Origin of the sequence: Pseudomonas sp. B16(2017), assembly GCF_002113205.1 — a bacterium.
GTDB lineage: Bacteria > Pseudomonadota > Gammaproteobacteria > Pseudomonadales > Pseudomonadaceae > Aquipseudomonas > Aquipseudomonas pharyngis.
In genome coordinates this window covers 280224-395566 of the sequence record NZ_NEKA01000001.1, presented here as the reverse complement: position 1 = coordinate 395566, position 115343 = coordinate 280224, and the positions used below count along the sequence as shown (strand labels likewise).

Genomic DNA, 115343 nt, shown 5'->3' with positions numbered 1-115343 from the left:
CGGTACGGTAATTGGGGATAGGTTCGACGACGTTCATGGCCTTGAGCTGCTGGATATGCTCACCGTACGCCCTGATCTGCACCTCCAGGGTGTCGAGAAACTGCTCCCGGGCGCTCGGACGGTTATCGGGGGTGGCCTGCAGCATGGCCTCGCGCACCTCTTTGAGCTGGGTCTGTTTGGCCTGCAAGGTGGCGTCGAAGTCGGTGAGCGCTGCCTTCATCTGAATCAACCGCGCCCGGTTATCGTCCTGCAGTTTCCTGAGCCGGCTGCGCAGGCCGCCACCGTTGAGGCGCAGGCGAAGATCGACGAACCACTGACCGTCGGCATTGTGAGTCAGCAGCGGCCCGGTACGCGCAGGCTGCTGGCGCGAATCGCTGATCTGGACACGTTCGTCGTCATTCACGATCACCTCGAACCAGCGCTGACCGACTGCTGCATACCAGCCGTGCCCATGGGCATGAAGGTGTCGGTACAGGCCCTCGCCCTGGGCATCACCCAGGCCTTCGGGCCTGGGGACCTGGAGGCTGTCGAGCAGCGAGCCAAGCCCCGGTTGCGAGCGGTCCAGAGCGCCGATAGCGTTGACCGAGATGTCATGGCTGGCGGACAGTTCGCGGTCGCCGATGTCCGGCAGGCGCAGCACCTTGATGGCCGGGGATAGCGTTCGGGCAGGTGTTTCAACGACGGTTTGCGGCGACGCCGGTGATTCATGGACCGGCCTTCTGCCAACAGCGGCCCTGTGGGCCAGTACCATGCCCAGTGCCAGGAGGATGTCGGCCAGCGCGCTCCAGTCGAGTCGGGCCGGAGCCTCATTGGCGGCGTCATTCATTGCCTGCAAGTCATCGATGATCTGCCAGATCCACGCCGCCGTCCCCACGCTGCGCCCCAGGAACGGCAGCGCCGCATTGAAAATCCGCCAGCCACCATTCTTCAGCGAAGCCCAGCGTGCTTCAGCGTTGGATACCGACTGCCGGTCCGACTGGGTGAGCATGGCTTGCACATTGGCGTTGAACAGGGCTGGCAAAATCGGGTCTTCGATCACGTCGCTGGCCAACGAAACAGGACCGCTCATATCGAGGGCGGCGCTCGGATCGACCAGCGATTGGGGAATCGTCCAGATCGAAGGCAGCCTGGCGGGAAATACGTACTGCTCGTAATTGAAGCGCACGTCGTCAGGCAACCAGGCCAGTACCGCCTGGCGAATCGAGCGTGAATGCTTGATTGCGTATAGCAGGTTGGCGGGGCTGGCGTATTGGATCAGTGGCGGATCGAGCAGAGGCCGGTAAAGCAGGCAGGGGCCCTGATCGGTCTGACGCGGACCGATGATGAACATATTGGCAACGATGTCACGCGGACGCTGGCCGACAATGAAAGCCAGCGGGCGGACAACGATCTGCTGCCCATCCACTTGCCGTTCGCTGGCGGTGTCGGCCAGTGCAGCGACAATGTACCGATAGCCTCTTTCGTCGATATCCATTTCGCCACGGATCTTGTGTTGCAACGCCAGCAGTGGCAGCTCGGCGGATAACTGTCGAGTGTAAAGCTGCTGCAGGGTGGAGGCCCGCGTGCTGTCCTCGACCAGGCAGCGTTTCAGCATGGCCGGGTAACGGGCCCCGATGTCGACGGTGGTCACGAGCCTTTCCAGATAATCGGCACTCATCCAGTCAGGCACCGGAGTGCCGTCCTTGCAGCGCACGACTTTGTTGCCCGGCGGCAGCCCGGCCAGATTCTGCAAGGCGAGATCGGTGAGGGACAGCGTGAGGGTCTCGGTATTGCCCGGCCACATGAACGTGCCCCAGACCACCAGGCTGGTAATGCTGATTTCGAGGTTGTCGACCCTTACATCGTTTGTCTGGGGTTGTTCTCTGCGGATCTGTGCGCTCAGGGCTTCGAGGGTGAAAGTGCGCAGGTCGGGGACTTCGTTCTGGAACGTCTTGCCGGCGTTCTGGCGCTGTATCAGCACCAGATCCAGAAGGTGGCGACTGTAGCAGGTCTGGTCATCGGCCCTGGCCTGGTCCAGCCAGGACGGCAGCAGTGGTCGCAAGTGCTCGGCCTGGGGTTGGAGTTGCGGTGGCAGCTCTGCGGTGTGTCTGCCGCGCATGCCCGGATGCGGGAAAACGTCCGGCCCGATGGAGGGCTGCGACCCGAGCGTGCCGATGGCGTCTGCTTCCAGAGCGATGAGTATGCAGGCCTGGCGATCAAAAAAATTGCCCTCCGGCTCGATCAGCCGCCAGTTCAGCGAGACCGGAACAGCCTTCGCCGGATACGCGTTCCTGATAGCCTCGCCCAGTTCCTCGAAAGAGTCGAAGCGCTGGAAACCCAGCGGCAGTGAGTGGCTCAGGATCAGGGTGCGCCCGGCTACCGAGCCGACCAGCACGGCGGTGTCGAGGACGTGGAGATGGCGGCGTTGCACCTCGTCACCCGCGTCGACATCGATCAGGTACGCGCGGGTCTTGTACTTGTCCCGGGGCAGGCGCTGCGTTTTGTCAGGATCGGCGAAAACGGCCCGGGCCATGGCCAGCCGATGTTCGTCCCAGTCGGTTGTATCCTTGACGTCCCACAGTGCACGCAAGGCGTCCGACAACGAATACCAGCGCGGATGCGACAGGCCTGTGGGTTCGTTCCAGTAATCGATCTGTTGTTCCTGATAAGCCACGAACAGCAGTGGCGCGAGTTCATTGATCAAGCGGGCGAGCGCATCGATCTTGACCGCCAGCGTGACCGGTTGCTCATTCGTCGAGCGCCGGACAAGGTAATGCTCCCCATCGATCCAGGTGACGGTGGTCGCGCCAAGTGCGAGACGCACCAGCACATTGGTCAGGGATTCGGAGCGGCTTCGGCCAGGAATCACGCGATCTCCGTCGATTTGCCAGACCGGAGTCACCACGAGGGTCTGGCGCGGGTCGAGCTCCAGTTCCGGATACAGGGTCTTGAGTGCCGGGCGCAAGGTATTCGTGGCGACCTCCCACAGTGACGGACCGGTCACCAGTTGGGTCAGTACGTCGACAGCGCTGGGCGTCGGGATTTCAGGCATGGCCATCTCCTTGATTGAACCTCAGGCGGCCGGAAGCGGCGCCGGGTCGAGCAAGGTAGCGGGCGAGACGGGAGCGGTTGCGGTACATAAATATCGCAGGCAAAAAAAGACCCGCGTGTGCGGGTCGGGGTATCAGGTGGCGGACTTGAAGCGGCTCATTGCTCGAAACCTTCGAGCACATTCACCGCGTTGATACCGATTTCTTCTACCGCGTAGCCACCTTCCATGACGAACAGGGTCGGTTTGCCGAGGGCCGCGATGCGCTTGCCCATCGCCAGGTAATCCGGGCTGTCGAGCTTGAACTGCGAGATCGGATCGTCCTTGAAGGTGTCGACGCCCAGCGACACGACGATGATGTCGGCGCCGTAGTTATCGATCTCCTGGCAGGCCTGATCCAGCGCTGCGCTCCAGACATCCCAGCCGGAACCGGCCGGCAGCGGGTAGTTGAAGTTGAAGCCTTCGCCGGCCCCTTCACCGCGTTCGTCTTCGTAGCCGAGGAAGAACGGGAATTCCGCTTCCGGGTGGCCGTGGATCGAGGTGAACAGCACGTCGCTGCGCTCGTAGAAAATCGATTGGGTGCCATTGCCGTGGTGGTAGTCGACGTCGAGGATCGCGACTTTCTTGTGGCCCTGATCGAGGAATGCCTGCGCGGCGATGGCGGCGTTGTTGAGGTAGCAATAACCGCCCATCAAGTCGCCGGCAGCGTGGTGTCCCGGCGGACGGCACAGGGCGAAGGCACCCCGGGCGCCACGCTGGATTTCCGCTTGTGCGGTCAGCGCCACTTGCGCCGCGCTGTACGCTGCTTGCCAGGTGCCGGCGGTGATCGGCGCGCCGCCGTCGAAGCTGTAATAGCCGAGCTGGCCGTGCAGGCTGGTCGGCTTGATCTGACGCAGGGTGCGCGCCGGCCAGGTGTAAGGCAGCAAATCGCCGTCGGTGTTGAATTCGGTCCAGCGCGCCCACGCGCCTTTGAAAAAGTCGAGGTAGTCGCGGCTGTGAATGCGCTCGATCGGCCCGAGGCCGAAATCCTTCGGCGCCTCGACCGGGCCGAGGTTTTGATTTTTTACCCGTTGCAGCACGTGGTCGGCACGCGACGGCATCTCGAAGCAAGGCTTGAGTTGCCCGTCGATCAACTCGCAGCGGCCATGGTGCAGGTGGTGATCGTCAGAGTAGATCGTCAGCATTTGTTGTTCTCCGCAGGGGCTGATTCGGTTGGCTCCAGTGTTGCGGCGTGGGGCGAATCGGAGAACGGCCAGAGAGGCCAAAAGGGGATTGATGTGGCCAAAAATACTGACCTGATATCGCCCCTCGAAGGTTTAACCGTGTGGTCGGAACTGACTCGGCGCCACGCCACTCCAGCGCACGAAGGCGTGACGGAAGCTCGCCGTCTCGCTGAAACCCAGGGTTTCGGCGATGCGGTAGATCGGTAACTGATCCTCGCAAAGCATCTGCTTGGCCCGCTCGAAACGCAGTTCGTCGAGCAGCTCCTGGTAGCTGCAACCCATGTCCTTCAGATGCCGACGCAATGTACGCGGCGAGCAGTTCATCTGCTGCGCCAGACCTTCCAGCCCCGGCGCGGCGTTGAGTTGTGCGCTGAGCAACTGACGGATCCGCCCGAGCCACGCCTGACGGCCAGTGAACTCGATGTTCTGCTTGCGGCACCGCTCGGCCATGGCTTGATGGGTGATGATGTCGGCGAGTGGCAGCGGCTGGTCTAGCCAGCGTCGGTCGAAGGCGAAGGCGTTGTCTTTGGCGCCGAAATGCACGGGCGCCTTGAAGTGCTCGGCGTAGCTGTCGCGATAGTCCGGCGCAGCGTGTTCGAAGCGAGCGGCCAGCAATGGCAGCGGATGGCCGAGCAGGTCGTCGCAGATGACTTTCAACGACACCAGGCAGAACTCGGCATTGAACACCGCCATTGCCGGGCTTTCGCGGTAATCGGCGGCAACGAACCAGACGCGCTCGCCGTCGTCCTCCAGGCTCAGCTCGAAAAGTGTTCCCAGCAGCGCCGGATAACGGATCGCCAGCCGCAAAGCGTCACCGAAGGTGGCACAGGTCAGCAGCGCGTAACCGAGGATGCCGTAGCAGGAAACATGCATGCGCCGGCCCAGTTCCAGTCCGATGTCGTGCTTGAGCGCGACCGCATTGGCGCAGACCTGCATCTCCTGATTGGTGGTGATGCGGGTGTCGGCCCGGCTCAGATCCGCCGCACTGATACCGCTGCCGGCGAGCAGTGCTTCGCTGGACAGGCCTTGATCCCTGAAGGTGTTGAGCACGAGGGAGACGGCGTTGAGAGTGGTGAGGTGGGAGTGGAGCATGGGATCTTCCAGCCTTGGGATGCCGGAAACGGCAGCAAGTTGCATGCCGGGCTGTGGGAGCAGAGGGGCTCCCACAGCCTGTTGCCATCAGATGAGCTCGCCGCACAGGTCGAGTTCGACCAGTCGCCGAACTTCAGCTGTCTCAAGACCTGCACCGAGCAAGCCGTTCAACTTGCCGAACGCTGCTTCGCGGGTCATGCCGCCACCGGACAACACGCCAACACCACGCAAGCGGCTGCCGGCTTCATACACATCCAGTTCCACACCGCCTTCATGGCACTGCGTGACTGCAACCACCACCACGCCGTTGTCCCGCGCCCGGCCAAGGCTGGCGAGGAACTCTGGATTGTCGCTCGGCCCGGTGCCGCTGCCGTAGCACTCCAACACCAGACCCTGAATGCCGCTGTCGAGCAGGCCGTCGATGATCTCGGCGCCAATGCCCGGGAACAGCGGCAACACCGCAACCTTGGCCAGTTGCTTCGGTTGGTTGTAGTTCAGCGCTGCCGGCAGGGACGTGGCTTTCACGCCGCCGCCCTGACGCTCCAGACGTTTGAACGGATGACGGCCGAAGCTGCGCACTTTCGCGCAACGGGTCGGGGCCAGCAGTTCGCCGTGGAAATACAGATGCACGCCCGGCGCCAGGCCTTGGCCGAGGGCGACCAGTGCGCCGCTGAGGTTTTCCCAGGCGTCGCTGTCGGTGACGCCGGCCGGCAGCATCGAGCCGGTGAAGCACACGCGGGCATGCAAGCCGAGCAGCTGGAAGCTCATGGCGGCGGCGCTGTAGGCCAGGGTGTCGGTGCCGTGCAGGATCAGCACGCTGTCGCAACCTTGCACATCGACGGCGTCGACCACCGCTTCACGCAGTTGCTGCCAGTACGCCGGGGTCATGTTGGCGCTGTCGATTAGCGGCGACATTTCACGAAAGCGCCACTGCGGCACCACCAGCTCCGGCTGGCTGTGCAGGTAATCGCGCATCCGCGCTTCGAAACCGGACGCCGGGGCCAGGCCATTGGCGCTGGCCTGCATGCCGATGGTGCCACCGGTGTACAGCACCATGACGTGCTGGGCGGCAGGGTAGGAATTGGCAATCATCTGAAGGTCTCCACAAGAGATGACAGGTGGGAGCGGGCTTGCTCGCGAATGCGGTGTGTCAGCTAAAGATGTTTCGACTGATTCACCGTCTTCGCGAGCAAGCCCGCTCCCACAGGTAATGCATTGCACTTTAACTGACGGGCGCAGGGGATGCGCCCGTCATTCTCCCGTCAGCGTTGCGCTGCCGGGATGCCTTGCGGCTGAGCGTCGGCCTGGGTGTCGGCCGACGGGTTGGCAGGCCAGGCTTTCAGGTCCAGATCCAGGTCGCTGAACTTGCTGGAGTCGAACACAGGCTGGTCGACGCCGGCGCGGCGCTGCGCGTCGTAGTCGCGCATCACCCGCATGCCGACCTTGAACAGCAGGGCCAGGGCCATCAGGTTGACGAAGGCCAGGCAGGTCATGGTGATGTCGGCGAAGGCGAACACGGTCGACAGATCCTGCATCGAACCCCAGACCACCAGCGCCAGCACCAGACCGCGGAACGTCATCAGCGCAGCGCGGTTGCGGGTGAGGAACTGCAGGCTGTTTTCGCCCAGGTAGTAGTTGTAGAGGATGCACGTGAAGACGAACAGCGACAGCGCGACGCTGACGAACATGCGGCCCCAGTCACCCACCACGGCGGCCAGCGAGTTCTGGGTCAGGACGATGCCGTCACCTTCGAAGCCCGGGGTGTAGAAGCCCGACAACAGAATCAGCAGCGCGGTGCAGGTGCAGATCACGAAGGTGTCGAGGAACACGCTGAACGCCTGAACCACGCCCTGAGCACCCGGGTGTTTCACGGCGGCCACGGCGGCGACGTTCGGCGCACTGCCCAGGCCCGCTTCGTTGGCGAACACGCCACGCTTCACGCCCATCACGATCGCGCTGCCGAGCAGGCCGCCGAAAGCCGGGTCAAGACCGAAGGCGCTTTTGAAGATGGTGACCAGCATGGCTGGCACGTGTTCGATCTGAGTGCCGATCACGTACAGGGTCACACCGATGTAGGCCAGGGTCTTGATCGGCACCAGCAGGTCGGACACCGAAGCGATGCGCTTGATGCCGCCGATGAAGGTGATGGCCAGCAGCACTGCCAGGACGATGCCGGTGTGTTGCGGATCAAAGGCAAAGGCGTTTTGCAGCGAGTGGGTCACGGTGTAGGACTGCAGGCCGATGAAGGCGAAGCCGTAGGTGACCAGCAGCAGGATCGAGAACACCACCGCCATGCCTTTGAGTTTCAGGCCGTGCTGGATGTAGTAGGCCGGGCCGCCACGGTACAAACCGTCGCCATCGGCGCGCTTGTAGACCTGGGCCAGGGTGCATTCGAAGAAGCTGCTGGACATGCCGACCAGTGCGGTTACCCACATCCAGAACACCGCACCCGGACCACCGAGGGTCACGGCAATGCCGACACCGGCGATGTTGCCTGCACCGACGCGGCCGGCGAGGCTGAGCATCAGGGCCTGGAACGAGCTGAGTTGCCCGGCGCTGCCCTTGAGGCTGTCGCGGAACACCGCGAACATGTGGAAGAAGTGGCGCAATTGAACGAAACGCGAGCGAATCGTGAAGTAGCTACCGAGCCCGACAATGAGCACGATCAGTACTTTCCCTGAGAGGAAGTCGTTGATGACTTCGAGCATGGATTTTTCCTCGCTGTTTATTGTTTAAGCAAATGCTGGATGGTCGGAAACATCGCGTTACACTGGTGTGCGTGCGGCACAACGGGCGAGGCGAGGGTTCGTCCCGGATCCATATCGCGGGTTTGTTATTAGTTCGGGTTTCGCATGGGTTATGGCCTCGTTACCGACGACCGCTCACGCGAAGAGGGGCGGCACTATACCGATCAGTGCGGCGCCCGTCTGCACGGTTGTGGTGCAAGCGACGAAACGAAGCTTTGAAACACCCGACGTTACCGGCGTCGGGCTTGTATGGGGACTGCTCTTTTGTGGGAGCGGGCTTGCTCGCGAAAGCGCTGTGTCAGGTTCATTGATGCCGACTGATATGACGCCTTCGCGAGCAAGCCCGCTCCCACATAAAGCCGTTCCCAGACATACGTTTTTCTCTGGCAAACAGTTAAAAAAAAGGGCTCGGGGAATCATCCCCAAGCCCTCAAAAGGTGAGAGGTGTCTAGTCCCTCGACCTGGTGAGCGGTGCTACAAGTCACGCGGCGGCTCAGGCTTTGAGCGGAACCAGACGCGGAGCAATCATGTTTTCCGGGCGCAGGATGTCGGCGAGCATGGCTTCGTCGAGCAGACCTTCTTCGCGCACCAGTTCCAGCACGCCGCGGCCGCTTTCAAGGGCGATACGGGCGATGCGGGTGGCGTTTTTGTAGCCGATGTACGGGTTCAGTGCAGTGACCAGACCGATCGAGTGTTCGACCAGTTCGCGGCAGCGCGCTTCGTTGGCGGTGATGCCGACGATGCAGTGCTCGCGCAGCATGTCCATGGCGCGTTGCAGCAGGCGGATCGAGTCGAGGATCTTGAAGGCGATCAGCGGCTCCATCACGTTCAGTTGCAGTTGGCCGCCTTCGGCTGCCATGGTCAGCGCCAGATCGTTACCGATGACCTGGAACGCCACCTGGTTCACGGCTTCCGGGATCACCGGGTTGACCTTGCCTGGCATGATCGAGCTGCCTGGCTGACGCGCCGGCAGGTTGATTTCGTTGATGCCGGTGCGCGGGCCGCTGGACAGCAGGCGCAGGTCGTTGCAGATCTTCGACAGTTTGACTGCGGTGCGCTTGAGCATGCCGGAGAACAGTACGAAGGCGCCCATGTCGGAGGTGGCTTCGATCAGGTCGGCGGCTGGAACCAGCGGTTGACCGCTGATCAGGGCCAGACGCTGTACGGCCAGGGCCTGGTAGCGCGGGTCGGCGTTGATGCCGGTGCCGATCGCGGTGCCGCCCAGGTTCACTTCGGTCAGCAGTTCCGGGGCCAGCGTCTTCAGACGGGCCAGGTCTTCGCCCATGGTGGTGGCGAAAGCACGGAATTCCTGACCCAGGGTCATCGGCACGGCGTCTTGCAGCTGGGTACGACCCATCTTCAGGACGTGGTTGAATTCTTCACCCTTGGCCGCGAATGCCTGAATCAGGCTGTCGAGGCTGGCCAGCAGCGCGTCGTGACCCAGCAGCAGACCCAGGCGGATCGCGGTCGGGTAGGCGTCGTTGGTCGACTGCGCCATGTTCACGTCGTCGTTCGGGTGCAGGTACTGATATTCGCCTTTCTGGTGACCCATCGCTTCCAGCGCGATGTTGGCGATCACTTCGTTGGCGTTCATGTTGGTGGAGGTACCGGCGCCACCTTGAATCATGTCGACCACGAACTCTTCGTGGAAATCGCCGCGGATCAGACGGGCACAGGCTTCGCTGATGGCAGCGTGCTTGGCTTCGCTCAGGTGACCCAGCTCGCGGTTGGCGTCAGCAGCGGCCTGTTTGACCATTGCCAGACCGACAACCAGCTTCGGGTAGTGCGAAATCGGAACGCCCGAGAGACGGAAGTTGTTCACCGCTCGCAGGGTCTGGATGCCGTAATACGCTTGAGCAGGGACTTCGAGGGTGCCAAGCAGGTCGTTTTCTGTGCGGAATGATGCAGCGGAGGACATGATAGAAATCATCTCGATAGGGACCCGGTCTGTGCCGGAACGCTGCGAATGCTAGGCTTGTGGGAATTTTTGGGCCAATGCTGTTAAACACTGCCCTATGCACATTCGGCATAATGCCCGTGTGACGCCGCGTGCGCGGCAGACGTGTGACCTGTTTTGGTGCGTGTCCGGGAGGACGTGATGAATCTGGAAAGCAAATGGCTCGAGGACTTCAGTGCTCTGGCCGCCACCCGCAGCTTCTCGCAGGCGGCCGAACGGCGCTTCGTGACCCAGCCGGCCTTCAGCCGGCGGATCCGCAGCCTGGAAGCGGCGCTCGGGCTGACGCTGGTCAACCGCTCGCGCACGCCGATCGAGCTGACGGCGGCGGGGCAATTGTTCCTGGTCACCGCGCGCACCGTGGTCGAACAGCTCGGTGAAGTGTTGCGCCACCTTCATCACTTGGAAGGCGGGCAGGGCGAAGTGATCCAGGTCGCAGCGGCGCACTCGCTGGCACTCGGTTTCTTCCCGCGCTGGATCGCGCAACTGCGCAATGAAGGCCTGAACATCGCCACCCGGCTGGTCGCGACCAACGTTGGCGACGCGGTGCACGCGCTGCGTGAAGGTGGCTGCGACTTGATGCTGGCGTTCTATGACCCGGACGCGGCCATGCAGATGGACCCGGAAATTTTCCCGTCGCTGCACCTGGGCCAGACCGAGATGCTGCCGGTGTGTGCGGCGGATGCCAATGGCAAACCGCTGTTCGATCTGGAAGGCGAGGGCAGTGTGCCGTTGCTGGCGTACAGCGCCGGGGCGTTTCTCGGGCGCTCGGTGAATGGCTTGCTGCGCCAGCGTCAGCTGCGCTTCACCACGATTTATGAAACCGCCATGGCCGACAGCCTGAAAAGCATGGCGCTGGAAGGCCTTGGTATCGCCTGGGTTCCGCAACTGAGCGTGCGGGCCGAACTGGCCCGTGGCGAACTGGTTGTCTGCGGCGGTGCGCAATGGCACGTGCCGCTGGAGATTCGCCTGTATCGCTGCGCGCTGGTACGCAAGGCCAATGTGCGGTTGTTGTGGCGCAAGCTCGAAGGCGGTGCGGCGAGTGGCAGCAACTGAATGAAAGCAGAGGCGAATCTTGTTTTTCGCCTCTGCCAAGTCGGGTGAGCTTGATTAAAATACGAGAGCTCGTGGGATGCGCCAGGTTTGCATCAATCTCAATCGTCGTCCCCGTCGTCTTCGGGGCGCGGCACAGCTCGCTGTGCAATCGGTTTGTCCAGGTAATTGCGAATGTTCTCTCTATTTTTATCACTGAAACGGTTGGCGTTGCTTCGAAGTGGTGAGAAGTCATCATCCCTCATGATTGTTTCGCTCCACCATCCGTTGTACAGGATTTCGCTGTCTTCATGAGTCGCTCCGAACATGTGGCCTGCTTCGTGAGCAGGGACCATGTCGCTTCTTATCGAGGATATACACGCGTAACCCTTGCTTTGTGCAATTCCCATTGTGCCAGGGTTTATATTGTCGCGGGTCAGTAATAAATACTTGTTGAATCTAGTGTGCGCGTCTTGCAGAAGCTTGTGGCCGAAATGGTTTCTTAGCTTTTCTGCCCAAGCGTCCAAAGAACGGGCGGCAGGTAGTCTTTTATAATCAAATCCACTCAAGGTTTCTGCTTCTGACGGGGTGAACATATTGACTAATAGCTTGCGGCCGGAGAGTTCCTGGATTTCGTCGGTAAACCAGGAAAAATGGGTCTTGTACAAGTCTCGTCTGCTGCCGTCCGATAAGTCCTCATGGATGAAGACATTCAATGTTAAAGGCTGTTTGGCCATGTTCGAATCCTTTGGATGATTTCAATTGACTTGATAGTGTGATGGGCAAGCGTGATGGTGCCGGCCGTCTTGCCATTGCGGCTTTGGAAGTGCTTATAATATGGATTTGTTTCTGTGCAATATAAGTTGTTTGTTGTTGGCTGTTTGGTGGCTTCTTTGTTTTTAAGTTCGTGTTTGGTTGTATATCATTTAATTCTTGTTATGGCTCTTTGGAATGTTTTGATTTTTATTACATGAAGTTATTCGGAAGTTTGAGTACGCTCTCCATTCGACCTGTTGATCATGTATCCCGCGTGAAAAACGAAGCAATATTCCTGAACCTTGAGTCAGCAAAATGTGTGGTTACGCTCAGATGACAGATGGTCGCAACGGGGGCTGTTTATTGCTTTCTTTGCGGTATACTGCGCGGCCTTCGGCCGGTTCGTCCGGCCATTTTTCCTACAACAAGCCACGCATCCTGCGTGGCTTGTTGTTTTTGACGCGCCTGCGGGCGCCCAGAGAGAAGAGGCGCGACGATGAGTGCACTGGTTGGCGTGATCATGGGCTCCAAGTCCGATTGGTCCACCCTTAGCCACACCGCCGATATGCTGGAAAAGCTCGGCATCCCGTACGAGGTCAAGGTGGTTTCTGCCCACCGCACCCCGGATCTGCTGTTCCAGTACGCCGAAGAGGCTGAAGGCCGCGGCATCGAGGTGATCATCGCCGGTGCCGGTGGCGCAGCCCACCTGCCAGGCATGTGTGCGGCCAAGACCCACCTGCCGGTGCTGGGCGTGCCGGTGCAGTCGGCGATGCTTTCGGGCGTCGACTCGCTGCTGTCGATCGTGCAGATGCCGGCCGGTATTCCGGTCGCCACCCTGGCCATCGGCAAGGCCGGCGCGATCAACGCCGCGCTGTTGTCGGCGAGCATCCTGGGCGCCAAGCATCCACAATTCCACGCGGTACTGAAAACCTTCCGTGCCGAGCAGACAGACAGCGTCCTGGACAATCCAGACCCACGTATTGCCTGAGGTTGTTGAGATGAAGATCGGTGTAATCGGTGGCGGCCAGTTGGGTCGCATGTTGGCCCTGGCGGGCACTCCGCTGGGCATGAACTTCGCTTTCCTCGACCCTGCGCCGGACGCTTGCGCCGCTGCGCTGGGCGAACACCTGCGGGCCGATTACGGCGATCAGGATCATCTGCGTCAATTGGCCGATGAAGTCGATCTGGTGACCTTCGAGTTCGAAAGCGTTCCGGCGGAAACCGTGGCGTTCCTTTCGCAATTCGTGCCGGTCTATCCGAGCGCCGAAGCCCTGCGCATCGCCCGCGACCGCTGGTTCGAAAAGAGCATGTTCAAGGACCTGGGGATTCCGACCCCGGCGTTCGCCGACATCCAGTCGCAAGCCGACCTGGACGCCGCCGTTGCGTCGATCGGCCTGCCGGCCGTGCTGAAAACCCGCACCCTGGGTTACGACGGCAAGGGCCAGAAAGTCCTGCGCAAGCCAGAAGACGTGGTCGGTACGTTCGCCGAACTGGGCAGCGTGCCTTGCCTGCTGGAAGGCTTCGTGCCATTCACTGGTGAAGTGTCGCTGATCGCTGTTCGCGCTCGTGATGGCGAGACGAAGTTCTATCCGCTGGTGCACAACACCCACGACAGCGGCATCCTCAAGCTGTCGGTCGCCAGCTCCGATCACCCGCTGCAGGCGCTGGCCGAAGACTATTCCAGCCGCGTGCTCAAGCAGCTGGATTATGTCGGTGTGATGGCGTTCGAGTTCTTTGAAGTCGACGGTGGCCTCAAGGCCAACGAAATCGCCCCGCGCGTGCACAACTCCGGGCACTGGACCACCGAAGGCGCCGAGTGCAGCCAGTTCGAAAACCACCTGCGGGCCGTTGCCGGTCTGCCGCTGGGTTCGACCGCCAAGGTCGGCGAGAGCGCGATGCTCAACTTCATCGGTGTGGTGCCGCCGGTCGAGAAGGTCATCGCCATCGACGATTGCCACCTGCATCATTACGGCAAGGCCTTCAAGGCCGGGCGCAAGGTCGGTCACGCCAACCTGCGCTGCAAGGACAAGGCGACCCTCGAGCAGCAGATCCTCAAGGTCGAAGCGCTGATCGCCGAGTAACGACAGTTTCATCTGGCAACGGCGGAACCATTGCGGGGCCGCCGTTCTCTGATGGCAGGATGCGAAAGTCTGGCTAGGCTTCATCGCATATCTACCATTCAGAGGGAAATGCCATGGGAATTATCGGAACCATCTTTATCGGCCTCATCGTCGGCCTGCTGGCGCGGTTCCTGAAGCCGGGCGATGACAGCATGGGCTGGATCATGACCATCCTGCTCGGTATCGGCGGTTCGCTGGCAGCCACTTATGGCGGCCAGGCTCTGGGCATTTATCAGGCCGGTCAGGGCGCAGGTTTCATCGGTGCGCTGGTTGGCGCCATCGTATTGCTGGTGATCTACGGCCTGATCAAAAAGAACTGATTCAAAGCGACAAAGTCCTCTCCGCCAATCCGGCGGGGAGGGCTAAAATGCTCGGCGATTCAGCGTCCCCTCCCTTTTCGAGCATCCTTTACCGAGCACCTTCATGCGCCGTCTTCTGTTGACTCTCCTTTTGCTGGGCAGCGGTCTGGCCCACGCCGGCGAACTGCCGGAAACCGACTGGCTGGAACTGATGCCCAAGTCGGACCAGAAAGCCCTCGAGGCCATGCCTGAAATCGACCACAACTCCCCGGAAGCCACCGGCACCTTCACCCAGAAAGGCGGGATGAAGCAGGCCAAAGGTTTGCCGGCGGTGATGTATTCGACCAAGACCGTAGCGTCGATGAATGACAAACACATCCGCATCGGCGGTTATCCGGTGCCGCTGGAATCCGACGCCAAGGGTCGCAGCACGCTGTTCTTCCTGGTGCCGTACCCGGGCGCCTGCATCCATGTGCCGCCACCGCCACCGAATCAACTGGTGCTGGTGCGCTATCCGAAGGGTTTGAAGCTGGACGATATCTACACGCCGTTATGGGTGACCGGCACGCTGAAGATCGAAAAGGTCAGCAACGACCTGGCCGATGCGGCGTATGCGCTGGAAGCGGACAAGGTGCGGGTGGTGCAAGAGTCCGATCTCTAAGACTTGGCGCAGAACCCAATGTGGGAGCGGGCTTGCTCGCGAAAGCGGAGTGCCAGTTACATCGATTTGTCTGACACAACGCCTTCGCGAGCAAGCCCGCTCCCACAGTTATTTTGCGCTAGGGTTTAAAGCGATTTTGAACCGACGCTTACACCCATGGTGTGGCTGGCATCCGGCGCGAGGGTCACGATGTCGTCCATCACGTTCGCCGTCTCGATGCACAGCATGCGTTGCCAGCCGTCGTTGTCCATGTCGGCCAGTGCTGCCGCGCGGTCGATCCACGGGTTCCAGATTACCGCCGTGCGCGAGCCGGTAGCCGTCAGCACAATGCGCCGCTCCCAGGCCGGGTCGACGATGCTCAATTGCGGCGGGGCGTCGAGGTAAATGCGGTCGGTTTCGCCGGCAAAGTGCAGGTCGCCTTGCTGGGTGCAGGTCTTCCAGTCGTCCAGGGTCTCGATGTAATTCAAGCCATCGACGCCGGCGACGTGCACGTTGCGCACATCGCTGACGGAAAAATACGTGTGCAACGCCTGACTGAGGCTGACGGTGTCGTTGCCACGGTTGTGGCTGGTCAGGCTGAACTGCAATTGCTCGGACAAATGCAGGGTCAGGGTCAGGTCGACCTGATGCGGCCAGCCCGGCAGTCCGCCTTCGGGGTGGGGCAGCCTGAATTCGACCTTGACGCCGTCAGCCTCTGATTCGATGCCGCCCAGCTCCCAATCCATTGCCCGCACCAGCCCGTGCGCGGGGGCGGGTTGCGCACCTGTGTACATGGCCTGCACGCTCTGCGGGTTGCGTTCGAACTTGCCGAACCACGGCCAGCACACCGGCACACCGGCGCGGATGCTCTGGCCGGTCTTGAACACGGCCTTGTCGTTCAGCCAGATGATCGGCGGCTGGCCGTCCACCTGATAACTGAGGATGTGCGCGCCTTGCTGGGCCACCAGCACTTCGGCCTGACCGTGGCGGATGCGCCAGCAGTTCAGTTCATCCAGTTTCACGGCTTCAACGTTGGGCGTGTTCATGGGACAACTCTCGATCAGCAACTTGGACGACTATCGACCGTGAAACGGTCGCGAGGTTTAACGTGCGCGTGGCGGAACCGAGCGGGTGCGACCGCTGCCATCGATGGCAACGAACACGAACACCGCTTCGGTCACCTTGCGCCACTCGCTGGACAGCGGGTCGTCGCTCCACACCTCGACCATCATCTGGATCGAGCTGCGGCCGATTTCCAGGGTCTGGGTATAAAAGGACAATTGCGCGCCGACAGCCACCGGCACCAGAAACGCCATGCGGTCGATGGCGACGGTCGCGACACGGCCACCGGCAACACGGCTGGCCATGGCCGTGCCGGCCAGGTCCATCTGTGCGACCAGCCAACCGCCGAAAATATCGCCGAAGCCGTTGGTTTCGCGGGGTAGCGCGGTGATTTGCAGGGCCAGGTCGCCTTGCGGGATCGGATCTTCTTGTTCGAGCTCTATCATGCCGGGGGGGCCTCTGACCCGTGACTCTTCGTTGGTGCTGCTGGTGGTAGCCGTCTTCGGGAAAAACGATTCAGCACCGAACATACTACGTTCGTCACGTTTTCCATCAGGCGCCTAAGGAGAAACTCTGCGAAACCGGCTAATCCCGAGCAAGGGTCGGGCCAACGACGTTTTCGCACAGCAACCCCTTACAAACCGGAGCAAGGTTGCGAGTATATCGGTCGGTAGACTCCGCGACGACCGTCCGGTTCTGATTTCGACCGGCAAATACGCGCCTCTATGTGCTTTTTCGAACAATTTGCTATGGTGCCGAACCTGCCCGAGCCACAGCCAGCGTTGTTGTGGCGGCAGATCCGACTATAAGAGAAGACCTTGCCATGACCACAGCGCCCTCGAGCCTCGCGCAGCCCGACCAACCCGCACGACCGTTGACCCGCAATGACTACAAGACTCTGTCGCTATCGGCCCTGGGGGGCGCGCTGGAGTTTTACGATTTCATCATCTTCGTGTTCTTTGCCACCGTGGTCGGCAAATTGTTCTTCCCGGCCGATATGCCCGAGTGGCTGCGCCTGATGCAGACCTTCGGCATCTTCGCCGCCGGTTACCTCGCGCGGCCGCTGGGCGGGATCGTGATGGCGCACTTCGGCGACCTGCTGGGGCGCAAGAAGATGTTCACCCTGAGCATTTTCATGATGGCGGTGCCGACCCTGATCATGGGCCTGCTGCCGACCTACGCGCAGATCGGCCTGTGGGCGCCGATCCTGCTGCTGTTGATGCGCGTCATCCAGGGCGCGGCGATTGGCGGTGAGGTGCCGGGGGCATGGGTCTTCGTTTCCGAACACGTACCTGGCAAGCACATCGGCTACGCCTGCGGCACCCTGACCAGCGGCCTGACGGCAGGCATCCTGCTGGGATCGCTGGTCGCCACCGCGATCAACAGCATTTATACGCCAACGGAAGTTTCGGATTACGCCTGGCGCATTCCGTTCCTGCTGGGTGGCGTGTTCGGCCTGTTCTCGGTTTATCTGCGTCGCTGGCTGCACGAAACCCCAGTGTTCGCCGAACTGCAACAACGCAAGGCGCTGGCCGAAGAAGTGCCGCTGCGCGCCGTACTGCGCGACCATCGCGGGGCCATTGCAGTGTCGATGCTGCTGACCTGGTTGCTGTCCGCCGGCATCGTCGTGGTGATCCTGATGACCCCGACCGTGCTGCAGACGGTCTATCACTTCTCGCCGACCACCGCGCTGCAATCCAACAGCCTGGCGATCGTGTTCCTGAGCTTTGGCTGCATCATTTCCGGCGCGCTGGCGGATCGCTTTGGTGCCGGTCGCGTGTTTGTGTTCGGCTGCGCGGCTCTGCTGGCCAGCTCCTGGACCTTCTACCACAGCCTCGCCGATCACCCGAACTGGCTGTTCCCGCTGTACGCGTTGACCGGTTTTCTGGTCGGCACCATCGGCGCGGTGCCTTATGTGATGGTGAAGGCTTTCCCGCCGGTGGTGCGCTTCAGCGGTCTGTCCTTCTCTTATAACGTCGCTTACGCGATCTTCGGCGGCCTGACGCCGATGGTCGTCAGCCTGCTGCTGAAAGAAAGCGCGATGGGGCCTGCCTACTATGTGGCGGTGCTGTGCGGGATGGGGATCCTGGTCGGCGCGTGGCTGTGGAGCAAAGGTCGCTAAGCCACCTTCACACTTGCGGTTACAACTGAAAGGCCAGCCTTCCGACAGGGATGCTGGCCTTTCATCCAATTGTCATATTTCAGCCATAGAGTGTTCACACGGCCTGCTGATACTTGGCCCCGACTTAACACACCCTATCTGCTAGGAGTAAGGCATGAAACTGAAGCGTTTGATGGCGGCAATGACTTTTGTCGCTGCTGGCGTTGCGACTGCCAACGCGGTTGCCGCTGTTGACCCTGCTATCCCGAGCTACACCAAGACCACTGGTGTGTCGGGCAACCTGTCCAGCGTCGGTTCCGATACCCTGGCCAACCTCATGACCCTCTGGGCCGAGAACTACAAAAAAGAATACCCGAACGTAAACATCCAGATTCAGGCCGCTGGTTCCGCCACTGCGCCTCCTGCGCTGACTGAAGGCACCTCCAACCTGGGCCCGATGAGCCGCAAGATGAAGGACACCGAACTGGCGGCCTTCGAACAGAAATACGGCTACAAGCCAACCGCTATCCCGGTTGCAGTGGACGCCCTGGCTGTCTTCGTGCACAAGGACAACCCGATCCAGCACCTGACCATGGAACAGGTTGACGCGATCTTCTCGTCCACCCGCCTGTGCGGCGCCAAAGCCGACGTGAAAACCTGGGGCGACCTGGGCGTGACCGGCGACCTGGCCAACAAGCCGGTTCAACTGTTCGGTCGCAACTCGGTATCCGGCACCTACGGCTACTTCAAGGAAGAAGCCCTGTGCAAAGGCGACTACAAGCCTAACGTCAACGAACAACCAGGCTCGGCTTCGGTCGTGCAGTCGATCAGCTCCTCGCTGAACGGCATCGGTTACTCGGGCATCGGCTACAAGACCGCCAGCGTGAAAACCGTGGCCCTGGCCAAGAAAGGCAGCTCGGACTTCATCGAAGACACCGAAGAAAACGCCCTGAACGGCAAGTACCCGCTGTCGCGTTTCCTGTACGTATACGTCAACAAAGCCCCGAACAAGCCTCTGGCCCCGCTGGAAGCCGAGTTCGTGAAACTGGTTCTGTCGAAACAGGGTCAGGAAGTGGTCGTGAAAGACGGCTACATCCCGCTGCCAGCCAAGGTTGCTGCAAAAGCACTGGCTGACCTGGGTCTGCAGGAAGGCGGCGCTGAAGTCGCAAAAAAGTAACAAACTGAGTCAGGGGTGAACCCCGCCTGACTCACGTGTGGGGCCCGGCCCGCAAGCGGCCCGGCCCCCACACTCCCCGAATTCTTCTATCCACTGCCAGTGCCCTGCTGGCGGCGGATTTGGTGCGTCACTGCATTGTCATCTTTCTGTCATACAGGATCGCTAGGGTGTGCGCATGAATGATCTGGCCAATTCCAAAATGACTACGAACCCTCCCAAGCGCATTGACTTCAATACGCCTGAGTTGCAACGCAAGCGCCGCATTCGCGCGCTCAAGGATCGCTTCACTCGCTGGTACGTCCTCGTCGGCGGTCTGGCGGTACTGGCAGCCATCACCCTGATCTTCTTCTTCCTCGCCTACGTGGTCGCGCCGCTGTTCAAGGGTGCGGACCTGACCGCGAAAGATGCACTCACCCCGGCCTGGATGCAGGACGCCGGCAAGCCGCTGATGATTTCGCTCGAAGAGCAGAATCAGGTGGCCATGCGCGTTTCCGACAAGGGCCAGGCGCTGTTCTTCGACATCGACAGTGGCGCTGAACTGAAGCGCGTCGATCTGCCCCTGCCGGCAGGCGCCAGTGTGACCTCCATCGGCGAAGACCAGCCGGGCCATCCGCTGGTGGCCGTGGGCCTGTCCAACGGCCAGGCGCTGGTGTTCCGTCACACTTATAAAGTCAGCTACCCGGATGGCAAGAAGACCATCACCCCGGCCATTGAGTACCCGTACGGCGAGACACCGATCGCGCTGAACGAAAGTGGCGGTGCGCTGGAGCACGTCAGCCTCAATGCCACCGATTCGACCCTGATGCTGGTCGGCTCCACCGGTTCGCAACTGAATGTGCTGTCGCTGACCAGCGAAGAAAACATGATGACCGGCGAAGTCACCAACGAGCAGAAGCGTATCGATCTGCCGCAGATGACCGAGCCCGTAAAAAACATCTTCGTCGACCCGCGCCAGCAATGGCTGTACGTGGTCAACGGGCGTGCTCAGGCCGACGTGTTCAGCCTGCGCGACAAGAGCCTCAACGGTCGCTACAAGCTGCTGGAAAACGCTGACGCTGAAGTCACTGCGACTACGCAACTGGTCGGTGGTATCTCGCTGATCGTCGGTGACTCCAAGGGTGGCCTGGCCCAGTGGTTCATGGCCCGCGACACCGATGGCGAGCTGCGCCTGAAGCAGATCCGCACCTTCCAGATGGGCACCACGCCGATCGTTGAAATTTCCGCCGAAGAACGTCGCAAGGGCTTCCTGGCCCTGGATGCCAGCGGCAAGCTCGGCGTGTTCCACAGCACCGCGCACCGCACCTTGCTGGTCGATCAAGTCGTCGAAGGCCAGGGCCTGTTCGGTCTGTCGCCACGGGCCAACCGCGTGATCGTCGAAGCCGGCGGCAAGCTGCAACCGCTGCTGCTCGACAACCCGCACCCGGAAGTCTCGTGGAGCGCACTGTGGAGCAAGGTCTGGTACGAGAACTACGACGAGCCTAAATACGTCTGGCAATCGACAGCTGCCAACACCGATTTCGAACCGAAACTGAGCCTGTCGCCACTGACCTTCGGCACCCTGAAAGCCGCGTTCTACGCGATGCTGCTGGCCGCACCGCTGGCCGTCGCCGCTGCGATCTACACCGCGTACTTCATGGCCCCGGGCATGCGCCGCAAGGTCAAGCCGGTGATCGAGCTGATGGAAGCGATGCCGACGGTGATCCTCGGCTTCTTCGCCGGTCTGTTCCTCGCGCCTTATGTAGAAGGGCATCTGCCGGGCATCTTCAGCCTGCTGATGCTGCTGCCGATCGGCATCCTGATCGCCGGTTTCACCTTCAGCCGCCTGCCTGAATCGATCCGCCTGAAAGTCCCGGATGGCTGGGAAAGTGCGCTGCTGATCCCGGTGATCCTGTTCGTGGGCTGGCTGTCGCTGTACATGAGCCCGTTCATGGAGAACTGGTTCTTCGGTGGTGACATGCGCATGTGGATCTCCCACGACCTGGGCATCACCTACGACCAGCGCAACGCACTGGTGGTCGGTCTGGCCATGGGTTTTGCGGTGATCCCGAACATCTACTCGATCGCCGAAGACGCCGTGTTCAGCGTGCCGCGCGGCCTGACCCTGGGCTCGCTGGCCCTCGGCGCCACGCCGTGGCAGACCATGACTCGCGTGGTGATCCTGACTGCCAGCCCGGGCATCTTCTCGGCGCTGATGATCGGCATGGGCCGTGCGGTCGGCGAAACCATGATCGTGCTGATGGCCACCGGCAACACCCCGGTCATGGAAATGAACCTGTTCGAAGGCCTGCGCACCCTGGCCGCCAACGTCGCGGTGGAAATGCCGGAGTCGGAAGTCGGCGGCAGCCACTACCGCGTGCTGTTCCTGTCGGCGCTGGTGCTGCTGTTGTTCACCTTCGTCATGAACACCCTCGCGGAACTGATTCGTCAGCGTCTGCGCAAGAAATACTCGTCGCTTTAAGCAAAGGTAGAAGTCTGTGAAACAGAACTCCCTGAAAGGATGGTTCAAGAGCGGCGCCCCCGGCGTCTGGATCAGCGGTGGCGCGGTGTCCATCGCGGTCATCATGACCATTGGCCTGCTGGCGGTGATCGCCGTGCGCGGTCTGGGTCACTTCTGGCCGGCGGATCTGATCCACGCCAGCTATGACGTACCGGGCCAGGGCCAGCATCTGGTCGTGGGCGAAGTGGTGCAGAAAGAAGAAGTGCCGCGCGCCCGTCTGAAGAGCGCCGGCCTGCCGGTGCCGGACGAAGGTCCGGAATTCATGACCCGCGAGCTGATCAAGGTCGGCAACCGTGACCTGAACGGCAACGACTTCACCTGGATCGTCGGCGAGTGGCTGACCGACCAGAAGAATCCGCCGGAGCTGATGGCGCTGGAGCGTCGTGAGTGGGGCAACTTCTACGGCTACCTGGTCAACGTCAAACAGGACGGCAAGGTGATCGCCGAAGGCGAAGCCGCCTGGCCTGAGCTGCAAGCGCGGATCAACCGCGTGAACGGCCTCGCCGCGCAGCTCAAGTCGCTGGAAAAAACCGACATCGGCGCAATCAACGCCGGCCTCGAGCGCATCCGTCTGCACGGTCGCAAGCTGGAGCTGGAAGGCAAGCTCGACGCCACCGCGCAAGCGGACATGGAATCCGAGCGCGCCGAGCTGAACGCCCGCTATCAGGACATCGAAGCCCGTCTGGCCGACCTTCACGCGCAGTTCAACCGTGACGCTTTGACCGCTCGTGATGCCAACGGCAAGGAAATCGAAATCGGCCTGGGCAAAGTGGTTCACGCCTACCAGCCGAACGCGATGGGGACGTTCACCAAAATCGGTTTCTACTTCAGCAAGGTCTGGGAATTCCTGTCCGACGACCCGCGTGAAGCGAACACCGAAGGCGGGATTTTCCCGGCGATCTTCGGCACCGTGATGATGACCCTGATCATGGCGATGATCGTGACCCCGTTCGGCGTGCTGGCGGCGGTGTACCTGCGTGAATACGCCAAGCAGAACACCCTGACCCGGGTGATCCGGATCGCGGTGAACAACCTGGCGGGTGTTCCGGCGATTGTTTACGGCGTGTTCGGTCTGGGCTTCTTCGTCTACGTGCTCGGTGGCTCGCTCGACCGTCTGTTCTTCCCTGAAGCGCTGCCGGCACCGACCTTCGGTACACCGGGTCTGCTCTGGGCTTCGTTGACCCTGGCGCTGCTGGCGGTGCCGGTGGTGATCGTGGCCACCGAGGAAGGTCTGGCGCGTATCCCGCGCACCGTGCGCGAAGGCTCGCTGGCCCTCGGCGCGACCAAGGCTGAAACCCTGTGGAAGATCGTTCTGCCGATGGCCAGTCCGGCGATGATGACCGGCATGATCCTCGCCGTGGCTCGCGCCGCCGGTGAAGTGGCGCCGCTGATGCTGGTAGGTGTGGTGAAACTGGCGCCGTCGCTGCCGGTGGACGGCAACTACCCGTACCTGCACCTGGATCAGAAGATCATGCACCTGGGCTTCCACATCTATGACGTTGGCTTCCAGAGCCCGAACGTCGAGGCCGCGCGGCCGCTGGTGTATGCCACGGCGCTGCTGCTGGTGCTGGTGATCGCCACCCTGAACCTGTCGGCGGTGTACATCCGTAACCACCTGCGCGAGAAGTACAAAGCATTGGATAGCTGATTTCCTGTGGGAGCGGGCTTGCTCGCGAAAGCGGTGGGTCAGGCAGCATTGATGTTGAATGGGCCGACCTCTTCGCGAGCAAGCCCGCTCCCACACTAGATTGCGTACAGCCGCACCAAGCGGCAAACCGAACCGAATTTGTTAGCACAGGGGATCTCCCATGCAGCACGAAACACATACCCACGGCATCAACATGTCTGCCCTGGGCCGCGACAAGCAGAGCCTGAACCTCGAGCAGGAAACCGTGGCCATCGAAGTGCCGGGCCTGAGCCTCTACTACGGCGAGAAACAGGCGCTGTTCGACGTCAGCATGAACATCCCGAAACAGCGCGTGACCGCCTTCATCGGCCCGTCCGGCTGCGGCAAGTCCACGCTGCTGCGTACCTTCAACCGCATGAACGACCTGGTGGACGGCTGCCGCGTCGAAGGCGCGATCAACCTGTACGGCAACAACATCTACCGCAAGGGCGAAGACGTGGCCGAGCTGCGTCGCCGGGTCGGCATGGTGTTCCAGAAGCCTAACCCGTTCCCGAAGACCATCTACGAAAACGTGGTCTACGGCCTGCGCATCCAGGGCATCAACAAGAAGCGCATCCTCGACGAAGCCGTCGAGTGGGCGTTGAAAGGCGCGGCCCTGTGGGACGAAGTGAAAGACCGTCTGCATGACTCGGCCCTCGGCCTGTCCGGTGGACAGCAACAGCGTCTGGTGATCGCCCGTACCATCGCCGTGGAACCGGAAGTGCTGCTGCTCGACGAACCGTGCTCGGCACTCGACCCGATCTCGACCCTGAAAGTCGAAGAGTTGATCTACGAGCTCAAATCCAAGTTCACCATCGTCATCGTGACCCACAACATGCAGCAGGCGGCGCGGGTGTCCGACTACACGGCGTTCATGTACATGGGCAAACTGGTGGAATTCGGCGACACCGATACCCTGTTCACCAATCCGGCCAAGAAGCAGACCGAAGACTACATCACCGGTCGTTACGGCTGACAGTTGCGGGTTATTCACAGAATTGACGCTGCGGCCCGCCGCACCTTACCGGACGCTCCAAGGACGCCAACATGATTAGTAAAGAAGGCCTTACCCATCACATTTCCGCGCAGTTCAACGCCGAACTGGAAGAAGTGCGCAGCCACCTGCTGGCCATGGGCGGGCTGGTCGAGAAACAGGTCAACGACGCGGTCACCGCGCTGATCGAGGCCGACTCGGGCCTGGCCCAGCAAGTGCGCGAGATCGACGACCAGATCAACCAGATGGAACGCAATATCGACGAAGAATGCCTGCGCATTCTGGCCCGTCGTCAGCCGGCGGCGTCCGACCTGCGTCTGATCATCAGCATCTCCAAATCGGTGATCGACCTTGAGCGCATCGGCGACGAAGCGACCAAGATCGCCCGGCGTGCGATCCAGCTATGCGAAGAAGGCGAAGCGCCGCGCGGTTACGTCGAGGTTCGCCACATCGGCGACCAGGTGCGCAACATGGTCCGCGATGCGCTGGACGCCTTTGCCCGCTTCGACGCCGACCTGGCGCTGTCGGTGGCGCAATACGACAAGATCATCGACCGCGAATACAAGACCGCCCTGCGTGAGCTGGCGACCTACATGATGGAAGACCCGCGCTCTATCTCGCGTGTCTTGAGCATTATCTGGGTCCTGCGTTCGCTGGAACGGATCGGCGACCACGCCCGTAACATCTCCGAGCTGGTGATTTATCTGGTGCGCGGCACCGATGTGCGGCACATGGGCCTCAAGCGCATGAAGGAAGAAGTTGAAGGGACAAGTGGCGAAACCGCTAATGTTCCGGGCGATGCTGACGATAAGTAAGATTGCCTGAGAAAAGCGCCCGGCCCTTTGGCCGGGCGTTTTTGTTTCTGCTTTTCATAGGCAGAACCGAAATAAAAAGCAGCACCCGCGAACGAAAAGTCCCGGCGTGACTGAAGAGTTTTGGCAATGTGCCATCAGCCAGCGTTATGCTTGCCGGGATTTTAATAGGGGTGTTGGATGAGCAAGATCAGTGTGTTGGTCGTGGACGATGCATCGTTCATTCGTGACCTGGTGAAAAAGTGCCTGCGTAATTACTTCCCGGGGATCCGCACCGAGGACGCCATCAACGGCAAGAAGGCCCAGGCCATGCTGGCCAAGGAAGCCTTCGACCTGGTGCTGTGCGACTGGGAAATGCCGGAAATGTCCGGTCTCGAACTGCTGACCTGGTGCCGTGAGCAGGACAACCTCAAGACCATGCCGTTCATCATGGTCACCAGCCGGGGCGACAAGGAAAACGTCGTGCAGGCGATCCAAGCCGGTGTTACCGGTTACGTCAGCAAGCCGTTCACCAACGAGCAACTGCTGACCAAGGTCAAGCAGGCTCTGAACAAGGTCGGCAAGCTCGACACTCTGATGAACAGCGCTCCAACCAAGATGAACTCGGCGTTCGGCAACGACTCCCTGAGCGCGTTGACCGGCGGCAAGGCTGCCGTGGTCGGTTCCGCTCCGGCTGCTGCTGCGGCCAACCCGTTTGCCAAGCCTGCCGCTGCAGCCCCGGCACCTGCCGCCGCGCCACAGCGTGGCCTGCTCAACAGCCCGCCGGTGAAGGCTCCTGCAGCCTCAAGCGCTCCGGCCGGCGGTCGCGGTCAGGGCCAACTGCGCCTCCCTAGCGGCACTCAGCAATGCGTGATCAAGGCCCTGAGCATCAAGGAAGCGCTGCTGGTGGTGAAACGCACCGACACCCTGCCGCAGATCCTCGACAGCGCCGTGCTCGATCTGGAGCAGGGCGACAACGCCGAAATCGCCCGTCTCAACGGCTATCTGCACGCCGTCGTCGCCCACGAGCCGAAACCCGACAGCGACTGGCTGCAACTGACCTTCCGCTTCGTCGACCAGGACGCGCAGAAGCTCGACTACATCTCCCGCCTGATCGCCCGCGGCACGGCGCAGAAGCACTTCGTTCCGGGCGCATAATCTTCGTCGCCAGACATTGATCGTTCCCACGCTCCGTGTGGGAATGCCTCAAGGGACGCTCCGCGTCCCCCCACGCAAAGCGTGGGGACGATCATTCACGCCATTTTGAAACATCTGTCGACTAGCCTGGTCTGCTTCAGCTGCTAGGCTCATTCCCAGGCCTTACTCGACAGAACTTTTGCCCATGCCCCTGCGCCTGCTGTTTTTCTGTGGTCTGTTCATGGCCTCCACCTCGACGGTGGCCATGACGATCTACAAGTCCACCGATGCCAACGGAGTGGTTTCGTACAGCGACCGTCCGAGCAAAGGCTCCCAGGTGTTCGTGTTTCAGGATCGGATGGTCGAGCGCCTCGAGCGCCAGGTCTATCTCGACATCAAGAAACAGAAGGGCGCGGACGTGGTGTTCGTGCGCAACGACCTGTATGCGCCGGTCGAGGTTGCCCTGGCGTTTACCGGGATGAGCAACGTGCGCGGCGCACCGGCGCAAACGATTCGCCGGGTGCTGCCGGCGCGCAGCAATACGCGGCTGGCGTTGCTGACGCCGGTATCCGGTGGCAAACCGCTGGTGTACACGCCGATGTTCCAGTATTCCCTCGGCGACCCGGCTGGCGCGGCTCAGGGCTATCGCTATCCGTTTCCATGGCGTGGCGGGCCGTTCCGCCTCAGCCAGGGCGCCAATGGCGATTACAGCCACTTCGGGCCGAAGAACAAATATGCGATGGACATCGCCATGCCGGTCGGCACGCCGATCATCGCGGCGCGCGCCGGGGTGGTGGTGAAGACCGAGAATTCCCAGAACGGGCGCGGCACCGATCCGTCCGGCAACTTCGTGCGGATCCTGCACGACGACGGCACGATGGGCGTGTACCTGCATCTCAAACAAGGGTCGGTGAGTGTGCGCGAGGGGCAGCGAGTGGCGGTGGGCAGTCCGCTGGCGCTGTCCGGCAACACCGGCAACAGCAGCGGCCCGCACCTGCACTTTGTGGTGCAGCGCAATACCGGGATGGGGCTGGTGTCGATTCCGTATCAGTTCAACCAGCCGCTGGGGGCGTTGCCCAACTTTGCGCTGGGCAAGCAGTAAACCCCGTCAGTCGAGCATCAGCACCTTGGCCAGAATGATCTTCGGACCTTTCATCTTCTTGATGATGATCCGCAGGCCTTCGACTTCCAGCACTTCTTCCTCTTCCGGCACCCGTTTCAGGGTTTCGTAGATCAGCCCGGCGAGGGTTTCGGCTTCGATGTGATCCAGGTCGATCCCCAGCAGGCGCTCGACCTTGAACAGCGGCGTATCGCCCCGCACCAGCAACTTGCCCGGCTGGTAGGCTAGGATGCCGCGCTCGGCCTTGCGGTGTTCGTCCTGGATGTCGCCGACCAGCACTTCCAGCACGTCTTCCATGGTCAGGTAGCCGATGATGTTGCCGTCGGCCTCTTCGACCACAGCGAAGTGCGAGCCGCCCTTGCGGAACTGTTCCAGCAGCTGCGACAGCGGCATGTGCCGCGACACGCGTTCCAGCGGGCGCGTCAGTTCGGCGAGGTTGAACGACTCGGGAATGTGATCCAGCGCCGCCAGCTCCAGCAGCAGATCCTTGATGTGCAGCAGGCCGACGAACTCCTTGCGCTCGCTGTCGTACACCGGATAACGGCTGAACTTGTGGCGGCGGAACATCGCCAGGATTTCTTTCAGCGGGGCGTTGAACTCGAGGGTAATCAGGTCTTCCCGGGAGTTGGCCCAGTCGACCACTTCCAATTCGCCCATTTCCACCGCCGAGGCCAGCACGCGCATGCCCTGGTCGCTCGGGTCCTGGCCACGGCTGGAGTGCAGGATCAGTTTCAGTTCTTCGCGGCTGTAATGGTGCTCGTGATGCGGGCCGGGCTCACCTTGCCCCGCAATGCGCAGGATGGTGTTGGCGCTGGCGTTGAGCAGGTAGATCGCCGGGTACATGGCCCAGTAGAACAGGTACAGCGGCACCGCCGTCCACAGCGACAGCAGCTCGGGTTTGCGGATCGCCCAGGATTTGGGTGCGAGCTCGCCGACCACGATGTGCAGGTACGAAATGATGAAGAACGCGGTGAAGAACGAGATGCCTTTGACGACTTCCGCCGACTGCACGCCGACCGCGCTCAGCAGCGGCTCGAGAATGTGCGCGAACGCCGGCTCGCCGACCCAGCCCAGGCCCAGGGAGGCGAGGGTGATACCGAGCTGGCACGCCGAGAGGTAAGCATCGAGCTGGCTGTGCACCGTGCGCAGGATGTGCCCCCGCCAGCCGTGCTGCTCAGCGATGGCTTCGACTCGGGTCGAGCGCAGTTTGACCATGGCGAATTCCGCCGCAACGAAGAAGCCGTTGAGCAGAACCAGGATCAGAGCGAAAAGAATCATGCCGAAATCGGCGAATATTGTTGCGAGGGACAAGCCAGGGGAAGGGTCCATGATGGAGTTTTGCGGGTTCCGTGTGATTCGAAAGAAAGAAAAATCCGCACCTGAAAGGCAGGCGCAAGTCAGCCAATGTAGCGGCTGACCTGGCGATTGCCTAGTCCGGCATTACTCAGCGGCGCTGATGACCCGTGCCTGAGCGACCTGGGCCGGGGCGAAATGGCAGGTGAAGGTGCTGCCATGACCGGGCACGCTGCTGATTTCCATCCGGGCGCGATGGCGCAGCAGCACGTGTTTGACGATGGCCAGGCCCAGGCCCGTGCCGCCGGTGTTGGAGTTGCGGCTGGAGTCGACGCGGTAGAAGCGTTCGGTCAGGCGCGGCAGGTGTTTGCTGTCGATGCCGATCCCGGAATCCTGCACGCTCAGATGCGCGCCCTGATCGTCGCCCCACCAGCGGATGCGGATATTGCCCTCGGCCGGGGTGTATTTGACGGCGTTGAACACCAGATTGGAAAACGCACTGCGCAATTCCGCCTCGCTGCCCTTGAGCAGGATGCTGGTATCGGCTTCCAGGGTGATGCGCTGATTCTTTGAGCCTGACAACTGCTGCGCATCGCTCTTGATCGACTGCAGCAGGGTGTCGATGTGCACGGGCTGGTTGTCCGACGGGTAATCGGTGGCTTCCAGTTTGGCCAGCAGCAGCAAGTCGTTGAGCAGGGTCTGCATGCGTCCGCCCTGTTGCTGCATCTGCTGCAGGGCGCGGCTCCAGCGCGGGTTCACTTCCTCGACGTTGTCGAGCAGGGTTTCCAGGTAGCCGCAGATCACCGTCAGCGGGGTGCGCAGCTCGTGGGAGACGTTGGCGATGAAGTCCTTGCGCATCTGTTCCAGCTGATGGATGCGGGTGACGTCGCGGACCAGCATCAAGTGTTCGTTGTTGCCGTACCGCGTGAGGTACAGCTGGATGCGTACGCGATCATTGGTCGGTGAGGGGATTTCCAGCGGTTCGGCGTAGCTTTCCTGCTCGAAGTATTCCTTGAAGCGCGGATGGCGAACCAGATTGGTCACCGGTTGGCCGCTGTCCTGCGGGGTTTTCAAGCCGAGCAGGGTTTCGGCGGCGCGGTTCCACCATTCCAGGTTGCCGTCGCTGTCGAGCATGATCACCGCGTCTTTCAGCGCGGCGGTGGACTCCTGAACGCGGTCGATCACCGCTTGCAGGCGTCCGCGTACCCGTTGGTCGCGGCGTTGCAGGTGGTAGATGCTGTCGAACACCTCGCCCCACAGGCCGTAGCCGTCGGGCGGTGCTTCATCGGGTTGGTGCAGGCGCAGCCATTCGTGCAGGCGCAGCAGTTGCTTGAGCGTCCAGGCCAGGTACAGGCCCAGGCCCGCCGCCAGGCTCCAGCCGTAGTAGCCGGTGATCAGGCCGATCACCAGGCAGCCGGTGACCAGCAACAGCATGTGGCGAATCAGGGTGCCATGCCAGTTTTGGTTCACGGAAAATGCGGTCCTTGTCTACGGTGAGGGCGCTCGGCTCAGGCCTTGGTGGAGAACCGGTAGCCGGTGCCGCGCACGGTTTGTACCAGATTTTCGTAGGCATCGCCGAGGGCCTTGCGCAGGCGCCGGATGTGCACGTCGACGGTGCGCTCTTCAACATAGACGTTGCCGCCCCAGACCTGATCCAGCAACTGGCCACGGGTGTAGGCGCGCTCCTGGTGGGTCATGAAGAATTGCAGCAGACGGTATTCGGTCGGGCCCATCTCGGCCGGGCGGCCGTCGATGGTCACGCGATGGCTGATCGGGTCGAGCAGCAGGCCGCCGACTTCGATCGGCGCTTCGCCATCGGTCGGGCCGGCGCGACGCAGCACAGCCTTGAGGCGTGCGACCAGTTCGCGTGGGGAAAACGGTTTGGTGATGTAGTCGTCGGCGCCGACTTCCAGACCCTGGATCTTGTTGTCCTCTTCGCCCTTGGCGGTGAGCATGATGATCGGGATGTCCCCGGTCAGCTCGTCACGCTTGAGGCGGCGGGCCAGCTCGATGCCGGAGGTGCCGGGCAGCATCCAGTCGAGCAGGATCAGGTCCGGCTTGCGGTCGACGATGATGGCGTGGGCCTGCTGCGAGTTCTCTGCCTCGAGGCAGTCATAGCCGGCCATTTCCAACGCAACGGCGATCATTTCGCGAATGGGCGCTTCGTCGTCGACGATCAGAATGCTCCTGCCAACCATGCCTTAATCCTCTTGTCATTTAACTGTCTTGCGCCGCATTAGATAACGGAATTATTGCAGTCGTGTGACAGTATTTTAGTCCGGCGGCGATTGTGCGAATCCTGAACTAAGCTCTAAGTCCGAATCCTGACAACCACAAGAGAAGGTTTCCATGACTCAAATGACTGCTTCCTTTAAGGCTTTGCTGATGGCTGCCGCCCTGACCTTGCCTGGACTGGCGATGGCGGCCGAGCCGGCCATGATGAAAGACGGCATGATGGTCGACCACAAGGGCATGACGCTTTACACGTTCGACAAGGACAGTGGCGGCAAGTCGATGTGCAACGGCGACTGCGCCAAGAACTGGCCGCCGTTGATGGCGCCGGCAGATGCCAAGGCTGAAGGTAAATGGACAGTCATCAAACGCGATGACGGCATGATGCAGTACGCCTACGACGGCAAGCCGCTGTACACCTTCGTGAAAGATGCCAAGCCGGGCGATATGACCGGCGACAAGATGAAGGACGTGTGGCACGTGGTTCACGAGCACAAATAAACGCAAATCCCCTGTGGGAGCGGGCTTGCTCGCGAAGGCGTCTTTTCAGTCAGCCTATGTGGCAACTGACCCAACGCTTTCGCGAGCAAGCTCGCTCCCACAGGTTTTGTGTTTCAGCGTAACGCGTAATCCAGCACGATCCCGATGAAAATCGCCAGCCCGGCCCAGTGGTTGTGCAGGAACGCCTTGAAGCAACGCATCCGGTCCCGGTCCCGGGTGTACCAGAATTCCCAGGCGTAGCACCCGGCGGCTACCAGCAGGCCGAGGTGGAACCAGATTCCCAGCTCGAATTTCGACCCCGCCAGCACCAGACAGCCCAGCGACAGCGCTTGCAAGGTCAGGATGATCACCCGGTCTGCATCGCCGAACAGGATCGCCGTGGATTTCACGCCGATCTTCAGGTCATCGTCGCGGTCGGTCATCGCGTAATAAGTGTCGTAGCCCACCGTCCACAGCAGATTGGCGATCCACAGCAGCCAGGCGGTGGCCGGCAGCTCACCGGTTTCGGCGGTGAACGCCATCGGCATGCCCCAGGAAAACGCCGCGCCCAGCACCACTTGCGGGTAGTAGGTGTAGCGCTTCATGAACGGATAAGTGAACGCCAGCGCCAGACCGCCCAGCGACAGCCAGATGGTCGCGGCGTTGGTGCACAGCACCAGCAGGAAACTCACGCCCATCAGCAGCGCGAAAAACACCAGCGCTTCTTTCGAGCTGATCCTGCCGGCAGCAATAGGTCGCTGCGCAGTGCGTTTGACGTGGCCGTCGACCTTGCGGTCGGCCCAGTCATTGATCACGCAACCCCCGGCGCGGGTCAGGATCACGCCGAGGACGAAAATCACGATGTTGGCCAGCGATGGCGAGCCTTTACCGGCAATCCACAGGGCCCAGAGCGTCGGCCACAGCAGCAGGTAAATGCCGATCGGCTTGTCCATCCGCGTCAGCTGGATGAAGTCCCAGGCGCGCGGGTTCAAGCGATTCAGGGATTTGAGCAGGCTTTGGTACATCAGCAGTTCTCCGGACGGGCGCGGACAGCTTCCCACAGCGCAGGCAGGAAAATCTCCGCCACCAGTACGCTCAAGGCGCCACGGTCGAACCGCGAGCGCCGTCCCCACAGGCCGGCAGCCTGGGAGCCTTCCGGCAACCAGTGTTTCGGGTAATGGCAGACTTCGATGGCGCGACGCTGGAAGGCGTGATCGCAAAACAGCAGTTCGCCCAGCGAGCGGCTGCCCAGTTCATCCATGTGCAAGCCGTCGCCCTGCAAGGCACTGCGCGACGCCACGCTGCGGGCGAACACCCAGGCCTCGCCATGCCCGCGCAGATACACCTCGCGCACCCAGCCCTCGCTGCCTTCGGCCAGGTCCAGCGCGGCGCATTCGTCGTCGCGCAGGGTCTGCCAGCCTTCGAACAGCGGCGTCACGCTGAAGCCGTCATCGGACAGGCGCGTCAGCCGGCGGGTCAGGGAGCCTTCATCGAACAGCCAGTCGAGCGTGGATGTGTCGGGGAGGGGTGTCAGTTCGCTTTGCGGGCGCCACAGCGGAGCGTTTGTGTGTTGCACAATGAGTCATTATTGGCAGCAAATGAGGCGGCGAGCTTACCATGGCGAGCCGCGAGTTTGATTGATCCGGGTCGCCGCTGCGCCGAACAGGCTTGCATCTGCCCGGCCCGATCAGTACAAAACGCCCTGAGCCGGACGGCAACGCTGCACCATCGACCGTCCGCGCCGGCTAAAGCCTGAACCCTGAGGAAGTACCTGAATGAAAAAGTGGCAATGTGTGGTCTGCGGCCTGATCTACAACGAAGCCGACGGCTGGCCGGATGACGGCATTGCGCCGGGCACCCTGTGGCAGGACGTGCCGGAAGACTGGCTGTGCCCGGACTGCGGCGTCGGCAAGATGGACTTCGAAATGATCGAAATCAACTGAGAAAACACTGAGGAGTAGGGCATGAGCGCACCTGTCGTCATCATTGGCACCGGGCTTGCGGGTTACAACCTGGCCCGCGAGTTTCGCAAACTCGATGGCGAAACCCCGTTGCTGCTGATTACCGCCGATGACGGTCGCTCCTACTCCAAGCCGATGCTTTCAACCGGCTTCGGCAAGCACAAGGACGCCGACGGCTTGAGCATGGCCGAGCCGGGCGCGATGGCCGAGCAGTTGAAGGCCGAGATCCGCACCCATACCCGCATCAGCGGCATCGATCCGGGCCACAAGCGGCTGTGGATCGGCGAGGAAGCGGTGAGCTATCGCGACCTGATCCTCGCCTGGGGCGCGGAAACCGTGCGTGTGCCGATCGAAGGCGACGGCGGGGATCTGGTGTTCCCGATCAACGATCTCGAAGACTACGCGCGCTTTCGCGCGGCGGCCGCCGGCAAGCGTCGGGTGCTGTTGCTCGGTGCCGGGCTGATCGGCTGCGAGTTCGCCAATGACCTGATTCTCGGTGGCTACGAGGTGCAACTGGTTGCACCGTGCGAGCAGGTGATGCCGACCCTGCTGCATCCCGCTGCGGCGGCTGCGGTGCAGGCCGGGCTGGAAAGTCTCGGCGCGCGTTTCCACCTCGGCCCGGTGCTGACCCGCCTGCAAAAAGTCGCTGACGGACTGGAAGCGCACCTGTCCGACGGTCAGGTTGTCCCGTGCGATGTGGTGGTTTCGGCCATCGGCCTGCGCCCGCGGATCGATCTGGCGGCGGCTGCCGGCATCCAGACCAATCGCGGCGTGGTGGTCGACCGTCATCTGCAAACCTCTCACGCCAACATTTACGCCCTAGGCGACTGCGCCGAGGTCGACGGGCTGAATCTTCTGTACGTCATGCCCCTCATGAGTTGTGCGCGAGCGCTGGCACAGACCCTGGCCGGCAACCCGACCATGGTGAACTACGGACCGATGCCGATCACCGTAAAAACCCCGGTCTGCCCGCTGGTGGTTTCCCCGCCGCCACGGGGCCGCGAAGGCGTCTGGACGGTCGAAGGGCAGGGCGCTGACATCAAGGTGCTGTGCCACGACGCCGAAGGGCAATTGCTCGGTTATGCCCTGACCGGCACGGCGGTGATGGAAAAACTTGCGCTGAACAAACAGCTTCCGGCCTTGCTGGCGTAAATACCGGTCGTTCTGTCGGAATCACCCCGCTTTTGCCCCCACAAAGGTCGCGGGGAGACTGGCGCCGCCCTTATCCGCGTGCCATCCTCACTCCCGTCTGCCGCAGAGTAGAGCCTGCGGCGCCTTGGGCGCTGTTCCAACGAGAACAGCACGGACATAACAACAAAAAACCGTCAAAGGGGCTTCACTAATGCGTAAACCAGAACTCGCCGCTGCAATCGCTGAAAAAGCGGATCTGACCAAAGAGCAGGCCAACCGCGTTCTCAACGCCGTTCTCGAAGAAATCACCGGCGCCCTGCACCGCAAGGACAGCGTCACGTTGGTGGGCTTCGGCACCTTCCTGCAACGCCACCGCGGTGCCCGCACCGGCAAAAACCCGCAGACCGGTGAACCGGTGAAGATCAAGGCCAGCAACACCGTTGCGTTCAAGCCAGGCAAATCGTTGAAAGACAGCGTCAATCCATAATGGCGGTAAACGCCCGGTCAGCCGGGCGCGCTGCATGAAAAATGGGCATACCGATTGCGGTCGGATGCCCATTTTTTGTGCTCGATGATTTCGTCCGGATCAGCCATAGGTAGCCAATACCATCCTGGCAAACTCTTTCTTGCTTGCCTGAGGTCCATACTGTTTCAGGTAATCGCGCCATTCAGACTCCAATATGGGACCTTCATGAACGCCGTCAGTTGCCAGATGCGCTGCAGCATCATCTATCAAGGCCTGGGTGTAGTGTTTCGACGGACCGTCGTCACTGGCCTCTGAGGTTGTAATGATCGGCCTGACCGTTGTGTAGAGAAAACCAATCCCAGTCAGCATTGAGAATTCGAGGGGACCGCCGTTTACTGCGCATCCAAACCCAACACAGCCTTCAGCTCGAACGGAGATATTTACCGCGAGAGTTACCACGACAACCCAACAATATTTGCGGAGAAGTCCTGATCTATCATGGAGTCGATCTGTCATGAATGCGGTGCCTTTTCTTGCTACGGTTAAATAGTACAAAGCTTCTTAATCTGGATGGCATCTAGCTTGTCGAGGTATCGATGACATGACGACGAAGGCTCTTGCGGGCTTCACCAACTGTTATATGGGATACCGTATTTTTCGATGTAGGCCTTGGATTCCTCATGGAGCTGTCGATGTCTTCCGTTGGACCTCCCATCGTAGGGGCCTTTGGGGTTGATCGTGGCCTGGACTCGCATGATTTCAGTTGACCGAAGACACTGGCCGCCCAGCCAGACCTTGGCGATGCCGCCGGGCACAAGGCCAATGATCACCATGTTTCGGTAATCCGTGATCCATTTGCCGTCTGCCCCACAGAAAGCTTTTTCACTCTTGAGCATAACTTGGCGCGCCGACTCCGGAATCTCTATGTAGGCTTCGTAGGTTTGCGGCTCGGCCATGGATTGCCAGCGCACGTAGACCAGACGTGGCAGTGCGGCGCCCGTGACATATCGGCCTTTGCCTACGGGATGTTCCGGCCACCCAATTGGTTTCCCCCGGAACTTGGTGGGTACACCTTTACTGAGTGGCCGAGGGTAGGAAATGGCCGGAATTCCAAAGGCTGCGCCTCGAAACACGCGCTTGTTGACGTCCACAACGTCGGCAGTTTCGATCCAGACCTCCATGTAATCGGGAGCAAAAAATCTGAGCATCCAGCCGTCGTAAGGCAGTGATTTTCTGTCGGCGAACGCGCAGCCGCCCAGCAAAACAGCCAATGTCAGAGCGAAGACAATCTTGAGCATGTACGAGTTCTCACGCATTGGGGTGCACCACACGAGCGGACTTGTCGGCGGGGCGATTGATAAACAGGATGTTCAGCCCGGTTTCGTTGAATCCCTTCGCAGCATTCCAGTTGGATGACAGATGAATGTAGCGTTGCGCGAGTAGCGCTTGCTCGTTCAGGTTCAGATCGATACTGCGGGTTTCGCCCAACGCATAAGTCATCAGTTTCTTAGCGATACTCTTGAGTTCTTCTGGTAGCACGTATTTCTGATCTTCTTCATCAATTGTCTGGAACTCGACCCCGTGCCTGGTCGCCAACTCCCGCATGATTCGCAGGTAAATCAGGGACAGGTCATTGCGCACGACTCGTTCGCTGTAGACCGCTGCATAGACATTTTTTGATTTGCGCCGATCACCCTTGACGTTGCTGGCCGTTTCCACCGCCCAGGTTTTGACTTGAAGCGTCAGTCCATAGAAATGCAGTTGGTCCTGAAGCCTGCCGAGCTCTTGCTCAGCCAATCGATAAGCGTTGGTCGAAGACGAAGGGGTATTGAAGTCCACGTCGCGACTACAGCGCGGCTTGCTAAGCAGTACCCGTTCGACAAGATTCGGTAAGTATCCGCCGCCCAGGTCGGAATGGACGCCCGGCAACACAATGTCGGCGTTTCCGGCGCTGTTAAGCGAAAAGTTGTGGCGGCGTTCGTCCCGCGCAACCAGGTGCACGACTTTCTTCGCAATGTCCGGCGCCAGATACAGGTTGACTCCGGGATTGTTGGCGTCATGGACGCTGAAGTCGCCGTCAGCCATGCTGCCTATGGCGGCAGCTGTGTCGAAGATGCCTATAAAGTTGATGCTGACATCAGTGTTTTCCCGCCAAGAAAAGCTTTCAGGGAAGAGTGGCGAGTCCGCCGGCAATAGCTGCGCCAGCGGGTTTTGATCGCCTTTCATCACTTCATTGGCGAAGTGTCTCGCGGCAGCGGCGCCGCGGCTGAAGCCGAAGATATCGAACTCAACTGACTCAACCTTACGGGTCGGGTTTGCCAACTCGAAAAGTCGAATTCCTTTAAAGATGCTAGTTGGGCTTTGTTCAACCTTCGCCAATACACCTTGTGCACCTGTGCCGGTCATTTGCGAGAAAACCGAGTCGTCCTCATTACCACTTGTACCGATGCCATCAAGGTAGACCGGGATGTATCCAATCTTTTCTCCCTCTGTCAGTTGCCGGTTTTGGTCATCGCGATACAACCCATACAACTTCGCCACATTGCTCGCATCATTCCCATAACTGTTATCCGGCACATTGCCCTGTCCGTCATAACCATGCATCTGGCAGAACTGTCGAATGTCCTCGGCTTCCTCCTCAAGATTCACATCCCGCGCATAGCAGCCTTTCACCTGTTCGCTGTTGAACAGATTGTTCCCCGTCCCATCGAAAAACACGCCGATCCGCAAGGTGATGCCAGCAGGTAACTCGTCTTCCAGTTCGACCTCTTCCTCCTCTTCTTCGAGTTCTCCTTCCTCCGCTGCTTGAGTGGAAGCAGTTGCTGGTCCTGCGGCCAAGGCACCCGCCATCGCGGCTTCTGGATGATCAGCGGCTCCGCTGGCGGACGTCTTTCCACTCGCCACCATCTCGGTACTGCTGAAGATCCCGCCGCTGTCGATCACGATGTGGTGACTGCCCGCCTTCAGCGTGATGCTGGCGCCGGCATCCAGCACTACGCTGGCGCCGGCCTTGATCTGCACCTGCTGGCCCGCCTCGACGGTGATGATTTTCCCGGCCGTCGTCTGGCTACTGCCCTGGATGCTTTCCCAACGATCACGCCCGACCGCCAGCCGGCTGTCATGGAGAACCTGCCGCTCCATGTCGCGCTGGGCGCGCAGGTAAACCAGTTCCTGACCGGCGCGATCTTCAAGCGTCAGTTCGTTGTAGCCACCCGTGTCAGGCGAGCTGCGACTGCGCAGCACGGTTCGGGTCTTGTGCTCGGGAAGCTTGTACGGCGCGGGGGTTATCTTGTTGATCACGCAGCCGGTAATCAGCGGCTTGTCGGGATCACCTTCCTCGAAGGTCACCACCACTTCCATCCCGATGCGAGGGAGGATGACGGCACCGAAACCGTTACCGGCCCAGCTCGACGCCACCCGCACCCAGCAACTGCTGCGCTCACTGTTGAATTCGGCGCGGTCCCAGTGGAATTCGACTTTTACGCGGCCGAACTCATCGCAGTAGATCTCTTCCCCTTTGGGGCCGGTTACTCGAGCGGTCTGGCTGACCAGCGGTGACCGGCGTGCGGGCAGTGGCGGGCGGAACACTACTTCGGCAGGAATCGCGCGGAAGGTGTTGCGATAGCCTTGGGTAAAACCGTCCGCCGATTGAGTTTCGCTGCTGGCCGACTCCTCCAGAACTTGCGGCTGCCGTCCGGTGTGGGTGACACCGAGCAGCAGCCACAGACCGTTGTATTTCTGGCGAGGGTGTTCGGTCAGTTCAAGCAGATGGCCACAGCGCAGGGTCGGTTGGTTGCTTTGACCCTCGGCCATTTCATAGTCGGCGCGATGGCGTTCCAGAGCCTGACGGGCCAGCTGCTTGCCACGCTTTTCGTTCTCCAGCAGCAGCGGGTATCGGTAGTCCTCAAGTGTCGGCGTGAATTCAGCGCTGAAGCGGCTTTCGAGTAAAAGCGTCGGTCGCCTCAGGTCGTAGTCGCGTCGCGTGACCCGGCTTGTCCGAGCGGCGGCGCGCAAGGAAAACCTGCTGACCACCGTATATTCCGGGACCATCCCGCTATCCCGGCGATAGGGTGTGGCGCGCAAAGTCGGGAGGAACACCGCGTCATCGGTGAACACCAGCAAATGGCCTTGCGCGGAGTGCTGGTGATGCCAGGCGATGCCCTCCTCGGCACACAAGCGCTGAATGAACTCGAAATCACTTTCGCCGTATTGGGTGCAGTACTCCCGTGCCGCGAGGGGCTGGACATGAAAGGTGAACGCATCGGCGAGGATGCCGTGTCGCTTGAGCGTTTGCGTGATGATCTGCGGGACAGTCTGCTCCTGGTAAATCCGTTGATCGTGACTGAACTGCAAATAGTGGAGGCTCGGCACCAGTGTCAGGCGATAGCGGGTCAGGCGTTTTTCCGACTCACCCGCCAACACATCTTCGATGCGCCCGTGAATGCCTTCGCCGTTGAGGCCGAACTGCAGGAAGGCAGGCTGACTGAGCAAGCCTTCCATATCGAAGTCGGCGTCTTCACTGACCAGTTCGATGTGGAGGGAGTAAAGGGTACTGATGGTCTCGGTGCCTTCGAAGGCCAGCACCTTGAAATCGTTGCGAACGGCAGGAATCAGCAACGCAAAGTGCGCAGAACTGACAGCTCCAGGCATACGCTTGTCCTTAAGCAGAGAGGGGAAGACGGCGTGATGTCGAAACCCTCCCTGGTCAGCGCACGCGAACATTGGCCGGCACGCTAACAAGGTGTTAAACAGATTTATGTAAGAAGGATCGCTTGTTTAAGTCGGAGCTTTCCGGGTTGTAAAACAAGGTAGAAATTGTGGGAAATGGCTGTGAGAAAGTGACGGCGAATGATTGGAATCCTGCGTAATAGTCTTATGCAGGCAAGGATCCAGGACTATTAAACATATAAATGCCATCAAATTGATGGCACTTTTAATGGTGTCTGTTGTCGCCAGTCATTTGTTAATAAATGGCGGTGTATTTTCGGAAGAGTCCTACTTCAAATTTTTTCGGGGTTTGTCATGCTTTCGCCGCTTACTTGTGGAACGAGCGTGCAGATGTTCTCGATGCCGCGTGCCGGCCGCTCTGGACCAATGCTTTCGGAATGGATACGCGAAAAAGTGAAATATAAAGGGACATCAGGGAAACCCCTGTCACATATAGGGCGATCTCCTACACCGCCCAATGAACAGTTCGTCTTGTTGTTTAAACGGATGCTTGCTAGTGGCCATCATAGTGATTACGATGCGCGCACTTGAAAGAGCAAACACTCAATTGGATGAGTCTTCCGACTGCTCTTCGATACTGTCCCGCGCCGCTGCAACTCCAATAGGCGCACGACCGTAATCCTGATAAAGGCCATGGATGTCCTACTCAAGCAAACTTTCCGCCCATTACCTCGAACTCGCTAAAGTCTCTGTTTCCAAAGAGAATTTTGCGGGCGAAGACGTTCGTTTCTCGAGCGAATTCGAGGCCCTGGAAAGCGAGCTGGCCAAAGCCTCGTCGATGCACGAAAGCGGGCAGATCGACTGGCTGAAAATTCGCGAAAACAGTGAAAACCTCCTGCGTACCCAATCCAAGGATTTACGTGTCGGCGCCTGGCTGACCTGGTCGCTGTACCAGCGTGAATCCTTCCCCGGCCTGCTGGCCGGCCTCGGTTTTCTGCACCATTTGTCGGAAAACCACTGGGCCGAGGTTCACCCGCTCAAACCCCGCACCCGGGCCGCCGCCATCGGCTGGCTGGTGCCGCGTCTTGAGCAGGTCATCACCGAGAACATCGCGATCAAGGAACAGCTGCCGATGTTCCGGCAGTTGTCCGAGCATCTGTCCGGTCTCGACGCCGCCTGCACCGAGCATCTGGGCGATGATGCGCCGCTGCTGCTGCCGCTCTCCCGTCGTCTGAAAACCATGATCCAGCGCGCCGCCGACAACCAGCCGGCACCCGGCGTGGTGGGCGCGGCGGTGGCGCAGGTCAAGCAGGCCGCCAGCCAGTTGCTGGCACCCGGCGCGCCGATCGACAACGAGAAAGAAGCCCACAAGGCCCTGCGCGCGCAGCAGGAAAGCGCCCGCCCGCTGTGCGCCTGGTGGCTCAAGCAGAAAGCCACCGACCTGCGCGCGCTGCGCCTCAACCGCACTTTGCTGTGGATGACGATCGACGCGGTGCCCGAGCGCAATGCCGAGCAGATCACCGTGCTGCGCGGGTTGCCGGTGGACAAGCTCAAGCAGTATCAGGACCGTTTCGATCAGGGCAAATACGCCGACCTGCTGGTGGAACTGGAGGCGAGCCTGGCGAAGGCGCCGTTCTGGTTCGATGGCCAGAGGATGGTCTGGGAATGTCTCCAGAACCTCAACGCCGAGCTGGCCATGCGCGAAGTGGAAATCCACTTCGCGCTTTTGATTCAACGCCTGCCCGGCATCATCGAGCTGCGTTTCCATGACGGCGCGCCGTTCGCCGATCCGTCCACCCGGGCGTGGATCGCCGGCAACGTCATGCCGCACCTGCAAAGCGCCAGCGCGCCGCGCAAGGTCGAGACCGAGAACGCCGAAACCCAGCCGGCCTGGGAAAAGGCCCTCGAAGAAGTCCAGCCGATCCTGCGCAAGGAAGGCCTCAAGCCCGCGGTGCAGATCCTCAAGCAGGGGCTGCAATCGGCGCACGGCGGCCGCGAACGCTTCTTCTGGCAGTTCGCCCTCGCGCGGCTGTGTTTCCTGGCCAAGAAATACGAGCTGGCCAAGAACCAGCTCGAAACCCTCGATCAGACATTACAGGACTCAGGCCTGCACGCCTGGGAGCCCGATCTTGCATTGGAAGTGCTGCACCTGCTGCACAGTTGCTGCGAGTTGTTACCGCAGAACCATGCCGTACGTGAACGCAAGGAAGAGATTTATCGCAGGCTGTGCCACCTCGACCTCGAAGTGGTACTCGAATAGGCCCCAGGGCCACAACCGCAAGGAGAAAAGCCATGGCCAAAGAAGGCTCGGTAGCCCCCAAGGAACGCATCAACGTCACCTTCAAACCCGCCACCGGCGGTGCTCAGGAAGAGATTGAACTGCCGCTGAAGCTGCTGGCAATCGGTGACTACACCCACCGCAAGGACGATCGCAAGATCGAGGATCGCAAGCCGATCAGCATCGACAAGATGACCTTCGACGAAGTGCTGGCCAAGCAAGAGCTGGGTCTGACGCTGAGCGTGCCGAACCGTCTGCAGGAAGATGGCGAGGCCGACGAGCTGGCTGTGCAACTGCGCGTCAACTCCATGAAGGACTTCAACCCGGCCAGTCTGGTCGAGCAAGTGCCCGAGCTGAAAAAACTGATGGAACTGCGCGACGCGCTGGTGGCCCTCAAAGGCCCGCTGGGTAACGCACCTGCGTTCCGTAAAGCCATCGAAGGCGTGCTCGCCGACGATGAATCCCGCGGTCGCGTACTCGGTGAGCTGGGCCTGAACGCCGCAGCTCCGGACGCTTGAGACTCCAGCAGCCAAGGAAGCCAACACAATGAGCACTAGCGCAGCACAACAGAACGCCGCAGAAAACGGCGAATACAGCATCCTCGACAGCATCATCGCCGAAACCCGCCTGACGCCGGACGACGAAGCCTACGACATCGCCAAGCGCGGTGTGTCGGCGTTCATCGAAGAGCTGCTCAAGCCGCAGAACAACGGTGAGCCGGTCAAGAAAGCCATGGTTGACCGCATGATCGCCGAGATCGATGCCAAGCTCAGCCGTCAGATGGACGAAATCCTGCACCACCCGGACTTCCAGGCCCTGGAATCGTCGTGGCGTGGCCTGCAACTGCTGGTCGACCGCACCAACTTCCGCGAAAACATCAAGATCGAAATCCTCAACGTCTCCAAAGAAGACCTGCTGGACGATTTCGAAGACTCGCCGGAAGTCATGCAGTCGGGCCTGTACAAGCACATCTACACCGCTGAATACGGCCAGTTCGGTGGTCAGCCGGTTGGCGCGATCATTGCCAACTACTACATGTCCCCAAGCTCGCCGGACGTGAAGCTGATGCAGTACGTGTCCAGCGTAGCCTGCATGTCCCACGCACCGTTCATCGCCGCCGCCGGCCCGAAATTCTTCGGCCTGGAAAGCTTCACCGGTCTGCCGGACCTGAAGGATCTGAAAGATCACTTCGAAGGCCCGCAATTCGCCAAATGGCAGAGCTTCCGTACCTCGGAAGACTCCCGCTACGTTGGTCTGACCGTGCCGCGTTTCCTGCTGCGTAACCCGTACGACCCGGAAGAAAACCCGGTCAAATCGTTCGTGTACAAGGAAAACGTTGCCAACAGCCACGAGCACTACCTGTGGGGCAACACCGCTTACGCGTTCGGCACCAAGCTGACCGACAGCTTCGCCAAATTCCGCTGGTGCCCGAACATCATCGGCCCACAGAGCGGCGGCGCGGTTGAAGACCTGCCTCTGCACCACTTCGAAAGCATGGGCGAAATCGAAACCAAGATTCCTACCGAGGTTCTGGTTTCCGACCGTCGTGAATACGAACTGGCCGAGGAAGGCTTCATCTCCCTGACCATGCGTAAAGGCTCCGACAACGCGGCGTTCTTCTCCGCAAGCTCCGTGCAGAAGCCGAAGTTCTTCGGCATCAGCGCAGAAGGCAAGGCTGCAGAGCTGAACTACAAACTCGGCACCCAACTGCCGTACATGATGATCGTCAACCGCCTGGCTCACTACCTGAAAGTGCTGCAGCGCGAGCAACTCGGTTCGTGGAAAGAGCGTACCGACCTCGAGCTGGAACTGAACAAGTGGATCCGCCAGTACGTGGCCGACCAGGAAAACCCGAGTGCCGAAGTGCGTGGCCGTCGTCCGCTGCGCGCTGCGCAAGTGATCGTCAGCGACGTTGAAGGCGAGCCGGGCTGGTACCGCGTCAGCCTGAACGTGCGTCCGCACTTCAAGTACATGGGTGCCGATTTCACCCTGTCGCTGGTTGGCAAGCTGGACAAAGAGTAAGAGCGACTCATGGACGGATACGGCAGCCTTTTCGAACGCCTCAACGGCGACGCGGAACTACGCAAGGGCAGGAGCCTCGAGGCTTCGGCCATGGCGTCGGTGGCTGCCCATCTGGCCAAAATGCTCAGCACCCGGGCCGGCAGCGTGCAAACGCTGTCCGACTACGGGTTGCCCGATCTCAATGACATGCGCCTGAGCCTGCACGACTCCCTGAGTCAGGCCCGCCTGGCCATCGAAAGCTTCATCGAAGCCTACGAGCCGCGCCTGAGCAACGTGCGTGTCATTTCCCTGCCGCGTGACCACGATCAGCTCCGCCTGGCCTTCAGCATCGAAGGCCTGCTGGAAGTCGAGGGTTTCAAGCGTCAGGTCAGTTTCTCCGCGCGCCTGGATGGCAGCGGTCAAGTGAAGGTCAACTAAGGAGAACCCCGATGTCTGGCAAACCTGCAGCACGCGTATCCGACCCCACCGCTTGCCCGCTCCCCGGCCACGGCACCAACCCGATCGCCGCCGGTTCCGGCGACGTGTTCTTCGACGGCCTCGCGGCCGCCCGCGAAGGCGATGCCTCCGCGTGTGGTGGTGCGTTGGTCGGCGATCTGGCGACCACGGTTCTGATCAACGGCAAACCGGCCGCCACGGTCGGTTCGGTTGGATCTCATGGCAATAAAGTCACGGCTGGATCCGGGACGGTGATTATCGGCAATTCGCATTCGCCGGCGCCGTTTGTGCCGCCGTTGCCGGTGGAGATTCAGTGGCCGTTCAACGAGCACTTCGTAATCAATTGTCAGGACAGCGGGAAACCACTGGCTGGCGTTGCATACACGCTGAAAACCGCTTCAGGAAAAATCATCAACGGTGTTACCGGTGCCGATGGCAAGACCCAGAAAATTTCTTCAGATCAAGCTGAAGCCCTGGAGTTGGTGATTGAGCAGCAAACAGAAGTAATGATTGGCTGAACGCCAGGCTGGTTTCTGGAAATGAACTTTTGATTCTGGTGTGAGTTGAGGATTCTGAAATGGCAGACACAGTAGTGGCATCTAGTTTGACTCCGGCGAGCAATAAAACTGGAAAGTCTACCGTCGTGCGCCATTTCAAAGTGAGCGATATCCCAGCTGCGATGGACAAGATGAAGTGGCCAGTGGCTGCAGCACTAATGCGCCATTGGTTTAAAGGTGAACCCTGGAAAAATGCCAGTGGCGGGATGGAGAAAGAGGAGAAAGAACACACCCGGCCAATGCCTGAACAATATATTGAGGAAGATATAGTCAAGATGGACTGGGTGCTTAAGTTCAAGAAGCCCAGTGATACTCGACAAGAGTTGAAAGGGGCATGGAATAACGAAAAAGCCATGCCTGAAATCAAGACAAATATCTTGCGGGCGTTTGGCAAGTCCGGGCCTGGTTGTTATCCAGTAAAGTTCAATGGCAAGGGGCGTGCAGCCGAGAAGTTTGGCTACTTCAACTCACGCGCCGTTACGTTCAGTCAGATGGGTGGCGGTGAGCTGGACGAGTTGCGTGGGGCATTGGCGAATTTCAACATGCGCGTTATCGCCGAAGGCGTTGTAAACGTCTTTGACAAAAAAATCGTGTTTGTTGCAGACCGCTTGGGCTATTACGTCGAAGACAACTATGACTTTAATGACGGTGACGACTTCATCAGTCAGCCGCTCGGGTACTGGAATTTCGATGGTGTCGCCGGAGTTGTCGAGGCCAACGCGCAGAATATAGCGATTGATCAAGAAACCGCCGGGATTATGCAGTCATCCATTTTTGGGATGAGTGAAACGTCAGAAAAGCGGTTTGTGGAAATGGCTAACAAGCGATTTTTCTTTATTCAAAACAAACATTTTGTGGAATACAGAAAGCTTCACGGTAAAGGTGGGGACTTCAAGCTTTTTTCCGATATTTTTTACGAAAGTATCGCTCCTGTTTCCATTGAGCTGGTGAGAAGTTGATGCGAATCAGAAGGCATGCATGGGTACTCCTTTTCCTGATTGTTGCGATCAGTGTTTTTATTATTTCCTTGAAAAGTATGCTGGAGCGCGAAGCCAGCAGTTCTGTACTTAGTGAGTCAGGGAACTATCTTATTGAAAATGTTTCCGTCAGAGGCCCTCTCGTACCTTTTGATGACCTGGCTTACTTGCGAATTACCGACAAAAGAGATTCGAATGCAGTATTTCGCTCTCCTTTGTATGACCGTAGCTCAGTGGACATGCGCTCTCACGAAGACGCAGGGGTTGTGGGCATTGTCTGGATTGATTTCTACAAGCGTGATCAGCACTTCGGCATTCGCATGCCGGAATGGAAAACGCATTGGCTCAACCGTTTTATCAGCAATACCCCTTATGAAGTCATTGGGAATGATTGAACTCAGCGTTCGTTATAAAGCACTGTTTTTTTCATGAGTTCCACTACCAGGCAGGTAACCCGTGTCCTTTAACCACTACTACCAAAGCGAACTCACCGCACTGCGCCAACTGGGCCGCCGTTTCGCCGAGCGTAGCCCGGCGCTGGCGCCGTTCCTGGGGCAGGCCGGGCGGGATCCGGATGTGGAGCGGTTGCTGGAAGGCTTTGCGTTTCTGACCGGGCGGCTGCGCCAGAAACTCGATGACGAGCTGCCGGAGCTCAGCCATTCGCTGATGCAATTGCTGTGGCCGAACTACATGCGTCCGCTGCCGGCGTTCAGCATTCTGCAGTTCGATCCGCTCAAGCGTTCCGGGCCGGCGCTGAAGGTCGAGCGTGACACGCCGATCGAGAGCGTGCCGATCGAAGACGTGCGCTGCCGCTTCCGCACCTGCTACCCGACCGAAGTCATGGCACTGGATCTGGCCGCACTGAACTACTCGGTGAAGGGTGACGGTTCGCTGCTCAGCCTGCGTCTTGAGATGAGTGCCGACGGCCACCTCGGCGAGCTGGAGCTGAGCAAGCTGCGCCTGCACTTTGCCGGCGAGCGCTATATCAGCCAGATGCTCTACCTGAGCCTGCTGCGCAACCTCGAGGGCATCGAACTGATCCCGCTTGACGGCGCCGGCAAGCCTATCGATGGCGTGAGCGGCAAGCCGATGGCGTTCAAGATTCCGGGTGACCGGGTCAAACCAGTGGGCTTTGCCGAAGAAGAAGCGTTGATCCCGTATCCGCTGAACACCTTCCGCGGCTATCGCTATCTGCAGGAATACTTCGCCTTCCAGGACAAGTTCCTGTTTGTCGATGTCCACGGTCTGGACATTCTCAAGGCGCTGCCGGAAGACACGCTCAAGCAGATGCGCGGCCTGGAATTGCGCTTCGACATCCGCAAGAGCGGCATCATGCGCATGCGTCCGACCCTGGATAACGTGAAGCTGTTCTGCACGCCGATCGTCAATCTGTTCAAGCACGACGCACTGCCGATCCGCCTCGACGGCAAACAGGACGAATACCTGCTGCTGCCGGCTGAATACGATCTGGAAAACTGCGGCGTGTTCTCGGTGGAAACCGTAACCGGCTGGAAACCCGGCGGCCTCGGTTATCAGGAGTACGTGCCGTTCGAATCCTTCGAGCACGACCCGAGTTTCGACGTGCCCAACAGCCGTCCGCATTACAGCATCCGCCAGCGTTCGTCGCTGTTGCACGACGGCCTCGACACCTACCTGAGCTTCGGCATCCGCCACACCGAAGCCCATGAAACCCTGTCGATCGAGCTGGTCTGCACCAACCAGAACCTGCCGCGCAAACTCAAGCTCGGGCAGATCTGCATGGCCTGCGAAGAGACCCCGGAGTTCCTGAGTTTCCGCAACATCACCCCGGCCACTTCCAGTTTCGCGCCGCCGCTGAACCGTGACTTCCTGTGGAAGCTGATCAGCAACATGTCGCTTAACTATCTGTCGCTGGCCGACGTCAATGCACTGAAGGTGATTCTCGAAACCTACGACCTGCCGCGCTACTACGACCAGCACGCGGAGAAGGTCAGCAAACGCCTGCTCGGCGGCCTCAAGCACATCAAGCATCACCACGTGGACCGCTTGCACCGGGGTCTGCCGGTACGCGGTCTGCGCACCGAACTGACCATCGACCCGGAAGGGTATATCGGTGAGGGCGACCTGTTCGTCTTCGCCTCGGTTCTCAACGAGTTTTTCGCGCTTTACGCCAGTCTCAATTCATTCCATGAGCTGCGGGTAAAAAGCACACAGGGAGAGGTGTACCAATGGACACCACGTATGGGCCTGCAGCCCCTGCTTTAAGCGGGCTGACGAAGGTAATACGCGAGTACTCGCTGTTTCAGGCCGTGCTGCTGGTGATCGACCGGCTGCGCGATGCGCACCCGTACCTGAGCGAAGACGATTTGTACGACCAGCTGGAATTCCAGGCCAACCCGAGCCTCGGATTTCCGCGCAGCGACGTCGATCGCGTGGAGTTTTTCGAAGAGCACGGGCAGATGCGCGCGCGCCTGCGGTTCAACCTGATCGGTCTGGTCGGTTCCGGTTCACCGTTGCCGGCGTTCTATGGCGAGCAGGCCTTGGGCGACAGCGAAGACGGCAACCCGACGCGCAACTTCCTCGACCTGTTCCACCATCGCCTGCAACGGCTGATGCTGCCGATCTGGCGCAAATACCGTTACCGCGCGAGCTTCCAGAGCGGCGCGGTCGACCCGTTCTCGTCACAGCTGTTCGCCCTGATCGGCCTCGGCGGCGACGAGATCCGCAAGGCCAAGGAACTGAACTGGAAACGCCTGCTGCCGTACCTCGGCCTGCTCAGTCTGCGGGCGCACTCGGCGGCGCTGATCGAAGCGGTGCTGCGTTACTACTTCAAGCACGAAGACCTGGTCATCGAGCAGTGCATCGAGCGCCGCGTGGAGATCCTCGAAGAGCAGCGCAACCGCCTCGGCTTCGCCAACAGCCTGCTCGGTGAAGACCTGGTGCTGGGCGAACGCGTGCGCGATCGCAGCGGCAAATTCCGCATTCACATCACCGAACTCGACTGGGAACGCTTCCACGAATTCCTGCCCATCGGTTTCGGTTACCAGCCGCTCTGCGCGCTGGTGCGGTTCACCCTGCGTGACCCGCTCGATTACGACATTCGCCTGGTGCTGCGCCCGGAAGAAATCCGCGAACTGCGCATTGGTGAGAAGAACGACTGTCGCCTGGGGTGGACCAGTTGGCTGGGCTGCGAGAAAGCAGACGGCGTGGTGACCCTGGGCAGCAAAATTCATTAAGGACGTGAGCCATGATCAACGTAGACCTGCAACAACTCATCCAGGCGCTGGACGCCGAAACCCGTCGCGATCTGGAGCGTTCGGCCGAGCGCTGCGTGGCCCGTGGCGGCAGCAAGATTCTGGTCGAAGACTTGCTGCTCGGCCTGCTGGAGCGCCCGAACGGTCTGCTCTCCCGTGCGCTGCAGGATGCCGACGTTGATGCCGGCGAACTGAGCGCCGCCCTGCAATCGCGGGTCGAGCACAGCGCTTCGCGCAACCCGGTGTTCGCCCCGGAACTGGTGCAGTGGCTGCAAGACGCGCTGCTGGTGGCCAACCTTGAGCTGGGCCAGACCTCGGTCGAAGACGCGGCGCTGATCCTCGCGCTGCTGCGCAACCCGATGCGCTACGCCGGCAGCCGCTACCAGCCGTTGCTCGCCAAACTGAACATCGATCGCCTGAAGGAGTTTGCCCTGTCGCAACAGCCTCAGGCAGCGGCCAACGGCAAACCGGCCGCTCAAGGCGAGTCGTTGCTGGAGCGCTTCACCCACAACCTGACCCAACAGGCCCGCGACGGCAAACTCGACCCGGTGCTGTGCCGTGATGGCGCGATCCGCCAGATGGTCGACATCCTCGCCCGTCGCCGCAAGAACAACCCGATCGTGGTCGGTGAAGCCGGTGTCGGTAAAACCGCCATCGTCGAAGGCCTGGCCTCGCGCATCGCTGCCGGTGAAGTGCCGCAGGTGCTCAAGGGCGTCGAGCTGCTGTCGCTGGACATGGGCCTGTTGCAGGCTGGCGCCAGCGTCAAAGGTGAATTCGAGCGTCGTCTGAAAGGCGTGATCGACGAGGTCAAAGCCTCGCCGAAGCCGATCATCCTGTTCATCGACGAGGCCCACACTCTGATCGGTGCGGGCGGCAATGCCGGCGGTTCCGACGCGGCCAACCTGCTGAAGCCGGCACTGGCTCGTGGCGAACTGCGCACCATCGCCGCGACCACCTGGGCCGAGTACAAGAAATACTTCGAGAAAGACCCGGCGCTGGCCCGTCGCTTCCAACCGGTTCAACTGCACGAACCGACCGTGAGCGAAGCCGTCACCATCCTGCGTGGCCTGGCTCAGGTCTACGAAAAGAGCCACGGCATCTACCTGCGCGATGACGCAGTGGTTTCCGCGGCGGAACTGTCCGCCCGTTACCTGGCCGGTCGGCAACTGCCGGACAAGGCTGTCGATGTGCTCGACACCGCGTGCGCCCGTGTTCGCATCAGTCTCGCCGCCGCCCCGGAAAGCCTGGAGCGCCTGCGTGGCGAACTGGCTGAAGGCGGTCGTCAGCGTCAGGCCCTGCGTCGCGATGCCGAAGCCGGTCTGCTGATCGACCACGAAGCGCTGGAGGCACTGGAAGCGCGTCTGGACGAAGCCGAAGCGGAAAGGGTCGCACTGGAAACCCAGTGGACCGAGCAGAAACAACTGGCCGAGCGTCTGCTGGAACTGCGCCAGCAACTGGCCAAGGCCCGTGAAGCCGCTGCGGTCGAGCCGGTGGTCACCGTTGAAGAAGACGCCGAAGGCACGGTGATCGAAACCGTTGCTGCTGAGGTTGAAGAAGGCCAAAGCGTCGAAGCGCTGGAAGCACAACTCAACGAAACCCACAGCGCCCTGACCGCCGCTCAGGTCAAGGAGCGTCTGGTCAGCTTCGAAGTCTGCCCGCGTCTGGTGGCTGAAGTGATCAGCGCCTGGACCGGCGTGCCGCTGGCGCAACTGGCCCGCGAACACAACGCCAAAGTCGCAAGCTTCGCCACCGACCTGCGCACCCGCATCCGTGGTCAGGAACAAGCCGTGCATGCACTGGATCGCTCGATGCGCGCCACCGCTGCCGGCCTGAACAAGCCTGATGCACCGGTCGGCGTGTTCCTGCTGGTCGGCCCGAGCGGCGTCGGCAAGACCGAAACCGCCCTGGCGCTCGCCGACCTGCTGTACGGCGGCGACCGTTTCATCACCACCATCAACATGTCCGAGTTCCAGGAGAAGCACACCGTTTCCCGCCTGATCGGTGCACCGCCAGGCTACGTTGGTTACGGCGAGGGCGGCATGCTCACCGAAGCCGTGCGCCAAAAGCCGTACTCGGTGGTGCTGCTCGATGAAGTCGAGAAAGCCGACCCGGACGTGCTCAACCTGTTCTACCAAATCTTCGACAAAGGCGTGGCCAACGACGGCGAAGGGCGCGAGATCGACTTCCGCAATACGCTGATCCTGATGACCTCGAACCTGGGCAGCGACAAGATCAGCGACCTCTGCGAAGACGGCGCGCGTCCGACCGCCGAAGTGCTGGAAGAAACCATTCGCCCGGTGCTCAGCAAACACTTCAAACCGGCGCTGCTGGCGCGGATGAAAGTGGTGCCGTACTACCCGGTCGGCGGCCCGGTGCTGCGCGAGCTGATCGAGATCAAGCTCGGCCGTCTGGGCGAGCGTCTGAACCGTCGCCAGCTGGATTTCACCTGGTGCCAGAACCTCGTCGATCACCTGTCCGAGCGCTGCACGCAAAGCGAAAGCGGTGCACGCCTGATCGACCACTTGCTCGATCAGCACGTGCTGCCGCTGGTGGCCGACCGTTTGCTCGACGCCATGGCCACCGGTGAAAGCCTCAAGCGCGTGCATGCGACGCTCGACGGTGAAGCCAGCGTGACCTGCGAGTTCGCCTGAGGTGAGTGTGATGTTCACTCAAGTGCCGCAGCCACTGCTCTATGCCGAAGCCTTGCTGGCGCAGTTCGCCAGCCTGTCGCGCGCGGCGGACGGTGCTGCGCTGCTGGGTGACTTCGTGCGCGGCCTGGCCGGGCTGAGCGGGTGCGAACTGACCCAGCTGTATCTGCTGGATGCCACGCACACGTCGCTGGGGATGAACGCCGAATGCCTCGACGGCGTGCTGCAACCGCGCAGCGCGGCGAGCCTGCCGGCCGACTACAACGGCGAGCAACTGTTGCAGTTCGCCCTGTGCCAGAACCGCGTGGTGTGCTTCGACGACCTGGGCGGCAGCTTGCACGAAACCAGTTTTCTGCCGGCGTCGTCCACGCCGTGGCAGTCGCTGTTGTGCGTGCCGCTGGTCAATCAGCAGAAGGCCGTCGAAGGCCTGTTGCTGTGCGCCAGCCGTCGCCACATCAACCTGCAAGGGTTTGCCGATTCCCTCGGCCAGCTTGGCTCGTTCGTGCTTGGTCAACTGCACTTGCTGCAGCGTCTGCGCCAGCCAGTGGATGCGGCCGCGCCGGTCGTGCGCAGCCTGCCGAGTGCCAGCGGCTATGGCCTGATCGGCAAGAGCGCGGCGATGCGCCAGACCTACTCGCTGATCAGCAAAGTCCTGCACAGCCCGTACACCGTGCTGTTGCGTGGCGAGACCGGCACCGGCAAGGAAGTGGTCGCGCGGGCGATCCACGATTGCGGCCCGCGCCGGTCCCAGGCGTTCATCGTGCAGAACTGCGCGGCGTTCCCGGAAAACCTGTTGGAAAGCGAGCTGTTCGGCTACCGCAAGGGTGCGTTCACCGGTGCCGATCGCGACCGCGCCGGGCTGTTCGACGCGGCCAACGGCGGCACTCTGTTGCTCGATGAAATCGGCGATATGCCGCTGTCGCTGCAAGCCAAGTTGCTGCGCGTATTGCAGGAAGGCGAGATCCGTCCGCTGGGTTCTAACGACACTCACAAGATCGACGTGCGCATCATCGCTGCGACGCACCGCGATCTGTCGGTGCTGGTCAGCGAAGGTAAATTCCGCGAGGACCTGTACTACCGTCTCGCGCAATTCCCGATCGAATTGCCGGCCCTGCGTCAGCGCGAAGGCGACATCCTCGACCTGGCCAAGCACTTTGCTGACAAGGCCTGCACTTTCCTGCAACGTGACCCGGTGCGCTGGTCGGACGCAGCGCTGGAACACCTTTCCGGTTACACCTTCCCCGGCAACGTGCGTGAACTCAAAGGCCTGGTCGAGCGGGCGGTGCTGTTGTGCGAGGGCGGCGAGTTGCTGGCCGAACATTTCTCGCTGCGCCTGGAATCGGCGCCGGTGCCGGAAGACCACTGCGGCCTCAATCTGCGTGAACGACTGGAAGCGGTCGAACGCAATCTGTTGCTCGATTGCCTGCGCAAGAACGACGGCAACCAGACGCTCGCCGCCCGCGAACTGGGCTTGCCGCGCCGCACGCTGCTGTACCGGCTCGGCCGCTTGAACATCAATCTGGGTGATTTCGATGGGTAGGCGAAAGTCCGTCGGATTCACCTCGAACACCTATTTCAGCGCCGCCCGCGAGGGTCGGCGCTTTGTGCTTTGTCTACACCTGGAGACCCTCTGATGTCTGTTCGTCACTGGCACGCTGTCCTGCTGACCCTCGTCGTTCTATGCGGCCTCGGCGGTTGCAGCGGCAATTACAAATTCAACGATAACGATTACCGCCCGTTGGGTGATCCGCAGGCGGTCAATCGCGGCAAGTGACCGCAAGGAGCATCAAACATGGAATTGGTTTTCGAAATGCTGAACACCAAGCAGTTCGTGCCCACCGAGCTGTGCCAGCGGACCTTCAAACAGGCCGGTGGCGTGATCGGGCGGGGCGAGGACTGCGACTGGATCATCCCTGACCGCAAGCGTCACTTGTCCAATCACCACGCGATTGTCAGCTATCGTGAGGGCACGTTTTTCCTGACCGACACCAGCAGCAACGGTGTGCAGGACGGCGACAGCGGCGCACGCCTGCACAAGGGCGAACCGGTGCGCATCGAGCACGGCAGCACCTACGTGCTGGGCGACTTCGAGATTCGCGCACGACTGGTGCGCGACCCGGCGACGTTCGACGGTGAAGTCGGCCTGCCGCGTGCCGCCGGCAGCATCATTCCGGACGACGCGTTCCTCGACCTCGACCCGCTGAAGTCGCTGGAGCAGCAAGAGCGCGTGTACTCGGAATTCGAGGAAATGCTCGCACCGGTGACCGACCCTGAAGACTCCCGTCAGCGCGCCGACTACGCGCGCATCGACATGGAAAGCCTGATGGTGCCGGAGCTGATCGTCGAGCCCACGCCTGAGCCCGCACCGGCACCGAAAGCGGTGGAGCGTCAGAGCGAAACCTTCTGGGATAAATTCGGCGCGGCCCTTGGCGTGAACGTGAAGAACCTCAGCCACGACGAGCGTGAAGCGCTTGCGCTGAACGCTGCACGTCTGCTGCGCCAGAGCATCGGCGGTCTGCAACAGAGCCTGCGCACCCGTTCGGAGCTGAAAAACGAACTGCGTCTGGCCCAGACCACCGTACAAGGCACCAACAAGAATCCGCTGAAATTCGCCGTCGATCCGAGCGAAGCGCTGGACATCCTGTTGCAACCGCACAAGCCGGGCCATTTGCCGGCCGAGCAGGCGATCTCCCGGGCGTTCCGCGATTTGCAGGCGCATCAGGTGGCGCTGCTGACCGCCAGCCGCGCGGCGGTGCGCGGCACTCTGGAGCACTTCTCGCCGGAGCAGTTGACCCTGCGTTTCGAGCGCGACAACAAGCCGTTGCTCGCCACCGCCGGCGGGCGTTGGAGAGCGTTCAACCGTTACCACCATGCGCTGCGTCAGGACGACGACTGGAGCGAGCGCCTGCTGGCTCGAGACTTCGCCCAGGCCTACGAAGAACAGATCCGCCTGATCTCCACCCTCCACACCGACCACCAAGGATGATGCGCATGTCTCGCCGCTCGACCGCTTTTTTCAAGACGCTGACCGCGCTCACCCTGTTGGTGCTGCTCGCCGGTTGTTCGTCGCTGTCGCCGTATTCGAAAGTGACCAAGATCAACCTGAAGCTGACCGGCAGCGATCAGCTGAACCCGGATCTCAATGGTCGTCCGTCGCCGATCGTGGTGCGCCTGTTCGAGCTCAAGCACCCGGTGACCTTCGAGAACGCCGATTTCTTCAGCCTCTACGAGCGCGCCAAGGAATCCCTCAACCCGGATCTGGTGGCCAGCGAAGAACTCGAACTGCGCCCGGGTGAAACCGTGGAACTGAAGCTCAGCGTGGAGGAGGGCAGCCGCTTCATCGGTATCCTCGCCGCGTACCGCGACCTGCCGGAAACCAAATGGCGCCACACGTTCCCGATCACACCGCTGGAAGTCACCGAAGCCGATCTGACCCTGGATCAGGCCGGTATCCGCAAGACCAACGAAGTGCTCGCCAAGGCGGATGACTGATCATGAATACCCATAAAGTCATCTGGCAGGAAGGCATGCTGCTGCGTCCGCAGCACTTCCAGCACAACGACCGCTACTACGATCACCAGATGAAGACCCGCACCCGGTTGCTGGGCGGCTACACCTGGGGTTTCCTGAATCTGGAGATCGACCTGCAGTTCCTCAACATGGGCAAACTGGTGATCAGTGAAGCCTCGGGGATCCTGCCGGACGGCAGCCTGTTCGAGCTCGGCGGCAACACCGAGCCGCTGGCGCTGGACGTGCCGCCGAACACCGGCAACACGCCGATCTACCTGGCGCTGCCACTGGTCACCGGTAACCACATCGAGGCCCGTCGCCCGGAGCAGTCCGACGTGCTGGCGCGTTACACCGCGTATGACGCCGAAGTGGCCGACTCCAACGCCGGTGATGATTCCGCCAGCCAGGTCAGTTGCGGTCGCCCGGACTTCAAGCTGTTGCTCGGCGAGCAGCAGAGCGATCAGGCCTACGTGAAGCTGAAGATCTGCGACGTGCTCGACACCACGCCGGACGGCGTGATCAGCCTCGATCCGGATTTCGTCCCGACCTACATTCAGGCCCACGCCTCCAGCTACCTGCTGTCGTGCCTGAAAGAAGTGATCAGCATGCTCGGTCACCGGGGCGACACCATTGCCGAGCGCATCCGTTCGAACGGCAAGGTCGGCGGCGCGGAAATTGGCGACTTCATGATGCTGCAATTGATCAACCGCACCGAACTGCTGCTGCGCCACTACCTGGGTCTGGAGCAGGTTCACCCGGAAGAGTTGTACCGCACGCTGCTGACCATGCTCGGCGATCTGGCGACCTTCTCCAGCGACAGCAAACGCCCGCGTCTGGACAGCCGTTACTCCCACGCTGACCAGGGTGCGAGCTTCCGCAAACTGATGGAGTCGATCCGTCAGGTACTGTCGATGGTGCTGGAACAGCACGCCATCGAACTGATCCTGCAAGCGCGTCAGTACGGGATCATCGTGTCGCCGCTGCACGACCACAAACTGCTGGGCTCGGCGTCGTTCGTGCTGGCAGCCAGTGCCAACTGCGACTCCGAAGAACTGCGCAACCGCTTGCCTGCGCACCTCAAGGTCGGCCCGGTGGAGCGCATCCGCCAACTGGTCAACCTGCACCTGCCGGGGATCAAGGTCAAACCGTTGCCGGTGGCCCCGCGGCAGATCGCGTTCCACTCCAACAAAACCTATTTCATCCTCGAACTCAGTTCCGAAGACCTGGCACAACTCGAGCGCTCCGGCGGCTTCGCGTTCCACGTGTCCGGCGAATTCGCCGAGCTTGAACTGAAATTCTGGGCCATCAGGAACTGACCGACATGATCAAGGACATGGAACACAACCAGGACGACAAAACCGTCCTGCTCGACCGTCAGGGCCATGGCCCGGCGGCGAGTCCGCTGACCGACTTCGCCGCGCCACCGCGCTTCGAGCAACTGGAAGAACGGATGATCTACGCCGCGCGCCTGCGCCCGGCGGAGGCCTTCAACATCAGCCTCAATTCGCTGGTGGCGGCGTCGTCCGAACTGCTGTCGGAAGTGGTGCGCCTCAAGCACAGCGAAACCCGCGAAGACCTCTACGCGCTCAACGAGCGCCTGACCGCCGGGCTCAAGCTGTTCGAAGTGCGCGCCCTGCACAACGGCGCCGAAAGCAGCCAGGTGATGGCCGCCCGTTACGTGCTCTGCACCGTGGTCGACGAAGCCGTCGTGACCACGCCGTGGGGCAATGAAAGCGAGTGGTCGCAGATGAGCCTGCTCAGCAGCTTCCACAACGAAACCTTCGGTGGCGAGAAGTTCTTCCAGCTGCTCGATCGGCTGTCGAAAAACCCGGTCAAGCACCTGCCGATGCTGGAGCTGATGTACCTGTGCCTGTCCCTCGGTTTCGAGGGCAAGTACCGCGTACAGGCGCGCGGCATGCTGGAGCTCGAAGGCATCCGCGACGCCCTGTACCGGCAGATCCGTCAGTTGCGTGGCGACGTGCCGCGCGAATTGTCGCCGCAGTGGGAAGGCCTCAACGATCAGCGTCGCAATCTGGTGCGCATCGTGCCGGCGTGGATGGTGGTGCTGTTCACCTTCGTCTGTCTGGTGATGATGTATTCGGGCTTCGCCTGGGTCTTGGGCGAGCAGCGCGACACCGTTCTGCAACCATATCAGCCGCTTGATCCGGCCGCGGCCTCGCCGCAGTCGCAGCCGTAAACAGGGACGTGTGATGAAAAAGTTTTTCAAGAAAGTCGGCGCCTTCCTGCGCCAGACCTGGGTCTGGACCTTGCTGCTGGTGCTGTTCGTGGCGCTGCTGGTGTGGTTCGTCGGCCCGTTGTTGGCAGTGGATGACTACAAGTTCTGGGAAAGCGCGACTTCGCGTCTGCTGACCATCAGCGTGCTGTTCCTGATCTGGGGCCTGACCATGGTCTTCGTCAGCTGGCGCGCCGGTATCCGCAAGAAAGCCGTCGAAGAAACCGAAGACGGCCAGGACCGTATCCGCCGCGAAGAGTTGATCGACGAAGAGCAGAAAGAGTTGAAGGAGCGTTTCAAGGACGCCCTGAAAACCCTCAAGACTTCGAGCCTGTATCGCGGCCGCAGCGAACGCTGGCGCAATGACTTGCCGTGGTACTTGCTGATCGGCCCGCAGGCCAGCGGCAAGACCAGCCTGCTGGACTTCTCCGGGCTGGAATTCCCGATCAACAAGATCGACCGCAAGTTGACCCGTGACACCCACGGAACCCGTCATTGCGACTGGTACTTCGCCGACCACGGTGTGCTGATCGACACCGCCGGCCGCTACCTGACCCAGCCGGATGCAGAAGTCGACGGCAGCGCCTGGACCACCTTGCTGGAACTGTTGCGCAAGCGTCGTCGCGGTCGTCCGCTGAACGGCGTGCTGGTGACCATTCCGGTGGAAACCCTGACCGGTGGCAGCGAACAGGACATCGAAACCCTGGCCCGCCAGGTGCGTGCGCGTCTGCAAGACGTCTATCAGAAGCTGCACGTCGATGTGCCGGTGTATCTGGTGCTGAGCAAGGCCGACAAGCTGCTGGGCTTCGACGAGTTCTTCGACCAACTGACTCGCGAAGAAAGCGATCAGGTGCTGGGTACCAGTTTCCGCAAGGATCAGGTCGGCACCGACGTGACGGTGCTGCGCAACGAGTTCGAAGAGCTGCTGCGTCGCCTCAACAGCCAGGTGATCATGCGCATGCACTCCGAGCGCGACACCCAGCGCCGTGGCCGCATCCTCGACTTCCCGCACCAGATGGGCCAGATCGGCGAGCGTCTCTGCCTGCTGGTCGACATGGCGTTCACCGGCAACCGCTACCAGCGTGCGACGCAACTGCGTGGTTTCTACCTGACCAGCGCACCGCACCTGACTCAGGAAATGGATTCGACCACCGCCGGCATCGGCGCGAGTCTGGGCATGAGCGCCGGCGTGCTGCCGACGCTGCGCAGCGGTCGTTCGCGTTTCATCCATCACTTGCTCAGCCGGGTGATTTTCCCCGAGGCCGATCTGGCCGGTCTGGACAAGCGCGAGCGCAGCCGCATCCACTGGGGCCAGCGTGCGTTGTACGTCGGCGCACTGGGTGCGCTGGTGCTGTTCGGCATGCTCTGGGCCGGTGGTTTCTCGGCCAACTACGAGCGTCTGGAAAACCTGCGCAATCTGGCGCAGAACTGGACGCAGCAACGCACGGCACTGTCGCCGCGCGATGACGCCATGGGCGCACTGAAAACCCTCGACACCAGCTACGCTGCCACCCAGGTGTTCCCGAAAAAAGGCGACGCGGCGTACCACGAACGGATGGGTCTGTATCAGGGCCAGGACGTCAATCCGGTGGTCAAGGAGGCTTACGAGCACGAGCTTGAAAAGCAACTGCTGCCGCGCGTTGCAACGATGCTTGAAGGCCAGATCCGCGCCAACATGAAGGACCGCGAAAAGCTGATCAACAGCCTGCGCGCGTACCTGATGCTGAACATGAAGGATCGTCGCGACGCGGCATGGCTCAAGGACTGGATCGCGGCGGACTGGTCGCAGCGTTACACCGGCAACACCGCAGTGCAGAACGGTCTGAACACGCACCTCGAGCGTCTGTTGCAGCAGCCGTTTATCTATCCGCTCAACGAGCAACTGGTGGCCCAGGCGCGTCAGATCCTGCGCAGCGAGTCGCTGGCGACCGTGGTTTACCGCATGCTCCGCGAGCAGGCGCGCAACCTGCCGGATTACCGTTTCAGCCAGCACCTCGGGCCGCAGGGCTCGCTGTTCATTGGCACTGAATACGTGATTCCGGGCTTCTACACCCAGACCGGCTATCAGCAGTATTTCTCGGTCCAAGGCGCATCGCTGGTGACCGACATCCTGCGTGACAACTGGGTGCTGGGCGAAGGCGCCGGCATCAGCGACATGGACTTGCGTCGCCTGATGGTCGAGCTGGAGCAACTGTACTTCCGCGACTATGCCAACTACTGGAGCGAGGCCGTTGGCCAGGTGGCGCTGCCGCCGATCAGCGATGCCGGTGAAGGCGCCGAGCAACTGGCGGGCCTGACCTCGGCCAACTCGCCGGTGCTGGCGCTGCTGACCGAAGTGCGTGAGAACACCCGCTTCCCGGCAGCTCCTGAACCGGTGGATGAAGCCGGTGACGCTGCCGATGCGCTGGCGGGGCAGAAGGGCAAACTGGGCAAGGTCGGCAAACTCGCTTCGGCGTTGACGGACAAGGCTGCGGCCATGAACGTGGCGAAGAACCTGCCGGACACGGCCAAGAAGTCCCTGCAACGTCGCTTCGAGCCGCTGCATAAACTGCTCGACGACAACAACGGGCCGGCCGCTGACCTGACCCCGGCCTTTACCGCGCTCAACGACCTGCAACTGCAACTGGCGGGCCTTGCCCGTTCCAGCACACCGGAGCAAGCCGCGTTCGAACTGGCCAAGACCCGCATGAGCGGCCAGCGTGATGCGCTGACCAATCTGCGCAATGCGTCCGGTCGTCTGCCGCGTCCGCTGAGCGTGTGGTTCAACGTGCTGGCCGAAGACTCGTGGCGCCTGGTGCTCAACGATGCCTACCAATACCTGAACGGCCGTTATCAGAACGAGCTGTACAGCGTGTATGGCAAAACCATCAGCAAGCGCTATCCGTTCAGCGCGTCGAGCACCAGCGACGTGGCGATCAGCGATTTCCGCGAGTTCTTCCGGGCTCAAGGCACCATCGACCGCTTCTTCGACAGCTACATGCGTCCGTTCGTCAGCGGTGATCCGGGCAACTACCGGATGCGCAGCATCGACGGTCGCAGCCTGCCGGTGTCCAAGGTCTTCCTCGACCAGATGGCGGCGGCCCTGAACATTCGCCAGAGCTTCTTCTCGATCAACCCGGCCGAGCCGACCGTGCAGTTCAAGCTGGAGCCGTACACCCTCGATCCGGCGGTCAGCCGTTCCGAGTTCAAGTTCGGCGACAAGACCATGGAGTACCGCCACGGTCCGATCCTGCCCATGAGCTTCAAGTGGCCGACCGATGCTGAAGACGGTCGCACCAGCCTGGTCATGGACAAGATGGCCGGGCGCCCGATCGGTATCGAGAAGAACTCCGGCCCGTGGTCGCTGTTCCGTCTGTTCGACCTGATGCAGACCGAGTACCTGACCGGACGCGACGTGCTGGTGCTCAAAGCCGACGTGGGTGGCCTGCGCGCCAACTACCTGCTGACCAGCCAGCGCACGCCGAACCCGTTCGACATGGGCGTGCTGCGTACCTTCCGTATGCCGGTGCAGCTCTGATGCTGGTGGCCAGTCCCTGGCGCAGCGCGGCGCGAACCGACCCGGGCAAGGTGCGGTCGCGCAACGAAGATGCCTTCCTCGACACCCCGCAGCATGGGCTGTGGGTGGTCGCGGACGGCATGGGCGGTCATCAGGGTGGCGACATCGCCAGCCAGTTGATCGTCGCCAGCCTGGCTGAACTGCCGCAGCACGAAGACTTCGACGAACGCCTCAAAGCCATCCGCCAGTGCCTGCACTGGCTGAACCGGCGCCTGGGGCAAGAGTTGACCGTCACCGCCGGGCGCCACGACAGCATCATGGGCAGCACCGTCGTGGCGCTGCTGGTGGAAGGCAATCGCGCGGCCTGCATCTGGGCCGGCGACAGTCGTTGTTATATGTGGCGCGGGCAGCGGTTGTATCAGCTGTCGAAGGATCACTCGCTGCAACAGCAATTGATCGACGAGCAACAGATGAGCGTCGAACAGGCAGCGGCGCACCCGGCGGCCCAGGCCCTGACCCGGGCGGTCGGCGCGGCGGAACAACTGACGCTGGATGTGCTGGAGCTTGAGGTGTATCCGGGCGATGTATTCCTGCTGTGCAGCGATGGTTTGTATCAAGGCCTGAGCAGCGATGCCCTCGGCAACGCCCTCAGCCTGGCGGCGCCACATGTGGCGCTGGAACGTCTGTTCGACGGTGCCCTGCGGGGCGCCGCCCGCGACAACCTGACGGCCGTGGTGATTCGCCAATGACTGAAATCGAATCCTCAGTCGACGACTTGCTGATGAGCGAAGAGCAGGCCAACAACCTGACCTATTTCGCTTTTGCAAAGCAGCACAACGCCGAACCCGCGCTGGCGCCAACCAAGGCCAGCGTCGGCGCACTGCCGGATGTTCTGGCAGGCCGCTACCACCTCGAGCGTCTGCTCGGGGCCGGTGGCATGGGTGCGGTTTACCGGGCCCGGGATCTCCTGCACGAGCAGTTCGGCGATCCCGATCCTTACATTGCGCTGAAAATCCTCAGCGAAGAATTTGCCGAGTCGCCGGATGCCAGTGCCTTGCTCTACAGCGAGTTCGCCCTGACCCGACGCCTGCGCCACGACAATGTGCTGCGACCGCACACGTTCGAAGTGGACACCGATTGCCAGCGGGCCTTCATCACCATGGAACTCATGCGTGGCCTGACCCTGGACAAACTGCTCTGCGAGCGGCCGCTGGGCCTGCCGTGGAAAGAACTGCGCGACATCGCGCTGCCGCTGCTCGACGCGCTGGCCTACGCCCACCGTCGCGGCGTGCTGCACGGTGACATGAAACCGAGCAACGTCATGCTCAGCGAAGACGGCGTGCGCCTCTTTGACTTCGGTCTCGGGCAGGCCGAGGAGGGCATCCTGCCCGGCCTGCCGCACCTGAGCCGCGAGCGCTTCAACGCCTGGACCCCGGGCTACGCCGCCCCCGAACTGCTTGAGGGCCAACCGCTGTCGGCCAGCGCGGACGTGTACGGCGTGGCCTGCGTGATCTATGAACTGGCGGGCGGCAAACACCCGTTCCGCCGCTTGCCCTCGACCCAGGCCCGTGACGAACACCTGGAGCGCGAGCTGCAAGCCCCGGCAAATCTACCGACACACTGCTGGCCCGCGCTGCGCACCGCGCTGGCCTTTGACGCGGCAGAGCGCAACATTTCTGCCGAACAATTGCGTGACGCCTTGGGCGCCACTTCGTCCTGGCTGCAGCGTTTGCGGCTGAGGGCGTAACGGATGACATTCGAACAGGGAGCACTTTATGTTCAACCCAGCTAACGAAACGCACTTCAGCCTGACCGTTGAAGATTACGTAGGCGACCTGCAAGTCCTGTCGTTCACCGGCACCGAAGGCATCAGCCAGCCGTTTCGTTTCGACATCGAACTGGTCAGCGAAAACCCGGATCTGGACCTGGAAAAACTCCTGCACAAACAGGCCTTCCTCGCCCTCGATCCGCAGGGCTCGGGCATCCACGGCCAGATCTACCGCGTGGCCCAGGGCGATGCCGGCAAGCGCCTGACCCGCTACAAGGTTTCGCTGGTGCCGCAGCTGCAATACCTGCATCACCGCACCAACCAGCGCATCTACCAGCAGATGTCGGCGCCGAAAATCATCGCGCTGATCCTCGACGAGCATGGCATCAAGGGCAACGCCTACAGCTTCCAGCTCAGCCAGCCGTGCCCGGATCGCGACTACTGCGTGCAGTACGACGAAACCGATCTGCACTTCGTCCAGCGCCTGTGCGAAGAAGAAGGCATTCACTACCACTTCCAGCACAGCAAGAAAGGCCACCTGCTGGTGTTCGGCGATGACCAGACCGTGTTCCCCAACCTCGGCCAACCGACCGCGTATGTACAGGGCAGCGGCATGGTCGCCGAAGAACCGGTGATCAAAGGCTTCAAGCTGCGCCTGGAAACCCGCACCAGCCGCACCACCCGCCGCGACTACGACTTCGAAAAGCCGCGCCTGCAAATGGAGGCGGCGTACAAACCGGACGGCGCTCTCGATAGCAAAGACGCTGAACCGGATCTGGAAGACTACGACTACCCCGGCCGCTTCATCGACCGCGCGCGCGGCAAGTTCCTCAGCCAGCGCGCCCTCGAACGCCACCGTGCCGACTACCGCCAGGCCGAAGGTCGTGGTGACCAGACCAGACTGGTCAGCGGCCACTTCATGGAAATGTCCGACCACCCGCGCAGCGAGTGGAACGACCTGTGGCTGCTCACCGAAATCTTCCACGAAGGCAAACAGCCGCAAGTCCTCGAAGAGTCGGTCACCAGCGACACCACCGACAACAAGGACGACTTCCACCAGGGCTATCGCAACCGCTTCCTCGCCACCCCGTGGGACGTGTTCTACCGCCCCGCGCTGGAGCACCCGAAACCCCGCGTGCTCGGCAGCCAGACCGCCATGGTCACCGGCCCCAAAGGCGAAGAAATTCACTGCGACCAATACGGCCGCATCAAGGTGCAATTCCACTGGGACCGCGAAGGCCTGGCCGACGACAAAACCAGCTGCTGGCTGCGCGTCTCCAGCTCCTGGGCCGGCGACCGCTATGGCGCCATCTCCATCCCGCGCATCGGCATGGAAGTCCTCGTCACCTTCCTCGAAGGCGACCCCGACCAACCCCTCGTCACCGGCTGCCTGTACCACAAGGAAAACCCGGTGCCGTACGCCCTGCCGGCGAACAAAACCCGCAGCGTCTTCAAAACCCTCAGCTCCCCGGGCGGCGGTGGCTACAACGAACTGCGCATCGAAGACAAAAAAGGCGCCGAACAAATCTTCATCCACGCCCAGCGCGACTGGGACGAAAACGTCGAACACGACCAGAAGATTCGCGTCGGGAATGAACGTCACGACACGGTGGTGAAGAACAGCTACACCGAGCTCAAGGCAGAAGAACACCGCACCACCATCAGCGACCGCAAGATCGAAGCGCGGATGGACGACCACCTGACTATTGGCGAGAGCCAGCATGTGAAGCTCGGGACGGCGCAACTGACCAGTGTCGGGAAAGAGATTCACATCAAGGCTGGGGACAAGATTGTCATTGAGGCGGGGACTGAGCTGACGATTCTCGGCGGTGGCAGTTTCATCAAGCTCGATGGCGGTGGTGTGACGGTGGTTGGGCCGGTGGTGAAGATTAATGCTGGCGGGTCGGCTGGGTCGGGGACCGGGATCGGGATTAAGCCGCCGGTGCTGCCGGGGGCGGCGGATAAGGATAAGGCGGGGAGTTTGATGGATCAGGCGTTGTTGAATGCGCCGCCTGAGAAGGTTAAGCCGAAGGCTTTTTTTGTGTTTTCTGAGTGATCGACATGAATGGTTTTTTGAAGAAGAGGCACGGCTTCGCGGTAGCGGCGTTCACCGCCTCGCTGCTGAGCCTGTTTCATGGCAGCGCTTATGCAGATGAGTGTCCGTCTGAGGACTTTTCCCAGTTCCTGCCGGCGTTCTCTGCGAATGCTGAAACTCAGCAGCGGTTGACTGCGATGACGGTGAAGTCGCTGGTTTTGAAACCGGTGGGAGAACATGGTGTTTTTGAGCCGCAAACGACGGGAGTCAAGAGCTCCAATTTGCGGTTTCCGCTATTGGCGCCTGTCGGCACAGATAAGACTGACGGCGTAGAGGTCGAAGCGATTGACGAAAGTCATTTCAACGTTGTGGACAAGCGAGCAGGTAACAGCCACATCAAGATCTTCAACTTTTCTCGCCAAGCGTGTTGGGTGCTTGAGGGTGTTGAAGATTGGTCGATCAGAGAGAAAGATCTCGTAGAGGCGAGCAATGCCCACATGAGCGAGGCAGAGAACTTTTGCTTCCAGCGTGCAGAAGCCTTCAGAGGCCTGGGGGGGCTAGAGCAGTACCGACTCACAGGTGAGTTATTTGAAGCTTCTTTGGAAAACTACCTATGCGCAGCAGCTTCCGGTGATCCTCAGGCTAGTTTGAATGCTGCAAGTTTGAGCCTTTCTGGCATGGCCCCGCAGCTAGAAACTAATAAAGTTGAACAGCTATTCAAGGCAGCAGCGACCACTTTGCCTGAGGGTGCGATGAGCCTTTCGTTGTTTTACTGCGATGGAAACAATGTTTCCTCTGATGCTCCATGCCAGCATCCAGCAGAGGCTGAAGAAGCGTTGACGCAGGCGGCCCGTATGGGAGACGCCTTTGCAACAAATGCACTCGGTCGAGCCTTTGAAACTGGAGAACTGGTTACTAAGGACATGTCCAGGGCGATTGCCTGCTACCAACTCGCTGCTCAAAAAGGCAGCAAAGGGTCTATCGCACATTTGGAACGTCTGAGTAAGCAGCCTGCTGGAATTGCTAAAGCCAGCTATTGCTATTGATTATTGCAGGAAGCAGAAATGACAGAACCACTGGATTTATCTGGAAATTACACCAGCGCGAATTATAGCTATAAGGAGGGCGGGGATGGTTACGCCGTAGAGAATGGTAAAAAGGTTGTCGACTGTTCTCATATGGTTAACTTGTTGCTGACGGGGGCGGGCTACGAAGTTCCTTACCAGAATACCGCTGGGCTTAATAGCCAGGAAGCGCTCAAATATTACGATGTAATAAGCCCGGCTAATGTGAAGCGGGGAGATATCGTACTCTGGATTAATGCCACGTCAAATCATCAAAATAAGACGTTGAACCATACAGGTATTGTAGAAAGTTATGACAGTACGCTGGATTCTGAGTTTGGAGAATTCTTCGGAGCACAAAGTTCTGGGCCAGCCACTGCCAAATTCGGTGCCCTTGGGAAGGCTTGGTATTGGCCAGTGCCTACAAAATTCTTAAGGGTTAAAGAGTCGACTCGGACGGGGGGGGGAGCTCCAGCTCCCGCTCCCGCACCCGCAGCTGCAGCACCATTGATGAGTTTTCAATATCCATTCAGAAAACCAGATGGTAAGCAGTTCACTGGAGCAGATGAAGTATACAAAGCACTTGAAAACGAAACTTCTGGTCACTTCTTGCTTGGCAGTAATAAATTCTGGCATGGCGGAATTCATATCAGCAGTGCAAGTGCTCCGCAATGCGTATTAGATGAGCCAATACGCTGCATTGCAGATGGTGAGGTGGTTGCTTATCGGCTTAATAAAGACTATCTGGAGTCAATATTTGACGCCGGCGGTGATAACAAAAAACTAAAATATTCAAACTCATTTTGTTTGGTTCGGCACGAATATAAGTCCGCACCTAATCCAGAGGAAGGTGCAAATAAGAATAAGCAAAACAAGCTAGTATTTTTTAGTCTGTATATGCATCTTTTGCCTTTCGATCGTTATCCTTTGCCGTCTGCGGATGTACCTAAGCCCAAAGTAACGATGATGGTTGGTGATTTTAATGCATACGAGGAGCTTCCTGTATCCAGCAGTATAGTTTCTTTAGGTAAGTTGGCTAAAGGTACCAAGCTGGAAATTTTAGATCAAAAGCCTATTGCTGATACCGATCGTATATATGTTAAAGGCAAGATCATTTCTGGTGATGTGAAACTAGGTTCTCAGAAAACAAAAGAGGTAGGCGGTGAAGTTTGGTTTGCTTATTTGAAGGGCGGTGAGCCGTATAAAAATAACGCTGGCGATAGAATTTGGACTGCTGATAAGGTGCCGGAACGGGAGCGCCCTAATTATTGGCAGGGGAAAGTGAAGGGGACAGTTGTTAATAAACTTCCTCTTTATGAGGCCCCCCTAGATGCAAGCAATGGAAAACCGGCAGGCGCTCCGCACGGCACTATGCAGTTGATTATGAATAGTGTCGTGGAATTCGACAGTCAGAAGGTACTTAATTTAGTACTAGGCACGTCAGTGAAGCGAATGGCTGAATGTACTTTGATAAGTGGCGATCTGGTTGCTGCTGGAAATATACCGCCTAAATTTTGGGCGTGTGTCGAAAATACGCCGGAAAACAATGTGTTGAAGTGGAATGTAACTGAGCCGGCGGCTGTTGATTCTGTTTTAAATGTTGGTGTCGGAATTAAGGCAGGAGATCCGGTAGGGTATCTAGGCCAAATAGAAAATATTACTGAGGCAGGAGATGTCAGCGAGAAATTTCAGGTTCATGTAGAGGTTTTTACTGCGGATGCAAGTGTTGAAGATTTTTTAAAGAATACTGCTGGTTTGAAAACTGGGAAGAAGTATTTGTCCGTGGTAAAAGGCACCTCCCTTAGGCTAAAACCACCAGCGGCGGGAGAAGTGATTCTCAAGGAGTCGCACGCTATCGATTTAAGCAAGATAGCAATTTATAAGGACTCGCAAGAGTGGTACGAGGTTAATGTCAAAGACGAAGGTCAAAGCGTGGCTGGATTGATAAAAAAAGCCGGCGCGCCGTTAATCTCGCAGCATGATTGGGAGAAGCTCGGTTTTCAAGTAGTTGAAGAGTCGAACGCCACTGCTGATGGTTTTCTCGATCCGAACGATATGCCCATTTTCTTCAAGAAATTGTTTGATAAGATCGATAAGGACAATAATAAAGAAATAGATGCTTCAGAGTTGGCTGATGCGTTGAAGGATACTGATACGCGCTCCCAATGGTCAAAGCTTGTCGCCAGGCACCCAACTGAGTGGAAAGATAAGGCTAATCAACCAAAATGGAGTCGGCTGGATGATATTTTGGCTCATTCGCCAAAACTAAAAGCCCATGAGAAAGAGAGGATCGATAATCTTATCTTCTGGGAGGAGCTATCTGGAAAGGCTTCACCTGAAACCAGTCTGGTTTGGCATTTTCATCCTATAGAGTTTGTCTCAGGGTTTACCTCCTCTGTTTCGGAGCTAATTTCTTTCGATCAAATGAAGAAAATGTTTCCGGACTCTTCTGAGGAAAAGCGTGAAGAGGTTAGGGGGGTATTTAATAAGTATGCTGATCGTTTTGAAATCAACACTGCACCGAAAATGGCACAATTTTTTGCCCAAGTTAAAACTGAGGTTGGTAGTGCGTTGGTAGGAAAAGTGGAAGATCTTTGGTATTCCGCTGAAGCTCTCAGATCTAAGTTTGGAAGATATTTTAATACCTATCCTGCCGAAGCAGAATTGTATGGGTATAAACGTATTACGATGGCGCAGTATAATGCGTTAAGTCCCGCGGCGAAAAGTGCCTATACGATTAGAAAGAATAAGGCTTATTCTCAGTTTCCCAATGAAGATGAGATAGCAAAGCGTATCTATTGCTGCAACTCGGCTCAAGGTGCATTTGTGTTGACTGCGGGTGGCTGCGAAGAAGGTAAAAAATATAAAGGTAAAGGATTTATACAGCTAACATGGAAGTCGAACTATCAGGCGGTAGAAGACCGCTTAAAACAAAAAATTCCTGAAGAAACCATTGAAATGGTTTCTAATCCAGATCAATTGCTGGATACGAAAATAGGGCTCTTATCGGCTATGGGATTTTGGGATGTGAATAATATAAATAATCTAGTCGCACCGGACACGGATTCCACTAATAAAATTACGGAAGTTGTTAACAAGCATACTGACAGCTATGGGGAGCGCAGAACTAATTTTACCGCTATCTATCAGGAGCTTAATAAGTGATTAGTTCAAAAAATGTTTTTGGGCTACAGATTTTTTTGTTTGCAACTTTTGCTAGTCAGTTCTCGTGGGCAGATCCGAGCGAAGTTATTCCTTCTCCAGAAAGAGTAAAAAAAGAGCTTGCTATAAATTTGATTCCCGGAATGGGGGCTCAAAAGCTTATAGTTGAAAGGAATGATAATGCATCACTTCCCGATAGGTTAGTTTTGCTTGCTGATGTGTCGGGGGGAAGAAAAGTTATCTTTAGCGCAAGCTCCGCATTGGCTAAAATTAACAATGCTTATTCACCTAATAGTTTTGATGGCTTTGAAGTGTCGGTTCTTCAAGGTGTTGATAAAACTATAAGTGTTGTGGACTCTCAGGCGGAAACTTATACGTTTAATTCAGACTCGCACGTTGTAGGAGATGTTGTGAGCTTGATTACCAAAAAAGAAGATGAGGTCATACATAATTTTAACGTTCAGTTTCAATATGATGCCGCTCGTAAAATCGTTGCGGTTAGTCAGCTTGTGTATACAGTTAATAATGACTCTTGTGATCGGTCTCTTAAGAGTGCCTATGTTTTACCTGTAAATGACTTGATTTCTAGATCTCTCGTGAGTTTTGATGGGGCTGGTGCATTTGAGTATCTTCAGAAGTTAAATTTTGAAATTCAAGAAGGTCGAATTAAGCGGCAGAAGCTCATGTCGTCATTTGTAGTGTCGACAGCTGATCAAGCACTAGCGGCATTTAAAGGGAATGACAAAAACAAACTAATCAAATCTATGGGGGGTCTTGTTGCCGATGGGGGCGATAGCGAATCGTGCGCGCCTGAGAGTTATATAGCTGAGGCTTACTACTACCCTGATAAAGTTAGTTGGTCTAACGATCTTGGTTTTTTGTTTGCTGAGGCTGGGTACTATGCGGAATCTGTTGAGCTGCTAAAAAAAGTCATTTCTGAAAATCCAGAAAGAACGGTCGCCTACTTAAATATAGCGGATGCTTACTGGGCTCTAAGTCGAAAGGAATTAGCGGCGGAGAGCTACAAGAAATATAGTTCTATGATGCAGCAGTCAGGTAAGGTTGCGAAAATTCCAAAGAGAGTTGTGGAACGATCTGGCTCTTGACTATCTGGGGGCGATTGGAGCAATACAGCTTCGATAATACCCAGCGCTCATTTGGTTCGAAGGGTTCCTGGGAAGAGCTGATCAAGGTTTATGGCGTGACGAAGAGGCAGTTGCAGTCGGAAAGTCCGTCAGTGAAAAGGATCGACTATGGGCAGCCTTAAATGGGTGATGATAGTCATGAGCCTGTTCGTTTCTGCCTATGCCTTGGCTGAGAACATTCAGATCGTCGGGGTTGGCGGGCACATGTTGACGCTGAAGGATAAGAAATGGAGCAGGCCTGTTCCGGAGTCTGCGGTCGCCTCGTTTACCGCGAATGGCAAAACTTTCCCCCTCTATGTTTCCGACGTTGGTACCGAAGCGCATGACAATTGGCTAAGCCCTGACAAAAAAACAGTGCTGCTTCTTCAGACTCTGTATGGCGTTGTCATTGGTCAAGAGGGCGAAGAAATTCCAACAGAGGAGACGGGTTGCGGTGTCATTTCGATGGAGACCGGTTGCGTACTGAGTCAGCACGTAGCCACGTTTTGCTACGGCAAGTGGGAGGGCAACCGATGGACTTCCGGTGAGGGGGAGGTTCTTGACCTTGCCTTGACGACACCATCTCCAACGGATTTGTTGAATCAAGTCTCAAGTATTGAGATGTCGCAATCCCGCGTGGAAGAACTCGAATTCAATCTTCGCACTATAAGTCCAGACGCCTATATGGCTTGTCACCCACCGGCGCGGAATGTTCAAGCTCTCAACGACCTGGCCTTCTACTTGGCCGAGGGCGGTAACGATGAGCTTGCACTGAAGTTTTATCGCGGCGTTGAGGCCGTCGGTAAGCGCACCGTGCTGATGTTGAACATCGCCGATTCACTCTGGCGCCTTGATCGCAAAGACGAAGCGCAGCGTTATTACAGCCAGTACCGCGACGCGATGAGCGCCGACGGCAAGGCGCAGAAAATACCTCAACGCGTAGTTGAGCGATCCGTTATTCAGGGAATGAAAAATTGAATATGTTTGTGCGCTTTATTGCGTTGTCCTTAGGACTGCTGTCCGCTTCAGCCGCGCTCGCAGAGGACACTTGCAAAGTCATCACTGTGAGCTGGCAGTACGATGAGTGTGTGGAAGCCGATCGCAAGAGTGCCGACGCAAAACTCAATGCCAGCTACAAAAAGCTGATGGCGCGATTCGAATCTCGATGGAAGCCTGAGCCCGAGCAAGGAAAGGCTTACATGGCCATGGCCAAAGACTCGCAGCGGGCCTGGATCAAATTGCGCGATACCACTTGCCCCCTCGATGCCACGGATGTCGAACCCGGATCGCAGGCATATACCTTGGTGCTCAATAAGTGCATCGCCAGAATGAGTCTAGAGCGTGCAGCCTTCCTGGATGCGGTCGTTCCGGATGGTCCGAGTGAAGTGGTCGATGTCGCTAAGGTTTCCAGTTCTGCTTCGCAACGATACGGCGATGTGGTGGCTCGTTATGTCACTACGTTTGGCAGCCCCTGCCTCAATGTTCAGATCCTTGCGCCCGAGGGCAATTGGCGGGTGCTCTCCTCAAAACGGTTTTGCAGTTTTAACGGCAAATCGTTTTGGGATGGTTACGCCAGTGCCTTGTTTGAGGATCATGCATTCACTTCGGATGGTTTACAGCTGACGCTCAGCTTGTTCGAGCTTCGTGAGGAGGCAGAGAAGCGCCTCGCCTGTGTGATTCCGATTCAGAACGAGCAGATCAAAGAGCTGAAATGCGGCGCACCTGAGTCATCGATGAAACCATCAGCGTAAATATTTAGAAGATTGATCAGCAGGGAAGTGATTGGAATTGACCAGGCTTTCAAGTTGTTTTGGTGTGCTCGGGCTCATCGTCGGCTTGTCGACTCAGCCGGCATCGGCAAGCGACCCACAAACCATCGGAGAACTGCATCCTCCGGTGGTTGCTTCGTTGGGTGATCAAAAGATCACGGTGTTCTTTTTGAAGAACAATCTTAAGGATCAGGTCAGGGACGTGCACGTGCCTGGTGCCGAGATTTTCTACGCTCCCATGAATGCAGTGAAACCTTCGCTAAATTATGTGTGGAAGGTTGAGGGCGAACAAATTGCCTCGGTGTTCTTCTTCGAGCGCAAATTCCCTGAGCGAGCGGGGAAATCCATGTTTGTCCTGACAAAACACAAAGTCCTGCATGAGCATTTCGAAGGAGATTCCTATTCGGTGCTGGAACTTCCACTCTTCAAGGACGGCGATCATTTGGCTTTGCAGTTCTTTTGGGGTGACCCGGCAGACCCTGAGTTGCAGAACTGCCTTGACGGTATAAATCGGGAAGACGGCGTAGAAGTCGTGTGTGCCTACAAGGATGCAGCGAGTATCAAAAAGCGTCTGGCAGACCTTGATGCAAAGATCATTGCCGATTCGAAACTGCAAAAGGAGATCCGCCAGACAGCGTTAAAGACCGACGATGACGTGACCAGTGTTGCTTGCCCCTCACCCAACTTTTCAACGTTCCTCTCAGCCTTCTCTGAACGCGCGGACGTGCAGAAAGCCTTCGTCCAGCAGCCGCTGAAAATGGTCACGACCGTGGCCGGTGATCCCGAGCCCGAGATGCAAAAAAGCAGCCTCAGCGGCGATCAGCTCAAGTTCCCGATCATTCCGGATGCGGCGAAGCGAGAGGCCCAGGGCCTGACGTTGACCATCAAGGAAGAGCAGGGTGATCACGCCGTCGCCATCCTGCAGAAACCGGATACCGATTATGTCTTCGAGTATCGGTTTGTCCGTGGGCAATGCTGGCAGCTTGAAGAAGTCATGGATTACTCGCTTTGAAACAGGTGGCAAGTTGAAAAGATTAGGCTTGATCGCGTTATTGCTGTGTTCTTTCTCTGCGGTGGCGGGGCCGATGTTCCCGTCTCTCACGTCGTGCAGGGATGCTGACAGCGACTGTGCGCTGGCGCTGAAGGACAACTTTCTGGTGGACTCACACTCCGGGCAGCGTCTCTCCGAGATGGAGGAACCGGCAGGGGCGATGAGTGGCTTTTGGCTGTACCGAGATGGTGAACGCTACATCCTTCAGGAAGAAAACTACTCCCAGGCGAAGTCGCGTCGTTGGCTGGTTTTCACCTACGACAGCGGCAAAGTGGTGCTCGACGGCGCTTATGTTTTCTCGATCGACATTGATATGAACACCGGGCCCTACTGGCATGGCTATGACTGCCGAGGTGATGCCAAGCCGCTTGCCGTGCCAACGAAAGACTCGTTCAGTGAAGTCGCCTTGGAGGCGTTATGCGGGGAGGCCGAAGGCTGGGTCGTCTCGGGCGGGGATGCCAAGGTGCCGGTGTCGGCCAAGGGGCTGGCCGTCAGTGTTCCCGTTTATCACGCCCGCAACCGTGAGGGGTCAGCGACGTACCTGTTTGCTGAAAGCGATGTCCCGGATCTTTCGAAACTGGTTTGCCTGTCCAACTGTGCTGATGTCGCGCAAACGCCGGAGCGCGTTTCTCAGGAGACGGCGCTGTTGAAGGGCGGGCAGGATGAAACGTTGTGCTCGGATGACGAAGACATCTACTTCAGCTGCCCTTTGGAGGGCGGCAAGACGGTTTCCGTTTGTGCGCGGGGAAACAGCAAGCCCACGGCCGGTTCTGTTCAGTATCGCTACGGTGTGCCGGGGAACATCGAGATGGTCTACCCGAAGAACGCTACGCCACCCAAGGGCAAATTCTTTGTTGTAGATGCGTCGGAAGGCAGCGTGAACCTGAACATCATCAAGTTCAAAAGCGGTGCGTATACCTACCTCGTTAGTCAGGCCTTCGTGAGTTTTCTGACAGTGCTCAAGGAGGACAAAGTTGTATTCAGGCAGCGATGCGACTCAGGAAGTTATTCCTTCATAAACCGGGCGGCGCTTCTTGGGTTGGAGTCGCGACCCAAAAGCGCAGAGGACTTTCGTTAGTCGCTGCTGCCGAAGATCAGGAAAGGGGACTCAACGTCCCCTTTTTGCCGCCCGCGATTCAGCTACGGCTTGGCTTGATACTCCCGAAACTCAATGTGATCGAGCGTGCCTTCCACCATCAATCGAACGCCGTCCGCCATTCTGCTAAGGCCCAGCGCCATCGAGCGGCGGGGGCCGTCGAGGTCGTCGGCCAGGTTGGCGGCGAAGGCGCTGATGGAGAGCAGGTCTTCGGAGGCGTTGGCCATGAGGGCTTCGGCGTCGGCGTTGGGGCAGAGGGCGAACAGGCCGCCCAGGCGTTTGGGGCGTGGGGTGGTGGGTTTGAAATGGTGGTCGAGGGCGCGTTCGGCGGCTTCGTGGAGTTTCTTCGAATCGGGAGATTCGTAGGGGGAGGTTTCTGGGATTTCAGGAGGGTTGGGTGTTGGTTTGATCATTGGAATTTACCGATTGATGGAGCTAGCAACCTCTCGCTTGCACTTCGAATGAGGTGGCAGCTGTGTATAGGTGTGCAAGACCGGTAATCGATAAACCCGGCAGACCCGAAGATCTCCCACACACAGCCGCCATAACGATTCGCGAGCATAAGAAAACACTCGGTGAATGGCTATAACTGATGTGCATCGATTCCGGACTTGCACGTCCGAGTCACCGATTTTGCGGTGACGGAAAGAGGTTATCGATGAACCTCAAGCACGCCTAGTTCATGGACAGCACCGCAGTTTGAAGGACATTTCCCAAGGATTTGCGGGGTCGAGGAACAAGAAACCAAAGCTCTCGGCAGCTCCTACAGGAATGTGTTTCTTCAGGTGTAGGACGGGAGGATGGTGTGACGCGGAGCGTCACGGGATGCATTCCCACGCAGAGCGTGGGAACGATCGGGTTCAGGGGTTGGAATTCGTGACTTGGTAGTCATCTGGCAGGAAAATCGCTGCATCGTCTTCTATCAGTCTTGGATAGTGGCGAATCTATCCGAATCCCTTACACTCCCCCAGCCGTTCATTTCCCTTTTGAGGCTGTGCGCATGAAATTTCGTTTTCTTCTGTGGATGCTGGGTCTGTTGATGGGTAAGGCCAGTCGGACAAATCCTGCGTTCCAGCAGCAGTTGGGTGACAAGGATCTGGTGTTTCAGCTACAGACTCTGGACGGGAAAGTGGCGCGGCATTTCGTGGTGAAGGACCAGCGCATTACCAGCAAGTCCGGGGTGGTGGCGGAGCCGGCGTTTGCGATTGCCTTTAAAGACGCGGCGTTCGGGTTTGCCACGATGCAGGCCAAGAACAAGCAGTTGGCATTCATGCAGGGGATTCAGGACAAGTCGATTCAGCTCAAGGGCAACCCGGCGCTGGTCATGTGGTTTCAGGGGTTGATGAAGTATTTGAAGCCTAGGAAGGCCAAGCCGAAGTCATAGGGCTTTCAGGTAGCTTGCCGGGACAGTTCAGCGTTTTCAGCTGTCCGGTTCAGGGGGCTCGGCGTCCAGTGGCTGGCCCCGGTACGTCTTGTAGATCTGCTGGACTTTCGGGTTGTCCAGCTTCTCGTAAGCGATGTCTTCCTTGTCCAGGCCATCCAGGCCTCTGATGCCACTGATGGTCTCTGGCCATTCGTCACGACTGGATATATCGACTACGAACGGGTTGAGGTAGTTATCGAGATGCCTTTCGCGAGGTTCTCGGATCTCGTCGCTGAGTGCCCGCAAGTAGTCGTCTTTGTTTGTTCTTGACCAGTCGATGGCGAACCCGGCTCGATAACAGAGTTCCATGAAGACCAATAGAATCGCGCGTCCATTGCCGTCCAGGAAGGGGTGTGCGAAAGCCAGTTGGCCCATCACTCCACCGGGATGGTCTCTGAAGCGTTTTTTGTCTGATGCGAGCTTGAGCGCATAGTCGACAGACATTTTGATGGAGTCCGGGCGCTCGAAGACGGTGCTGCGAGGGTCGTCGAGAGAGCCCTTGAAGACTGCCAGGTGGGGGACAAGCTCGTTCCGGTCTTTTCCTGCCCAGTGATAGAAGCCGGAGAACAGGATTTCGTGAACCTTGAGTACAGTCTGGTAATCGATTGGCTTTTTCTTGGCCAGATAGGCAAGCGCCTCTTCGATACTCAATTCGAACGAAAGATGCTCTGACTCTTTTACTTCAACGGGATCTTTCAGTTGCAGCGAGTTTTGAAGATATCCAGCCGTGTCGAAGTCGCCGAACGGATCAAAAGTCATGCGCTACGTTTCTGTGCGCGCCTTTCTTGAAGATAGCGCCCTTGGAGCGCCAGGATTTCAGATTTGCTCAGAACGCCTTTTCGCTTGAGATTGACGAGCAACTGTTCGATGCCATCCAGCTCGACGACATCGCCAGCCAAACGGGTAATCCCCACGGCCATACGACTCATGCCGTCACGACTGGCTGTAACCTTGTTGTCTTTGGCTAGCTTGCGCACTTCGCTTGCAACGCTGACAGCATCTGTTTGGGTCATCGGAAATTCCTCTGATTGCCGTCAAATCATAGCAGGGCGCTTGTTTGCTGTCGTTGCTGGCAAAGTGGCCGAAATCTGTGGAGCCAGGGCCCTATCTGCAATCAACACAGGCCCTGGTTGACGTTCCGAAGAATGCTTTAAGCCTGGCTGAACTGCGAAGCCAGTTCCCGCAGCAGCACTTCCGCCTCAAGCACTTTGCTGACCACATCATTGGCCTTGTCGCGGCTCAGGCCAACGCGTTCCAGCAGCGCATCCGGAATGTCTTCATCCGGGCCGGAGCCGATCCCGCGACTGCGCAGCAGGCGCACGGCCAGGCAGACGAGGTTCGGGTATTCGGCGTAGGCGCCGTCGTAGTTCGGGTCGTGCTGGAAGCGCAGGGCGGTGGCCAGTTCGTCCGGCATGTCCCAGTAGCGCATCAGCCAGGAGCCGATCTGTTCGCGGCTGATGCCCAGCAGGTGTTGCTCGACATAGCTGTGGCACAGGTGCGGGTTGACCTCCAGGTGGCGGCAGATCAGTGAGAAGTGCGGCGGGAACACGTGGGCCAGCAGCAGGTAGCCGAAGTTGTGCAGCAGGCCAGCGAGGTAGGTCAGGCCGGATTCCGGGCGCTGGGCACGCGGCATGGCGCGGGTCAGGCCTTCGATGACGGCGGCGGTGTAGATCGACTGTTGCCAGTACGGCGTGGTGTGTTGCGGGTGGTCTTTGGGCAGGCTCAGGGTCTTGCCGAGGGCCAGGCCCAGCGCCAGGTTGATCACCAGGTCGAAGCCCAGCACGCGGACGATCGCGTCTTCCACCGAACGGATCTTGCCCGGCGAGGCGTAGTACGGCGACGCCGCCCAGCTCACCACTTGCGCGGCCAGTGCCGGGTCGGTTTCGACCACGCCGGTGATGTCGTCGATGGTGGCGTTCGGGTCGACGCGCAGCTTGATGATTTTTTGTGCGGTTTCGGCCAGCGGCGGAATCTCGATGGTCGCTTCCAGACGTTGCTGGATACGCCGCGCGGTGAACGCCTGCACGGCCTGGGTGATTTCCTCGCGGTCATCGTCCGGGCGGTCGAGGTTCGGACGGATGCTGCTCAGGGCTTCGCCGAAGTTGGCGGCGCTGGCCTTGGTCAGCATGGTCTTGAAGTCTTCGCTGGCGATTTCCAGCAGCAGGCCCGGCTCGCCGGAGTTGATCAGCAACTTCGGCTCTCGCAGCAGGCCTTCTTCGTAGAGGCACGGCGAGCTGGTCAGCGCCGGCAGGCCCGGCAGCAGGCTCAGGCTGTGTTTGCCGAGCATCTTTTCCAGGCGCTCGGTGGACACGGCGGTCAGGCGACGGCCCGTCAGCTCGGCGAGGCGGTTGAGATCCAGCAACTGGCTCTGTGGAAACAGCACCATCAGCGCACCGACCGCGTCGTCCAGCAACACTGCCTGCACTTTGCGCGAGGCGTTGAGGCCGTGGTGGTCGAGCACTTCTTCGTAGGCGACGCCCAGCTTGTTGAGCAGCAGCCGAATAACAGACGGAGCGTGCGGTGATTCGGGGGCGAGAGCAGCTTCGGTCATGGTCTGTATCCGTTTTTGAAACAATTGCAGGAGTATAACCAGCTTGGTTGGAACGAGCTGTCAGAAACTGCGACGGTGCTCACACTTGGCCGTATTGCTGCCCGTGTCGCAGCCAGCGGTCGAGCAACGGGCTGACGTGGGTAGGCCAGCGTTCGAGCAAGGCCTGGGCGGCATCGCGCACGGCGGGCAGCAGATCGGCGTCGCGCATCAGGTCGGCGACCTTGAATTGCAGCAGGCCGGTCTGGCGGGTGCCGAGCATTTCGCCGGGGCCGCGCAGTTCGAGGTCTTTTTCGGCGATGACGAAACCGTCGTTGGTCTCGCGCATGATGCCCAGGCGCTGGCGGCCGATCTGCGACAGCGGCGGATGGTAGAGCAGCACGCAATGGCTGACGGCGCTGCCCCGGCCGACGCGACCGCGCAACTGGTGCAGTTGCGCAAGGCCCAGGCGCTCGGGGTTTTCGATGATCATCAGGCTGGCGTTGGGTACGTCCACGCCGACTTCGATCACGGTGGTGGCGACCAGCAGTTGCAGGTTGCCGGCCTTGAATTCGGCCATGACGGCGGCTTTCTCGGCAGGCTTCATGCGGCCGTGGATCAGCCCGACCTTCAGCTCGCCGAGGGCGGCGGTCAGGTCTTCAAAAGTGGTTTCGGCGGCCTGACAGGTCAGCTCTTCGGACTCTTCGATCAGCGTGCACACCCAATAGGCCTGACGGCCCTCGGCGCAGGCGCTGCGCACCCGCTCGATGACTTCGACGCGACGGGTGTCGGTGACCAGCACGGTGTTGACCGGGGTTCGGCCGGGGGGCAGTTCGTCGAGGATCGAGGTGTCGAGGTCGGCGTAGGCGCTCATCGCCAGCGTCCGCGGAATCGGCGTGGCGGTCATGATCAGTTGATGCGGACACATGCGCCCGCCGACGCCTTTCTGCCGCAGCGCCAGACGTTGCTGCACGCCGAAGCGGTGTTGTTCGTCGATGATCACCAGCGCGAGGTTCTTGAACTGCACTTCATCCTGGAACAGCGCGTGGGTGCCGACCACCATCGGCGTGCCGCTGGCGATCTGTTCCAGCGCGGCGACGCGGTTCTTGCCCTTGAGCTTGCCGGCCAGCCAGGCCACGTCGATGCCCAGCGGTTCGAGCCAGCGCTTGAAGGTGATGAAGTGTTGTTCGGCGAGGATCTCGGTCGGCGCCATCAGCGCGACCTGATAGCCCGCCTCCAGCGCTTGCAGCGCGGCGAGGGCGGCGACCACGGTTTTGCCCGCGCCGACGTCGCCCTGAATCAGCCGCAGCATCGGCTCGTGCTGACTGAGGTCGTAGGCGATTTCGTTGCCGACTCGTTGCTGGGCGCCGGTCGGGTTGAAGCCGAGGTTGGCCAGGTATTTCGCCGGCAGCTTGGTGGCTTTCGGCATCGCCGGCGCGCGCAGGGAGCGCATGCTTTCGCGCAGGCGCTGCTGCGATAGCTGGTGGGTCAGCAGTTCTTCGAAAGCCAGGCGATGCTGGGCCCAGTGATGGCCGAGGGCGAGTTCGTCGACGTCGGCATCGGCGGGCGGGTTGTGCAGGTAGCGGATCGCGTCGGCCAGCGGCGCCAGTTGATAGTCGCGGGCCAGTTCGGTCGGCAGCCAGTCGGGCAGGGTGGCCGGCTTGAGCAGGGTCAGCGTCTGCATGCACAACTGGCGCAGACGGGCCTGGGTCAGGCCTTCGGTCAGCGGGTAGACCGGGGTCAGGGTTTCATCCACCGGCGGCGGCTCGTCGCCGTTGATGGCGCGGTATTCCGGGTGGTAGATCTCCAGCCCCGAGGCGCCGGGCCGGGCTTCGCCGTAGCAGCGAATCCGCGTGCCGCGCTTGAGACCTTCTTTCTGCGCGTTGCTGAAGTGGTAGAAGCGCAGGCTCAAGCCACCGGTGCCGTCCTGCAAGCGCACGACGAGGCTGCGGCGTCGGCCCATGACCACGTCGGCGCCGCTGACGGTGCCTTCGACCACGGCGTCCTGCCCCGGCCGCAACGCGCCGATCGGCACCACGCGGGTGCGATCCTGATAACGCAGTGGCAGGTGAAACAGTACGTCCTGGAGGTTTTCCAGGCCGACCTTGGCCAGTTTCTCGGCCATGGCTTCACCGACACCCTTGAGTGCGGTGACCGACACCTGCGACAGCTCCGTCATGACGCTGGCTTAACCGGCCGTGACCGGCGCGGCAGGCTTGGCGACCGAGCACAGGCGAATGGAGTCGGCGAGGATCTCGATGGCTTTCGGCCGTGGGAAGCTGGCGCGCCAGGCGATGGCCACTGTGCGGAACGGCACCGGTGCCGACAACGGACGCACTTCGATCACGCCCGGAGCGTAGTGATGGCTATCTACCGCCGACAGCGGCAGGATCGAGATGCCCAGGCCGGACGCGACCATGTGGCGAATGGTTTCCAGCGAGCTGGATTCGACCGTGGTGTGCTTGGCGCCGTCGTTGCCCTTGGTCAGGGTCGGGCAGGCTTCCAGCACCTGATCGCGGAAGCAATGGCCCTCGCCGAGCAGCAGCAGGCTCTTGTCGTTGAGCAGCGCGGCGTCGATGGATTCTTTCTGGGTCCACGGGTGCTGGGCCGGCATCAGGACGTAGAACGGCTCGTCGTAGAGTTGCAGGGTCAGCACGTCGGCTTCGTTGAACGGCAGGGCGATGATGATTGCGTCCAGCTCGCCGTTGCGCAGTTTGTCGCGCAGCACGTGGGTGAAGTTTTCTTCGATGTACAACGGCATCTGCGGGGCGACCCGGTGCAGTTGCGGAATCAGGTGCGGGAACAGGTACGGGCCGACGGTGTAGATCGCGCCGACTTTCAGCGGGGCGGTCAGCTGGTTCTTGCCGGCCTGGGCCAGTTCGCGAATGCCTTGGGCCTGCTCCAGCACTTTCTGCGCCTGGGCGACGATGCCTTCGCCGACCGGGGTCAGGCGCACGGCGCTTTTGCTGCGCTCGAAAATCAGCACACCGAGTTCGTCTTCAAGCTTTTTCACGCCCACCGACAGGGTCGGCTGGCTGACGTGGCAACGCTCGGCCGCGTGGCCGAAATGCTGCTCTTGGGCGAGGGTAACGATGTAGCGTAATTCTGTGAGAGTCATAGCAAGCGTCCATGAAGATGCGGGCCAAGCATACCGGCTGCAATCGATAGACGCACGTTATCAGACTGAGTGATGAATGCGACACCGGGCAATGCCGGTTTGCCGTGGATGGATAAGCAAAAGGCACCTTGCGGTGCCTTTTTTGCCTGGTTCTCTCGGCTGAGCACTTAACCCTGTGGGAGCGGGCTTGCTCCCACACTTGATCAGCGGCGACGTTCCAGCGAGTACACAAACGGCGCAACAATTTCGATCGCGCCATTGGTCAGCATGTCCGCCGGTGGCTTGGGCAGCGGCTGGGCACGGCGGATCATTTCCAGGGTGGCCCGGTCGAGATCGGCGTTGCCGGAGCGACCCACCAGTTCGAACGACAGCACGTTGCCTTCGCCATCGACCACGAAACGCAACCGGTTCAAGCCTTCCTTGCCCCGTGCCTGAGCACTGGCCGGGTACTTCTTGTACTTGGCCAGATGCGCGAGCAGGGTGCCTTGCCAGCTGGCCTTGGCGGCCAATTGTGCAGGCGACGGGCCCGGTGCAGGCTGGGCGGATTTCTCCGTCGGGGCCTGAGTCGGCTGGGTATCGGCCGGCTTCTCTTCGGACGGTTTCTCCTTCGGCGGATCGGGCAGTTTCTTCTCGATCGGCTTCGGCGGTTTGGGTTTCGGCTTGGGCTTCGGTTTCGGTACCGCGATCTCGGCTTTGGGCGCTTCGGCCAGTTTCGGGATCGGCAGTTCCTCAACCGGAGCCGGTGGCTGCGGTGGCGTGACGACTTTCGGCGGTGCAGGCGGTGGCGGGGCCGGAACCGGTGCCAGCTCGACCATCATTGCCTGCGGCGGCAATTCGATGGGCGGGCGGACGTTCCAGTTCAGCGCCAGCGCGATGGCCAGCGCGTGAACACCCAGCACCACGGCCAGGCTACCGCTGTAACGCGTCAGCTTATGGCGCGTGGTGATCATTTCTTGACTGCGCTCTCGAGCCCGACCAGACCGACCTTCAGGTAACCGGCAGCGCGCAGGTTATCCATCACGCTCATCAGGTCGCCGTAATCCACGCCTTTGTCGGCCTGGAAGAAGATCGTCGTGTCTTTCTTGCCCTGGGTCTTGGCGTCGAGGACGGCGCCGAGGGTTTCGGCTTTCACTTCGTCATCGCCAATGAACAGGCGCTGGTCAGCCTTCACACTGAGGAACACCGGTTTCTCCGGCCGCGGCGCCGGTTTGGCGGTCGAGGCAGGCAGGTCAACCTTGATGTCCACGGTGGCCAGCGGCGCGGCCACCATGAAGATGATCAACAGCACCAGCATCACGTCGATGAACGGCGTGACGTTGATTTCGTGGTTCTCGGCCAGATCGTCGTCTGCGCCTTCTTTCAAATGCAGGCCCATGGCCGATTACCCCACTTTCACCATGTGCGGTTGCGAGCTGTTGCGCTCAGGCTGGTGGTCGAGGTCGCGGCTGACCAGCAGCAGCACCTGCGCCGACGCATCGGACACCTGAGCCTTGTAACCGGCGATGGAGCGGGCAAAGACGTTGTAGATGACCACGGCAGGAATCGCGGCAACCAGACCCAGTGCGGTAGCCAGCAGCGCTTCAGCGATACCCGGTGCTACGACGGCAAGGTTGGTGGTCTGGGTTTTGGCGATGCCGATGAAGCTGTTCATGATGCCCCACACGGTACCGAACAGACCGACGAACGGTGCGGTGGAACCGATGGTGGCGAGGACGCCGGTGCCGCTGCTCATGTTGCGGCCACAGGCTGCGACCAGGCGCTCGAGGCGGAAGCTTACGCGCTCCTTGATGCCTTCTTTTTCGCGGGCGTTGGTCGACAGGCGCATTTCTTCCAGCGCGTCGTGTACCAGCAGGTTGGCGAGGGTGCCTTCCTTCGCGGCGGTGGCGCTGGCCTCTTTGAGCGTGGCGGCTTTTTTCAGGGCGGCAATCTCGCCGCGCAGACGACGCTTGGCGCCCATCAGCTCGAAGCCCTTGGCGATCCAGATGGTCCAGGTGATGATCGAGGCGATGGCCAGGCCGATCATCACGGCTTTAACGATCACGTCGGCGTTCTGGTACATGCCCCATGGCGACAGGTCGTGGGCCATGCCCAGGGTGTTGTCGGCTTCGAGGACTTCCGGCGCGTCGGCGGCGCTGGCGTCTACGGCCTGCACCGGGTCGGTCGCGGCAGGTGCGGCGGCCGGAGCGCTTTGCTCGGTGGCAGCTGGCGCGGCCGGGGCTTGTGCGTCAGCGAAGGCGGCGACCGGCGCCAGCATCAGGCTGACCAGCAGGGCAGCCACGGCGCTCCAGGCGCGAGGTCGGTTGGTTGGCGAAGCGGAGTTTTGAATGCGTGTCATGCTGGCCGGACCTGAGATAGAAAAACGGTGATGCTCTTCCAGGCCTCGTGAGGCCGAGAACAAAAGTGGCATGCATTATTGCAAGTAATTCTTGTTAACAAAAGTAATAGAGTTGCTTTTTTTCCTTGATTGCTAGCCGCTCGTCCCTTGCCGAGGCTAGTCTGTCGCTTTCCGATGGGAGATTTTTGATGTCCGCGCCTTCTGTTTTGATCGCCGGTTGTGGTGATGTCGGCAGTCGTCTGGCCACGCAATTGCTGGCTGCCGGCTTCCAGGTCTACGGCCTGCGCCGTGATATTTCACGTTTGCCGGACGGCGTTATCGGTGTGGCCGGTGACTTGTTCAATGAGGATTGCCCCGAGACGTGGCCGGTGGGCGCTATCGATTACCTGGTGTATAGCGCGGCGGCCACCGATCACGATGAGGCCGGTTATCGCGCGGCGTATGTGCAGGGTTTGCAGCATGTGCTGGGTTGGCTGAACGATTACGGTCAGGAGCCTGAGCGGCTGCTGTTCGTTTCCAGCAGCAGTGTTTACGGGCAGCAGAACGGCGAATGGGTCGATGAAAAATCCGAAACCGTCGCTGCGGGTTATTCCGGTCGGGTGATGCTGGAGGCCGAGCAGGTTGCGCTCAACAGCGGCATTCCCGCGAGCATCATGCGCCTGACCGGCATTTACGGCCCCGGCCGTGAGTGGTTGCTGACCCAGGTGCGGCGTGGTTATCGGGTGGCGATCGATCCGCCGCTGTATGGCAATCGCATCCATGCCGATGACGCGGCGGGATTGATGGCTTTTCTGCTGGAAGCAGCTCGCAAAGGCGGGGCGCTGGATGACATCTATATCGGCGTGGACGATGCGCCTGCGCCGCTGGCCGAGGTGGTGGCCTGGTTGCGTGAGTATCTGGGGGTCACCGAATGGTCGGAAGACGAGAGCGTGCGTCGCACCGGCAGCAAACGTTGCAGCAATGCCCGGGCGAAGGCGCTGGGTTGGGTGCCGAAGTATCCGAGTTATCGCGAGGGGTATGCCGCGATTCTTGAGGGGCGCTGCTGACTTCCGGCATTGCACAGTAAATGTGGGAGCGGGCTTGCTCGCGAAGGCGTCGCGTCAGGCGGCATCTTGATTGCCTGACAGACCGCATTCGCGAGCAAGCCCGCTTCCACATTCGATTTACTGTGTTTTCAAAGGTGGGTTATTGCTTCTCGAGCAACCACTTGCGCTCACCCGGGGTGAACTGCGGTTGTTCATCCGCCAGTGCCGTGTTCACGGCCTGCAGGATTTCCAGCTCTTTGCCCTTGCGCACAAAGATCCAGTTGTTGCCCTGACCGTTCTGCTGCAACCACATGCTGTCGTTGCCGCTGCTCATCGACGCGCAATCGCCTGCGAGGCACAGCGCATAACGATCGGCACCCGGCAGGCCGGAGACTTGGCCGTCAGCCTGGAACTGCACGGTGGCGCCTTCGCCCTGGCCGCTGGTGATCGTCCAGTTACCGCCCAGATAAGCGGAATACAGCGCGCGTTCGAAGCTGGCGCCGATCGGTGCGCCGTCTGGCACCGGGATCTGAGCGCGGTCGAAGACCTGTTCCGGTTCGTTTTCGTTGGCGGCTTGTTGCAGTTGACCACCGTCACGTTTCAGCTCGCTGGCGGAGCTGCCATAGAAGTCGACTTTCCAGGCACCGGACTGTTCGCCGAGCAAGCGACCTTCGACGTTTTCGAAACCGTTGGTGTAGCGGGCCTGACCGGCCTTGGTGTTGACGTCCCACTCCAGGTTCGGGCCGTAAGCCTGAAGCGCTTCGCGCAGGGGGCCGCCCTTGGCAGCGGCATCGATGGCGACCTGATTGATCCAGGTGCCGCTGATGTCACGGTCGGCAGGGTTGCTGGCGCAACCGCCGAGGAAAATGGCGAGCAGCGAGAGAGCAAGCGCTTTGCGCATGGTGGAATCCTTTCAAAACCTTTTCTTTACCGCAGAGCAGTCGGCGCGGCGTGAGGCCGCGCCGTGCGCATTACTCGATGACCAGAATGGCATCCATTTCAACCTGCGAACCCTTTGGCAGGGCTGCCACGCCGATGGCGGCGCGCGCCGGGTACGGCTGGTCGAAGTACTTGCCCATGATCTCGTTGACCTTGGCGAAGTGGCTCAGGTCGGTGAGGAAGATGTTCAGCTTGACGATGTCCTTGAACGAACCACCGGCGGCTTCGGCCACGGCTTTCAGGTTCTCGAACACCTGGACGGTCTGGGCTTCGAAGCCTTCGACCAGTTCCATGGTTTTTGGATCGAGGGGAATCTGACCCGACATGTAAACGGTGTTACCGGCCTTGATCGCCTGGGAGTAAGTACCGATGGCGGCCGGGGCCTTGTCGCTGGTGATAACAGTCTTGGTCATGTATGACTCCTTGTAATGTTTGAGTTATGCACGCATGCGGGTGATGCGGATCACCCCGGTCAGGGCGCGCAGTTTCTTGATCACGCGGGCCAGGTGCACACGGTCGTGGACGCTGACCACCAACTGGACAACGCTGATGCGGCCATCGCGTTCGTCCATGCTGATTTTCTCGATATTGCCGTCGGCTGCGTTGACGCTGCTGGCCAGCAGGGCGATCAGGCCGCGCTGGTGTTCCAGCTCGACGCGCAGTTCGACGTTGAATTCGCCGGTGACATCCTTGGCCCACGAGAGCTGGATGCATTTTTCCGGGTTGTGGCGGATTTCGCTGATGTTGCGGCAGTTGTCCAGGTGCACGACCATGCCTTTGCCCGCCGACAGGTGACCGACAATCGGGTCGCCCGGGATCGGCGTACAGCATTTGGCATAGCTGAGAACCAGGCCTTCGGTGCCGCGAATCGCCAGCGGACCTTCCGGGCTTGGCAGTTGTTCGCCTTCGCCGAGCAGGCGGCGCGCCACGACATAGGCCATACGGTTGCCCAGTCCGATGTCTTCGAGCAGGTCTTCGATCAGTTCGAGGCGGTACTCGGTGAGCATCGCCTTCACGCGTTCGGCCGGAATCTGTTCCAGCGCGCTGTCGAAGCCGTTGAGCACCTTGTTCAGCAGGCGTTCGCCGAGGCTGATGGATTCGGAGCGGCGTTGCAGTTTGAGCGCATGGCGGATGTGGGTCCGCGCCTTGCCGGTGACCACGAAGTTGAGCCACGCCGGGTTCGGCCGTGCGCCGGGAGCGCTGACGATCTCGACCGTGGAGCCGCTTTGCAGCGGTTCGGACAGCGGTGCGAGACGACGGTTGATCCGGCAGGCGATGCAGCTGTTGCCGACGTCGGTGTGCACCGCGTAGGCAAAATCGACCGCCGTGGAGCCTTTGGGCAGCTCCATGATCCGGCCTTTGGGCGTGAACACGTAGACCTCGTCCGGGAACAGGTCGATCTTCACGCTCTCGATGAATTCCAGCGAGTTGCCGGCGCGTTGCTGCATTTCCAGCACGCCCTTGACCCACTGACGGGCGCGGGCATGGGTGCCTTTCGGCTGCTCGTCGCCGCTGGATTTGTACAGCCAATGGGCGGCGATGCCGTTGTTGGCCATCTCTTCCATTTCACGGGTGCGGATCTGGATCTCGATCGGTACGCCGTGCATGCCGAACAGCGTGGTGTGCAGCGACTGATAGCCGTTGGCCTTGGGGATAGCGATGTAATCCTTGAAGCGCCCCGGCAACGGTTTGTACAAATTATGTACGGCACCCAACACGCGGTAGCAGGTATCGACCTTGTCGACGATGATCCGGAACGCGTAGACGTCCATGATCTCGTTGAAGGCCCGACGCTTGCCGCGCATTTTCTTGTAGATGCCGTAGAGGTGTTTCTGGCGACCGCTGACTTCGCCCTGGATGCCGTCGATGGCGAGGCAGTGGCCAAGGGATTCTTCGATCTTGTTGACGATTTCCTTGCGGTTGCCCCGGGCGCGTTTGACCGCCTGGTAGATCCGCGCGGAACGCATCGGATGCATGGCCTTGAAGCCGAGGTCTTCGAACTCGATGCGGATCGCGTGCATGCCCAGCCGGTTGGCGATGGGTGCGTAGATCTCGAGGGTTTCCTTGGCGATGCGTCGGCGTTTTTCGCCGGACAGCACTTCCAGCGTACGCATGTTGTGCAGACGGTCGGCGAGCTTGACCAGGATCACGCGAATGTCGCGTGCCATGGCCATCGCCATCTTCTGGAAGTTTTCCGCCTGGGCTTCAGCCTTGGTTTCGAAGTTCATCTGGGTCAGTTTGCTGACCCCGTCGACCAGTTCGGCCACGGTTTCACCGAACTGCGCTTGCAGCGCTTCTTTGGCGATACCGGTGTCTTCGATCACGTCATGCAGCATCGCAGCCATCAGGCTCTGATGGTCCATGTGCATGTCGGCAAGAATATTCGCCACGGCAAGAGGATGCGTGACATACGCCTCGCCGCTGCGGCGGCGTTGGCCGTCGTGGGCTTGTTCGGCGTAGAAATACGCTCGGCGGACCAGGTTGACCTGGTCGTTGCCGAGGTAGGTCGATAAGCGATCGGCGAGGGCGTCTATGCTCGGCATGATGTCTCCTGCCGTAAGCTGTGATCCCGCGCCGTGCTACGTCGACCAGGCATAGGCTTAGACGGCCTCGTTGGACTCGTCCTCGAACGCAGCGAAGACCGGGTCTTCGTGGACGATTTCCTGCTCGGCGATGAACTCGTAGCTCATCAGGCCTTCAGCGATTTCACGCAGCGCAACTACGGTCGGTTTGTCGTTTTCCCACTGAACCAGGGGCTCTTTGCCGCCGGTGGCCAGTTGACGGGCACGCTTGGTAGAGAGCATGACCAGCTCAAAGCGGTTTTCCACGTGTTCTAGGCAGTCTTCAACGGTTACGCGGGCCATGGTATTCCTCGGAGCGAATGCAATATGCGCGCTGCCCGGTTGGGCGAGCGGACTCAACAGTTTAAAAAATCACCAGCGATTAGGGAAGCGCTGATTTTTTGACCAGACTCTTCAACGCGCTGCAAGTGCCAATGTAAAGCCCTTGCAGCGGTTTTGGGAAGTGCTGTTTCAGCCGAGCAATTCAGCCAGCAATTTGCCGAAACGCACTTGCTGACGTTTCTGTTGCAGCTGATTGGCGCGGAAAATCGCCTTCAGATCGTCCAGCGCGTGGGCGAAATCGTCGTTGATGATCAGGTAGTCGTACTCGACATAGTGGCTCATCTCGCTGACCGCTTCACGCATCCGGCCGTCGATGATGTCGTCGCTGTCCTGGCCACGGTTGGTCAGGCGCTGGTGCAGGGCCTGCAGCGATGGCGGCAGAATGAAGATCGAACGGGCCTGCGGCATCAGCTTGCGCACTTGCTCGGCGCCTTGCCAGTCGATTTCCAGAATCAGGTCGTGGCCTTCGTCCAGGGTCTGCTGCAGGCGGCTTTGCGAGGTGCCGTAGAAGTTGCCGAAGACTTCGGCGCGTTCCAGGAAGTCGCCGTGCTCACCCATCTTCACGAACTCTTCGCGGGTCACGAAGTGATAGTTCACGCCGTCCACTTCGCCCGGGCGCATGGCGCGGGTGGTGTGGGAAATCGAGACGCGGATTTCCGGATCGGCGTCGGTCAGGGCCTTGACCAGACTGCTCTTGCCCGCGCCCGAGGGGGCGGAAATGATGTACAGGGTGCCGGTGCTGTGGGTCATGTCGGGGGTAGCCTTACTCAATATTCTGCACTTGTTCGCGCATCTGCTCGATCAACACCTTGAGGTTGACCGCCGCCTGGGTGCTGCGCGGGTCGAAGGCCTTGGAGCCCAGTGTGTTGGCTTCGCGGTTGAGCTCCTGCATCAGGAAGTCCAGGCGCCGGCCGGCGGCACCGCCGGACTTGAGCACCCGGCGAACTTCGATGATGTGGGTGCTCAGGCGATCCAGTTCTTCGGCCACGTCGCTCTTTTGCGCGAGGATGACCATTTCCTGTTCCAGGCGCTGCGGGTCCAGTTCGGCCTTCATGTCGGCGAAACGGTCGAGGACTTTCTGGCGCTGGGTGGCGAGCATCTGCGGAACCAGTTCGCGCAGGGTCACCACATCTTCCTCGATGGAGGTCAGGCGATCGTTGATCAGGCGGGCCAACTCCGCGCCTTCGCGCTCGCGGCCGGCCTTGAGGTCTTTCAGGCCTTGATTGAACAGGGCCAGCGCCTCGGCGTTCAGCGCCTGCGGGTCGGTGGCGTCGGCGACCAGTACGCCTGGCCAGGCCAGCACTTCCAGCGGGTTCAGCGCGGCCGGGTTCTTGATCAGGCCGGCGACGGTTTCGGCCGCGGCGACCAGTTGTGCAGCGCGCTCGCGATCCACCTGCAGCGGCTTGCCGGTGCTTTCCTCGGTGAAGCGCAGGGTGCATTCCAGTTTGCCGCGCGACAGGCCCTGGCGCAGGGCTTCGCGGACAGCGCCTTCGAGGTCGCGAAACGACTCCGGCAGGCGCAGGTGGGGTTCCAGGTAACGGCTGTTGACCGAGCGCAGTTCCCAGCTCAGGGTGCCCTGGACGCCGGCTTTTTCGACGCGGGCGAAGGCGGTCATGCTGTGCACCATGGGGTGACCTCGCGATACAGATCGGCGCGAATTGAAGCTCCGCAGCTCGATATCAATGAATTTAAGCCGACTGGCAGCAAAGGCGCAGGATTGTAGCGCAGTGCGGCAGATGCGCCCAAACACACGGTGTGACAAAGGGCTGCAGGCCGTCGGCAATGCGCGTTTCAGGGCCTTCGGTCGTCGGCCGGATTTTTTAACGAGTGCCCAGGCGCGGTGCGCGGCTCTATAATGGTCCGCAGTTTTCCGTCCCCAGTACAGGTATCTCCTATGAAACGTCCAAGTGGTCGCGCTGCCGATCAGCTCCGCTCGATCCGCATTACCCGCAACTACACCAAACACGCCGAGGGATCGGTACTGGTCGAATTCGGTGATACCAAAGTCATCTGCACCGTCAGCGTCGAAAACGGCGTGCCGCGTTTCCTCAAAGGCCAGGGCCAGGGTTGGCTGACCGCCGAATACGGCATGCTGCCGCGCGCCACCGGCGAGCGTAACCAGCGTGAAGCCAGCCGTGGCAAGCAGGGCGGTCGTACCCTGGAAATCCAGCGCCTGATCGGCCGTTCCCTGCGCGCCGCGCTGGACATGTCCAAGCTGGGCGACGTCACCCTGTACGTCGACTGCGACGTGATCCAGGCCGACGGCGGTACCCGCACTGCGTCGATCACCGGCGCCATGGTTGCGCTGGTCGATGCACTGAAAGTGATCAAGAAGCGCGGCGGCCTGAAAGGCGGCGACCCGCTCAAGCAAATGATCGGTGCCGTTTCCGTGGGCATGTACCAGGGCGAGCCGGTGCTGGATTTGGACTATCTTGAAGACTCTGCCGCCGAGACTGACCTCAACGTGGTGATGACCAGCACCGGTGGTTTCATCGAAGTGCAGGGCACCGCCGAAGGCGCGCCGTTCCAGCCTGAAGAGCTGAACGCGATGCTGGAGCTGGCGAAGAAAGGCATGAACGAGATCTTCGAACTGCAAAAGGCTGCACTGGCCGACTGAGCAGGTTCGTAACCCGCAAGGAGGACGCAATGAGTGGTGAGCAAGAGTTGCTGCCCAAACCGAGCCAGGAGGTTCGCCAATGGGCCATGTTTTGTCACTTGTCCGCCTTGCTGGGGATCTGGATTCCGTTCGGTACGCTGATCGGGCCGCTGGTCCTGTGGCAGATGAAGCGCGAGACCGATCCGTTCATCGACGCCCAGGGCAAGGAAGCGCTGAATTTCCAGATCACCGTGGCGATCGCTTCGATGATCTGTTTCGTGCTGATGCTGTTGCTGATCGGGTTCGTGCTGTTTGGCCTGCTGGCCATCGCGGCGCTGGTGTTGACGATTATCGGTGGTGTGAAAGCCAACGAAGGTTTCCCGTATCGCTATCCGTTCACTTGGCGGTTGATCAAATAGCATCCGGCCGCAAGGTGCATGTTGGAATAATCATTCCGCATATTTAAAAGCCCTGACTTGCCAGGGCTTTTTTGCAACTCAATAAGCCTGTAATGCTTGTAGGAATAATCTTTCTGCGATGAATGGTAGATGGTATTTAATATATTCATCAGCCTTACATTTTTAGTCACAAGTACGATGCCTTTATGTTGTCGAAGAACATTGGCAGCATGACTTTATGCTTGGTATGGTTGTCGCACGTTATATTCCTTCAGAAATATTTCGATATGTTCAAGCCATCGAAGGCTTTTGAATTCCAGTGTTTCCGGTGTTGAAAAGTTCGCCGGTTCATGAGGCGTATCCAGGGAAAGTTCGCCTCTGAATATATAGCCAAGAATAATCCAGATGATTCAGCTCGATTTCTACGGCACGCTCGTGGCCGCTTCACTCGTACTTCTGCTGGGGCGTGGCCTTGTTGCCCGTGTTGGTGTACTGCGCAATTTCAATATTCCCGAACCCGTTGCGGGTGGTTTGCTGGTTGCGCTGGTTCTTCTGGTATTGCGAGCGCTTGATATAGAAGTTCGTTTCGATACCTCATTGCAGACACCGCTCATGCTGGCGTTTTTTGCCACTATCGGTCTGAGTGCCGATTTCGCCAGTCTCAAGAAGGGCGGTCGCGTAGTCGGAATGTTCTTGTTAGCGGTCATCGGCCTTCTGATTCTGCAAAACGCCATGGGTATCGGACTCGCAAAAGTGCTTGGCCTTGATCCGCTGATGGGGCTGCTGACGGGGTCGATTACCCTGGCGGGCGGTCACGGTACCGGCGCTGCATGGGGTGCGGTATTCAATGAAAAATACGGCCTGGCCTCCGCCTCGGAACTGGCGATCGCCTCTGCGACGTTCGGTCTTGTACTGGGTGGTCTGATAGGCGGTCCGGTTGCTCGTTTACTCATCAAGCGTGTGGAAGTGCCTGGCTGCAACGCCCAGGCGCCGCAAAGCCTGCCACGGGGCTTCGAGCAGCCGAACAAAGAGCGCTCGATCACGCCATTTTCCTTTATCGAAACCCTGGCTCTGATCGCGGTCAGCTTGCTGGCGGGTAATCTTCTTAATGGCCTGCTTCACGGCACGGCATTCGAATTGCCGACGTTCGTTTGCGTGCTGTTCGTGGGCGTGGTGCTGCGCAACGGTCTTTCAGCGCTGGGGTTGTATCAGGTGTTTGAACGTGAAGTCTCGGTGTTGGGGAATGTCAGCCTTTCGCTGTTTCTGGCGATCGCCCTGATGTCGCTCAAATTGTGGGATCTGGCGGCGTTGGCGTTGCCGATCTTCATCATTCTGGCTGTACAGGCGCTGGTCATGGCGCTGTTCGCGATCTTTGTGACGTTCCGGATGATGGGCAGTAACTACGATGCTGCCGTACTGGCGGCGGGGCACTGCGGTTTTGGTCTCGGTGCCACGCCGACTGCCATCGCTAACATGCAAGTGGTTACGCAACGCTATGGGCCTTCGCAGATCGCGTTTCTGGTCGTACCGATGGTGGGGGCGTTCTTCATCGACATTATTAATGTCATCGTGATCAAGCTGTATCTGATGCTGCCTTTCTTCGCCGTCATCTGAGTTCGATTTCACTTCGAACGCAGACAAAAAAATGCCCGTATCTTGTGATACGGGCATTTTTTCAACTACGAAACTGCGCTTAGATGGTCAGCGTCCAGTCGTAGTCGACGATCAGCGGCGCATGCTGCGAGAACCGTGGCTGACGTGGCAGGCGTGCGCTGCGCACGAAGCGCCGCAGCCCTGGAGTCAGGATCTGGTAGTCGAAGCGCCAGCCCAGATTCAGCATCTCGGCCTGTTCGTTGTCCGGCCACCAGCTGTACTGGTCACCTTCGCGGCTGACTTCGCGCAGGGCATCTACGTAGCCCATGTTGCCGACAATCTCGTCCATCCAGGCGCGTTCCGGCGCCAGGAAACCCGGGGATTGCTGGCTGTCGCGCCAGTTCTTGATGTCGAGCTTCTGCTGCGCGACGTACAGCGAGCCACAATAAATGTACTCGCGACGTTTGCGCCGCTGTTTGTCCAGGTACTTGCCGAAATCGTCCATGAGCTTGAACTTCTGGTTCAAGTCCTCATCGCCGTTCATCCCCGAAGGAAGCAGCAAGGTGGCAATACTGACTTTGTCGAAATCTGCTTGCAGGTAGCGCCCGTAGCGGTCGGCCGTCTCGAATCCGAGACCGCTGATGACAGCCTTCGGTTGCAACCGCGAATACAAAGCCACGCCACCTTGGGCAGGGACTTCAGCATCGCAGGCATAAAGGAAGTAGCCATCCAGTTGGAAGGCTGGGTCGTCCAGTTCAAAGGCGGAGGCACGGGTGTCCTGCAGGCAGATGACGTCGGCATTCTGTGCCTGCAGCCAACTGAGCAAACCGCGCTCGACTGCAGCCTGAATACCATTGACGTTCACACTGATGATCCGCATAAATGGCCCCAAAAATCGCGTGCGTGTATGATACACGGCGTCAAGCTAATTAGCTAAATCCGTGGTATTTGGGGTTTTTTTCATGCAAGCGTATCAGCGCGATTTCATTCGTTTTGCCATCGATCGCGGCGTTTTGCGCTTCGGTGAGTTCACCCTGAAGTCCGGGCGCACCAGTCCTTACTTCTTCAATGCCGGCCTGTTCAACTCGGGTTCCGCGCTCGCGCAGCTGGGCCGTTTCTACGCCGCAGCCATCGCCGAGAGCGGTATTCCGTTCGACGTGCTGTTCGGTCCGGCCTACAAAGGCATCCCGCTGGCGGCAACCACTGCCGTGGCGCTGGCCGAACACCATAACCGTGATTTGCCATGGTGCTTCAACCGCAAGGAAGCCAAGGCCCACGGCGAGGGCGGCAGCCTGGTCGGCGCACCGCTGACCGGTGATGTGCTGATCATCGACGATGTGATCACTGCCGGCACCGCCATCCGTGAAGTGATGCAGATCATTGCTTCCCAGGACGGCGCCAAGGCCGCTGGCGTGCTGATCGCTCTGAACCGTCAGGAGCGCGGTAACGGCGAGCTGTCGGCAATCCAGGAAGTCGAGCGTGATTTCGGCATCCCGGTCATCAGCATCGTGTCGCTGAACCAGGTGCTGGAATTCCTGGCTGACGATCCGCAGCTCAAGCAGCACCTGCCAGCCGTTGAAGCCTATCGCGCCCAGTTCGGCGTCTGATCGCAGCTTCAGGCAAAAAAAGACCCCGCTCAGCCAGGCTGAGCGGGGTCTTTTTGTTTGCGCGAGCGCTTACGGACGCTTGCGATTGCTGATCAGCGTACCCACACCGGTATCGGTGAAGATTTCCAGCAGGATCGCGTTCGGTACACGGCCGTCGATGATCAGCGAGCTGCCCACGCCGCCCTGAACCGCTTCCAGTGCACAGCGGATCTTCGGCAGCATGCCGCCGTAGATGGTGCCGTCGGCGATCAGGTCGTCGACCTGCTGGGTGCTCAGGCCGGTCAGTACGGTGCCCGACTTGTCCATCAGGCCGGCGATGTTGGTCAGCAGCATCAGCTTCTCGGCTTTCAGTGCTTCGGCAACCTTGCCGGCCACCAGGTCAGCGTTGATGTTGTACGACTCGCCGTTCTCACCCACGCCGATCGGCGCTATCACCGGGATGAAGTTGCCTTTGACCAGCAGGTTCAGCAGTTCGGTGTTGATCCCGACAACCTCGCCCACATGGCCGATGTCGATGATTTCCGGCTGGGTCATCTCCGGGGTCTGGCGGGTGACGGTGAGCTTCTTCGCACGAATCAGCCCGGCGTCTTTACCGGTCAGGCCGATGGCGCTGCCGCCGTGACGGTTGATCAGGTTGACGATGCTTTTGTTGACCTGACCGCCCAGGACCATCTCCACCACGTCCATGGTCGCGGCGTCGGTGACGCGCATGCCGTCGACGAAGTGGCTTTCGATCGACAGGCGCTTGAGCAGATCACCGATCTGCGGGCCACCGCCGTGCACGACCACCGGGTTGATGCCCACGGCCTTCATCAGCACGATGTCGCGGGCGAAGCCGGTTTTCAGCTCCTCGCTTTCCATCGCGTTGCCGCCGTATTTGATCACCAGGGTCTTGCCGACGTATCGGCGGATGTAAGGCAGCGCTTCGGACAGGACCTTGGCAGTGTTGGCGGCGGCATCGCGTTCGAGGGTCATTCAGGGCTCCGGGTGAATCAGCAATCAGAACGGTAGTTGGAGATCAGGTGCAACGCGTTTCAGTTGGGCATGGAACACAGCCTTGATGCGCTGCAATTCAGCCTCGTCATCGGCCTCGAAGCGCAGCACCAGCACCGGTGTGGTGTTGGACGCGCGCACCAGGCCCCAGCCTTTGGCGTAGTCGACCCGCACGCCGTCAATGGTGGTCAGGTCGGCGCCTGGGCCCCACTGCGCATCGTGCAGTGCATCAATGATGCTGAATTTGCTCTCTTCGGTCACATGGATATTGATTTCCGGCGTGGAAATATCGTTCGGGAAGGTCGCGAACAGCTCCTCCGCCGAAGATTTTTCCTTGCTGAGGATTTCCAGCAGCCGTGCGGCGCTGTAAATGCCGTCGTCGAAACCGAACCAGCGCTCCTTGAAGAAAATGTGCCCGCTCATTTCGCCGGCCAACAGCGCGCCGGACTGTTTCATTTTCTTTTTGATCAACGAGTGACCGGTCTTCCACATTAGCGGCCGACCGCCATATTCCTTGATCAGCGGGATCAGGCGACGGGTGCATTTGACGTCGAAGATGATCTCCGCGTCCGGGTTGCGCGCCACCACGTCACGGGCGAACAGCATAAGCAGGCGATCCGGGAACACAATGGTGCCGGTGTTGGTCACCACGCCGACGCGGTCGCCGTCACCGTCGAAAGCCAGGCCGATGTCAGCCTGGGTTTCCTTGACCTTGGCGATCAGGTCGACGAGGTTCTCAGGCTTGCCCGGGTCCGGGTGGTGGTTCGGGAAGTTGCCGTCGACTTCGCAGAACAGCGGGATGACTTCGCAGTTCAGTGCTTCGATCAGTTGCGGGGCGATCACGCCGGCCGCGCCGTTGCCGCAGTCGACCACGACTTTCAGGCGCCGGGCCAGTTTGATGTCCTGGACGATTTCAGTGGTGTAGCGGTCGAGGATCTCGACCTGGGTCACGCTGCCCGTGCCGCTGCTCAGGTTGCCGGTCTTGATACGCTCATGCAAAACCTGAATCTGTTCATTGGCGAGGGTATCGCCGGCGATCACGATCTTGAAGCCGTTGTAGTTCGACGGGTTGTGGCTGCCGGTGAGCATCACGCCGGATTTGCCGGCCAGCACGTTGGCGGCGTAGTACAGCGCAGGCGTCGGCACCAGGCCGACGTCGCTGACATGGCAGCCGCTTTCGGCGATACCGCGGATCAGTTCGGCAACCAGTTCCGGGCCGGACAGACGGCCGTCACGACCGACGGACACGTTCGGTTCGCCCTGGGCCAGGCTCTGGGAGCCGATGGCGCGACCGATCCAGTAGGCGGTTTCGCCATTGAGGAATTCCGGCACGGTGCCGCGAATGTCGTAGGCGCGGAAGATGCTGTCGGGAAGCTTCGGGGCGACTTGGGCGGGGGTGCTCATCTGCGAAAATGCTCCATCTCGAAAGTGGCTGGACACACCGACGACTATTCGACGGCAAGCTCAAACTGAAGGGTATGACGGCGGTTTTCACAGAGAGTTCGTGGTGTGAAAGGGCCATGACGCCTTGTACGGCGTGGCTTTGGCCTGCCAATGCCTTGATTTTCAGCGGTAAAGCTTGCAGATGAATCTGCGTATTTTTATGGCGAGAGAGCAGGCTCCCTCGCCACAAAACCAATCACTTGGTGCCGGAATGGCCGAAACCGCCAGCGCCGCGTTCGGTTTCGACGAACTCTTCAACCATTTCGAAGTGCGCCTGAACCACCGGCACCAGCACCAGCTGCGCCAGGCGCTCGCCAACCGGCATGGTGAATTCGGTCTGGCCACGGTTCCAGCAGGAGACCATCAGCGGGCCCTGGTAGTCGGAGTCGATCAGGCCGACGAGGTTGCCCAGCACGATGCCGTGCTTATGGCCCATGCCCGAGCGCGGCAGGATCAGCGCGGCGAGGTTCGGGTCGCCGATGTAGACCGACAGACCGGTGGGGATCAGCACCGTTTCACCCGGCTTGATCACGATGTCCTCTTGCAGCATGGCGCGCAGGTCGAGGCCGGCGGAGCCCGGTGTGGCGTATTGCGGCAGCGGGAATTCGGTACCGATGCGTGGGTCGAGGATCTTGGCTTGCAAAGCGTGCATGTAAATTAAACCTGGTTCAGACGTTCGGCGATAAAAGTGACCAGTTGGCGAGCGATCTTGCTCTTGCTGGTCTGGGCGAAAAGCGTGGCGTGCAGCGCACGGTCGATGACGCTGCAGGCGTTTTCTTCGCTGTTGAAACCGATGCTCGGGTTGGCGACGTCGTTGGCGACGATCAGATCGAGATTCTTGTCCTTCAGCTTGCGTGCAGCGTAGTCGAGCAGGTGTTCGGTCTCGGCGGCGAAGCCGACACTGAACGGACGGTCGGGACGGGTCGCGATGGTGGCCAGGATGTCCGGGTTACGCACCATTTGCAGGACGAAGCCGTCGCCGCTCGTAGGGTCTTTCTTCAATTTTTGCGGGGCGACGACTTCCGGACGGTAGTCCGCAACCGCCGCCGAGGCGATAAAGATGTCGCAAGGGATCGCGGCTTCGCACGCGGCGAGCATGTCTCGGGCGCTGACCACGTCGATCCGGGTGACGCGATCCGGCGTCGGCAGGTGCACCGGGCCGCTGATCAGCGTGACTCGGGCGCCGGCTTCCACCGCCGCTTCAGCCAGGGCGAAGCCCATTTTGCCGGAGCTGTGGTTGGTGATGTAGCGCACCGGGTCGATGTTTTCCTGGGTCGGGCCGGCGGTGATCACCACGTGCTTGCCGGTCAATGCCTGACGCTGGAAGCAGTCCGCCGCGAGCTGGGCCAGGTCGGTGGCTTCCATCATGCGGCCCATGCCGACGTCGCCGCAGGCCTGGCTGCCCGAGGCCGGGCCGAAGGTCTTCAGGCCACGGCTTTCAAGAAGTTGCAGGTTGGCCTGGGTCGCCGGGTCGCGCCACATGGCCTGGTTCATGGCCGGGGCGACCGCTACGACCGCGTCGGTGGCCAGCACCAGGGTGGTCAGCAAATCGTTGGCAATGCCTTGGGCCAGACGGGCGAGCAGGTCGGCGGTGGCCGGGGCGATCAGCACCAGATCGGCCCATTTGGCCAGTTCGATGTGGCCCATCGCCGCTTCGGCGGCCGGGTCGAGCAAGTCCAGGTGAACCGGGTGACCGGACAACGCCTGCATGGTCAGCGGGGTGATGAATTCGCTGCCGCCACGGGTCATGACCACGCGCACTTCGGCGCCCTGATCGATCAGGCGGCGCACAAGGTCGGCGCTCTTGTAGGCAGCAATGCCGCCGCCGACGCCCAGAACGATGCGTTTCCGATACAGCCGCTGCATAGGTCTGCCTTTCATTTCGTTGGTGACATACGTGGCGAAACCCCCTCCCCAGGGTGAATTCGCCCGCAAAAAAGATGGGCTACGATATCACAGCGACCGCTACGGAACAGCGGCGCCCACAGACAAGGAAGGTGTATGAGTATTCGCGATTGGCCGGCGGCGGAAAGGCCGCGGGAGAAGCTGTTGGAACAGGGCTCGGGAAGTCTTTCCGATGCCGAATTGCTGGCGATTTTTCTACGTACCGGCGTATCCGGCAAAAGTGCGGTGGATGTAGCAAGGCATCTGTTGAGTCAGTTCGGCAGCTTGCGTGCTTTGCTTGAGGCCGATCTCGCAACGTTCAGTGAACAACTGGGCCTGGGCCCGGCGAAGTTCGCCCAGTTGCAGGCCGTGCTGGAAATGGGGCGGCGACACTTGGCCGAGCGCATGCGCCAGAAAACGGCGCTGGAAAATCCGCAGGTCGTGCGTGATTACCTCAAGGCCATGCTGCGCCACGAGCCGCACGAGGTGTTCGGTTGCCTGTTTCTCGACTCCAAACATCAGGTGCTGACTTTCGAGACGCTGTTTCGCGGCTCGATCGACAACACGGCCGTGCATCCCCGGGAAGTCGTGAAGCGTTCCCTGGCCAACAACGCGGCAGCGGTGATCCTGTGCCATAACCATCCGTCGGGAAACTCCGATCCCAGTCAGGCTGATCGATTATTGACCAAGCGTTTGCAGAAGGCTTTGGAGTTGATCGACGTGCGGGTACTCGATCACTTCATCGTTGGCGATGGGGAACCGTTGTCGATGGCGGAGTGTGGCTGGATGTAGCTCCGAAGGGAGAATGCAAAACCCTGTGGGAGCTGGCTTGCCAGCGATGACGGCGGCACATTCAGCACAATGTTGTCTGTCAGTCCGCTATCGCTGGCAAGCCAGCTCCCACAGGTTTTGTGTTGTGGCGGGTTACTTCAGGGTGACCTTGGAGTAATCCTGCCGCCCAAACGGGCTCACCGAGTAACCTTGCACGTCCTTACGCGTCAGCGCATAGGCCGTCGGATGCGCCAGCGGCAGCCACAGTGCCTGCTGCTGGATCTGCGCCTGCGCCTGTTCGTAGAGCTTGGTACGTACGCCTTGTTCGCTGGTGGTCTTGCCGGCGCTGATCAGCTTGTCCAGGTCGGCATTGCAGTAGCGGGCGAAGTTGGTGCCGGATTTGACCGCCGCGCAGGAAAACTGCGGCGTGAGGAAGTTGTCCGGGTCACCGTTGTCGCCGGCCCAGCCCATGAACAGCAAGTCATGTTCGCCAGCCTTGGCGCGACGGATCAGTTCGCCCCACTCGATCACGCGGATTTCCGCTTGAATGCCGATTTCTGCCAGATCCGATTGCAGGAGCTGCGCGCCGAGGCTCGGGTTCGGGTTGAGCAGGCTGCCGGACGGGCGCGTCCAGATGGTGGTCTGGAAACCGTCCTTCAATCCGGCCTTGGCCAGCAGGGCCTTGGCCTTGTTCACGTCGTGGGCGTAACCCGGCAGGTTCTTCGCGTAGCTCCAGGTGTTCGGCGGGTACGGGCCGTTGGCGGCTTCGGCGGTGTCCTCGAACACGGCTTTCAGGTAGTTGGCCTTGTCGAAGGCGAGGTTGATCGCCTGGCGCACTTCCGCTTTGTCCAGCGGCGGATGCTGGCTGTTGATGCCGACGAAGGCGGTCATGAACGCGTCAGTCTTTTCGATTTTCAGCGTCGGCTCTTGCCTGGCAGCCTGTACGTCCAGCGGTTTTGGCGACAGGGCAATCTGGCACTCGTTACGCCGCAGCTTTTGCAGCCGCACGTTGGCGTCTGGAGTGATGGCGAAGATCAGCGGGTCCACCGCAGGTTTGCCGCGGAAGTAATCCGGGTTGGCCTTGTAGCGGATCGAGGCGTCTTTCTGGAACCGGGTGAAGACGAACGGGCCGGTGCCGACCGGCTGGCTGTTGAGCTTGTCGGTGGCGCCGGCCTTCAACAGCTTGTCGGCGTATTCAGCAGAATAAATCGAGGCGAAGCCCATGCTCAGGGTCGCGAGGAACGTCGAGTCCGGGTGATCGAGGGTGAAGCGCACGGTCAGCGGATCCAGTGCGTCGATCTTCTTGATCAGGCTCGGCAACTGCATCGACTGGGCGTGCGGGAAGCCGCTCTGGGCGACCTTGTGCCACGGGTTGGCCGGGTCGAGCATGCGGTCGAAACTGAATTTGACGTCTTCGGCGGTCAGTTCGCGGGTCGGCTTGAAGTAGTCGGTGGTGTGGAACTTCACCTGCGGGTGCAGTTTGAAGACATAGCTCAGGCCATCGGTACTGACTTCCCAGCTGTCGGCCAGACTCGGGACGACCTTGCCGCTGGCGGTGTCAAAATCCACCAGACGGTTCATCAGCACGTCCGCCGAGGCGTTGGTGGTGGTCAGCGAGTTGTACTGCACCACGTCGAAGCCCTCGGGGCTGGCCTCGGTGCAGATGCTCAGGGCGGCGGCCTGGGCCAGTGGACTCAGTAACAGCGGGGCGAAGAGCAGGGGGAGGGCAGCGAGGCGCATGGTCGGCTTCCTTTACAGATCGAAGGCCCATCTGCAAGTGCAGTCTGGAAAAGGCCTACCCTAGTGGTCGCGATTGCAAATGACTATCCCCTTTTTGCATTTTCGGGGCTGCGGGGTTAAGGATTTGTCGGAAGAGGTGGCGGGAAAAGTCTCGATTGCGGGCATGGCCGATTTTCTTCGACGAATGGTAAAAATTGCCGGCAGCCTTTGCCCAAGGCGCTTGCGGCCGGGAAAAGCGGCTTTTTAGCCATTCTTTGCGCACGGAAAGTTGTTGCTCCGTGGTCTTTCTGGTATAAAGCAGCGCTCTTTTCTAGGGGCCCGGTTCCTTCGCTTGTAGGTGTAGCCGGTAAGACCTCTAAAGAATCGCGGCGCCTGGCGCCACAATGACTAGAGATTAAGCGGCCAACCCATGCCGGGTTGGGCATGTGGTTTTAGAGGGCTGAGGCATGTCTAGAGTATGTCAAGTTACCGGTAAGGGTCCGGTGACTGGGAACAACATTTCCCACGCAAACAACAAAACCCGTCGTCGTTTCCTGCCGAACCTGCAGCATCACCGCTTCTGGGTTGAAGAAGAGAAACGTTTCGTACGCCTGCGCGTTTCCGCCAAAGGCATGCGTATCATCGACAAGCGTGGCATCAGCGTTGTGCTGGCCGAGCTGCGTCGCGACGGCAAGGTTTAAGGGAGCTAATCATGCGTGAATTGATTCGTTTGATCTCGAGCGCCGGTACTGGTCACTTCTACACTACCGACAAGAACAAGCGTACTACCCCGGACAAAATCGAGATCAAGAAATATGATCCGGTTGTTCGCAAGCACGTGATCTACAAGGAAGGCAAAATCAAGTAATTGATTTTTCCCGACTTACGAAAAAGGCCCGTATCTCACGATACGGGCCTTTTTTGTTGCCTGGCGATTAGCAATCAGCCGCAGATCAGTTCATCGATCTCATTGCGATCGTTGACCAGCACCCTGATCCGGTCAGGTTTGGGCAGGAGATTGAACAAGTCCTCCGGCCGTTCCAGTCGATGTTTCTGAACTCCGGCCGCAGTGCGGATAGCGCTCAGGGTCTCTGGGGTGGCGACTTGGCCGACAGCAAATTGCGCGGCGTTGATATTGCAGAAATCAGGCATGGTGCCTCCTTGCGTTCCATTCGGTTGGGAGCGCTCGCCGGTCAGTCCTGCCGAGACATCCTGCCTCGGTAGGAAATTGCCCGATGTATGAGCGCTGCCGCGAAGTTTCACTCAGAAGCACTGCACGCGTCTTACTCGTGTAGTCACCACTTGTGTCGGATCAGGCCTTCTGTTCGAAGATCACATAGACCTTGCGGCACGCTTCCAGCACTTCCCAGGTGCCACGGAAACCGGCCGGAATCACGAAGCGGTCGCCGACACGCAGGGTCTTTGCATTGCCTTCACCGTCACGCAGCACTGAAACACCTTGCAGGATTTCGCAGTATTCATGTTCGGTGTAATTCACCGTCCACTGCCCGACCGCACCTTCCCACACGCCGACACCCATTTGCCCGCAAGGGCTTTCGTACTGATTGAACACCGCCTGCTCGGGATCGCCCTTGAGCACTTTGGCCGGGTCCGGGCGATAGCGTTCGGCTTCGGTTGTGGTCAGGCTGATGTCGACGACGTTCTGGATGTTCATTGTTGTTTTCTCCCGTGAAGACGGCGCGGTGGCTTGAAAGGGGCAAAGTCTATGTTGATTAAATTGAACGCCGCAAGGCGGTATAACCGCCTTATGTCAAATATATTGAAACAACCCCGGCCGCTGGTTTAGGGTGGCGGATGCCTCGGGCCGAAAAGCAGGCTGGCCGGGCAGTATTCCTGAGGACGACCGCGACGATCGCGGCGCTCGTATTGAACAAGAGGAGGACACTCGAATGACCACCCTGACTCGTGCCGACTGGGAACAACGCGCTCGCGACCTGAAGATCGAAGGCCGCGCCTTCCTCAATGGCGAGTACACCGATGCCGTCTCCGGCGAGACCTTCGAGTGCATCAGCCCGGTCGATGGCCGCCTGCTGGGCAAGATTGCCAGCTGTGACGCCGCCGACGCTCAGCGCGCCGTGGAAAACGCCCGCGCCACGTTCAACTCCGGCGTCTGGTCGCGCCTGGCGCCGACCAAACGCAAAGCCACCATGATCCGTTTCGCCGGCCTGCTCAAGCAGCATGCCGAAGAACTGGCCCTGCTCGAAACCCTCGACATGGGCAAGCCGATCAGCGATTCGCTGTATATCGACGTGCCGGGTGCCGCGCAAGCGCTGAGCTGGAGCGGTGAAGCGATCGACAAGATCTACGACGAAGTCGCCGCTACCCCGCACGATCAACTGGGTCTGGTAACCCGTGAGCCGGTTGGCGTGGTCGGGGCCATCGTGCCGTGGAACTTCCCGCTGATGATGGCCTGCTGGAAACTCGGGCCGGCGTTGTCGACCGGTAACTCGGTGATCCTCAAACCGTCGGAAAAATCCCCGCTGACCGCCATCCGCATCGCCGAACTGGCGGTCGAGGCCGGCATCCCGAAAGGCGTGCTTAACGTGCTGCCGGGCTACGGCCACACCGTCGGCAAGGCGCTCGCGCTGCATAACGACGTCGACACCTTGGTGTTCACCGGTTCGACCAAGATCGCCAAGCAACTGATGATCTATTCCGGCGAATCGAACATGAAGCGCGTCTGGCTGGAAGCCGGCGGCAAGAGCCCGAACATCGTGTTTGCCGATGCGCCGGATCTGCAAGCCGCTGCCGAATCCGCCGCCAGCGCCATCGCCTTCAACCAGGGCGAAGTCTGCACCGCAGGTTCCCGTCTGCTGGTCGAGCGTTCGATCAAGGACAAATTCCTGCCGATGGTGATCGAGGCGCTGAAAACCTGGAAACCGGGCAACCCGCTGGATCCGGCCACCAACGTTGGCGCGCTGGTCGACACTCAGCAGATGAACACCGTGCTGTCCTACATCGAGTCGGGCCACACCGATGGCGCCAAACTGGTGGCCGGCGGCAAGCGCATTCTTCAGGAAACCGGTGGCACCTACGTTGAGCCGACGATTTTCGACGGCGTGAGCAACGCGATGAAGATTGCCCAGGAAGAGATCTTCGGCCCGGTGCTGTCGGTTATCGCCTTCGATACAGCCGAGGAAGCGATCAGCATCGCCAACGACACGCCTTACGGCCTGGCGGCGGCAGTCTGGACTCAGGACATTTCCAAGGCACACCTGACCGCCAAGGCCCTGCGGGCCGGCAGCGTGTGGGTCAATCAGTACGATGGCGGCGACATGACCGCACCGTTTGGCGGCTTCAAGCAGTCGGGCAACGGCCGCGACAAGTCGCTGCACGCGTTCGACAAATACACCGAGCTGAAGGCGACCTGGATCAAGCTGTAAACAGTTAGCGGTAGCCCGGTCACTCCAGGCACCCTGACGAAACAGAGATCCCTTGTGGGAGCGGGCTTGCTCGCGAAGGCGGTGTGTCAGTCAGCAATAATGTCGACTGTCAGACTGCATTCGCGAGCAAGCCCGCTCCCACATTGGTTTTGTGGTGCACATAAAAATTATCCACAGGAGCGTGGACCATGCGTTGGGCGACGTATTTCGCCGTGTTGGCGTCTGTCTTGAGTGTTGGTCTGGCCCTGGGGGTCAGCATGCCGCTGGTGTCGTTGCGCCTGGAGGGTTGGGGTTACGGTTCGTTTGCCATTGGTGTGATGGCGGCGATGCCGGCCATCGGCGTGTTGCTGGGGGCGAAGGTTTCCAGTCATCTGGCCGCGCACTTCGGCACGGCGAACCTGATGCGCCTGTGCCTGTGGGCCGGGGCGCTGTCCATCGGCCTGCTGGCGCTGCTGCCGAGCTACCCGATCTGGCTGGTATTGCGGCTGATGATCGGCGTGGTTCTGACCATCGTGTTCATCCTCGGCGAGAGCTGGATCAATCAACTGGTGGTCGAGCACTGGCGCGGACGATTGGTGGCACTGTATGGCAGCAGTTATGCGCTGAGCCAACTGTCTGGTCCATTACTGCTGGGTGCGCTTGGCACCGATCACGATTACGGCTTCTGGGTGGGTGTCGGTCTGCTGATCGCTTCGCCGTTTCTGCTGCTGGGCCGCAGTGGCGCGCCGAGCAGCGAGGCCAGCAGCGTGACCTTCGGCGATCTGTGGGGCTTCGCTCGCGAACTGCCGGCCATCGCCTGGGCGGTGTCTTTGTTCGCCGCATTCGAAGCGATGATCCTGACGCTGTTGCCGGTGTATTGCCTGCAACAGGGCTTCACCGCTGAAATCGCGCTGGCGATGGTCAGCACTGTGGTGGTGGGCGATGCGCTGCTGCAATTGCCCATCGGTGCGCTGGCCGACTACCTGTCGCGACGGACCCTGTTCACCGGCTGCGCCGTGGTGTTGATGCTGTCGAGCCTGGCGATCCCGATCCTGCTCGACACCTTGCTGATCTGGCCGCTGTGGGTGCTGTTCGGCGCCAGTGCCGGTGGTCTGTTCACGCTTTCGCTGATTCTGATTGGCGAGCGTTACCGCGACGATGCGCTGGTGCGCGCCAATGCGCATGTCGCGCAGCTGTGGGGTGTCGGTTGTCTGATCGGGCCGTTGATGGCGGGCGCGGGCAGCCAGTGGATCAGCGGACATGCGTTGCCGTGGCTGATGGCGGCCGGCGCGTTCGGGCTGGTGATTCTGCTGTCGCGACAAGGGGCGTTCGGCAAGGTGCCGGAGCCCGCTTGATGAGGCGGCTGGAGCGGGTTGCTACAGCATCCGCTCCAGTCCCACGGTGGTGCTGAACCACGCATTGAAGCGCCGCCACCAGTTGCCGGGCTCCTTGGTCAGCGTGTGCATCTGGCCATTGTCCTCGGTGACCCACACCACTTTTCCGTCCTGCAGTTTCGCTTCGTAGCTGAGCGCCGGCGCCATGCCTTGCAAGGCCAGTTCGCGCACGTGCGCCGCCAGTTCGGGGCTGTCCACCAGCACCCCGACTTCGGTGTTCCACAGCACCGAGCGCGGGTCGAAATTGAACGAGCCGATGAACGATTTTTTGCCGTCGAAGATCATCGCCTTGCTGTGCAGGCTCGAATCCGAGCCGCGATAGGACTTGCTGTAAAACAGGTGCGGGCCACTGCCGTCGTTATCCCCAGGCTGGCGCCGCAGCTCAAACAGCTTCACGCCATGTTCCAGCAACGCCTTGCGATACGGCGCATAACCGCCGTGCACCGCCGGCACGTCGGTGGCTTCCAGCGAGTTGGTCAGCAGGCTTACCGACACGCCCGCATCGGCGCGGCCGGTCAGGTAGACCAGCCCCGGTTGTCCCGGCACGAAATAGGCAGAAATCATCACCAGTTCTTTGCTGACACCGGTCAGCTCCGGCGCCAGTTGTGTGGTCAGCAGCAGCTGCGGGTCGGGTTCGCCCTTGGCCAGCACCTTGCTCGGCGCATCCCACAACGCCTGATTCCAGGCCCAGATCAGCTCCCGGCGCCAGACGTCCATGCGCGGAGCGGTGCGGTAAGTCATCAACTGCTGATACAGCGCGTGATTCTGTTTGCGGGTCTCTTCCAGGGATTCTTCCAGGCGCGTGCGGGTGTTCTGCAGGTCTTTGGCCGTGGGTTTGCTGGAAAGGAATTCGTCGATCGGCTTGCTCAGGGCACTGTTCCAGTACTGGTCGAAACTGTGCCCGAGCTGTTCGGCGACCGGCCCGACACTGAGCATGTCGATGTCGGTGAAGTTCAGGTTGGGCTCGGCATCGAAGTATTCATCGCCCAGATTGCGCCCGCCGACGATCGCCACACTGTTGTCCGCCAGCCACAACTTGTTGTGCATGCGCCGATGTTGCAGCGACAGGTTGAACAGCCGCCCGGCCGCACGGGTCACACCGGTGCTGCGCCCCAGGTGCAGCGGATTGAACAGACGGATCTGGATCTGTGGATGCGCCGCGAGGGTGGCGATGATGAGGTCGAGACCGTCGCTGGTGGTGTCGTCCAGCAGGATCCGCACCCGCACGCCACGGTCGGCAGCCTTCAACAATTCTTCCACCAGCATTCGGGTGCTGATGCCGTCATGGACGATGTAGTACTGCAAATCGAGGCTGCTTTGGGCGTTGCGGATCAGCTCGGCGCGGGCGGTAAAGGCTTCGGTACTGTTGGACAGCAGGCGAAAACCGGACTGGCCCTTGTAGGGCGCCGCCTGGGCCTGGATCGAACGGCCGAATGCCGATCCGTTGGCTGGCAGGGTCTGGCTGGGTTCTCGTGGAACATCCAGTGAGGCGCACCCGGCGAGCAGCAGGACGAACATCAGTGCAAATGGCAGGGAATGTCTTGAGCTCAAGTCGGATCGTTCCGGGTGTGGGCGAGGTCAGGAGTATGGCACGGCGCACGCAGCGTGTTATCCGTTCGACGGTCAGTCAATCCGAGCCCTGGACCAGAGCGGCTTGTAGCTTATGACTGTCGGGAAAGCGAGAGTTCTTAAACGAATTGACGATTTTTCCGGCTCACATCAGCTACACCTTGCAGCGATTTTTCCGGTGCCGATTAAGCCCTCGCCTTACATCACTCCCATGGCGCAATCGGAATAATCGCCGTGCTGATTTTGAGGAAGGACATTTCTGTTTTTCACTCAGAAAAGGCGCAGCTGGCTGTAATTTTTTGATTCTTATGGAGTGAGAATTTTCATGCGCAAGACCTTTCGTGCGATAGCTGTCGCAAGCGCCCTGTGCCCGGCATTGGCCATGGCCGACGGTGCGGATCTGACGATCACCGGTACTATCATCCCGACTTCGTGTACGCCGGCCTTCGCCGGCGGCAACACGGTGGATCTGGGCAATATTTCCGCCGCCGCACTGAACCGGGACAGTCAGACCGAACTGACCAACCACAACGTCACCCTGAGTGTCAGTTGTTCGGCGTCCGCACCCATGGCCATCAAGGTGCATGACAATCAGGCCCATACTCAATTGCCTGGTATCGTCGTCGACGGCTCGGATTGGGCCATGTACATCTACGGGATAGGTGAGGTGGCGGGTACCAAGATCGGTGGGTATGGCCTGCGATTCGGCACGCCGACCGTCGATGGCCAGACCTCTATCGTGATGTACAAACAGGGTGCAAACGCCAATTGGGATATCCCGGCGCCTGCCACGCTGGTCGGGAAAAACTACGAAGGCAATCTTCGCTATTCCTGGGGGCGCAGCCTGGCTGCAGGTCCATTGCCAGGGGTGGTGCACACTTTTCCCATGACGCTGGTGCCGGTGATCGGGCCGGCGTCGAACCTTCCGATCACTTCTGAAATCGCGCTCAGAGGCTCGGCGACTTTCGAGCTGCTCTACCTCTGACAGGGCGCGCAACGCGCAACCATCGACAGGCTTCGGTCGCTTCCGAGGCCTGTCCTTTCCAATCAACCCGATCGGTTGGTCCGTAGCCCGGCATGGATGCCGGTTGCGTGCTTGCCTGTGGAAAATTCCATGAACGCCATTGTGCGAAATGCCATCGCCAGCGTGTTGCTGGTTTCTTTGTGGGTGCCAAAGCCGATCCACGCAGCGGGAATGGTTCCCGAGACCCCTGTCGTGGTGCTGGACGAAGGCGTTGGGGAAGCGGGCATCAACGTGTTCAATAGCGAGCCGCATCCAGCACTGCTGCACACGTCCATTGAAGACGTACCGCAGGACACCGAGTCATTGTTGCTGCTGACGCCCCCGGTCGCCCGGGTCGAACCCGGCACCACGCAGCGTGTGCGCTTCATCCTTCGCAGCGCCGAACCTTTGAAGACCGAGCGCCTCAAGCGTGTGGTGTTCGAGGGCATCGCACCGCAGGACTCCTCGAGTAAAGCCCAGGTCAGTCTGAGCGTGAGGCAAAACATTCCAGCGATCCTGCGCCCGGCGAGCCTGCCGGTCGACCGAGAGCCATGGAAGCATCTGGTCTGGTCGCGAAAGGGCGCTGAAGTACAAGTTCTCAACCCCAGTCCGTATGTTGTGCGGCTGGGGCATTCGGTGACTTTGTTGCCAGGCAAAAAGGAAATGGATCTGGGTCGCACCTATGTACTGCCCGGTGAGCAACTGACCTTGAGCGGGACGGCTGAGCCGAGCCATTCGCCAACTCAGGTGCGGCTGTTCCCGGTCACCACCTATGGTTTCGCCATCGCGCACTTTGACGCTCCGTTGGTGACGGACTGATGCATTGGCGTGGTTATGCCGACGCTGTGTTGATGGTGGTTTTGAGTTTCGTTCATAGCGCCGAAAGCGCAGAGCTTGGGGGGGTGCAGTTCAATGAGGATGTACTGAAATCACGTGGACTGGATCCGCGCCTGGCCGAGTATTTCAGCCAGGCACCGCGCTTTCGCGAGGGCGTGCAGGCCGTAACACTCTCGGTCAACGGCGTCCCCAAGGGGCGGGTACAGGTCGCGTTCGATGCCGAGGGCGAGTTGTGTTTCGCGCCGTCACTTCTGGAGCGGGGTGGCATCAGGGCGACGGATCACGTCGAGTCGACGGGTGAAACGGGGTGCGAGCTGTTTGCCCGGTATTTTCCGGACGCAGTGGTGCAGGCCGATCCGTCGCAGGAGCACGTCGCGTTGTTGATGCCCACCGATAAACTGTTGCCCGAGCGTCCGGCTCGCCGCAGCTTCGTCAACGGTGGTACGGCGGGCCTGTTCAACTACGACGCCTTGCTGCTTGGCAGCCGTTACGCCAGACAGTCTTCGCAGTACCGTAGCCTGAACGCCGAGCTGGGCTTGAATGCGGCGGACTGGTTGTTTCGCAGTCGTCAGGTGTACAGCGAGTTTGCCGGTCAGGAGCGTATCGAGCACCTGTATACCTACGCTTCGCACACTTCGGAACACTATCAGGCCAACTTGCAACTGGGTCAGTTGAACCTGGTATCGCCACTGTTTTCCGGTGAGGCTTTTAATGGCTTTCAGGTGCAGCCGGAGCTCGCCTTGATGGCGCTGGACGAAGACAGTTCGGGTGCGCGGGTCGAAGGGATTGCCTATTCCGCGGCCCGGATCGAAGTCACCCAGAACGGTGCGCTGATCTACACCACGGTGGTGCCCAGTGGTCCGTTCACGCTGGTGGGTTTGCCGCTGCTCAGTCAGAGCGTGGATCTGGAGGTGACGGTCCACGAGGAAGACGGGCAGCAACGGCGTTTTATTGTGCCGGCGACACAATTGCGGGGTGGGATGACGGGCCGGGCGCCAGGTTATGGGCTGGCGGTCGGTCAGGTACGACGCTATGCCGGTGATGAGCGCGATGCTCCGGCGTTTGCGGCAGCCAGCAAGGACTGGCCACTGAGCCCACGCTGGCAGGCCACGGCCGGTGCGATGCTCGGCAGCGGCTATCAGTCGCTCGGTTGGGCACTGCAGGGCGGCGTTGGCGATCGCCTGGTAGTCAGTGGTCGTCAGGTGCTTTCCCGGGCGCAGGACCAGGCACTGACCGGCACGCAGTTGCAGTGGACCGCGAGCGGTTTGTTGAGTGAAAGGTTATCGGCAAGTGTCGCGCTGACCCAGCAGACCCAGGGTTTTCGCACACTCTCGGATACCACCTGGGATGCGCGCAATGATCGACCGTTCCAGCGGATGCGCAATCAACTGACGGCCAACCTCAGCACCAGCAGCCCGATGTTCGGTGGGTTTTCCGGCAGCTATTCGCGGTTTTCCATGTTTGACGGGACGGCCAACTCAAGAGTTGCCTTGGCCTGGTCGCAGAGCATTCGCCGGGCCAACGTGACATTGACGGTTGAGCGCGCTGTCGCGGGGGCCACGGACGATGCCCGCGGCACAGCGGCCTATCTGAGCGTCAGTTTGCCGCTGGGCAAGCGCCGGACCGTGCACGGCTATGTGCGCAGCGACGACGTGAGCGGTACCCGCAGTGGTCTGCGGTTCAACGAACAACTGAGCGATACCCTGGCTTACAGCATCGGCGCCGAGCGACCGGATGACGGCCGTGCCGGGTTCAACGGGCGGGTCAATCTGTTGCCCCGCTACAGTCAGATGGACATGGGCTATGCCCGCAGCGGTGCCGGCGACCAGAGCTATGACATCGGCCTGCGTGGCGGTGCACTGGTGCACGGTGGCGGCGTGACCCTGTCGCCCTATCCGCTGCGCGAAACCTTCGCCTTGCTCAAGGCCGGTGACAGTGCTGGCGTCAAATTGAATACCCCGCGCGGTCCGGTCTGGACCGATGGCTCCGGACACGCCGTGGCGGCCAGTCTGCCGGCGTACAGCAAGGCACGGGTCGAACTCGATACGGCCAGCCTGCGGCGCAATGTCGATGTGCACAACGCTTATCAGGAGGTCGAGGCCGGACGTGGCGCGGTGCCGCACCTGGCGTTCGAGATGGTGACCGCACGGCGCGTGCTGTTGCAGGCGCGCATGCCGGATGACGATTTTGTCTACAAGGGTGTCGGCGTGTTTGACGGGCAGGGACAGTACGTCACCAGCGTGCTGGAGGCCGGGCGGATTTTCCTGTCCGACTTGCAGCCAGGCCTTCAATTGCACGTGCTGTTGCCGGATGGTCAGCGTTGTCGCCTGGAGTTCGCCCTGAGCCTGGAGCCTGACGCCGACGCACTGTATGAAACTGCATCGGCTATCTGCCGGATTGCCTGAAAAAGGAAAACATCATGCAAGGATTGAAGAACGGCGCTACATGCGTACTGCTGGCGGGCACTTTGACAGCCATGGCCCGGGTAGAGGCGAACCCCGATTGCACCGTCAGACTTGGCCCGGTCGTCATCGACTTCGGGACCACGACGCGCGGGCAATTACTGGCGCAGTCTGTCCAGGGTGATCCGTTGAGTTTCGGTCTTCGTCGCGCTCAGGCCTCCGTCCAATGCAGCCGGTCAGGCCCGTTGCGACTGGAACTGGTCGGGCCCGCCGCGGCTGCCGGGCTTTACCGTTTCGGCGCCGGTACGCTCAAGGTGCGTGTGATGAGTGTGCGGGTCGACGGCAAACCGGCGCAGTGGCTCAGCGAGGGGCTGGTAGACGGGCCGGACGCTGATGTCCTGCGTCCTGGTTCCAGACTGATACCTGCGCTCGCCGGAGTCGGGATAGAGGGGCAGGGCATGGAGGTCGAGCTGGAACTGGACGCGCGGATTCCATCTGCGGCGAGCCGGGTCAGTGACCTGACCCGCTTCGAGACTGATCTGGGATTGCGTCTGCGCTAAAGCACCTCCGCGTCAGCAGTTGTCACTTTCAGCCAGCAGCTTGATGGCGGCCGCGCCGACCTTGCGCACTGCTTCTTCGATCAGCGGCGTCGGTTTGGCCGCGTAGTTCATGCGCAGGCAATTGCGATATTTGCCCGAGGCGGAAAAGATGCTGCCGACGGCAATCTGTACGCCCTGATCGTGCAGCGCACGATTCAGTTTCAGCGTATCGAAACCTTCCGGCAGTTCGACCCAGAGCATGAAGCTGCCCTGCGGGCGGCTGGCGCGGGTGCCGGCCGGGAAGTAGCGCGTCACCCAATCGATCATCACGTCGCGATTGCGCTGGTATTGCGTGCGCATCCGCCGCAAATGCGGTTCGAAGTGCCCGGCCTTGAGAAATTCGGCGATGGCGATCTGCGGTTGCGGTGCCGTGGAGCCAGTGCTGATGTATTTCATGTGCAGCACCCGCTCGAGATAGCGGCCGGGCGCGACCCAGCCAATGCGCAGGCCCGGCGCCAGGGTCTTGGAGAACGAACTGCAGAGCAGCACACGGCCGTCTTCGTCGAAGGACTTGATCGTGCGCGGGCGTGGGTAGGTGTAGGCCAGTTCGCCATACACATCGTCTTCGATGATCGCCACGTCGAAGCGCTGGGCCAGGTTTAGCAGGGCACGTTTGCGCGACTCCGGCATGATGTAGCCGAGCGGGTTGTTGCAGTTGGGCGTGAGCTGGATGACCTTGATCGGCCATTGTTCCAGCGCCAGTTCCAGCGCTTCGAGGCTGATGCCAGTGAGCGGGTCGGTGGGGATTTCCAGGGCTTTCATGCCCAGGCCTTTTAGGGTCTGCATGGCGCCGTGGAAGCTCGGCGAATCCACCGCGACGATGTCGCCGGGCTCGCAGATCGCGTGGATGCTGGTGGATAGCGCTTCGTGGCAACCAGTGGTGACCACCAGATCGCTGGCGCTCAACTGGCAGCCGGAATCGAGCATCAGCCGGGCAATCTGTTCACGCAATTCGAGAGTGCCGTGGATGTTGTCGTAATACAGACCGGGCATGTCCTGACGGCGGCTGATACGGGCCAGTCCGCGCAGCAGCGGTTTCATCGTCGGCGACGAGATGTCCGGCATGCCGCGACCCAGCTGCACCACGTCCTTGCGCGGCACGGCGCGAATCAGTTCCAGCACCTGATCCCACTGGGAAATTTCCACCGGCCGCTGCGCCGGACGCCCCACCGCCGGCAGTTCTGGCAACTCGCGACCGACCGGCACGAAGTACCCGGACTTGGGTTTCGGCGTGGCCAGGCCGCTGTCTTCCAGCATGCGATAGGCCTGCTGCACCGTGCTCAGGCTGACCCCGTGTTCGACGCTCAGGGCGCGCACCGACGGCAGTCGGTCGCCGGGGCGGTAGAAGCCTTGTTCGATGCGCGTGCCGAGCAGTTCGGCGAGGTTTACATACAGGGTCATGACACTGCCTCGGTGCAGGTGATTCGGTAAACCGGTACAGATGCGGCAAAAATCGACAATTCAGAGCTTGAGACGATCAATCTGTATGGAATTAATACAGATCTGTTGAATCTGTAATGCTTTTGCCCGCCCGCGCATCATGGAATCTCTGGCTACCCAAGTAAACAGGAGCAATCAAAATGAACGGCTTGAGCGATGTGCGGCTGACGTTACACAGTCAGGAACTGGAGGCAGGGCAACAGGACAATGCGCGCAACGAGAGCATGTGCAACGCACCGTCCGGCCTGAGTCGCTGGGACCTGTTCTGGCATCGTCTGCACACGCGCAAGGCGTTGCTGCGCCTGACGCCGGAACAGCTCAAGGACATCGGGCTGACCCGGGAGCAGGCGCTGGAGGAGGGATTGAAGCCGTTCTGGCGGATCTGAAATCTTCGATGCCTGTTTCGGCCCCCTTCGCGAGCAAGCTCGCTCCCGAATTCGACCGTGTTCTCCAGTCGAAGCGCGGTCACCTGTGGGAGCGGGCTTGCTCGCGAAGGCGTATTCAGAGCCTCAACAAAAACATCAGACCAACTCTTTGAGCCGATGCCACAACATCCCCAACGCCAGCAGCGGCGAACGCAGATGTTTGCCGCCGGGGAAGGTGATGTGTGGCACTTTGGCGAACAGGTCGAAACCGCCGCTGTGCTGTCCGCTGATGGCTTCGGCCAGTAGCTTGCCCGCCAAATGCGTGGCATTCACGCCATGGCCGGAATAGGCCTGGGCGTAATACACGTTCGGCTGCTCCGCGAGCCGGCCAATCTGCGGCAGACGGTTAGCGCCGATGCCGATCATCCCGCCCCACTGATAATCAATATTTACCGAGGCCAGTTGCGGAAACACTTCCAGCATTTTGGGCCGCATGTACGCGCCGATGTCCTTCGGATCGCGCCCCGAGTAATGGCAGGCGCCGCCGAACAGCAGGCGCCGGTCCGCCGAGAGCCGATAGTAATCCAGCGCCACCCGCTGGTCGCAGACCGCCATGTTCTGTGGCAACAGGTCGTGAGCCTGTTCTTCGCTCAGCGGTTCGGTGGCAATGATGTAGCTGCCGGCCGGCAGCACCTTGCCGCTGAGTTGCGGATTGAGGTCATTGAGATAGGCGTTGCAGCCGAGCACCAGGGTTTTCGCGCGCACCGAACCTTGTGCGGTGTGCACCCGGACTTCAGGGCCGTAGTCGATGCGGGTGACCGCCGATTGTTCGAACAGCTTCACCCCCAGTTGCTGCGCTGCTGCGGCTTCGCCGAGTGCCAGGTTCAGTGGGTGCAGATGCCCGGAGCCCATGTCGATCAGGCCGCCGACGTAGCGTTTGGAGCCGACCACG

102 protein-coding genes and 1 pseudogene (2 of these 103 cut by a window edge) are annotated in these 115343 nt (G+C 60.1%); 60 read left to right on the top strand and 43 right to left on the bottom strand.

Going from position 1 to position 115343, the window contains the following annotated elements; all coding sequences use genetic code 11:
* The 6 genes from CAG25_RS01885 to aspA form a co-directional block, all read right to left on the bottom strand.
* Positions 1–3031 carry the 5' portion of a dermonecrotic toxin domain-containing protein gene (locus CAG25_RS01885; protein WP_085612427.1) on the bottom strand. It extends 1535 nt beyond the left edge of the window, so only the first 3031 of its 4566 coding nucleotides appear in the window; it begins with the start codon at positions 3029–3031; its stop codon lies beyond the left edge, outside the window.
* Between the two features lie 155 nt (positions 3032–3186).
* The gene (locus tag CAG25_RS01880) at positions 3187–4212 is read right to left on the bottom strand and encodes a histone deacetylase family protein (RefSeq protein WP_085612426.1); all 1026 of its coding nucleotides are present in this window, start codon (positions 4210–4212) and stop codon (positions 3187–3189) included.
* Positions 4213–4344: 132 nt separating this feature from the next.
* Complete coding sequence (locus CAG25_RS01875) at positions 4345–5343, bottom strand: AraC family transcriptional regulator (RefSeq protein WP_085612425.1); 999 nt, start codon at positions 5341–5343, stop codon at positions 4345–4347.
* Between the two features lie 87 nt (positions 5344–5430).
* A complete protein-coding gene (locus CAG25_RS01870; RefSeq protein WP_085612424.1) occupies positions 5431–6435 on the bottom strand; it encodes an asparaginase in 1005 nt (334 codons plus the stop codon).
* A gap of 170 nt (positions 6436–6605) precedes the next feature.
* Positions 6606–8051 carry a sodium:alanine symporter family protein gene (locus CAG25_RS01865; protein WP_085612423.1) on the bottom strand — a complete coding sequence of 482 codons (1446 nt, stop codon included), beginning with the start codon at positions 8049–8051 and terminating at the stop codon, positions 6606–6608.
* Between the two features lie 532 nt (positions 8052–8583).
* Entirely contained in the window at positions 8584–10008 is a 1425-nt protein-coding gene (gene aspA, locus CAG25_RS01860) for an aspartate ammonia-lyase (RefSeq protein ID WP_039765095.1), read from the bottom strand.
* Positions 10009–10188: 180 nt separating this feature from the next.
* On the opposite strand from aspA, the gene CAG25_RS01855 reads away from it, so the two are divergent.
* Positions 10189–11100, top strand: a complete 912-nt coding sequence (locus CAG25_RS01855; RefSeq protein ID WP_085612422.1) for a LysR substrate-binding domain-containing protein — start codon at positions 10189–10191, stop codon at positions 11098–11100.
* Positions 11101–11198: 98 nt separating this feature from the next.
* Here CAG25_RS01855 and CAG25_RS01850 read toward each other — a convergent pair whose 3' ends face one another.
* Positions 11199–11813 carry a hypothetical protein gene (locus CAG25_RS01850; protein WP_085612421.1) on the bottom strand — a complete coding sequence of 205 codons (615 nt, stop codon included), beginning with the start codon at positions 11811–11813 and terminating at the stop codon, positions 11199–11201.
* Between the two features lie 515 nt (positions 11814–12328).
* Here CAG25_RS01850 and purE point away from each other — a divergent pair.
* The 4 genes from purE (at position 12329) to CAG25_RS01830 (ending at position 14912) form a co-directional block, all read left to right on the top strand.
* Positions 12329–12820: a 5-(carboxyamino)imidazole ribonucleotide mutase gene (gene purE / locus CAG25_RS01845; RefSeq protein WP_007954291.1), complete on the top strand. Its 492-nt coding sequence runs from the start codon at positions 12329–12331 to the stop codon at positions 12818–12820.
* A gap of 10 nt (positions 12821–12830) precedes the next feature.
* Complete coding sequence (locus tag CAG25_RS01840) at positions 12831–13913, top strand: 5-(carboxyamino)imidazole ribonucleotide synthase (protein ID WP_011336621.1); 1083 nt, start codon at positions 12831–12833, stop codon at positions 13911–13913.
* Between the two features lie 113 nt (positions 13914–14026).
* A complete protein-coding gene (locus CAG25_RS01835; RefSeq protein ID WP_003229635.1) occupies positions 14027–14272 on the top strand; it encodes a GlsB/YeaQ/YmgE family stress response membrane protein in 246 nt (81 codons plus the stop codon).
* Between the two features lie 103 nt (positions 14273–14375).
* Entirely contained in the window at positions 14376–14912 is a 537-nt protein-coding gene (locus CAG25_RS01830; protein WP_064379774.1) for a DUF3299 domain-containing protein, read from the top strand.
* Between the two features lie 125 nt (positions 14913–15037).
* Here the strand turns inward: CAG25_RS01830 and CAG25_RS01825 are convergent, their stop codons facing one another.
* Both CAG25_RS01825 and CAG25_RS01820 read right to left on the bottom strand, forming a co-directional pair.
* Positions 15038–15937 carry a D-hexose-6-phosphate mutarotase gene (locus CAG25_RS01825; RefSeq protein ID WP_085612420.1) on the bottom strand — a complete coding sequence of 300 codons (900 nt, stop codon included), beginning with the start codon at positions 15935–15937 and terminating at the stop codon, positions 15038–15040.
* A 57-nt stretch (positions 15938–15994) separates the two neighbouring features.
* Complete coding sequence (locus CAG25_RS01820) at positions 15995–16399, bottom strand: acyl-CoA thioesterase (RefSeq protein ID WP_003229628.1); 405 nt, start codon at positions 16397–16399, stop codon at positions 15995–15997.
* 377 nt (positions 16400–16776) lie between these two features.
* Here CAG25_RS01820 and CAG25_RS01815 point away from each other — a divergent pair, with 377 nt between their 5' ends.
* From CAG25_RS01815 to CAG25_RS01780, 8 genes are all read left to right on the top strand, one after another.
* Positions 16777–18075: an MFS transporter gene (locus CAG25_RS01815; RefSeq protein ID WP_085612419.1), complete on the top strand. Its 1299-nt coding sequence runs from the start codon at positions 16777–16779 to the stop codon at positions 18073–18075.
* A gap of 154 nt (positions 18076–18229) precedes the next feature.
* Positions 18230–19231 carry a phosphate ABC transporter substrate-binding protein PstS gene (locus tag CAG25_RS01810; protein ID WP_064600501.1) on the top strand — a complete coding sequence of 334 codons (1002 nt, stop codon included), beginning with the start codon at positions 18230–18232 and terminating at the stop codon, positions 19229–19231.
* Positions 19232–19655: 424 nt separating this feature from the next.
* Positions 19656–21689, top strand: coding sequence for an ABC transporter permease subunit (locus CAG25_RS01805; RefSeq protein ID WP_170844920.1), 2034 nt, complete (start codon positions 19656–19658; stop codon positions 21687–21689).
* A gap of 16 nt (positions 21690–21705) precedes the next feature.
* Positions 21706–23376 carry a phosphate ABC transporter permease PstA gene (gene pstA, locus CAG25_RS01800; RefSeq protein WP_064600499.1) on the top strand — a complete coding sequence of 557 codons (1671 nt, stop codon included), beginning with the start codon at positions 21706–21708 and terminating at the stop codon, positions 23374–23376.
* 160 nt (positions 23377–23536) lie between these two features.
* On the top strand, positions 23537–24370 hold the full coding sequence (gene pstB, locus CAG25_RS01795; protein WP_007954333.1) for a phosphate ABC transporter ATP-binding protein PstB: 834 nt from the start codon (positions 23537–23539) through the stop codon (positions 24368–24370).
* A gap of 71 nt (positions 24371–24441) precedes the next feature.
* Complete coding sequence (phoU, locus tag CAG25_RS01790) at positions 24442–25203, top strand: phosphate signaling complex protein PhoU (RefSeq protein ID WP_007954334.1); 762 nt, start codon at positions 24442–24444, stop codon at positions 25201–25203.
* Positions 25204–25380: 177 nt separating this feature from the next.
* Positions 25381–26337, top strand: a complete 957-nt coding sequence (locus CAG25_RS01785) for a response regulator (RefSeq protein ID WP_011336612.1) — start codon at positions 25381–25383, stop codon at positions 26335–26337.
* Between the two features lie 184 nt (positions 26338–26521).
* On the top strand, positions 26522–27418 hold the full coding sequence (locus tag CAG25_RS01780; protein ID WP_064600495.1) for a M23 family metallopeptidase: 897 nt from the start codon (positions 26522–26524) through the stop codon (positions 27416–27418).
* Between the two features lie 6 nt (positions 27419–27424).
* Here CAG25_RS01780 and CAG25_RS01775 read toward each other — a convergent pair whose 3' ends face one another.
* The 3 genes from CAG25_RS01775 to phoB all read right to left on the bottom strand — a co-directional run bounded on the left by CAG25_RS01775 (position 27425) and on the right by phoB (position 30927).
* Positions 27425–28765, bottom strand: coding sequence for a hemolysin family protein (locus CAG25_RS01775; protein WP_007954342.1), 1341 nt, complete (start codon positions 28763–28765; stop codon positions 27425–27427).
* Between the two features lie 111 nt (positions 28766–28876).
* Positions 28877–30163 (bottom strand): phosphate regulon sensor histidine kinase PhoR, encoded by a 1287-nt coding sequence (gene phoR / locus CAG25_RS01770; RefSeq protein ID WP_218887987.1) that lies wholly within the window; start codon positions 30161–30163, stop codon positions 28877–28879.
* 74 nt (positions 30164–30237) lie between these two features.
* Complete coding sequence (phoB, locus tag CAG25_RS01765) at positions 30238–30927, bottom strand: phosphate regulon transcriptional regulator PhoB (RefSeq protein ID WP_003229608.1); 690 nt, start codon at positions 30925–30927, stop codon at positions 30238–30240.
* A gap of 151 nt (positions 30928–31078) precedes the next feature.
* On the opposite strand from phoB, the gene CAG25_RS01760 reads away from it, so the two are divergent.
* Complete coding sequence (locus CAG25_RS01760; RefSeq protein WP_007954346.1) at positions 31079–31462, top strand: hypothetical protein; 384 nt, start codon at positions 31079–31081, stop codon at positions 31460–31462.
* A gap of 113 nt (positions 31463–31575) precedes the next feature.
* On the opposite strand, the gene ubiA is transcribed toward CAG25_RS01760, so the two are convergent.
* Both ubiA and CAG25_RS01750 read right to left on the bottom strand, forming a co-directional pair.
* Positions 31576–32466: a 4-hydroxybenzoate octaprenyltransferase gene (gene ubiA, locus CAG25_RS01755; protein ID WP_085612418.1), complete on the bottom strand. Its 891-nt coding sequence runs from the start codon at positions 32464–32466 to the stop codon at positions 31576–31578.
* On the bottom strand, positions 32466–33017 hold the full coding sequence (locus tag CAG25_RS01750; RefSeq protein ID WP_085612417.1) for a chorismate lyase: 552 nt from the start codon (positions 33015–33017) through the stop codon (positions 32466–32468). The genes ubiA and CAG25_RS01750 overlap by 1 nt, the downstream gene beginning before the upstream one ends.
* Before the next feature lie 199 nt (positions 33018–33216).
* Here CAG25_RS01750 and CAG25_RS01745 point away from each other — a divergent pair, with 199 nt between their 5' ends.
* The 3 genes from CAG25_RS01745 to CAG25_RS01735 all read left to right on the top strand — a co-directional run bounded on the left by CAG25_RS01745 (position 33217) and on the right by CAG25_RS01735 (position 35020).
* Complete coding sequence (locus CAG25_RS01745; RefSeq protein WP_007954349.1) at positions 33217–33384, top strand: rubredoxin; 168 nt, start codon at positions 33217–33219, stop codon at positions 33382–33384.
* A 21-nt stretch (positions 33385–33405) separates the two neighbouring features.
* Positions 33406–34554: an NAD(P)/FAD-dependent oxidoreductase gene (locus CAG25_RS01740; protein ID WP_085612416.1), complete on the top strand. Its 1149-nt coding sequence runs from the start codon at positions 33406–33408 to the stop codon at positions 34552–34554.
* Between the two features lie 190 nt (positions 34555–34744).
* Positions 34745–35020: an HU family DNA-binding protein gene (locus tag CAG25_RS01735; RefSeq protein WP_003213368.1), complete on the top strand. Its 276-nt coding sequence runs from the start codon at positions 34745–34747 to the stop codon at positions 35018–35020.
* Positions 35021–35119: 99 nt separating this feature from the next.
* Here CAG25_RS01735 and CAG25_RS01730 read toward each other — a convergent pair whose 3' ends face one another.
* The 3 genes from CAG25_RS01730 to tssI form a co-directional block, all read right to left on the bottom strand.
* Complete coding sequence (locus tag CAG25_RS01730; RefSeq protein WP_178076481.1) at positions 35120–35368, bottom strand: hypothetical protein; 249 nt, start codon at positions 35366–35368, stop codon at positions 35120–35122.
* A 257-nt stretch (positions 35369–35625) separates the two neighbouring features.
* Positions 35626–36297: a DUF2931 family protein gene (locus tag CAG25_RS01725; RefSeq protein ID WP_371857696.1), complete on the bottom strand. Its 672-nt coding sequence runs from the start codon at positions 36295–36297 to the stop codon at positions 35626–35628.
* A gap of 10 nt (positions 36298–36307) precedes the next feature.
* Positions 36308–39649 (bottom strand): type VI secretion system tip protein TssI/VgrG, encoded by a 3342-nt coding sequence (gene tssI, locus CAG25_RS01720; RefSeq protein WP_085612413.1) that lies wholly within the window; start codon positions 39647–39649, stop codon positions 36308–36310.
* Positions 39650–40364: 715 nt separating this feature from the next.
* Between tssI and tssA the strand changes: the two genes are divergently transcribed.
* The 27 genes from tssA (at position 40365) to CAG25_RS01585 (ending at position 74107) form a co-directional block, all read left to right on the top strand.
* Positions 40365–41927 carry a type VI secretion system protein TssA gene (tssA, locus tag CAG25_RS01715; protein ID WP_085612412.1) on the top strand — a complete coding sequence of 521 codons (1563 nt, stop codon included), beginning with the start codon at positions 40365–40367 and terminating at the stop codon, positions 41925–41927.
* Positions 41928–41959: 32 nt separating this feature from the next.
* On the top strand, positions 41960–42463 hold the full coding sequence (gene tssB, locus CAG25_RS01710; protein WP_003229587.1) for a type VI secretion system contractile sheath small subunit: 504 nt from the start codon (positions 41960–41962) through the stop codon (positions 42461–42463).
* Between the two features lie 28 nt (positions 42464–42491).
* The gene (gene tssC, locus CAG25_RS01705; protein ID WP_011336600.1) at positions 42492–43967 is read left to right on the top strand and encodes a type VI secretion system contractile sheath large subunit; all 1476 of its coding nucleotides are present in this window, start codon (positions 42492–42494) and stop codon (positions 43965–43967) included.
* Positions 43968–43976: 9 nt separating this feature from the next.
* On the top strand, positions 43977–44384 hold the full coding sequence (tssE, locus tag CAG25_RS01700; protein WP_039765135.1) for a type VI secretion system baseplate subunit TssE: 408 nt from the start codon (positions 43977–43979) through the stop codon (positions 44382–44384).
* Positions 44385–44395: 11 nt separating this feature from the next.
* Positions 44396–44920: a PAAR domain-containing protein gene (locus CAG25_RS01695; RefSeq protein WP_085612411.1), complete on the top strand. Its 525-nt coding sequence runs from the start codon at positions 44396–44398 to the stop codon at positions 44918–44920.
* A gap of 59 nt (positions 44921–44979) precedes the next feature.
* On the top strand, positions 44980–45918 hold the full coding sequence (locus CAG25_RS01690; RefSeq protein ID WP_085612410.1) for a DUF6402 family protein: 939 nt from the start codon (positions 44980–44982) through the stop codon (positions 45916–45918).
* Entirely contained in the window at positions 45918–46331 is a 414-nt protein-coding gene (locus CAG25_RS01685) for a hypothetical protein (protein WP_085612409.1), read from the top strand. The genes CAG25_RS01690 and CAG25_RS01685 overlap by 1 nt, the downstream gene beginning before the upstream one ends.
* A gap of 61 nt (positions 46332–46392) precedes the next feature.
* Complete coding sequence (tssF, locus tag CAG25_RS01680) at positions 46393–48180, top strand: type VI secretion system baseplate subunit TssF (protein ID WP_039765144.1); 1788 nt, start codon at positions 46393–46395, stop codon at positions 48178–48180.
* On the top strand, positions 48144–49151 hold the full coding sequence (gene tssG, locus CAG25_RS01675) for a type VI secretion system baseplate subunit TssG (protein ID WP_085612408.1): 1008 nt from the start codon (positions 48144–48146) through the stop codon (positions 49149–49151). Before tssF ends, tssG begins: the two co-directional genes overlap by 37 nt.
* Positions 49152–49162: 11 nt before the next feature.
* Positions 49163–51820 carry a type VI secretion system ATPase TssH gene (tssH, locus tag CAG25_RS01670; RefSeq protein WP_085612407.1) on the top strand — a complete coding sequence of 886 codons (2658 nt, stop codon included), beginning with the start codon at positions 49163–49165 and terminating at the stop codon, positions 51818–51820.
* A gap of 10 nt (positions 51821–51830) precedes the next feature.
* Positions 51831–53357 carry a sigma-54-dependent Fis family transcriptional regulator gene (locus tag CAG25_RS01665; protein WP_085612406.1) on the top strand — a complete coding sequence of 509 codons (1527 nt, stop codon included), beginning with the start codon at positions 51831–51833 and terminating at the stop codon, positions 53355–53357.
* A 93-nt stretch (positions 53358–53450) separates the two neighbouring features.
* The gene (locus tag CAG25_RS01660; protein ID WP_003229566.1) at positions 53451–53591 is read left to right on the top strand and encodes a hypothetical protein; all 141 of its coding nucleotides are present in this window, start codon (positions 53451–53453) and stop codon (positions 53589–53591) included.
* Positions 53592–53609: 18 nt separating this feature from the next.
* Complete coding sequence (tagH, locus tag CAG25_RS01655; protein WP_085612405.1) at positions 53610–54803, top strand: type VI secretion system-associated FHA domain protein TagH; 1194 nt, start codon at positions 53610–53612, stop codon at positions 54801–54803.
* Between the two features lie 5 nt (positions 54804–54808).
* Positions 54809–55309 (top strand): type VI secretion system lipoprotein TssJ, encoded by a 501-nt coding sequence (gene tssJ, locus CAG25_RS01650; protein ID WP_011336587.1) that lies wholly within the window; start codon positions 54809–54811, stop codon positions 55307–55309.
* A gap of 2 nt (positions 55310–55311) precedes the next feature.
* Positions 55312–56643, top strand: coding sequence for a type VI secretion system baseplate subunit TssK (gene tssK / locus CAG25_RS01645; RefSeq protein ID WP_039765155.1), 1332 nt, complete (start codon positions 55312–55314; stop codon positions 56641–56643).
* 5 nt (positions 56644–56648) lie between these two features.
* A complete protein-coding gene (icmH, locus tag CAG25_RS01640) occupies positions 56649–57524 on the top strand; it encodes a type IVB secretion system protein IcmH/DotU (RefSeq protein ID WP_064600459.1) in 876 nt (291 codons plus the stop codon).
* A 13-nt stretch (positions 57525–57537) separates the two neighbouring features.
* Complete coding sequence (tssM, locus tag CAG25_RS01635; RefSeq protein ID WP_085612404.1) at positions 57538–61077, top strand: type VI secretion system membrane subunit TssM; 3540 nt, start codon at positions 57538–57540, stop codon at positions 61075–61077.
* Positions 61077–61805, top strand: coding sequence for a PP2C family serine/threonine-protein phosphatase (locus CAG25_RS01630; protein WP_039765158.1), 729 nt, complete (start codon positions 61077–61079; stop codon positions 61803–61805). The genes tssM and CAG25_RS01630 overlap by 1 nt, the downstream gene beginning before the upstream one ends.
* Positions 61802–62803 carry a serine/threonine-protein kinase gene (locus tag CAG25_RS01625; RefSeq protein WP_011336582.1) on the top strand — a complete coding sequence of 334 codons (1002 nt, stop codon included), beginning with the start codon at positions 61802–61804 and terminating at the stop codon, positions 62801–62803. Before CAG25_RS01630 ends, CAG25_RS01625 begins: the two co-directional genes overlap by 4 nt.
* Before the next feature lie 28 nt (positions 62804–62831).
* Positions 62832–64880: a type VI secretion system tip protein VgrG gene (locus CAG25_RS01620; RefSeq protein ID WP_085690981.1), complete on the top strand. Its 2049-nt coding sequence runs from the start codon at positions 62832–62834 to the stop codon at positions 64878–64880.
* Between the two features lie 5 nt (positions 64881–64885).
* Positions 64886–65905 (top strand): tetratricopeptide repeat protein, encoded by a 1020-nt coding sequence (locus tag CAG25_RS01615; RefSeq protein WP_085612092.1) that lies wholly within the window; start codon positions 64886–64888, stop codon positions 65903–65905.
* Positions 65906–65923: 18 nt separating this feature from the next.
* Entirely contained in the window at positions 65924–69088 is a 3165-nt protein-coding gene (locus CAG25_RS28745) for a hypothetical protein (RefSeq protein WP_256575368.1), read from the top strand.
* A complete protein-coding gene (locus CAG25_RS28145; protein ID WP_143492933.1) occupies positions 69085–70191 on the top strand; it encodes a M48 family metallopeptidase in 1107 nt (368 codons plus the stop codon). Before CAG25_RS28745 ends, CAG25_RS28145 begins: the two co-directional genes overlap by 4 nt.
* A gap of 147 nt (positions 70192–70338) precedes the next feature.
* A complete protein-coding gene (locus tag CAG25_RS01600; RefSeq protein ID WP_085612090.1) occupies positions 70339–71187 on the top strand; it encodes a type IV pilus biogenesis/stability protein PilW in 849 nt (282 codons plus the stop codon).
* Positions 71188–71189: 2 nt separating this feature from the next.
* A complete protein-coding gene (locus CAG25_RS01595; protein ID WP_085612089.1) occupies positions 71190–71960 on the top strand; it encodes a lysozyme inhibitor LprI family protein in 771 nt (256 codons plus the stop codon).
* Positions 71961–71991: 31 nt separating this feature from the next.
* A complete protein-coding gene (locus tag CAG25_RS01590) occupies positions 71992–72990 on the top strand; it encodes a hypothetical protein (protein ID WP_256575366.1) in 999 nt (332 codons plus the stop codon).
* The gene (locus tag CAG25_RS01585; protein ID WP_256575365.1) at positions 72920–74107 is read left to right on the top strand and encodes a hypothetical protein; all 1188 of its coding nucleotides are present in this window, start codon (positions 72920–72922) and stop codon (positions 74105–74107) included. The genes CAG25_RS01590 and CAG25_RS01585 overlap by 71 nt, the downstream gene beginning before the upstream one ends.
* Positions 74108–74169: 62 nt before the next feature.
* Here CAG25_RS01585 and CAG25_RS01580 read toward each other — a convergent pair whose 3' ends face one another.
* Positions 74170–74538, bottom strand: a complete 369-nt coding sequence (locus CAG25_RS01580; protein WP_085612088.1) for a DUF6124 family protein — start codon at positions 74536–74538, stop codon at positions 74170–74172.
* Positions 74539–75125: 587 nt separating this feature from the next.
* Here CAG25_RS01580 and CAG25_RS01575 point away from each other — a divergent pair.
* Positions 75126–75509, top strand: a complete 384-nt coding sequence (locus CAG25_RS01575) for an SCP2 sterol-binding domain-containing protein (RefSeq protein WP_039765176.1) — start codon at positions 75126–75128, stop codon at positions 75507–75509.
* Positions 75510–75545: 36 nt separating this feature from the next.
* Here CAG25_RS01575 and CAG25_RS01570 read toward each other — a convergent pair whose 3' ends face one another.
* The 8 genes from CAG25_RS01570 to exbB form a co-directional block, all read right to left on the bottom strand.
* Positions 75546–76307, bottom strand: a complete 762-nt coding sequence (locus CAG25_RS01570) for a Fic family protein (protein ID WP_085612087.1) — start codon at positions 76305–76307, stop codon at positions 75546–75548.
* Positions 76304–76561, bottom strand: a complete 258-nt coding sequence (locus tag CAG25_RS01565) for a hypothetical protein (RefSeq protein ID WP_085612086.1) — start codon at positions 76559–76561, stop codon at positions 76304–76306. The genes CAG25_RS01570 and CAG25_RS01565 overlap by 4 nt, the downstream gene beginning before the upstream one ends.
* A gap of 137 nt (positions 76562–76698) precedes the next feature.
* Entirely contained in the window at positions 76699–78099 is a 1401-nt protein-coding gene (locus CAG25_RS01560) for an aminoacyl-tRNA deacylase and HDOD domain-containing protein (protein WP_074689969.1), read from the bottom strand.
* Between the two features lie 79 nt (positions 78100–78178).
* Positions 78179–80254, bottom strand: coding sequence for an ATP-dependent DNA helicase RecG (gene recG, locus CAG25_RS01555; protein ID WP_011336566.1), 2076 nt, complete (start codon positions 80252–80254; stop codon positions 78179–78181).
* Positions 80255–80263: 9 nt separating this feature from the next.
* Complete coding sequence (locus CAG25_RS01550) at positions 80264–81193, bottom strand: hydrogen peroxide-inducible genes activator (RefSeq protein ID WP_007954418.1); 930 nt, start codon at positions 81191–81193, stop codon at positions 80264–80266.
* A gap of 203 nt (positions 81194–81396) precedes the next feature.
* Positions 81397–82143: an energy transducer TonB gene (locus tag CAG25_RS01545; RefSeq protein ID WP_064600428.1), complete on the bottom strand. Its 747-nt coding sequence runs from the start codon at positions 82141–82143 to the stop codon at positions 81397–81399.
* Entirely contained in the window at positions 82140–82568 is a 429-nt protein-coding gene (gene exbD / locus CAG25_RS01540; RefSeq protein ID WP_039765185.1) for a TonB system transport protein ExbD, read from the bottom strand. Before exbD ends, CAG25_RS01545 begins: the two co-directional genes overlap by 4 nt.
* Before the next feature lie 6 nt (positions 82569–82574).
* The gene (gene exbB / locus CAG25_RS01535) at positions 82575–83528 is read right to left on the bottom strand and encodes a tonB-system energizer ExbB (protein WP_085612085.1); all 954 of its coding nucleotides are present in this window, start codon (positions 83526–83528) and stop codon (positions 82575–82577) included.
* A gap of 188 nt (positions 83529–83716) precedes the next feature.
* Between exbB and CAG25_RS01530 the strand changes: the two genes are divergently transcribed.
* Positions 83717–84574 carry an SDR family oxidoreductase gene (locus tag CAG25_RS01530; protein ID WP_085612084.1) on the top strand — a complete coding sequence of 286 codons (858 nt, stop codon included), beginning with the start codon at positions 83717–83719 and terminating at the stop codon, positions 84572–84574.
* 139 nt (positions 84575–84713) lie between these two features.
* Here CAG25_RS01530 and CAG25_RS01525 read toward each other — a convergent pair whose 3' ends face one another.
* From CAG25_RS01525 to CAG25_RS01500, 6 genes are all read right to left on the bottom strand, one after another.
* Positions 84714–85454 (bottom strand): hypothetical protein, encoded by a 741-nt coding sequence (locus CAG25_RS01525; RefSeq protein WP_074689978.1) that lies wholly within the window; start codon positions 85452–85454, stop codon positions 84714–84716.
* A gap of 70 nt (positions 85455–85524) precedes the next feature.
* Positions 85525–85905, bottom strand: a complete 381-nt coding sequence (locus tag CAG25_RS01520; protein WP_003229509.1) for a RidA family protein — start codon at positions 85903–85905, stop codon at positions 85525–85527.
* A 24-nt stretch (positions 85906–85929) separates the two neighbouring features.
* Entirely contained in the window at positions 85930–88035 is a 2106-nt protein-coding gene (gene spoT, locus CAG25_RS01515) for a bifunctional GTP diphosphokinase/guanosine-3',5'-bis pyrophosphate 3'-pyrophosphohydrolase (RefSeq protein WP_007954439.1), read from the bottom strand.
* Between the two features lie 57 nt (positions 88036–88092).
* Positions 88093–88356 carry a DNA-directed RNA polymerase subunit omega gene (gene rpoZ, locus CAG25_RS01510; RefSeq protein WP_003229503.1) on the bottom strand — a complete coding sequence of 88 codons (264 nt, stop codon included), beginning with the start codon at positions 88354–88356 and terminating at the stop codon, positions 88093–88095.
* 168 nt (positions 88357–88524) lie between these two features.
* Entirely contained in the window at positions 88525–89145 is a 621-nt protein-coding gene (gmk, locus tag CAG25_RS01505; RefSeq protein ID WP_064600422.1) for a guanylate kinase, read from the bottom strand.
* 13 nt (positions 89146–89158) lie between these two features.
* Positions 89159–90022 carry a YicC/YloC family endoribonuclease gene (locus CAG25_RS01500; RefSeq protein WP_016770639.1) on the bottom strand — a complete coding sequence of 288 codons (864 nt, stop codon included), beginning with the start codon at positions 90020–90022 and terminating at the stop codon, positions 89159–89161.
* A gap of 267 nt (positions 90023–90289) precedes the next feature.
* Between CAG25_RS01500 and rph the strand changes: the two genes are divergently transcribed.
* The 3 genes from rph (at position 90290) to gltS (ending at position 93003) form a co-directional block, all read left to right on the top strand.
* A complete protein-coding gene (gene rph / locus CAG25_RS01495) occupies positions 90290–91012 on the top strand; it encodes a ribonuclease PH (protein ID WP_003229494.1) in 723 nt (240 codons plus the stop codon).
* 29 nt (positions 91013–91041) lie between these two features.
* Complete coding sequence (locus CAG25_RS01490; protein ID WP_085612083.1) at positions 91042–91410, top strand: DUF4870 domain-containing protein; 369 nt, start codon at positions 91042–91044, stop codon at positions 91408–91410.
* 384 nt (positions 91411–91794) lie between these two features.
* A complete protein-coding gene (gene gltS, locus CAG25_RS01485) occupies positions 91795–93003 on the top strand; it encodes a sodium/glutamate symporter (protein WP_064600414.1) in 1209 nt (402 codons plus the stop codon).
* Between the two features lie 79 nt (positions 93004–93082).
* Here gltS and CAG25_RS01480 read toward each other — a convergent pair whose 3' ends face one another.
* Complete coding sequence (locus CAG25_RS01480) at positions 93083–93862, bottom strand: exodeoxyribonuclease III (protein ID WP_007920349.1); 780 nt, start codon at positions 93860–93862, stop codon at positions 93083–93085.
* A gap of 82 nt (positions 93863–93944) precedes the next feature.
* On the opposite strand from CAG25_RS01480, the gene pyrE reads away from it, so the two are divergent.
* On the top strand, positions 93945–94589 hold the full coding sequence (gene pyrE, locus CAG25_RS01475; RefSeq protein ID WP_011336558.1) for an orotate phosphoribosyltransferase: 645 nt from the start codon (positions 93945–93947) through the stop codon (positions 94587–94589).
* A gap of 69 nt (positions 94590–94658) precedes the next feature.
* Here the strand turns inward: pyrE and argB are convergent, their stop codons facing one another.
* The 4 genes and pseudogenes from argB to coaBC form a co-directional block, all read right to left on the bottom strand.
* Positions 94659–95564, bottom strand: coding sequence for an acetylglutamate kinase (argB, locus tag CAG25_RS01470; RefSeq protein WP_007954443.1), 906 nt, complete (start codon positions 95562–95564; stop codon positions 94659–94661).
* Positions 95565–95588: 24 nt separating this feature from the next.
* A pseudogene (locus tag CAG25_RS01465) lies at positions 95589–96965 on the bottom strand (phosphomannomutase/phosphoglucomutase); the annotation flags it as partial.
* A gap of 256 nt (positions 96966–97221) precedes the next feature.
* Positions 97222–97677 carry a dUTP diphosphatase gene (gene dut, locus CAG25_RS01455; protein WP_007954445.1) on the bottom strand — a complete coding sequence of 152 codons (456 nt, stop codon included), beginning with the start codon at positions 97675–97677 and terminating at the stop codon, positions 97222–97224.
* Positions 97678–97682: 5 nt separating this feature from the next.
* Complete coding sequence (gene coaBC, locus CAG25_RS01450) at positions 97683–98891, bottom strand: bifunctional phosphopantothenoylcysteine decarboxylase/phosphopantothenate--cysteine ligase CoaBC (RefSeq protein WP_064600412.1); 1209 nt, start codon at positions 98889–98891, stop codon at positions 97683–97685.
* A 135-nt stretch (positions 98892–99026) separates the two neighbouring features.
* On the opposite strand from coaBC, the gene radC reads away from it, so the two are divergent.
* Positions 99027–99701, top strand: coding sequence for a DNA repair protein RadC (gene radC / locus CAG25_RS01445; RefSeq protein WP_064600411.1), 675 nt, complete (start codon positions 99027–99029; stop codon positions 99699–99701).
* Between the two features lie 132 nt (positions 99702–99833).
* On the opposite strand, the gene CAG25_RS01440 is transcribed toward radC, so the two are convergent.
* Positions 99834–101420 carry an ABC transporter substrate-binding protein gene (locus CAG25_RS01440; RefSeq protein WP_085612081.1) on the bottom strand — a complete coding sequence of 529 codons (1587 nt, stop codon included), beginning with the start codon at positions 101418–101420 and terminating at the stop codon, positions 99834–99836.
* 446 nt (positions 101421–101866) lie between these two features.
* Between CAG25_RS01440 and rpmB the strand changes: the two genes are divergently transcribed.
* Both rpmB and rpmG read left to right on the top strand, forming a co-directional pair.
* Complete coding sequence (rpmB, locus tag CAG25_RS01435) at positions 101867–102100, top strand: 50S ribosomal protein L28 (RefSeq protein ID WP_003177273.1); 234 nt, start codon at positions 101867–101869, stop codon at positions 102098–102100.
* 11 nt (positions 102101–102111) lie between these two features.
* Complete coding sequence (rpmG, locus tag CAG25_RS01430) at positions 102112–102267, top strand: 50S ribosomal protein L33 (RefSeq protein ID WP_003177274.1); 156 nt, start codon at positions 102112–102114, stop codon at positions 102265–102267.
* 74 nt (positions 102268–102341) lie between these two features.
* Here rpmG and CAG25_RS01425 read toward each other — a convergent pair whose 3' ends face one another.
* Positions 102342–102551 carry a peptidase inhibitor gene (locus tag CAG25_RS01425; protein ID WP_064600404.1) on the bottom strand — a complete coding sequence of 70 codons (210 nt, stop codon included), beginning with the start codon at positions 102549–102551 and terminating at the stop codon, positions 102342–102344.
* A gap of 160 nt (positions 102552–102711) precedes the next feature.
* Positions 102712–103074, bottom strand: a complete 363-nt coding sequence (locus tag CAG25_RS01420; protein ID WP_085612080.1) for a cupin domain-containing protein — start codon at positions 103072–103074, stop codon at positions 102712–102714.
* A gap of 235 nt (positions 103075–103309) precedes the next feature.
* Between CAG25_RS01420 and CAG25_RS01415 the strand changes: the two genes are divergently transcribed.
* Both CAG25_RS01415 and CAG25_RS01410 read left to right on the top strand, forming a co-directional pair.
* A complete protein-coding gene (locus CAG25_RS01415; RefSeq protein WP_064600402.1) occupies positions 103310–104803 on the top strand; it encodes an aldehyde dehydrogenase in 1494 nt (497 codons plus the stop codon).
* A gap of 188 nt (positions 104804–104991) precedes the next feature.
* On the top strand, positions 104992–106137 hold the full coding sequence (locus CAG25_RS01410) for an MFS transporter (RefSeq protein WP_085612079.1): 1146 nt from the start codon (positions 104992–104994) through the stop codon (positions 106135–106137).
* A gap of 21 nt (positions 106138–106158) precedes the next feature.
* On the opposite strand, the gene CAG25_RS01405 is transcribed toward CAG25_RS01410, so the two are convergent.
* Positions 106159–107694, bottom strand: a complete 1536-nt coding sequence (locus CAG25_RS01405; protein WP_139831671.1) for a phospholipase D family protein — start codon at positions 107692–107694, stop codon at positions 106159–106161.
* A 376-nt stretch (positions 107695–108070) separates the two neighbouring features.
* Between CAG25_RS01405 and CAG25_RS01400 the strand changes: the two genes are divergently transcribed.
* The 4 genes from CAG25_RS01400 to CAG25_RS01385 all read left to right on the top strand — a co-directional run bounded on the left by CAG25_RS01400 (position 108071) and on the right by CAG25_RS01385 (position 112547).
* A complete protein-coding gene (locus CAG25_RS01400; RefSeq protein ID WP_085612077.1) occupies positions 108071–108730 on the top strand; it encodes a DUF1120 domain-containing protein in 660 nt (219 codons plus the stop codon).
* A gap of 129 nt (positions 108731–108859) precedes the next feature.
* Complete coding sequence (locus tag CAG25_RS01395; RefSeq protein WP_085612076.1) at positions 108860–109567, top strand: fimbria/pilus chaperone family protein; 708 nt, start codon at positions 108860–108862, stop codon at positions 109565–109567.
* Positions 109568–109650: 83 nt separating this feature from the next.
* On the top strand, positions 109651–111990 hold the full coding sequence (locus CAG25_RS01390; RefSeq protein ID WP_158090093.1) for a fimbria/pilus outer membrane usher protein: 2340 nt from the start codon (positions 109651–109653) through the stop codon (positions 111988–111990).
* A 14-nt stretch (positions 111991–112004) separates the two neighbouring features.
* Positions 112005–112547, top strand: coding sequence for a hypothetical protein (locus CAG25_RS01385; RefSeq protein WP_085612074.1), 543 nt, complete (start codon positions 112005–112007; stop codon positions 112545–112547).
* A 12-nt stretch (positions 112548–112559) separates the two neighbouring features.
* Here the strand turns inward: CAG25_RS01385 and CAG25_RS01380 are convergent, their stop codons facing one another.
* Complete coding sequence (locus CAG25_RS01380) at positions 112560–113987, bottom strand: PLP-dependent aminotransferase family protein (RefSeq protein ID WP_085612073.1); 1428 nt, start codon at positions 113985–113987, stop codon at positions 112560–112562.
* A 179-nt stretch (positions 113988–114166) separates the two neighbouring features.
* On the opposite strand from CAG25_RS01380, the gene CAG25_RS01375 reads away from it, so the two are divergent.
* A complete protein-coding gene (locus tag CAG25_RS01375; RefSeq protein WP_039765237.1) occupies positions 114167–114412 on the top strand; it encodes a DUF1127 domain-containing protein in 246 nt (81 codons plus the stop codon).
* A 135-nt stretch (positions 114413–114547) separates the two neighbouring features.
* Here CAG25_RS01375 and CAG25_RS01370 read toward each other — a convergent pair whose 3' ends face one another.
* Positions 114548–115343 carry the 3' portion of an FAD-binding oxidoreductase gene (locus CAG25_RS01370; RefSeq protein WP_085612072.1) on the bottom strand. 515 nt of this gene lie beyond the right edge of the window, so the window shows 796 of its 1311 coding nt (coding positions 516–1311); the start codon falls outside the window, past its right edge; the stop codon is at positions 114548–114550.

Excerpts from the sequence above, each read along its gene's own strand:
- pstB (WP_007954333.1), top strand. The coding sequence starts at position 23,537 with ATGCAGCACGAAACACATACCCACGGCATCAACATGTCTGCCCTGGGC.
- CAG25_RS01560 (WP_074689969.1), bottom strand. The coding sequence starts at position 78,099 with ATGACCGAAGCTGCTCTCGCCCCCGAATCACCGCACGCTCCGTCTGTT.
- ubiA (WP_085612418.1), bottom strand. The coding sequence starts at position 32,466 with ATGTACCAAAGCCTGCTCAAATCCCTGAATCGCTTGAACCCGCGCGCC.
- CAG25_RS01425 (WP_064600404.1), bottom strand. The coding sequence starts at position 102,551 with ATGCCTGATTTCTGCAATATCAACGCCGCGCAATTTGCTGTCGGCCAA.
- CAG25_RS01490 (WP_085612083.1), top strand. The coding sequence starts at position 91,042 with ATGAGTGGTGAGCAAGAGTTGCTGCCCAAACCGAGCCAGGAGGTTCGC.
- gltS (WP_064600414.1), top strand. The coding sequence starts at position 91,795 with ATGATTCAGCTCGATTTCTACGGCACGCTCGTGGCCGCTTCACTCGTA.
- tssG (WP_085612408.1), top strand. The coding sequence starts at position 48,144 with ATGGACACCACGTATGGGCCTGCAGCCCCTGCTTTAAGCGGGCTGACG.
- CAG25_RS01745 (WP_007954349.1), top strand. The coding sequence starts at position 33,217 with ATGAAAAAGTGGCAATGTGTGGTCTGCGGCCTGATCTACAACGAAGCC.
- tssB (WP_003229587.1), top strand. The coding sequence starts at position 41,960 with ATGGCCAAAGAAGGCTCGGTAGCCCCCAAGGAACGCATCAACGTCACC.
- CAG25_RS01480 (WP_007920349.1), bottom strand. The coding sequence starts at position 93,862 with ATGCGGATCATCAGTGTGAACGTCAATGGTATTCAGGCTGCAGTCGAG.
- tssE (WP_039765135.1), top strand. The coding sequence starts at position 43,977 with ATGGACGGATACGGCAGCCTTTTCGAACGCCTCAACGGCGACGCGGAA.
- CAG25_RS01735 (WP_003213368.1), top strand. The coding sequence starts at position 34,745 with ATGCGTAAACCAGAACTCGCCGCTGCAATCGCTGAAAAAGCGGATCTG.
- exbD (WP_039765185.1), bottom strand. The coding sequence starts at position 82,568 with ATGGGCCTGCATTTGAAAGAAGGCGCAGACGACGATCTGGCCGAGAAC.
- phoU (WP_007954334.1), top strand. The coding sequence starts at position 24,442 with ATGATTAGTAAAGAAGGCCTTACCCATCACATTTCCGCGCAGTTCAAC.
- argB (WP_007954443.1), bottom strand. The coding sequence starts at position 95,564 with ATGACCCTCGAACGCGATGCCGCCGCCAACACTGCCAAGGTCCTGTCC.
- CAG25_RS01695 (WP_085612411.1), top strand. The coding sequence starts at position 44,396 with ATGTCTGGCAAACCTGCAGCACGCGTATCCGACCCCACCGCTTGCCCG.
- CAG25_RS01775 (WP_007954342.1), bottom strand. The coding sequence starts at position 28,765 with ATGGACCCTTCCCCTGGCTTGTCCCTCGCAACAATATTCGCCGATTTC.
- CAG25_RS01630 (WP_039765158.1), top strand. The coding sequence starts at position 61,077 with ATGCTGGTGGCCAGTCCCTGGCGCAGCGCGGCGCGAACCGACCCGGGC.
- gmk (WP_064600422.1), bottom strand. The coding sequence starts at position 89,145 with ATGACCCACAGCACCGGCACCCTGTACATCATTTCCGCCCCCTCGGGC.
- CAG25_RS01615 (WP_085612092.1), top strand. The coding sequence starts at position 64,886 with ATGAATGGTTTTTTGAAGAAGAGGCACGGCTTCGCGGTAGCGGCGTTC.
- CAG25_RS01810 (WP_064600501.1), top strand. The coding sequence starts at position 18,230 with ATGAAACTGAAGCGTTTGATGGCGGCAATGACTTTTGTCGCTGCTGGC.
- CAG25_RS01585 (WP_256575365.1), top strand. The coding sequence starts at position 72,920 with ATGTCTTCGAGTATCGGTTTGTCCGTGGGCAATGCTGGCAGCTTGAAG.
- CAG25_RS01835 (WP_003229635.1), top strand. The coding sequence starts at position 14,027 with ATGGGAATTATCGGAACCATCTTTATCGGCCTCATCGTCGGCCTGCTG.
- CAG25_RS01620 (WP_085690981.1), top strand. The coding sequence starts at position 62,832 with ATGTTCAACCCAGCTAACGAAACGCACTTCAGCCTGACCGTTGAAGAT.
- CAG25_RS01575 (WP_039765176.1), top strand. The coding sequence starts at position 75,126 with ATGAAATTTCGTTTTCTTCTGTGGATGCTGGGTCTGTTGATGGGTAAG.
- CAG25_RS01740 (WP_085612416.1), top strand. The coding sequence starts at position 33,406 with ATGAGCGCACCTGTCGTCATCATTGGCACCGGGCTTGCGGGTTACAAC.
- CAG25_RS01855 (WP_085612422.1), top strand. The coding sequence starts at position 10,189 with ATGAATCTGGAAAGCAAATGGCTCGAGGACTTCAGTGCTCTGGCCGCC.
- CAG25_RS01550 (WP_007954418.1), bottom strand. The coding sequence starts at position 81,193 with ATGACTCTCACAGAATTACGCTACATCGTTACCCTCGCCCAAGAGCAG.
- tagH (WP_085612405.1), top strand. The coding sequence starts at position 53,610 with ATGGAATTGGTTTTCGAAATGCTGAACACCAAGCAGTTCGTGCCCACC.
- rpmB (WP_003177273.1), top strand. The coding sequence starts at position 101,867 with ATGTCTAGAGTATGTCAAGTTACCGGTAAGGGTCCGGTGACTGGGAAC.
- CAG25_RS01570 (WP_085612087.1), bottom strand. The coding sequence starts at position 76,307 with ATGACTTTTGATCCGTTCGGCGACTTCGACACGGCTGGATATCTTCAA.
- CAG25_RS01875 (WP_085612425.1), bottom strand. The coding sequence starts at position 5,343 with ATGCTCCACTCCCACCTCACCACTCTCAACGCCGTCTCCCTCGTGCTC.
- dut (WP_007954445.1), bottom strand. The coding sequence starts at position 97,677 with ATGCACGCTTTGCAAGCCAAGATCCTCGACCCACGCATCGGTACCGAA.
- exbB (WP_085612085.1), bottom strand. The coding sequence starts at position 83,528 with ATGACACGCATTCAAAACTCCGCTTCGCCAACCAACCGACCTCGCGCC.
- tssH (WP_085612407.1), top strand. The coding sequence starts at position 49,163 with ATGATCAACGTAGACCTGCAACAACTCATCCAGGCGCTGGACGCCGAA.
- tssI (WP_085612413.1), bottom strand. The coding sequence starts at position 39,649 with ATGCCTGGAGCTGTCAGTTCTGCGCACTTTGCGTTGCTGATTCCTGCC.
- rpmG (WP_003177274.1), top strand. The coding sequence starts at position 102,112 with ATGCGTGAATTGATTCGTTTGATCTCGAGCGCCGGTACTGGTCACTTC.
- CAG25_RS01785 (WP_011336612.1), top strand. The coding sequence starts at position 25,381 with ATGAGCAAGATCAGTGTGTTGGTCGTGGACGATGCATCGTTCATTCGT.
- CAG25_RS01815 (WP_085612419.1), top strand. The coding sequence starts at position 16,777 with ATGACCACAGCGCCCTCGAGCCTCGCGCAGCCCGACCAACCCGCACGA.
- tssK (WP_039765155.1), top strand. The coding sequence starts at position 55,312 with ATGAATACCCATAAAGTCATCTGGCAGGAAGGCATGCTGCTGCGTCCG.
- CAG25_RS01520 (WP_003229509.1), bottom strand. The coding sequence starts at position 85,905 with ATGACCAAGACTGTTATCACCAGCGACAAGGCCCCGGCCGCCATCGGT.
- CAG25_RS01385 (WP_085612074.1), top strand. The coding sequence starts at position 112,005 with ATGCAAGGATTGAAGAACGGCGCTACATGCGTACTGCTGGCGGGCACT.
- CAG25_RS01660 (WP_003229566.1), top strand. The coding sequence starts at position 53,451 with ATGTCTGTTCGTCACTGGCACGCTGTCCTGCTGACCCTCGTCGTTCTA.
- CAG25_RS01725 (WP_371857696.1), bottom strand. The coding sequence starts at position 36,297 with ATGCTCAAGATTGTCTTCGCTCTGACATTGGCTGTTTTGCTGGGCGGC.
- pyrE (WP_011336558.1), top strand. The coding sequence starts at position 93,945 with ATGCAAGCGTATCAGCGCGATTTCATTCGTTTTGCCATCGATCGCGGC.
- tssM (WP_085612404.1), top strand. The coding sequence starts at position 57,538 with ATGAAAAAGTTTTTCAAGAAAGTCGGCGCCTTCCTGCGCCAGACCTGG.
- CAG25_RS01690 (WP_085612410.1), top strand. The coding sequence starts at position 44,980 with ATGGCAGACACAGTAGTGGCATCTAGTTTGACTCCGGCGAGCAATAAA.
- CAG25_RS01595 (WP_085612089.1), top strand. The coding sequence starts at position 71,190 with ATGTTTGTGCGCTTTATTGCGTTGTCCTTAGGACTGCTGTCCGCTTCA.
- phoR (WP_218887987.1), bottom strand. The coding sequence starts at position 30,163 with ATGCTGTTGCTGGTCACCGGCTGCCTGGTGATCGGCCTGATCACCGGC.
- phoB (WP_003229608.1), bottom strand. The coding sequence starts at position 30,927 with ATGGTTGGCAGGAGCATTCTGATCGTCGACGACGAAGCGCCCATTCGC.
- CAG25_RS01420 (WP_085612080.1), bottom strand. The coding sequence starts at position 103,074 with ATGAACATCCAGAACGTCGTCGACATCAGCCTGACCACAACCGAAGCC.
- CAG25_RS01780 (WP_064600495.1), top strand. The coding sequence starts at position 26,522 with ATGCCCCTGCGCCTGCTGTTTTTCTGTGGTCTGTTCATGGCCTCCACC.
- CAG25_RS01805 (WP_170844920.1), top strand. The coding sequence starts at position 19,656 with ATGCAGGACGCCGGCAAGCCGCTGATGATTTCGCTCGAAGAGCAGAAT.
- CAG25_RS01825 (WP_085612420.1), bottom strand. The coding sequence starts at position 15,937 with ATGAACACGCCCAACGTTGAAGCCGTGAAACTGGATGAACTGAACTGC.
- purE (WP_007954291.1), top strand. The coding sequence starts at position 12,329 with ATGAGTGCACTGGTTGGCGTGATCATGGGCTCCAAGTCCGATTGGTCC.
- icmH (WP_064600459.1), top strand. The coding sequence starts at position 56,649 with ATGATCAAGGACATGGAACACAACCAGGACGACAAAACCGTCCTGCTC.
- tssC (WP_011336600.1), top strand. The coding sequence starts at position 42,492 with ATGAGCACTAGCGCAGCACAACAGAACGCCGCAGAAAACGGCGAATAC.
- CAG25_RS01395 (WP_085612076.1), top strand. The coding sequence starts at position 108,860 with ATGAACGCCATTGTGCGAAATGCCATCGCCAGCGTGTTGCTGGTTTCT.
- CAG25_RS01840 (WP_011336621.1), top strand. The coding sequence starts at position 12,831 with ATGAAGATCGGTGTAATCGGTGGCGGCCAGTTGGGTCGCATGTTGGCC.
- coaBC (WP_064600412.1), bottom strand. The coding sequence starts at position 98,891 with ATGCAGCGGCTGTATCGGAAACGCATCGTTCTGGGCGTCGGCGGCGGC.
- CAG25_RS01880 (WP_085612426.1), bottom strand. The coding sequence starts at position 4,212 with ATGCTGACGATCTACTCTGACGATCACCACCTGCACCATGGCCGCTGC.
- CAG25_RS01870 (WP_085612424.1), bottom strand. The coding sequence starts at position 6,435 with ATGATTGCCAATTCCTACCCTGCCGCCCAGCACGTCATGGTGCTGTAC.
- rpoZ (WP_003229503.1), bottom strand. The coding sequence starts at position 88,356 with ATGGCCCGCGTAACCGTTGAAGACTGCCTAGAACACGTGGAAAACCGC.
- tssA (WP_085612412.1), top strand. The coding sequence starts at position 40,365 with ATGTCCTACTCAAGCAAACTTTCCGCCCATTACCTCGAACTCGCTAAA.
- radC (WP_064600411.1), top strand. The coding sequence starts at position 99,027 with ATGAGTATTCGCGATTGGCCGGCGGCGGAAAGGCCGCGGGAGAAGCTG.
- CAG25_RS01380 (WP_085612073.1), bottom strand. The coding sequence starts at position 113,987 with ATGACCCTGTATGTAAACCTCGCCGAACTGCTCGGCACGCGCATCGAA.
- CAG25_RS28745 (WP_256575368.1), top strand. The coding sequence starts at position 65,924 with ATGACAGAACCACTGGATTTATCTGGAAATTACACCAGCGCGAATTAT.
- recG (WP_011336566.1), bottom strand. The coding sequence starts at position 80,254 with ATGACGGAGCTGTCGCAGGTGTCGGTCACCGCACTCAAGGGTGTCGGT.
- CAG25_RS01665 (WP_085612406.1), top strand. The coding sequence starts at position 51,831 with ATGTTCACTCAAGTGCCGCAGCCACTGCTCTATGCCGAAGCCTTGCTG.
- CAG25_RS01830 (WP_064379774.1), top strand. The coding sequence starts at position 14,376 with ATGCGCCGTCTTCTGTTGACTCTCCTTTTGCTGGGCAGCGGTCTGGCC.
- CAG25_RS01500 (WP_016770639.1), bottom strand. The coding sequence starts at position 90,022 with ATGGTGCACAGCATGACCGCCTTCGCCCGCGTCGAAAAAGCCGGCGTC.
- CAG25_RS01565 (WP_085612086.1), bottom strand. The coding sequence starts at position 76,561 with ATGACCCAAACAGATGCTGTCAGCGTTGCAAGCGAAGTGCGCAAGCTA.
- CAG25_RS01545 (WP_064600428.1), bottom strand. The coding sequence starts at position 82,143 with ATGATCACCACGCGCCATAAGCTGACGCGTTACAGCGGTAGCCTGGCC.
- CAG25_RS01760 (WP_007954346.1), top strand. The coding sequence starts at position 31,079 with ATGACTCAAATGACTGCTTCCTTTAAGGCTTTGCTGATGGCTGCCGCC.
- CAG25_RS01525 (WP_074689978.1), bottom strand. The coding sequence starts at position 85,454 with ATGCGCAAAGCGCTTGCTCTCTCGCTGCTCGCCATTTTCCTCGGCGGT.
- spoT (WP_007954439.1), bottom strand. The coding sequence starts at position 88,035 with ATGCCGAGCATAGACGCCCTCGCCGATCGCTTATCGACCTACCTCGGC.
- CAG25_RS01415 (WP_064600402.1), top strand. The coding sequence starts at position 103,310 with ATGACCACCCTGACTCGTGCCGACTGGGAACAACGCGCTCGCGACCTG.
- CAG25_RS01440 (WP_085612081.1), bottom strand. The coding sequence starts at position 101,420 with ATGCGCCTCGCTGCCCTCCCCCTGCTCTTCGCCCCGCTGTTACTGAGT.
- CAG25_RS01400 (WP_085612077.1), top strand. The coding sequence starts at position 108,071 with ATGCGCAAGACCTTTCGTGCGATAGCTGTCGCAAGCGCCCTGTGCCCG.
- CAG25_RS01625 (WP_011336582.1), top strand. The coding sequence starts at position 61,802 with ATGACTGAAATCGAATCCTCAGTCGACGACTTGCTGATGAGCGAAGAG.
- CAG25_RS01600 (WP_085612090.1), top strand. The coding sequence starts at position 70,339 with ATGGGCAGCCTTAAATGGGTGATGATAGTCATGAGCCTGTTCGTTTCT.
- CAG25_RS01865 (WP_085612423.1), bottom strand. The coding sequence starts at position 8,051 with ATGCTCGAAGTCATCAACGACTTCCTCTCAGGGAAAGTACTGATCGTG.
- CAG25_RS01530 (WP_085612084.1), top strand. The coding sequence starts at position 83,717 with ATGTCCGCGCCTTCTGTTTTGATCGCCGGTTGTGGTGATGTCGGCAGT.
- tssJ (WP_011336587.1), top strand. The coding sequence starts at position 54,809 with ATGTCTCGCCGCTCGACCGCTTTTTTCAAGACGCTGACCGCGCTCACC.
- CAG25_RS01850 (WP_085612421.1), bottom strand. The coding sequence starts at position 11,813 with ATGGCCAAACAGCCTTTAACATTGAATGTCTTCATCCATGAGGACTTA.
- rph (WP_003229494.1), top strand. The coding sequence starts at position 90,290 with ATGAAACGTCCAAGTGGTCGCGCTGCCGATCAGCTCCGCTCGATCCGC.
- CAG25_RS01730 (WP_178076481.1), bottom strand. The coding sequence starts at position 35,368 with ATGCTGACTGGGATTGGTTTTCTCTACACAACGGTCAGGCCGATCATT.
- CAG25_RS01405 (WP_139831671.1), bottom strand. The coding sequence starts at position 107,694 with ATGTTCGTCCTGCTGCTCGCCGGGTGCGCCTCACTGGATGTTCCACGA.
- CAG25_RS01410 (WP_085612079.1), top strand. The coding sequence starts at position 104,992 with ATGCGTTGGGCGACGTATTTCGCCGTGTTGGCGTCTGTCTTGAGTGTT.
- aspA (WP_039765095.1), bottom strand. The coding sequence starts at position 10,008 with ATGTCCTCCGCTGCATCATTCCGCACAGAAAACGACCTGCTTGGCACC.
- CAG25_RS01580 (WP_085612088.1), bottom strand. The coding sequence starts at position 74,538 with ATGATCAAACCAACACCCAACCCTCCTGAAATCCCAGAAACCTCCCCC.
- CAG25_RS01820 (WP_003229628.1), bottom strand. The coding sequence starts at position 16,399 with ATGATAGAGCTCGAACAAGAAGATCCGATCCCGCAAGGCGACCTGGCC.
- CAG25_RS01375 (WP_039765237.1), top strand. The coding sequence starts at position 114,167 with ATGAACGGCTTGAGCGATGTGCGGCTGACGTTACACAGTCAGGAACTG.
- CAG25_RS01685 (WP_085612409.1), top strand. The coding sequence starts at position 45,918 with ATGCGAATCAGAAGGCATGCATGGGTACTCCTTTTCCTGATTGTTGCG.